Annotated in this window: 76 protein-coding genes, 1 tRNA gene and 1 pseudogene; 36 read left to right on the top strand and 42 right to left on the bottom strand. The window is 62.3% G+C overall.

Going from position 1 to position 85,472, the window contains the following annotated elements; translation table 11 throughout:
• Window positions 1-189: 189 nt before the first annotated feature.
• Window positions 190-1,071 (top strand): acyl-CoA thioesterase, encoded by an 882-nt coding sequence (locus tag EBQ26_RS09985; protein WP_122238865.1) that lies wholly within the window; start codon window positions 190-192, stop codon window positions 1,069-1,071.
• A 58-nt stretch (window positions 1,072-1,129) separates the two neighbouring features.
• Window positions 1,130-2,638, top strand: a complete 1,509-nt coding sequence (locus EBQ26_RS09980) for a helicase HerA-like domain-containing protein (RefSeq protein ID WP_122238864.1) — start codon at window positions 1,130-1,132, stop codon at window positions 2,636-2,638.
• Window positions 2,639-2,813: 175 nt separating this feature from the next.
• Here the strand turns inward: EBQ26_RS09980 and trxA are convergent, their stop codons facing one another.
• Window positions 2,814-3,722 carry a thioredoxin gene (gene trxA / locus EBQ26_RS09975; protein WP_122238863.1) on the bottom strand — a complete coding sequence of 303 codons (909 nt, stop codon included), beginning with the start codon at window positions 3,720-3,722 and terminating at the stop codon, window positions 2,814-2,816.
• 88 nt (window positions 3,723-3,810) lie between these two features.
• Complete coding sequence (locus EBQ26_RS09970) at window positions 3,811-4,740, bottom strand: polyprenyl synthetase family protein (protein ID WP_122238880.1); 930 nt, start codon at window positions 4,738-4,740, stop codon at window positions 3,811-3,813.
• 213 nt (window positions 4,741-4,953) lie between these two features.
• On the opposite strand from EBQ26_RS09970, the gene mnmA reads away from it, so the two are divergent.
• Genes mnmA through aroQ form a run of 3 tightly spaced genes read left to right on the top strand, consistent with a single transcriptional unit; the run spans window position 4,954 to window position 7,190 of the window.
• A complete protein-coding gene (gene mnmA, locus EBQ26_RS09965) occupies window positions 4,954-6,162 on the top strand; it encodes a tRNA 2-thiouridine(34) synthase MnmA (protein WP_122238862.1) in 1,209 nt (402 codons plus the stop codon).
• Entirely contained in the window at window positions 6,159-6,743 is a 585-nt protein-coding gene (locus EBQ26_RS09960) for an anthranilate synthase component II (RefSeq protein WP_122238861.1), read from the top strand. The genes mnmA and EBQ26_RS09960 overlap by 4 nt, the downstream gene beginning before the upstream one ends.
• Window positions 6,744-6,752: 9 nt before the next feature.
• Entirely contained in the window at window positions 6,753-7,190 is a 438-nt protein-coding gene (aroQ, locus tag EBQ26_RS09955; RefSeq protein WP_122238860.1) for a type II 3-dehydroquinate dehydratase, read from the top strand.
• A gap of 91 nt (window positions 7,191-7,281) precedes the next feature.
• On the opposite strand, the gene EBQ26_RS12720 is transcribed toward aroQ, so the two are convergent.
• Window positions 7,282-7,755: a hypothetical protein gene (locus tag EBQ26_RS12720; protein WP_147474042.1), complete on the bottom strand. Its 474-nt coding sequence runs from the start codon at window positions 7,753-7,755 to the stop codon at window positions 7,282-7,284.
• Here EBQ26_RS12720 and EBQ26_RS09950 point away from each other — a divergent pair.
• Window positions 7,754-8,254 carry a DUF4279 domain-containing protein gene (locus EBQ26_RS09950; protein ID WP_238944292.1) on the top strand — a complete coding sequence of 167 codons (501 nt, stop codon included), beginning with the start codon at window positions 7,754-7,756 and terminating at the stop codon, window positions 8,252-8,254. The genes EBQ26_RS12720 and EBQ26_RS09950 overlap by 2 nt on opposite strands.
• Before the next feature lie 345 nt (window positions 8,255-8,599).
• Here EBQ26_RS09950 and EBQ26_RS09945 read toward each other — a convergent pair whose 3' ends face one another.
• The 5 genes from EBQ26_RS09945 to EBQ26_RS09925 all read right to left on the bottom strand — a co-directional run bounded on the left by EBQ26_RS09945 (window position 8,600) and on the right by EBQ26_RS09925 (window position 13,207).
• On the bottom strand, window positions 8,600-9,550 hold the full coding sequence (locus tag EBQ26_RS09945) for an ornithine cyclodeaminase family protein (protein WP_122238858.1): 951 nt from the start codon (window positions 9,548-9,550) through the stop codon (window positions 8,600-8,602).
• A 110-nt stretch (window positions 9,551-9,660) separates the two neighbouring features.
• Window positions 9,661-10,422: an amino acid ABC transporter ATP-binding protein gene (locus EBQ26_RS09940; protein ID WP_122238857.1), complete on the bottom strand. Its 762-nt coding sequence runs from the start codon at window positions 10,420-10,422 to the stop codon at window positions 9,661-9,663.
• A gap of 54 nt (window positions 10,423-10,476) precedes the next feature.
• Complete coding sequence (locus tag EBQ26_RS09935) at window positions 10,477-11,775, bottom strand: NAD(P)/FAD-dependent oxidoreductase (RefSeq protein ID WP_122238856.1); 1,299 nt, start codon at window positions 11,773-11,775, stop codon at window positions 10,477-10,479.
• Window positions 11,772-12,491: an ABC transporter permease gene (locus EBQ26_RS09930; protein WP_122238855.1), complete on the bottom strand. Its 720-nt coding sequence runs from the start codon at window positions 12,489-12,491 to the stop codon at window positions 11,772-11,774. The genes EBQ26_RS09935 and EBQ26_RS09930 overlap by 4 nt, the downstream gene beginning before the upstream one ends.
• The gene (locus EBQ26_RS09925; protein ID WP_122238854.1) at window positions 12,488-13,207 is read right to left on the bottom strand and encodes an ABC transporter permease; all 720 of its coding nucleotides are present in this window, start codon (window positions 13,205-13,207) and stop codon (window positions 12,488-12,490) included. Before EBQ26_RS09925 ends, EBQ26_RS09930 begins: the two co-directional genes overlap by 4 nt.
• A gap of 278 nt (window positions 13,208-13,485) precedes the next feature.
• Between EBQ26_RS09925 and mnmG the strand changes: the two genes are divergently transcribed.
• The 5 genes from mnmG to EBQ26_RS09900 are packed head-to-tail and all read left to right on the top strand — an operon-like array spanning window position 13,486 to window position 18,521.
• Window positions 13,486-15,444 carry a tRNA uridine-5-carboxymethylaminomethyl(34) synthesis enzyme MnmG gene (gene mnmG, locus EBQ26_RS09920; RefSeq protein ID WP_122238853.1) on the top strand — a complete coding sequence of 653 codons (1,959 nt, stop codon included), beginning with the start codon at window positions 13,486-13,488 and terminating at the stop codon, window positions 15,442-15,444.
• A complete protein-coding gene (gene rsmG, locus EBQ26_RS09915; RefSeq protein ID WP_122238852.1) occupies window positions 15,445-16,128 on the top strand; it encodes a 16S rRNA (guanine(527)-N(7))-methyltransferase RsmG in 684 nt (227 codons plus the stop codon). It abuts the gene before it with no gap.
• 17 nt (window positions 16,129-16,145) lie between these two features.
• Window positions 16,146-16,973: a ParA family protein gene (locus tag EBQ26_RS09910; protein ID WP_122238851.1), complete on the top strand. Its 828-nt coding sequence runs from the start codon at window positions 16,146-16,148 to the stop codon at window positions 16,971-16,973.
• 23 nt (window positions 16,974-16,996) lie between these two features.
• The gene (locus EBQ26_RS09905; protein ID WP_122238850.1) at window positions 16,997-17,560 is read left to right on the top strand and encodes an RBBP9/YdeN family alpha/beta hydrolase; all 564 of its coding nucleotides are present in this window, start codon (window positions 16,997-16,999) and stop codon (window positions 17,558-17,560) included.
• Window positions 17,561-17,585: 25 nt separating this feature from the next.
• Window positions 17,586-18,521 (top strand): ParB/RepB/Spo0J family partition protein, encoded by a 936-nt coding sequence (locus tag EBQ26_RS09900; RefSeq protein ID WP_122238849.1) that lies wholly within the window; start codon window positions 17,586-17,588, stop codon window positions 18,519-18,521.
• A gap of 334 nt (window positions 18,522-18,855) precedes the next feature.
• On the opposite strand, the gene EBQ26_RS09895 is transcribed toward EBQ26_RS09900, so the two are convergent.
• The 11 genes from EBQ26_RS09895 to grpE form a co-directional block, all read right to left on the bottom strand.
• Window positions 18,856-20,166: a branched-chain amino acid ABC transporter permease gene (locus tag EBQ26_RS09895; RefSeq protein WP_122238848.1), complete on the bottom strand. Its 1,311-nt coding sequence runs from the start codon at window positions 20,164-20,166 to the stop codon at window positions 18,856-18,858.
• Between the two features lie 4 nt (window positions 20,167-20,170).
• Window positions 20,171-21,127: a branched-chain amino acid ABC transporter permease gene (locus EBQ26_RS09890; RefSeq protein WP_122238847.1), complete on the bottom strand. Its 957-nt coding sequence runs from the start codon at window positions 21,125-21,127 to the stop codon at window positions 20,171-20,173.
• A 104-nt stretch (window positions 21,128-21,231) separates the two neighbouring features.
• Entirely contained in the window at window positions 21,232-23,400 is a 2,169-nt protein-coding gene (locus EBQ26_RS13025) for a peptidase U32 family protein (RefSeq protein WP_238944291.1), read from the bottom strand.
• Between the two features lie 118 nt (window positions 23,401-23,518).
• A complete protein-coding gene (locus EBQ26_RS09880; protein WP_122238846.1) occupies window positions 23,519-24,340 on the bottom strand; it encodes a thymidylate synthase in 822 nt (273 codons plus the stop codon).
• 167 nt (window positions 24,341-24,507) lie between these two features.
• Window positions 24,508-25,500 carry an Abi family protein gene (locus tag EBQ26_RS09875; RefSeq protein WP_122238845.1) on the bottom strand — a complete coding sequence of 331 codons (993 nt, stop codon included), beginning with the start codon at window positions 25,498-25,500 and terminating at the stop codon, window positions 24,508-24,510.
• 14 nt (window positions 25,501-25,514) lie between these two features.
• Complete coding sequence (locus EBQ26_RS09870; RefSeq protein ID WP_122238878.1) at window positions 25,515-26,960, bottom strand: FAD-binding oxidoreductase; 1,446 nt, start codon at window positions 26,958-26,960, stop codon at window positions 25,515-25,517.
• A 310-nt stretch (window positions 26,961-27,270) separates the two neighbouring features.
• Window positions 27,271-28,737, bottom strand: coding sequence for a S41 family peptidase (locus EBQ26_RS09865; RefSeq protein ID WP_122238844.1), 1,467 nt, complete (start codon window positions 28,735-28,737; stop codon window positions 27,271-27,273).
• Between the two features lie 84 nt (window positions 28,738-28,821).
• A complete protein-coding gene (gene gpmA / locus EBQ26_RS09860) occupies window positions 28,822-29,514 on the bottom strand; it encodes a 2,3-diphosphoglycerate-dependent phosphoglycerate mutase (RefSeq protein ID WP_122238877.1) in 693 nt (230 codons plus the stop codon).
• 264 nt (window positions 29,515-29,778) lie between these two features.
• A complete protein-coding gene (dnaJ, locus tag EBQ26_RS09855) occupies window positions 29,779-30,903 on the bottom strand; it encodes a molecular chaperone DnaJ (RefSeq protein WP_122238843.1) in 1,125 nt (374 codons plus the stop codon).
• A 147-nt stretch (window positions 30,904-31,050) separates the two neighbouring features.
• Entirely contained in the window at window positions 31,051-32,979 is a 1,929-nt protein-coding gene (dnaK, locus tag EBQ26_RS09850; protein WP_122238842.1) for a molecular chaperone DnaK, read from the bottom strand.
• A 210-nt stretch (window positions 32,980-33,189) separates the two neighbouring features.
• Window positions 33,190-33,777 (bottom strand): nucleotide exchange factor GrpE, encoded by a 588-nt coding sequence (grpE, locus tag EBQ26_RS09845; protein WP_122238876.1) that lies wholly within the window; start codon window positions 33,775-33,777, stop codon window positions 33,190-33,192.
• A 257-nt stretch (window positions 33,778-34,034) separates the two neighbouring features.
• Between grpE and EBQ26_RS09840 the strand changes: the two genes are divergently transcribed.
• Window positions 34,035-34,676, top strand: a complete 642-nt coding sequence (locus EBQ26_RS09840; protein WP_122238841.1) for an alpha-ketoglutarate-dependent dioxygenase AlkB family protein — start codon at window positions 34,035-34,037, stop codon at window positions 34,674-34,676.
• Between the two features lie 21 nt (window positions 34,677-34,697).
• Here the strand turns inward: EBQ26_RS09840 and EBQ26_RS09835 are convergent, their stop codons facing one another.
• Together EBQ26_RS09835 and EBQ26_RS09830 are read right to left on the bottom strand one after the other, a co-directional pair.
• On the bottom strand, window positions 34,698-36,551 hold the full coding sequence (locus EBQ26_RS09835; RefSeq protein WP_122238840.1) for a vWA domain-containing protein: 1,854 nt from the start codon (window positions 36,549-36,551) through the stop codon (window positions 34,698-34,700).
• Window positions 36,548-37,615, bottom strand: a complete 1,068-nt coding sequence (locus tag EBQ26_RS09830; RefSeq protein WP_122238839.1) for an AAA family ATPase — start codon at window positions 37,613-37,615, stop codon at window positions 36,548-36,550. Before EBQ26_RS09830 ends, EBQ26_RS09835 begins: the two co-directional genes overlap by 4 nt.
• Window positions 37,616-37,756: 141 nt before the next feature.
• Here EBQ26_RS09830 and thrC point away from each other — a divergent pair, with 141 nt between their 5' ends.
• Both thrC and EBQ26_RS09820 read left to right on the top strand, forming a co-directional pair.
• Window positions 37,757-39,181, top strand: coding sequence for a threonine synthase (gene thrC, locus EBQ26_RS09825; protein WP_122238875.1), 1,425 nt, complete (start codon window positions 37,757-37,759; stop codon window positions 39,179-39,181).
• Between the two features lie 39 nt (window positions 39,182-39,220).
• The gene (locus EBQ26_RS09820; protein WP_122238838.1) at window positions 39,221-40,816 is read left to right on the top strand and encodes a Na/Pi cotransporter family protein; all 1,596 of its coding nucleotides are present in this window, start codon (window positions 39,221-39,223) and stop codon (window positions 40,814-40,816) included.
• Window positions 40,817-40,988: 172 nt separating this feature from the next.
• Here the strand turns inward: EBQ26_RS09820 and EBQ26_RS09815 are convergent, their stop codons facing one another.
• Entirely contained in the window at window positions 40,989-41,483 is a 495-nt protein-coding gene (locus EBQ26_RS09815) for a YbaN family protein (RefSeq protein WP_122238837.1), read from the bottom strand.
• A gap of 324 nt (window positions 41,484-41,807) precedes the next feature.
• On the opposite strand from EBQ26_RS09815, the gene EBQ26_RS09810 reads away from it, so the two are divergent.
• Window positions 41,808-43,247, top strand: a complete 1,440-nt coding sequence (locus EBQ26_RS09810) for a YncE family protein (RefSeq protein WP_122238836.1) — start codon at window positions 41,808-41,810, stop codon at window positions 43,245-43,247.
• Between the two features lie 157 nt (window positions 43,248-43,404).
• Here the strand turns inward: EBQ26_RS09810 and EBQ26_RS09805 are convergent, their stop codons facing one another.
• Window positions 43,405-43,974, bottom strand: a complete 570-nt coding sequence (locus tag EBQ26_RS09805) for a DUF1439 domain-containing protein (RefSeq protein ID WP_122238835.1) — start codon at window positions 43,972-43,974, stop codon at window positions 43,405-43,407.
• Window positions 43,975-44,133: 159 nt separating this feature from the next.
• Here EBQ26_RS09805 and trpD point away from each other — a divergent pair, with 159 nt between their 5' ends.
• The 5 genes from trpD to EBQ26_RS09780 all read left to right on the top strand — a co-directional run bounded on the left by trpD (window position 44,134) and on the right by EBQ26_RS09780 (window position 49,527).
• On the top strand, window positions 44,134-45,168 hold the full coding sequence (gene trpD / locus EBQ26_RS09800; protein ID WP_122238874.1) for an anthranilate phosphoribosyltransferase: 1,035 nt from the start codon (window positions 44,134-44,136) through the stop codon (window positions 45,166-45,168).
• A gap of 124 nt (window positions 45,169-45,292) precedes the next feature.
• Window positions 45,293-46,345, top strand: coding sequence for an NAD(P)H-dependent flavin oxidoreductase (locus EBQ26_RS09795; RefSeq protein WP_122238834.1), 1,053 nt, complete (start codon window positions 45,293-45,295; stop codon window positions 46,343-46,345).
• Between the two features lie 613 nt (window positions 46,346-46,958).
• Window positions 46,959-47,825, top strand: coding sequence for an archaetidylserine decarboxylase (gene asd, locus EBQ26_RS09790; protein ID WP_122238873.1), 867 nt, complete (start codon window positions 46,959-46,961; stop codon window positions 47,823-47,825).
• 40 nt (window positions 47,826-47,865) lie between these two features.
• On the top strand, window positions 47,866-48,744 hold the full coding sequence (locus EBQ26_RS09785; RefSeq protein ID WP_122238833.1) for an LOG family protein: 879 nt from the start codon (window positions 47,866-47,868) through the stop codon (window positions 48,742-48,744).
• 12 nt (window positions 48,745-48,756) lie between these two features.
• Entirely contained in the window at window positions 48,757-49,527 is a 771-nt protein-coding gene (locus tag EBQ26_RS09780) for a 16S rRNA pseudouridine(516) synthase (RefSeq protein WP_238944290.1), read from the top strand.
• 233 nt (window positions 49,528-49,760) lie between these two features.
• Here EBQ26_RS09780 and EBQ26_RS09775 read toward each other — a convergent pair whose 3' ends face one another.
• On the bottom strand, window positions 49,761-50,591 hold the full coding sequence (locus EBQ26_RS09775) for a MetQ/NlpA family ABC transporter substrate-binding protein (protein WP_122238832.1): 831 nt from the start codon (window positions 50,589-50,591) through the stop codon (window positions 49,761-49,763).
• A 180-nt stretch (window positions 50,592-50,771) separates the two neighbouring features.
• On the bottom strand, window positions 50,772-51,596 hold the full coding sequence (gene ppsR / locus EBQ26_RS09770) for a posphoenolpyruvate synthetase regulatory kinase/phosphorylase PpsR (RefSeq protein WP_122238831.1): 825 nt from the start codon (window positions 51,594-51,596) through the stop codon (window positions 50,772-50,774).
• Window positions 51,597-51,738: 142 nt separating this feature from the next.
• Here ppsR and EBQ26_RS09765 point away from each other — a divergent pair, with 142 nt between their 5' ends.
• Both EBQ26_RS09765 and coaD read left to right on the top strand, forming a co-directional pair.
• Entirely contained in the window at window positions 51,739-52,329 is a 591-nt protein-coding gene (locus EBQ26_RS09765) for a dihydrofolate reductase (protein WP_238944289.1), read from the top strand.
• Between the two features lie 41 nt (window positions 52,330-52,370).
• On the top strand, window positions 52,371-52,877 hold the full coding sequence (gene coaD / locus EBQ26_RS09760) for a pantetheine-phosphate adenylyltransferase (protein ID WP_122238830.1): 507 nt from the start codon (window positions 52,371-52,373) through the stop codon (window positions 52,875-52,877).
• Between the two features lie 180 nt (window positions 52,878-53,057).
• Here coaD and EBQ26_RS09755 read toward each other — a convergent pair whose 3' ends face one another.
• The 9 genes from EBQ26_RS09755 to EBQ26_RS09715 all read right to left on the bottom strand — a co-directional run bounded on the left by EBQ26_RS09755 (window position 53,058) and on the right by EBQ26_RS09715 (window position 60,173).
• Complete coding sequence (locus EBQ26_RS09755) at window positions 53,058-53,411, bottom strand: RNA recognition motif domain-containing protein (protein ID WP_122238829.1); 354 nt, start codon at window positions 53,409-53,411, stop codon at window positions 53,058-53,060.
• A gap of 236 nt (window positions 53,412-53,647) precedes the next feature.
• On the bottom strand, window positions 53,648-54,886 hold the full coding sequence (locus EBQ26_RS09750; RefSeq protein ID WP_122238828.1) for an ATP-binding protein: 1,239 nt from the start codon (window positions 54,884-54,886) through the stop codon (window positions 53,648-53,650).
• Window positions 54,887-55,034: 148 nt separating this feature from the next.
• A complete protein-coding gene (locus tag EBQ26_RS09745; protein WP_122238827.1) occupies window positions 55,035-55,769 on the bottom strand; it encodes a response regulator in 735 nt (244 codons plus the stop codon).
• Between the two features lie 131 nt (window positions 55,770-55,900).
• The gene (zapD, locus tag EBQ26_RS09740; protein ID WP_122238826.1) at window positions 55,901-56,659 is read right to left on the bottom strand and encodes a cell division protein ZapD; all 759 of its coding nucleotides are present in this window, start codon (window positions 56,657-56,659) and stop codon (window positions 55,901-55,903) included.
• Between the two features lie 310 nt (window positions 56,660-56,969).
• The gene (gene rplI, locus EBQ26_RS09735; protein ID WP_122238825.1) at window positions 56,970-57,422 is read right to left on the bottom strand and encodes a 50S ribosomal protein L9; all 453 of its coding nucleotides are present in this window, start codon (window positions 57,420-57,422) and stop codon (window positions 56,970-56,972) included.
• 14 nt (window positions 57,423-57,436) lie between these two features.
• On the bottom strand, window positions 57,437-57,718 hold the full coding sequence (gene rpsR / locus EBQ26_RS09730) for a 30S ribosomal protein S18 (RefSeq protein ID WP_095538797.1): 282 nt from the start codon (window positions 57,716-57,718) through the stop codon (window positions 57,437-57,439).
• Window positions 57,719-57,798: 80 nt separating this feature from the next.
• Window positions 57,799-58,173 (bottom strand): 30S ribosomal protein S6, encoded by a 375-nt coding sequence (rpsF, locus tag EBQ26_RS09725; protein WP_122238824.1) that lies wholly within the window; start codon window positions 58,171-58,173, stop codon window positions 57,799-57,801.
• A gap of 246 nt (window positions 58,174-58,419) precedes the next feature.
• Window positions 58,420-58,920, bottom strand: coding sequence for a heme biosynthesis HemY N-terminal domain-containing protein (locus EBQ26_RS09720; RefSeq protein ID WP_122238823.1), 501 nt, complete (start codon window positions 58,918-58,920; stop codon window positions 58,420-58,422).
• Entirely contained in the window at window positions 58,920-60,173 is a 1,254-nt protein-coding gene (locus EBQ26_RS09715) for a uroporphyrinogen-III C-methyltransferase (protein ID WP_147474040.1), read from the bottom strand. The genes EBQ26_RS09720 and EBQ26_RS09715 overlap by 1 nt, the downstream gene beginning before the upstream one ends.
• Window positions 60,174-60,423: 250 nt before the next feature.
• Here EBQ26_RS09715 and EBQ26_RS09710 point away from each other — a divergent pair, with 250 nt between their 5' ends.
• The 3 genes from EBQ26_RS09710 (at window position 60,424) to EBQ26_RS09700 (ending at window position 64,815) form a co-directional block, all read left to right on the top strand.
• Window positions 60,424-62,637: a malate synthase G gene (locus EBQ26_RS09710; RefSeq protein WP_122238870.1), complete on the top strand. Its 2,214-nt coding sequence runs from the start codon at window positions 60,424-60,426 to the stop codon at window positions 62,635-62,637.
• A 110-nt stretch (window positions 62,638-62,747) separates the two neighbouring features.
• Window positions 62,748-63,935 (top strand): acetyl-CoA C-acyltransferase, encoded by a 1,188-nt coding sequence (locus EBQ26_RS09705; protein ID WP_122238821.1) that lies wholly within the window; start codon window positions 62,748-62,750, stop codon window positions 63,933-63,935.
• A gap of 226 nt (window positions 63,936-64,161) precedes the next feature.
• Entirely contained in the window at window positions 64,162-64,815 is a 654-nt protein-coding gene (locus tag EBQ26_RS09700; RefSeq protein WP_122238869.1) for a LysE family translocator, read from the top strand.
• Between the two features lie 21 nt (window positions 64,816-64,836).
• On the opposite strand, the gene EBQ26_RS09695 is transcribed toward EBQ26_RS09700, so the two are convergent.
• Window positions 64,837-65,730 carry a transporter gene (locus EBQ26_RS09695; RefSeq protein WP_122238820.1) on the bottom strand — a complete coding sequence of 298 codons (894 nt, stop codon included), beginning with the start codon at window positions 65,728-65,730 and terminating at the stop codon, window positions 64,837-64,839.
• Between the two features lie 424 nt (window positions 65,731-66,154).
• On the opposite strand from EBQ26_RS09695, the gene feaR reads away from it, so the two are divergent.
• The 6 genes from feaR to proC all read left to right on the top strand — a co-directional run bounded on the left by feaR (window position 66,155) and on the right by proC (window position 73,117).
• Window positions 66,155-67,102, top strand: a complete 948-nt coding sequence (gene feaR, locus EBQ26_RS09690) for a transcriptional regulator FeaR (protein WP_122238819.1) — start codon at window positions 66,155-66,157, stop codon at window positions 67,100-67,102.
• Window positions 67,103-67,358: 256 nt separating this feature from the next.
• A complete protein-coding gene (locus tag EBQ26_RS09685; protein WP_122238868.1) occupies window positions 67,359-68,867 on the top strand; it encodes an aldehyde dehydrogenase family protein in 1,509 nt (502 codons plus the stop codon).
• Between the two features lie 96 nt (window positions 68,868-68,963).
• Complete coding sequence (gene tynA / locus EBQ26_RS09680) at window positions 68,964-71,294, top strand: primary-amine oxidase (protein WP_122238818.1); 2,331 nt, start codon at window positions 68,964-68,966, stop codon at window positions 71,292-71,294.
• A gap of 188 nt (window positions 71,295-71,482) precedes the next feature.
• Window positions 71,483-71,845 (top strand): DUF3579 domain-containing protein, encoded by a 363-nt coding sequence (locus EBQ26_RS09675; RefSeq protein WP_122238817.1) that lies wholly within the window; start codon window positions 71,483-71,485, stop codon window positions 71,843-71,845.
• A 99-nt stretch (window positions 71,846-71,944) separates the two neighbouring features.
• On the top strand, window positions 71,945-72,112 hold the full coding sequence (locus EBQ26_RS13020) for a hypothetical protein (protein WP_238944288.1): 168 nt from the start codon (window positions 71,945-71,947) through the stop codon (window positions 72,110-72,112).
• 195 nt (window positions 72,113-72,307) lie between these two features.
• Window positions 72,308-73,117 (top strand): pyrroline-5-carboxylate reductase, encoded by an 810-nt coding sequence (gene proC, locus EBQ26_RS09670; protein WP_122238816.1) that lies wholly within the window; start codon window positions 72,308-72,310, stop codon window positions 73,115-73,117.
• Between the two features lie 18 nt (window positions 73,118-73,135).
• Here the strand turns inward: proC and EBQ26_RS13015 are convergent, their stop codons facing one another.
• Window positions 73,136-73,447 (bottom strand): hypothetical protein, encoded by a 312-nt coding sequence (locus EBQ26_RS13015; protein ID WP_238944287.1) that lies wholly within the window; start codon window positions 73,445-73,447, stop codon window positions 73,136-73,138.
• Window positions 73,448-73,583: 136 nt separating this feature from the next.
• Here EBQ26_RS13015 and EBQ26_RS13010 point away from each other — a divergent pair, with 136 nt between their 5' ends.
• Together EBQ26_RS13010 and ykgO are read left to right on the top strand one after the other, a co-directional pair.
• Window positions 73,584-74,078 (top strand): ComF family protein, encoded by a 495-nt coding sequence (locus EBQ26_RS13010; RefSeq protein ID WP_238944286.1) that lies wholly within the window; start codon window positions 73,584-73,586, stop codon window positions 74,076-74,078.
• A 121-nt stretch (window positions 74,079-74,199) separates the two neighbouring features.
• Entirely contained in the window at window positions 74,200-74,349 is a 150-nt protein-coding gene (gene ykgO / locus EBQ26_RS09660) for a type B 50S ribosomal protein L36 (protein WP_122238814.1), read from the top strand.
• 86 nt (window positions 74,350-74,435) lie between these two features.
• Here the strand turns inward: ykgO and phbB are convergent, their stop codons facing one another.
• From phbB to EBQ26_RS09645, 3 genes are all read right to left on the bottom strand, one after another.
• Window positions 74,436-75,173 carry an acetoacetyl-CoA reductase gene (gene phbB, locus EBQ26_RS09655; RefSeq protein ID WP_122238813.1) on the bottom strand — a complete coding sequence of 246 codons (738 nt, stop codon included), beginning with the start codon at window positions 75,171-75,173 and terminating at the stop codon, window positions 74,436-74,438.
• Window positions 75,174-75,284: 111 nt separating this feature from the next.
• Complete coding sequence (locus EBQ26_RS09650; protein ID WP_238944285.1) at window positions 75,285-77,138, bottom strand: PHA/PHB synthase family protein; 1,854 nt, start codon at window positions 77,136-77,138, stop codon at window positions 75,285-75,287.
• Window positions 77,139-77,311: 173 nt separating this feature from the next.
• On the bottom strand, window positions 77,312-78,472 hold the full coding sequence (locus EBQ26_RS09645) for a DSD1 family PLP-dependent enzyme (RefSeq protein WP_122238812.1): 1,161 nt from the start codon (window positions 78,470-78,472) through the stop codon (window positions 77,312-77,314).
• Window positions 78,473-78,645: 173 nt separating this feature from the next.
• Between EBQ26_RS09645 and EBQ26_RS09640 the strand changes: the two genes are divergently transcribed.
• The 3 genes from EBQ26_RS09640 to EBQ26_RS09630 all read left to right on the top strand — a co-directional run bounded on the left by EBQ26_RS09640 (window position 78,646) and on the right by EBQ26_RS09630 (window position 82,390).
• The gene (locus EBQ26_RS09640; protein ID WP_122238811.1) at window positions 78,646-79,539 is read left to right on the top strand and encodes a DMT family transporter; all 894 of its coding nucleotides are present in this window, start codon (window positions 78,646-78,648) and stop codon (window positions 79,537-79,539) included.
• A 257-nt stretch (window positions 79,540-79,796) separates the two neighbouring features.
• The gene (gene lon, locus EBQ26_RS09635) at window positions 79,797-82,241 is read left to right on the top strand and encodes an endopeptidase La (RefSeq protein ID WP_122238810.1); all 2,445 of its coding nucleotides are present in this window, start codon (window positions 79,797-79,799) and stop codon (window positions 82,239-82,241) included.
• A 73-nt stretch (window positions 82,242-82,314) separates the two neighbouring features.
• Window positions 82,315-82,390: transfer RNA gene (locus EBQ26_RS09630), tRNA-Gly, on the top strand.
• A gap of 110 nt (window positions 82,391-82,500) precedes the next feature.
• On the opposite strand, the gene EBQ26_RS09625 is transcribed toward EBQ26_RS09630, so the two are convergent.
• The 3 genes and pseudogenes from EBQ26_RS09625 to EBQ26_RS09615 form a co-directional block, all read right to left on the bottom strand.
• The gene (locus EBQ26_RS09625; protein ID WP_122238866.1) at window positions 82,501-83,709 is read right to left on the bottom strand and encodes an MFS transporter; all 1,209 of its coding nucleotides are present in this window, start codon (window positions 83,707-83,709) and stop codon (window positions 82,501-82,503) included.
• A gap of 206 nt (window positions 83,710-83,915) precedes the next feature.
• Complete coding sequence (serS, locus tag EBQ26_RS09620; RefSeq protein WP_122238809.1) at window positions 83,916-85,223, bottom strand: serine--tRNA ligase; 1,308 nt, start codon at window positions 85,221-85,223, stop codon at window positions 83,916-83,918.
• Window positions 85,224-85,355: 132 nt separating this feature from the next.
• Window positions 85,356-85,472, bottom strand: a pseudogene (locus EBQ26_RS09615) (IS5/IS1182 family transposase); the annotation flags it as partial.

Genomic DNA, 85,472 nt, shown 5'->3' with positions numbered 1-85,472 from the left:
AGATCAGATAAGGGGCGACAAAGCTCCATTCTTCATCGCTGACATCACTGGGGTAAGGCTTGCGAGACATGCTGGCACTGTATCCAAGCTCAGCACCACCTCTCGGAAAAGTGCATAACACGCTCTATGCGGCATCGTTGGGCGACGGCTTCATAATTGCCCACTTGATCATTTGCACCGCACAGCACCATGCCAAACGCCGTGGCACCTGCCAGCCCAATTTCCCAGGTCGAGCCTACCCGCTTGCAAGCCTTGAACCATTTGATTGCGCAATTGCAGCTTGAGCAGCTGGAAATGAATTTATTTCGCGGCATCAGCACGGACATCGGTTCGCCAGCGGTTTTTGGCGGGCAAGTGCTGGGCCAGGCATTGATGGCTGCGGCTCGTACCGTGCGCAATGGCCACCGTCCGCATTCGCTGCATGGTTATTTCCTGCTCGCCGGCGATAAAACCGCGCCCATCGTCTATGAAGTGGATGCGGTTCGCGATGGCCATGCTTTTACGTCGCGGCGCGTAACGGCCATTCAGCATGGGCAAGCGATTTTTCACATGTCGGCCTCTTTCCATCAGGAAGAGCCAGGGCACGACCATCAAAGCCCTATGCCACAAGTACCTGAGCCCGATCACGCCACCCCGCACCCGCTGCGCTCTCTGGCGCTGGCCAGGCCTTTCGAGTTGGGCTTTATTGATGTGCGTGAAACCCGCACGCACGGGCGGCTGCCGCCCTTTAACCGCGTCTGGGTGCGCACCTGCGCGCCTGTGATTCCAGACGATCCCATCGTGCACCAGGCTCTGTTGGCCTACATCTCCGATTTCAGTTTGCTGGGTGTGGCACTGCGACCGCACGGCCTGTACTTTGGTCAGCCAGGCCTGAAAACCGTTAGCCTGGATCACGCCATGTGGTTTCATCGCCCTTTTCGTGCCGATGAATGGCTGCTCTACGATCTGGATTCCCCTTCCGCCAGCGGTGCGCGCGGTTTTGCCCGGGGCGCTTTGTACAACCAGCGCGGCGAACTCATCGCCTCCGTCGCGCAAGAGGGTTTGATGCGCTACAAGGCTCCTGCGCCATAAGCTGCTGCATACGCAAGCCCCCATCCTTCACATACCCCCATTCCCACAGGGAAATGCCATGTCCCCCTCTCCTTTATTGATTGCGCGCAATCCCCATACCGAATGTCTGCTGCTGCCTGGGCTGGCCAACCGTCACGGCCTGATCACAGGTGCGACCGGCACGGGCAAAACCGTCACTTTGCAAGCGATGGCCGAGCAATTTTCAAAAGCGGGCGTACCCGTTTTCATGGCGGACGTCAAAGGCGATTTGGGTGGCATCAGCCAAACGGGCCAGGTGGGGGAAAAGATGGCCGCGATCCTGGCCCAACGCGGCATTGAGCCGCCGCAGCCCTACGCCGCCCCGACTCTGTTATGGGATGTTTTTGGCCAAAGCGGCCACCCCGTGCGCGCCACCATCTCCGACATGGGGCCATTGCTGTTGGCCCGCATGCTGGGGCTGAACGATACCCAAAGCGGCATTCTCAACATCGCCTTCCGTGTCGCCGATGACGACGGCCTGTTGCTGCTTGACCTGAAAGACCTGCGCGCCATGCTGCAACACATCAGCGACCGCGCCAGCGAATACCGCAGCACCTACGGCAACATCAACGCCGCCAGCGTAGGCGCCATCCAGCGCGCCCTGCTGCAAATCGAGGAACAAGGCGCCGACCAGTTTTTTGGCGAGCCGATGCTCGACATCGCCGACTTCATGCAAACCGATCACCACGGGCGCGGCTACGTCAACATCCTTGCGGCCGATCGGTTGATGAACGCGCCGCGCCTGTACGCCACCTTTTTGCTTTGGATGCTGTCGGAATTGTTCGAGCACCTGCCCGAAGTGGGCGATCTGGAAAAGCCCAAACTCGTCTTCTTCTTCGACGAAGCGCACTTGCTCTTTACCGACGCGCCCAAAATCCTGCTGGAGCGCATCGAACTGGTTGTGCGGCTAATCCGCTCCAAAGGCGTTGGCGTGTATTTCGTCACGCAAAACCCCATGGACATCCCCGACAGCGTGCTGGCCCAATTGGGCAACCGCGTGCAGCACGCCTTGCGCGCCTTTACGCCGCGCGACCAAAAAGCCGTTCGCGCCACCGCGCAAACCATGCGCGGCCAACCGGGCCTGGATATCGAGAAAGCCATCACCGAGCTGGCCGTGGGCGAGGCGCTCATCAGCCTGCTGGATGCCAAAGGCAGCCCGGGTGTGACCGAGCGCGCATTCGTGGTTCCCCCAGGCAGCCAAATTGGCCCCATTACCGAAACGCAACGCCAGCAATTGCTGCGCGATTCACTGGTGGCAGGCGTTTATGAAAGCGCCATCGACCGCGAATCGGCCTACGAAGTTTTGCAGCAACGCGCAGACGCCGCACAACGCGCTGCCGAAGAAGCCCTCAAAGAACAAAACAGCCTGGGCAACATGGTCAATGAATTCCTGTTCGGCAGCACCGGCCCGCGCGGGGGCAAAAAAGACGGCCTGGTGCAAAGCACACTGAAATCGGCCGTGCGCAGCCAGGCCAATAGCCTGGGGCGGCAATTGCTCAGAGGCGTGCTGGGCGGGCTGCTGGGTGGCGGCAAATCCCGCAAAAAATAGCGCCAGGCCAAGCAGGCACTTAATTTTTACAAATCAAAAAGAAATAAAATACCCATGTTTCGGCATGATGGTAATAATATTAATTTTCTTTTGATTGAAATGAAAAAGAGTCTGCATGCAGACTCTTTTTCAATAACGCACAAAGCGGGTGGAGCAAGGCAGGGCAGGGCGCTTTTCAACTCAACACCACGCTCGACAGCCTCCTGCGGTAGCTGGCCACCACTGGGTCTTCCGGCGGGATTTGCCCTTCGGCCACTGGCGGCTTGGGCGGCTCGATGATCTCCAGAATCGCCACATAGGTTTTACGCGCGCGCTCCTCATTCCAATGGCGATCGCGCATCAGGATTTCCAGCAACTCATCCATCGCCTGCGTCCACTGGTTATGCGCCAGCAGCAACTGGGCGCGCTGGTAGCGGGCGCCGAAATCGCGCTTATCGGTGGCAATGGCCGCATCCAGCTCTTGCAAGCGGGCATTGGCATCGCCTGCTTGGCGCGCCACCTCCAGCGCCTCCAGCCAAGCCCGGATGGCGCCATACCGCAAAGAGCCATCGGCCAGCGTCGCCACCGTTGCAAATTCAGCCCGGGCTTCGTCTTCCAGCCCCATTTCCAGCAGCAGGCGCAGGTAGGCAAAACGGGCTTTTTCATCGTCTGGCTGCTCGCGCACGGCTTTTTCCAGCCGCTCCAGTTTGGACTGCAAATCGTCGTCCTCGCCTGCGCCGTCTTCTGTGGGCAAAGCATCGTCCACAGGCAACACTGGCCCTTCTGGCAAATGCTTATCCAAAAACGCCCGCAATTGGCTCTCAGGCAAAGCGCCCATGAAACCATCAACAGGCTGCCCCTGCGACATCAACACGCACGTGGGAATGCTGCGCACGCCAAACATGGCGGCAAGCTGCTGCTCCTGATCCGAATCGATTTTGACCAATTTGAAGCGCCCGCCATAAGCCAATTCCAGCTTTTCCAAAATCGGCCCCAGCGTTTGGCAAGGGCCGCACCACGGCGCCCAAAAATCCACCAGCACTGGCGTTTGCATGGAAGCCTGGATGACTTCCGTTTCAAAATTTTCCAGATTAACGTCGATCATGGACGCCCCCTTTGCCTGAATCACTTGAATATCAAAATCTTATTTCTGATGCGATGAAAAACGCGGCAAGCACGCCATCAGCGCAACGTCAACTTCTGCGCACCAGCAACTGCTGCGGCAAGGTGCGCAAAGCCTCACTGAAAGGGTTGGACGGGAAATGGGCCAACGCCTCCAGCGCACGCACAGCTTCGTTATGCGCCGCCTCGCGCGCGACCTCCATCGCGCCACTGGCGCGCACGATTTCAATCACTTGCGCCAATTGCTCCGTGCTGCCTTGCTCAATGGCATCGCGCACCACCTGGGCTTGCTGCGCATCGGCACGCTGCATGGCGGCAATCAAGGGCAAAGTCGCCTTGCCTTCGCGCAAATCATCGCCGACGTTTTTGCCCATTTCCTCAGCGCTGCCATCGTAATCGAGCACATCGTCAATAATCTGAAATGCCGTGCCCAGCGCCTGGCCATAAATGGCCGCAGCATTTTCCAATTCAGGCGCGGCCTGGGCCAAAATGGCCCCCACTTGGGTGCTGGCTTCAAACAGTTTGGCGGTTTTGGATCGAATAACGCGCAAATACCCTTCTTCATCCAAAGAAGCATCGTGCATGTTAATCAATTGCTGCACTTCGCCTTCGGCAATGATATTGGTGGCGGCTGAAACAATTTCCATGACCCGGATATTTCCGGTAGCCACCATCATTTCAAAAGCCCTGGAATGCAGAAAATCACCAACCAATACGCTGGCAGGGTTGCCAAAGCTCTCATTGGCCGTGGGCTGGCCGCGGCGCATGGTGGATTCGTCCACCACATCGTCATGCAGCAGCGTTGCGGTGTGGATGAACTCCATCACGGCGGCCATTTCATGGTGCTGCACGCCCTGATAACCCAAGGCATTGGCAACCAGCAAAAGCATGGCGGGGCGCAAGCGCTTGCCTCCAGCGGCAATGATGTGATGGGCCACCTGGCCAATCAGCGGCACGTTGGTTGTCAGACGCGATGCAATAACCGCATCAACGGCCTCCATGTCCTGGACGATGGGAGCCAAAACGTGATCATTGCGGGTCATTGTCGAAATTCACAAGAGTCAAAAATAACCGGCAATTATAGGGAGCGCGGTTGTGCAAAAGGGCGAGCTCCACCGCGTTTGAACAACAGGCCAAAACGCTGCAACGCATCGCAATAGACCATCGCCGATAATGGCGCGCTTTGGTTTTTTGAGCCTTGAAAGGTGCATGCAATGACGCAAAAAAGGCGCATCGTCGTCGGCCTCTCCGGCGGCGTAGATTCGGCCGTAAGCGCCTGGCTGCTCAAGCGCGCGGGGCATGAAGTGGTCGGCATCTTCATGAAAAATTGGGAAGATGACGATAGCGACGGCGACAGCGCTTACTGCTCCAGCCGCCAGGATTTTCTCGATGCCGCAGCAGTGGCCGATGTCATCGGCATCGACATAGAGCACGTCAATTTCGCCGCCGAATACAAAGACCGCGTGTTCGCCGAATTTCTGCGCGAATACCAGGCCGGGCGCACACCCAATCCGGACGTGCTGTGCAACGCCGAAATCAAATTCAAAGCCTTCCTCGATCATGCCATGCGCCTGGGCGCCGAGCGCATCGCCACAGGGCATTACGCGCGCGTTCGCTACGACGCCGCCAGCGGTTTGCATCAACTGCTCAAAGGCGTCGATCCCGGCAAAGACCAAAGCTATTTCCTGCACCGGCTCACCCAGGCGCAACTGGCATGCGCCATGTTCCCGGTGGGGGAAATCCACAAAACAGAGGTACGCCGCCTGGCGCAGGAAATCGGCCTGCCCAATGCCAGCAAAAAAGATTCCACAGGCATTTGTTTTATTGGCGAGCGCCCGTTTCGAGAGTTTCTCTCACGCTACATCGCCCACAAAAGCGGCGCCATCGTCAACACGCAAGGCCGGCGCATCGGCGAGCACCTTGGCCTGTCTTTTTACACATTAGGCCAACGCCAAGGCCTGGGCATCGGCGGTATCAAAGACCAAGGCGCGGCACGGGGCGGCAGCCAGCACCAGCCCTGGTTCGTGGCCGCAAAAGACGTGCCTGGCAACCGGCTGATCGCCGTGCAGGGGCACGACCATCCCGCTTTGCTCTATCCCAAACTGCATGCCGGCCAAGCCAGTTGGATTGCGGGCCACCCCCCCGCGCCAGGCCGCTATGGCGCCAAAACCCGTTACCGCCAAAGCGATGCAAGCTGCCTGCTTGCCCCTGCCAACGAAAGCCCGTTGGGCTTCGACCTGGATTTTGAAGTCCCCCAGTGGGCCGTCACGCCAGGCCAATCGGCCGTGCTCTACGATGGTGAAGTCTGCCTGGGCGGCGGCATCATTGAGCACGCCCAACCCTTGCAAACCCTGGATGTTCCCCACGAACTTCCCCGCCCTTCCAAACGCCAGCGCAAAAACACGCGAAAGCCCCAGTCATGACCCCCATCCGCCTTTTGATGATCGACAACTACGACAGCTTCACCTACAACATCGTGCAGTATTTCGGCGAGCTGGGGGCGGACGTTACCGTGTGGCGCAACGACGAAATCGGCCTTGACGACATTGCCGCCTTCGCGCCCGACCGGCTGGTGATCTCGCCCGGCCCCTCTTCCCCCGCGCAGGCCGGTATCTCCGTTGCCGCCATCCAGCACTTTGCAGGCAAAGTACCCATTTTGGGCGTCTGCCTCGGCCATCAAAGCATTGGCGCCGCTTTTGGCGGGCACATCGTGCGGGCCAAAGAGCTGATGCACGGTAAAACCAGCACCATCACCACCAACGGTGAAGGCGTTTTTGCTGGCTTGCCCAAGCAATTCACGGTGAATCGTTACCACTCGCTGGCCATCGAGCGTGAGAGCTTGCCCGAGGCGCTGGAAATCACGGCCTGGACCGACGATGGCGAAATCATGGGCATCCGCCACCAAAGTCTGCCTATTGAAGGCGTGCAATTCCACCCCGAATCCATCTTGACCGAGCATGGTCACGCCATGCTGCGCAACTTCCTCAAGCCTGTTCACGGCTGAACCGCATCCATGCATTCCATCCTCGTTCTCAATGGCCCCAACCTCAATTTGCTGGGCACGCGTGAGCCGCACATTTATGGCGCCACCACACTTGCCGAAGTGGAGCAAGGGCTGATTGCCCAAGGCCGGGCGCTAGGCCTGCACGTGCACTGTTTTCAGAGCAACCATGAAGGCGCCATCGTCGATCGCATCCACCAAACACGCGAAGACGGCTGCTGCTACGCCCTGATCAACCCCGGCGCTTATACCCACACCAGTGTGGCCATTCGCGATGCCTTGGTCGGTGTTGCCTTGCCGTTTGTCGAAGTACATATCTCCAACATTCATAAGCGGGAGCCATTTCGCCACCATTCTTATCTTTCCGATGTGGCCGAAGCGGTGATGGCTGGCTTTGGCACCATGGGCTATGGCCTTGCTTTGCAATTCATAGCGAGCAAGTTGAAATAGCTCTATTACATTTCAAAGAGCATTTTTAAGAAAGGCAACGGCGATCATTCGCCGTTTTTTTACGTCTTTTGTATCTAAAAATCTTCAAAAATTATGCAACTTCTCTCAATTTCATATTTTTGAAAATTCCGAAACATTCGGGGATGTTGAGCCATGCCCCACGTTTTGGCGCGGGGAAACGCATTTGCAACAGCATTCCAGCTTCAAAAAAGGCCCCGCCCCAAAAATTTTGCTTCAAATGTGGGCCTACTACGATTGCTAAACAATTGAATAAAAAGAATGGAGTCGTAGTAGTAGGGTTGCCATTTTTCTTTGGATAACTTGTTTTTTGATGAAATTTCAACAACTTAGGACCTAAAAAAGTCTGTGCAAGAGTTGCCTTCAGCACTGGCGCGAAATGGGGATAAGTTTGACGAGGGGCTAAAACAGACGTTTCGCCTCTAGGTTTTCCACAGAAAAAACGGTGTTTATTCACAATTTGCCTTTTGTTTTGCAAACCCGCTGTTCTTTTGTGGCCCTGGTTGTGCGCAGAGACAAACGGGTTAGACCCAATGCCATCAAACATGAACCAAGTCCAGTGCTACAGCTATTTCAGCATCGCCTCGCAAACCAAAACGATTCGCACTGGCAAGGGCCGGCTGTCTCACGTCGCTGTTGAAAACGGAAATTTCGATCCGGCGGTCATTACTGCTTTACTGGGCCTCCATCCTCACCGTGCGTGGCAGCAAGGGGATAGAAATGCGTTCAACAAGCCCTATGGCTTTTCCTGTTGGAGCGGCTGCATGCAAAAAAAGCCTGTTTTTGATGCAGGTCGGCAATGCCAACGCATTGCCTTGCAACTGCACGACAAAATTCCTGTGCTGAATGCGTTGCGACAGCAATATGCCGTGCAGTTTTGGATCAGTGTCGTGTCTGTCTTGCACCCTGAAGAAAGCACGCCAGCACTTTCTTTGGGCCATGAAGTCATTGCGTTCTGCTATCTGACGGGTACGCAAATCGATGTTGATATGTACGTTTCCGAAGCAACGACCTCATTGGTCTTAGCGGGAAAGCTTGTTTGCTAAAGCTGGCGAAATTTCTGTCCCCCTGTTGGGCCCACTATCACTACCAAACTTTTGAATAAAAAAATAAGTAGTGGTAGTAGTAAGCCGTCGCCTGTCCTGTGGATAACTTTTTTTCTTCAGTAACTTCAAGGCCTTGCAGCGAAAAAAGCCTGTGCGTTAAGTGCAGTGAGCGATGGGGGTCAATGGGGACAAATGGCGCTGAACGGGCTTGCCGGGCGATTGGGCGGATTCCATCCACGCCACACGCAAGGTTTATCCACAGTTTGGGACGTTGGCAGTGGTTTGGTGCGTGCGAAATGTTGCCGCTGGGGCTGCCAGCCAGCGGCGGCTGGCTAGTGGCTGCAATCAGTTGACAGTGGGCGGGTGCTCTGGCGCTTCCAGCACCAAGGTTGCGGCGGCCAGGTCTTCCAGGGCGGTGCCAACGGCTTTGAAGACGGTGATGGCGGCATCGTCCTGGCGGCCAGGGTGTTGCTGCCGGCACAGGGCGCTCAGGTCGGCCTGGATGTCCTGCGCGCTGAATTGGCCGGTGGCAAAGGCATCGAGCAGTTCGCCTGCTTTCATGGGGGCTTCTTCGGTATCGACAAAGACCTGGTTGCCGATAAGGCAGTCGGGGCTGGCTTCGCGCATTTGGGGGGTGAAGCTGCCGATGAGGTCGAGGTGCACGCCCGGTTGCAGCCAGTGGCCGTGGATCAGCGCCGTGGTGGCAAGGGTGGCGCAACTGATGATGTCGCTTTGGCGTGCGGCGCTTTCCAGGTCTTGCACGCGCTCGGCGGCAAAGCCTTGGGCGCGCAGGCGTTGCACGAGGGCATCGGCGCGCTCGGCGGTGGGGTTCCACACGCGCACGGTGTCGATGGGGCGCACGTGGCGCATGGCTTCGGGCACCAGGCTGCCCACGCGGCCGCAGCCCAGCAGCAGCAGGTGGCGGGCGTCCGGGCGGGCGAGGTATTGCGCGCCCAGCGCGGCGGCGGCGGCGGTGCGGCGGGCGGTGATGGCGTTGCCGTCCATCAAGGCCAGCGGGACGCCGGTGGTGGCGTCGTAGAGGATGTAGGTGGCATGCAGGCCGGGCAGGCCGCGTTGGTTGTTGGCGGGGTAGATGTTGACGGTTTTGAGGCCGAAGTAGCCGCGCTCGCTCCAGGCGGGCATGAGCAGGCTGGTGCCTTGCACGCCTTGGCATTCGATGCGGTGGTTGTGGCGCAGCGGTACCTGAGCGCCTTGGGTAAAGGCGGTTTGCAGGGCGGGGATCAGCTGGCTGAAGGGCAGGCGGGCTTCGGTGGCTTGGGTGTCGAACAGTTGCATGGCGGAAATCGGGTTTGGGTGTTTATTATTACAAATCAAAAAGCAAAATAATATTGCTGTTTCGGCATGATGGTATTGAAGTTATTTTTACTTTGGTTTGTAATTTAATGTTACAGGATTTGTTGCAGGAAGTTGCGGGCGCGTTCGGTTTGGGGCTGGGTGAAGAAGGCTTCGGGGGTGGTGTCTTCGAGCACAACGCCGTGGTCGAGGAACAGCACGCGCTGGGCCATTTGGCGGGCAAAGCCCATTTCGTGGGTGACGCAGAGCATGGTGATGCCGCTGCCGGCCAGTTGCACCATGACGTCCAGCACTTCTTTGACCATTTCCGGGTCGAGCGCGGCGGTGGGTTCGTCCAGCAGGATGACCAGCGGATCCATGCACAGGGTGCGGGCGATGGCCACGCGCTGTTGCTGGCCGCCGGAGAGTTGGGTGGGGTATTTGCGTGCGTGGGCGGCCATGCCGACGCGCTCGAGCAGGGCGTGGGCTTTTTCTTCGGCCTGCTGGCGCGGCATGCCGCGCACGCTCATAGGCGCGAGGGTGCAGTTGTCCAGCACGGACATGTGCGGAAACAGGTTGAAGTGCTGGAACACCATGCCGACTTCGCGCAGGGCATCGGTGGCGGCCTGGTCGCCGCGGGCGATGTCCACGCCGTGCACGCGGATCAGCCCTTGCTCGGCGATTTCCAGCCGGTTGATGCAGCGAATCAGCGTGGATTTGCCCGAGCCGGAAGGCCCGCACAGCACGATGCGCTCGCCCTGGCGCACGCTCAAATCGATGTTTTTCAGGGCGTGGTAGGCCCCGTACCATTTGTTCAGGCCCTGGATTTCGACGACGGGGGCTTGTTCGGGCGAGGCGGGTAAGGCGTTGCTCATGGGCGGGTTGCTTTCTGGGGAATGGGAGAGGGGGAGATGGGCCGTGGATGCGATTCATCGCTGCTCGAAGCGGCTTGCGGCATAGGCGGCGGGGTTGGTGAAGGGGGGATGCCCGGTCATCATTTCGGCCAGCAAGCGGCCGCTGACGGGGCCGAGGGTGAGGCCGTGGTGGGCATGGCCGAAGTTGAGCCACAAGCCCTGGTGGCGCGGCGCTGGGCCAATGATGGGGCGCATGTCTGGCGTGCAGGGGCGGCGGCCCATCCAGGGTTCGGCCTCCACGGCCTGGCCCAGCGGCCAGTATTGGCGGGCGATGCGCTCGGCCATGTGCAGTTGGGCACGGTTGGGCGGGGCGTTGGGCAAGGCCAGCTCCACGCCGGTGGTCAGGCGCACGCCCTGGGCCATGCCCGCCAGCACGAAACCGGCCTGGGCATCGCACAGGGGATGCTCGGGTGGCGGCGTGTGGGACGAGGCGCGAAAGTGCAGGTGGTAGCCGCGCTTGTGCACCACGGGCAGGCGGTAGCCCAGCGGGGCGAGCAGGGTGTTGGCATCGGGCCCCAGGGCGATGACGAGGTGGCGGGCCAGCAGGGTGTCGCGCTCGGTTTGCACTTGCCATAGGGTGGCGCCGTTCGCACTGCTGTCTGCCGGATGGATGGCCCGGGCATGCGCTTGCAGTACGCGCCCGCCGCGGCTGGCGAATAGGGCAGCATAGCCTTGCACGAGTTCGCCAGGGGAGGTGACAGTCCACGGATCCAGCCAGTGGATGCCGCCTGCCATGCGGGCGTCGGGCAAGAGGTTGTGCTCACGGGTGCGCAGGGCAGGGCCTGCGAGGATTTCGGCTTGCAGCCGGTGTGCTGTTTGCAAAGCGCGGGCTTGGGTGGCAGCGGCGGCAAAGGCAGCGGGCGAGCGGTAGGCGTCGATCCAGCCTTTTTGGCGGATCAGGTGGGACAGGCCCGCAGCTTCAATCAGTGGCGCATGTTCGCTGACGCAACGCTCGATCAGCGGCAGCATGTCGGCTGCGGCGCTTTGCAAGGCTTGTGGGCTAGAGGCGCGCCAGTAGTGCCACAACCAGGGGGCCAGGCCGGGCAGGGCGCGCCATTGAAAGCGCACAGCACAGGAGCGGTTGCTGGCAAAGCGCAGCAATTCGCCCCAGGCGTGGGTGAAGGCGTAGGGCACGACGCTGGCGCGCTCGATCAGCCCGGCATTGCCAAAACTGGTGCCCCGGCCCGGCTCGCCGCGCTCGACCAGGCCTACGCGCCAGCCGCGCGCTTGCAAATGCAATGCGGTGCTGACACCCACAATGCCCGCGCCCAGCACCAGGGCATCGAAGGGCGGGTGGGTTGGCGGCTGCGTCATGGGCGGATATGGCGGGACAGCCGCGCTTCGATGGCCAACAGGCTGCGGCGGATGATTTCCACCATCAGCAGGTACAGCACGGCGGCCCACAGGTAGATTTCAAAGTCGAAAGTGCGCGAGTAGGCCAGCCGTGCCACGCCCATGACGTCGTACACCGTGACCAGCGAGGCAATGGCGCTGGCTTTGATCATCAAGATCAACTCATTGCCCAGTGGGCCCAGCGCCACCAGCATGGACTGTGGCAGCACCACTTTGCGCAGCGTGGTGAAGCGGCTCAAACCCAGTGCCTGGGCCGCTTCAAACTGGCCTTTGGGAATGGCCAGCAGGCTGCCGCGGAAAATTTCTGCCTGGTAAGCGGCGGTGTTGAGCGTAAAGGCCAGCACGGAGCAATACCAGGCATCGCGGAAGAACCACCACAGTCCGACTTCCTGCCAGAACTCGCGCAGCGAACCCAGGCCGTAATACAGCAAAAACAATTGGCCCAACAAGGGCGATCCGCGAAAGAAGTAGATGTAGCCACGGCAAAACATTTGCACAGGCTTGATGCGGCTCAAACGCCCCAGCGCCAGCAATTGCGCCAGTGCCATGCCCAAAAAGTAGGACAGCGCCACCAGCTTGATGGTGACCACCAGCCCCGTAGCCATGCGCGCGCCATAGCGTGCCAGCAGCTCTTGATCGAGCACCAGGCTCAGCGCCTGGTAAATCCATTCGCTCATGCGCGGGCCTCCTGATGGTGGCGGCTGTAATGGTGTTCCGCCTTGGTAAATACCAGCCCAGAGAGTGCCGAGAGCAACAAATACAGCAGGCAGGCGGCCAGGTAGAACAGCACGGGCTCTTTGGTGGCAGCCACGGCCAGGTTGGTCTGGCGCATCAAGTCGACCAGCGAGATGGTGGAAACCAGGGATGAGTCCTTGAGCAGCGTCAGCCAGTTGTTGGACAGGCCTGGCAGCGCCACGCGCATGAGCTGGGGAAATACCACGCGCCGAAATGTGGTGCCGCGTGAAAGGCCCAATGCCTGCGCGGCTTCGCGCTGGCCCTTGGGAATGGTTTTAAGCGCGGCCAACCAGACCTCGCTGGAAAATGCCGCCAGCACCAGGCTGAAAGCCACCACTGCCGCCAGGAAGGCATTGATGCTGAATTGGCCCTCGTAACCGAGGGAATCCAGCAGGCGTTGCGCTGCGATTTGCACGCCGTAATACACCAGCAAAAGCGTTAACAGTTCGGGCAGACCACGAAATACAGTGGAAAACGCCGTGGATACCATTCTGGGCAAGCGCTTGGGCGAGCGTGCCGCCAATGCCAAGAGCAGCCCCAGCGGCATGCCAATGGGCACGCAGGCTACAGCCAGGGCAATGGTGACTAGCGCGCCTGAGAGCAGGGCGCCGCCCCAGCCGCCAGTGCCAAAACCCAAAAGAGTTAAAGATTCCAGCATCCGTAGAAATCCAAATCAAAGTGGTGTGGGGAAGATTCCTGGCCTGCCCGCAAGGGGGAAGCCAAGGCGATTCAGACAATGTGGCAAATGTGTAAACAAAGGTATAAATTGCCGCAGTCGCGCCGATGATAAGTGGATTTGGCGCAATCAAAAGCAGCCTGTTTCACGTGAAACAGGGTTGGGAGGAAATGCGTAACACGCTCTAAAATCACGCCCTTCTTCTTGTGCAGCCGTAGATTTCTGAAAAACTCTGCGGCTTTCTTTTTTGCTTGTGCGCCATGTCATCGCCTTACACCTACCCGCAAACGTTTGACGTCATCGTCGTCGGTGGCGGTCATGCTGGGACTGAAGCAGCACTGGCGGCAGCCCGTATGGGCTGTGCCACCTTGCTGCTGACCCACAACATCGAAACCCTGGGGCAGATGAGCTGCAACCCCTCCATTGGGGGAATTGGCAAGGGGCATTTGGTGAAAGAAGTGGACGCCCTGGGTGGCGCCATGGCGCTGGCAGCGGATGCGGCGGGCATTCAGTTTCGCACGCTCAACGGCAGCAAAGGGCCTGCGGTGCGGGCTACGCGGGCACAGGCCGATCGCGTGCTGTACAAGGCGGCCATCCGTCGCATGCTGGAGAACCAAGCCAATCTCTGGCTGTTCCAGCAATCGGTGGAGGACTTGCTGCTGGAAGGCGACAAGGTGGCTGGAGCCATTACGCAAGTGGGCATTGTTTTTCGCGCGCACGCGGTGGTGTTGACGGCGGGTACCTTTCTGGATGGCCGTATCCATGTGGGCTTGAACAATTACCAGGGCGGGCGCGCGGGCGATCCGCCAGCGGTATCGTTGTCGGCGCGGCTGAAGGAGTTGCAACTGCCGCAAGGGCGCTTGAAAACCGGCACGCCGCCGCGCCTGGATGGGCGCAGCATCGACTTTTCTCGCTGTACCGAGCAGCCCGGCGATGGCGTGCCGGGTGGTGAGCGGCCTGACGATATGCCCGTGTTCAGCTTCATGGGGCATCGCAGCATGCATCCCAGGCAGATCTCCTGCTGGATTACCCACACCAATGCCCGTACGCATGAAATCATCCGCAGCGGGTTTGACCGCAGCCCCATGTTCACCGGCAAGATCGAGGGTGTTGGTCCGCGCTATTGCCCCAGTGTGGAAGACAAGATCAACCGCTTTGCAGACAAGGAAAGCCACCAGATTTTTCTAGAGCCGGAAGGGCTGACCACCCATGAGGTGTACCCCAACGGCATTTCCACCAGCCTGCCGTTTGATATCCAATATGCGCTGGTGCGCTCCATGCCGGGGTTGGAGAGCGCCCATATTTTGCGGCCCGGCTATGCCATCGAATACGACTATTTCGACCCGCGCGCACTCAAAAGCCATTTCGAGACGCGGCAGATAGAAGGCCTGTTTTTTGCCGGGCAAATCAACGGCACGACGGGCTATGAAGAGGCTGCCGCGCAAGGCTTGTTTGCGGGTTTGAATGCGGCTTTGAAAGTCAAAGGCGAGCAACCGTGGCTGCCTCGTCGCGATGAGGCCTATCTGGGCGTGTTGGTGGACGATCTCATCACCAAAGGCGTCACCGAGCCTTACCGCATGTTCACCAGCCGCGCCGAATACCGCCTGCAATTGCGCGAGGACAATGCCGATTTGCGCCTGACCGAGGCCGGGCGGCGTCTGGGCTTGGTGGACGATGCCCGCTGGGATGCGTACTGCCGCAAACGCGATGCCATCGAGGCCGAAACGGCCCGCCTCAAAGCCACCTGGCTGACGCCGCAACGTTTGCCCAAAGCCGAAGCCGAGCGTGTGCTGGGCAAGGCGCTGGAGCATGAGTACAGCCTGTTCGACTTGCTGCGCCGCCCGGGCGTGGATTACGAATCTCTGGTTGGCATGCAGGCCAGCATTCCCTTGGCTGGGGAGCTTGTTTCACGTGAAACTTTGGGTGATGCCTATGCCCCTGTTGTGGAACAGGTAGAGATCGCCGCCAAATACAGCGGTTATATCGACCGCCAGCGCGATGAAGTGCAGCGCGCCGCGCATTTTGAGAATTTGCGTTTGCCCGAAGATTTGGATTACCAGGCCGTTACGGCCTTGTCGTTTGAAGTGCGTCAAAAGCTGGCGCAGCATCGGCCGCAAACTTTGGGACAGGCATCGCGCATCTCTGGCGTCACGCCGGCAGCCATTTCCTTGCTGTTGATCCATTTGAAAAAAATGGGCAAACGCTGGGCGGAGGATTGAATGCCGCAACAGGAGCAAACCGATCGCCTTCTGCAAGAGGGGGCGGCTCAATTGGGCTTGGCCTTGACGGTGCAGCAGCAACGCCAATTGCTTGATTACGTGGCGCTGTTGCACAAGTGGAATCGGGTTTACAACTTGACCTCAGTGCGCGATCCACTGGAAATGCTGCGCCTGCATGTGCTCGATTGCCTGGCCGTGGTGCAGCCATTTCGGCAAGCGATGGATGAGCTGGTGCGCCAAGGCCTGCCCGCCCAGGCCTTGGATGTGGGAGCGGGAGGCGGCTTGCCCAGTGTGGTGCTGGCGATTGGCTGCCCGGATGTGTCCATCCACTGTGTGGATGCGGTGGCGAAAAAAATGGCTTTTGTGCGACAGGCGGCAGGCGCTTTGTCATTGGGCAATTTGCAAGCTATTCATGCCCGCGTGGAAAGCCTGGAACAGCGCTATGCCGTTATCACTTCACGGGCTTTTGCCAGCCTGGCCGATTTCACCGCTTTGACGCACTCGCTGCTCATGCCGCAAGGGGTGTGGATGGCAATGAAGGGGAAATACCCCGCTGAAGAAGTGGCCCAACTGCCAAAGAGCGTAGAAGTGTTTCACGTGGAACCGTTACAGGTGCCGGGGCTGGAGGCCCAACGTTGCATCGTCTGGATGCGCAGCGGCACTGCGCTCCTATCAGAAAAGTGAGGAAAGCTATGGCACATATGGCGCGAATTTACTGTGTCGCCAACCAAAAAGGAGGAGTGGGTAAAACCACCACTGCCGTCAATCTGGCGGCAGCCCTGGCCAGCATTGGGCAGCGTGTGTTGCTGATCGATCTGGACCCGCAGGGCAATGCCACCATGGGTTGCGGGGTGGATAAGCGCACTTTGCAAACCACGGTGTACGACGTGCTGCTGGGTGGCGGCACACTGGAGCAGGCCATGCAGACCTCGCCTGCAGCAGCGTTTCAGGTGGTGGGCGCCAACCGCGATTTGGCAGGCGCGGAAGTGGAGCTGGTGGCTTTGGAGCGGCGCGAAAAACGCTTGAGCGATGCCATTGAAAGCGTGCGCGATCGTTTCGATTTCATCCTCATCGATTGCCCGCCGTCATTGGGCTTGCTCACGCTCAATGGCTTGTGCATTGCCAATGGCGTGATCGTACCGATGCTGTGCGAGTATTACGCGCTGGAAGGCTTGACCGACCTGGTCAACAGCATCAAGCAAGTGCATGCCAACTTCAACCGCGAGCTGAAAATCATCGGCATCTTGCGCGTCATGTTCGACGCCCGTGTAACCTTGCAGCAGCAGGTCAGCGAAGAACTCAAGCAGCACTTTGGCGACAAGGTTTTCAACACCATCATCCCGCGCAATGTGCGCCTGGCCGAGGCGCCCAGCCACGGCATGCCTGGCGTTGTGTACGACCCCAGCGCCAAAGGCAGCAAAGCTTTTGTGGACTTCGCCTACGAACTCTCGGGCGTGCCGCGCAAAGTTAAAGCCAAGCCATCGCCTGGCGTTCCGCTGGGTTTGCGCAAGCCTTCCAGCGCCGCTTAAGCGCCCGAAAACGAGAGCAGCACATGGAGGCGCCCATTTTGTTCATCCTGCCGGGCTGGCAAAACTCAGGCCCTGGGCACTGGCAAAGCCGTTGGGAAGCCTTGCATGGCGCAGTGCGCGTGCAGCAACACGATTGGCAGCGCCCGAAAAGCGGAGATTGGCAAATCCAGTTGGAAGAAGCTGTGCTGGCGGCCGATCCGGCGCGCCCCATTGGCCTGCTGGCGCACAGCCTGGGCTGCCAGTTGGTGGCGCGTTGGGCCAGTCACAGCCGCCACGCCGCACGCGTGCAGGCCGCCTTGCTCGTGGCACCGCCAGATACCGAAACGCCTGCCAATCGCCACATCCTGCCCGGCTGGGCGCCCATACCGCAGCAACGGCTGCCATTTGCCAGCCTGGTTATCGCCAGCCACGATGACCCGTTTTGCAGCTTCGCCCGCGCCCAGTGGATGAGCCAATGCTGGGGCAGCGGTTTGCACGATGCAGGCAACCGGGGCCATCTCAATGCCGACAGCGCTCTGGGCGATTGGCCCGAAGGCTGGTGGCTGTGGAATGCATTGCTGGGGTGCAGCAGCCCATCCTGTTTCTGATATCAACCTGACAAGGAGAGCCGATATGGCTACAAAGAAAAACGCCAAGGGCCTAGGCATGGGATTGGGGGCATTGCTAGGCCCTAGCGTGCAAGAGCCTGCGCCCACCGATGCCGCCTTTGCCCAGGCGCACGGCGCGCCGCGCGAGCTGCCTGTGGCCGATTTGGTGCCCGGCCGCTACCAGCCGCGCACGTACATGGATGAAGGCGCATTGCACGAACTGGCCGACAGCATCAAAGAGCAAGGCGTCATGCAGCCGCTGCTGGTGCGCCGCCTGGAGGAGGGCCAGGACGCCGGGCGCTATGAAATCATTGCGGGCGAGCGGCGCTTCCGCGCCAGCGTGCTGGCCGGGCTGGACACCGTGCCCGTGCTGGTGCGCCAGGTGGACGATCACGCCGCAGCGGCCATGGCGCTGATTGAAAACATGCAGCGCGAAGACCTCAACCCGCTGGAAGAAGCGCGCGGCCTACAACGCCTGGTGCAGGAGTTTGGTCTTACCCACGAACAAGCCGCCCAAGCCGTCGGGCGCTCACGCAGCGCTGCCAGCAATTTGCTGCGCTTGCTCAATCTGGCCGATCCCGTGCAAACCCTGCTGATGGCTGGTGACATCGAAATGGGCCACGCCCGCGCCTTGCTGACATTGGGCAAGGCCGAGCAAATCACCACCGGGCATGAGATTGCCGCCAAAAAACTCTCCGTGCGCGAGGCCGAAAGCCTGGTCAAACGCATTGCCCAAGGCAAAGGCCGCGCTGAAGCGCAAAAAGCGCCGCGCAAAAGCGGCGATGTGCGCCGCGTGGAAGAAGAACTCTCCGACTTGCTGCTGGCGCAGGTGGACATCCAGGTGAAAAAGCGCGTGAAGAAAAACGGTCAAGTGCTGCAAACGGGAGAAATCCGCATCCCCTTCGACTCCATGGACGCGCTCAATGGGGTGATTGAGCGCATTCGCGGGCAGAGATCATGAGCATGCTCTGATTTCCAGTTCATCGAATATTGTCAAATGGGCTTTAGAGCGTGTTATGCACTTTGCGCTCCCCCGCGCTGGCCCCAAAACCGTGTAATCGCAAGGCGTCACGCGCGGCCAAGGCTGGCTGCCTTGGCAAGCGTGGCAACGCAGCGAGTGCATGGTTTTGGGGCCAGCCCGAAGGGAGAAGCGCCCCGGCATGTGCATTGCGGCGTTGCCGTCCCCTTGCAGCGCAGCCAGGCTGCGGCGGGGACAGCGCCTTGCACTGCACCCGCCGGGGCGCTCTCGCGGGGGGCGGAAAGTGCATCACACGCTCTAGGCAAACCAGTCTTGCCTAAAGCCCATTTTCATTTTTCGTTTGATTGGTGATGTGGTAACGCTTGCAACGGTAGATCGCTCCCGCCAAACCCGCCCAGCCAGCCAGCCACAGCGCGGCCAGCAGCCAGTGCCTGGGTTGGTGCACATCCAGCGTCAAACCCATGAACAACAGCGGCTCGCCCAGCACGGCGTTGAGCTGGCGGTGGTAGAGCATCTCCACCAGCACGGCCAACCCCGCCAGGGCGCAGGCCAGCGCGCTCCATAACGCCAGCGGGGGCAGGGCGCGGGCCCATGCCTGGCGCCAGCTTGGCCAGCGCTGCTGGCGGGCGTTGTGCCAGGCGTGGCAGCCGCGTTGCCAGCCACGCGCCAGCAGCCCGGCCACGCCGCCGGGGGCAAACATCACCATCAGCAAAAACAGCAGACCCAGATACAGCATCCAGGCTTGCGTCAGCTCGGAGAGCCAGATGGTGCCCAGCACCATCAGCACGGCGCCGATGATGGGGCCGAAGAAAAACCCCGCGCCGCCCAGGAAGGTGAACAGCAAATACGCGCCCGAGCGTGTGGTGCTCAGGCTGTCCATGGCGGTGATGATTTCCAGGTGCAACACCATCAGGGCGCCGCCGATGCCTGCAAAAAAGCCCGATGCGATAAAGGCCAGATAGCGCACGCGGCGCGGGTCGTAACCGACAAAGGCGGCGCGCTCGGGGTTGTCGCGCACGGCGTTGAGCATGCGCCCCAGAGGGGTGTGGGTGAAGGCGTACATCAGCGCGGTGCAGACCAGGGCATAGGCCGCCACCAGGTAATAAACCTCGATGGCCGGGCCAAAGCTGATGCCCGCCACAGGCTGGCCGATGACGCGATCGGTGCCGATGCCGCCTTCGCCGCCAAACCAGCCTGGCAGCATCAAGGCCAGGGCTGAAACCAGTTCGCCCACGCCCAGCGTAATCATGGCAAAAGGCGTGCCTGCGTGGCGGGTATTGAGGTAGCCCAGCAGCACCGCCAGCCACGCGCCGGCCAGGCCGCCCACCAGCGGGATCAACGCCACCGGCACAAACGGCGCGCCCGCGCTGGCTTGTGCGCCGCTCCAGTTCAAGACGTGGATGGCGGCAAAGCCTGCCAGGCCCACGTACACCGCATGGCCGAAGCTGAGCATGCCGCCCTGGCCCAGCAGCAAGTTGTAGCTCAGGCAGATGATGCTGAGGTAGCCCATTTGCGTGAGCATGCCCAGTGCCAGGCCGCCGCGCCACAGCAGCGGGGCCAGCAGCAAGATCAGGGCATAGGCGGCAAAGGCCAGCAGCGTTGTGTGGCGGGCAGGGGTGGCAGGCATGGCATCAATCCTCACGCTGGCCCATCAGCCCGCGCGGGCGCAGCGCCAGCACCAGCACCAGCAGTGCGTAGGGCAGCACGGGGGCGATTTGGGCGGGCGTCACGCGCAGCAGGGGATGGGCGGTGTGTGCGGGGGTGTCGGCCATCAGGCCCAGGTCGTGCAGGCCGTCGAGCACGGAAACATCCAGCGCCACGGCCAGGGTTTGCATGCAGCCGATGAGCAGCGAGGCCACGAACGCCCCGCCCAGCGATCCCATGCCGCCCACGACGACGACGACGAAAATGATCGGCCCCAGCGCGTGGGCCATGGCAGGCTCGGTGATGTAGGTGTTGCCGCCCATCACGCCCGCCAGCGCGGCCAGCGCCGCACCGCCGCCAAAGACGAGCATGAACACGCGCGGCACGTTATGCCCCAGCGCCTGCGCCATCTCCGGGTGGGTGAGCGCGGCCTGGATCACCAGCCCCCAGCGCGTGCGCGTCAGCAGCGCCCACAGTGCCAGCAGCATCAGCACGGCCACCAGCATGATGAAGGCGCGCGAGCGCGGAAATTGCACGCCAAACAGCGTGAACAGCGGCCCTTGCAGCAGGCTGGGCAGGCCGTAGGGCACGGCCTGGCGGCCCCAGATGAGTTGCACACACTCCAGCAGGAGGTAGGACAGGCCAAAGGTGGCCAGCAACTCCGACACCTGGCCATAGCGATGTACGCGCCGCAGGCAATAGCGCTCGAACGCCGCGCCCAGCGCCCCGGTCAGCAGCGGGGCCAACAGCAGCGCGGGCCAAAAGCCCAGCGGGCCGGAGATCGCGTAGGCCAGATACGCCCCCAGCATGTAAAAGCTGGCGTGGGCGAAGTTGAGCACGCCCATCATGCTGAAGATCAGCGTCAGCCCGGCGCTGAGCATGAACAGCAGCAGCCCGTAGCTCAGGCCGTTGAGCAGGGAGATGAGAAAGGCGGCAAGGCTCATGACAGCGCTTGGGCATGCAGTGCGGGCATAAAATACGAATCTGTCATAAATTTCATTTCAAAGGAAATTGACATCATTGAATATCATGCCGAAACAAGGATATTTTATTGCCTTTGATTGGTAATTTGAGAGTTCCGGTAGAACCGCATGGGCACGCCTTCGGCCAGCGCCTGCTGCTGGGCCTGGCGCTGCTGGGCCAGCACGCCGGGCTTGATCTTGCCCACCACGTGCATTTCGCAGGGCTTGCAGTCAAAGCGCAGGGTGAGCCTTTCCTTGCCGTTGATCAGATGCAGCGGCTCGGCCTTGATGGTGCCCTTGACGCCGATCACCCCCTTGGCTTGCTTGGGGCACAGGCTCATGGAATAGCGCACGCAATGCTTGGTGATCATCAGGCTGACTTCGCCCAGCTCCTGGTCGGCCTCGTAGGCCGCGTCGATCACCTGCACGCCGTGCTTGAGGTAGAAGGCGTGCGCCTGGTGGTTGAGCACGTTGGCCAGATACGTCAGCGTGTCCTCGGGGAAGGGTGCGGGCGGCTCTACAGGCTGGGCGCGCGGCGGGCGCACGTAGCCGCTGGCGCGCGCCGCCTCCAGCGCGGCCAGGGCGTCGCGGCGCAGGTGGTTGAGCAGCGAGGCGGGCAAAAACCAGCTCTGTTGCAGCCGCGCCTGCACGGTCAGCGGCTCGAACATCGTGTTGCCAAAGCGCTGCAACTGCTGGGCGGCGGCGCGCTCGCTCTCGGCCAGGGTCTGCGGCTGGCGCGGCGCCTGCTGCGGGTGCGCCGCCTGGGCGCTGGCGGCAAAGCCGTCCTCATCGCTCAATTGCAGCAGCAACTGGCCCGGCTGCGGCTCGCTGAGCGTGGCCCACAGGCCGATGCGGCGCTGGCTGGAGGGGCGCTCCAGCATGCGCTGCCAGTGCATGTCGCGGTTGCGGTTGATCGTCAAGTCCTTGCGCAGGTCTTTCAGGCTGGCGATCGGGTCTTTGGGCCAGATGCGCCACTGGCCGGGGCGGCCGCTGGGCGCTGGCTCGGCGCGATTGATGGCCATGCCCACCAGCTCGCCGCGCAGGTCGTAATAGCACAGGCCATCGCCGTTGGAGAGCTGCGCGGCGCTGTCGCTCAATTGCACGTCCAGCCAGTTGTCGGCGGCGCTGGCGTTGGCAGTGGTCGTGGCAGAAAGCGCAGCAGCCGCTGCCGGGCGCTGGCGGCCCGCTTTGGCGGCCTGGCGGCCTGCGCTGGCGGCGGGCGCGGCCTTGCTGGCGGCTTTATTGACGGCAGCCTTATTGATGGCCAGCACCCAACCAATGGGCGTGCCGGGGTTTTTGGGCGAATCGAACGCGCCAATGTCCTGCTGGCGGCCGTTGACGAAGTAATCGGTGAAGGCGCGGTTGAAGTTCTGCTGCGGATCGGGCGTGAAGAAAAACGTGGTGCGCCCGCTGGAGGCGCGCGCCAGCGGCTGGGCGCTGGCCTGGCTGGCCTCGATCTGCTCATCGAGCAGGCGGCGGTAGTGGGCGGTGATGTTTTTCACATAGCCCATGTCCTTGTAGCGGCCCTCGATCTTGAAGCTACGCACGCCCGCCTCGATGAGCGCGCCCAGGTTGGCCGATTGGTTGTTGTCCTTCATCGACAGCACGTGCTTGTCGTAGGCGATAAAGCGCCCCTGGCTGTCTTGCACCTGGTAGGGCAGGCGGCAGGCCTGTGAGCAATCGCCCCGGTTGGCGCTGCGGCCCGTGTGGGCGTGGCTGATGTAGCACTGGCCGCTGTAGGCCACGCACAGCGCGCCGTGGATGAAGAACTCAATCGTGGTGCGCGCCGGGTCGATGGCATCGCGGATGGCGGCGATCTGCGCCAGCGTCAGCTCGCGCGCGGGCACGATTTGCGAAAAGCCCACGTCCTGCAAAAAGCGCGCCTTTTCGGGCGTGCGGATGTCGGTCTGCGTGCTGGCGTGCAGCTGGATGGGCGGCAAATCCAACTCCAGCAGGCCCATGTCCTGCACGATCAGCGCATCGGCGCCCGCCTCGTACACCTGCCAGGCCATGCGGCGCGCCGCCTCCAGCTCATCGTCGCGCAAGATGGTGTTGAGCGTGATGAAAATGCGCGCGCGATAGCGGTGCGCGTGCCGCACCAGCCGCTCGATGTCGGCAATGGCATTGCCCGCCGTGGCTCGCGCGCCAAAGGCCGGCCCGCCGATATAGACGGCATCGGCGCCGTGGTTGATGGCCTCGATGCCAATATCGGCATCGCGCGCCGGGGCGAGCAGTTCCAGTTCGTGCGTTTGCATGGGACGTTGCGGTGGGGGTGGGCCGAACAGAATTTTTTATAAATCAATAGTAAATAAAATAACCTTGTTTTGGCAACATGGTATTGAAATTGAATTCACTTTGATTTGTTATAAAGGATCAAACCGCCACCGGGGCCTTGATGGCCGGGTGGTGCTGGTAATCGCGCACCTCGAAATCCTCGTAGGCGTAATCAAAGATCGATGCTGGCCGGCGTGCGATGTGCAGTTGCGGATACGGGTAAGGTGTGCGCGAGAGTTGCTCGCGCACCTGCTGCACGTGGTTGTCGTAAATGTGGCAGTCGCCGCCCGTCCAGATGAAGTCGCCCACCTGCAAGCCCGTTTGCTGCGCCACCATGTGCGTGAGCAGCGCATAGCTGGCGATGTTGAAGGGCACGCCCAGAAACAAATCGGCGCTGCGCTGGTAGAGCTGGCACGAGAGCCGCCCATCGGCCACATAGAACTGGAAGAACGCATGGCAGGGCATCAGCGCCATCTGGTCCAGCTCGGCCACGTTCCAGGCGCTGACGATGATGCGGCGCGAATCGGGGTTGTGTTTCAGCGTCTCGATGACCTGGGCGATCTGGTCGATGTGGCGGCCATCGGGCGTGGGCCATGAGCGCCACTGCACGCCATAGACCGGGCCGAGATCGCCCGTTTGCGGATCGGCCCACTCATCCCAAATCGTCACGCCGCGCTCTTGCAGCCAACGCGCATTGCCATCGCCGCGCAAAAACCACAGCAGCTCGCAGATGATGGATTTGAGGTGGACTTTCTTGGTCGTCACCAGCGGAAAGCCCTGCGACAGATCAAAGCGCATCTGGTAGCCGAACACGCTGCGCGTGCCCGTGCCCGTGCGGTCGGCCTTGGGCGTGCCGTGCTCGAACACATGGCGCAGCAGAGTTTCGTATTGGTCGGAGGGCGGGGGATTGGCGGCGGGCATAGGGGGCGTACAAGTTCTGAAACGGTGATTGACCGTGGGGGTTTATATAGCGTTGCTCAATGGAAAAAATTAGAATCGCCCCCAACACGGCCCCTCTCGGCGACGCCAACCTCGGTTGGAAGAGCTGCTGAGGGGTTTTTTCATGGCTTGGCTGTGGGCGCAGGCGCTCACCATGCAGCATCCCAATGATCTGGCGCGCCCATGCCCGCCAGGTTGAGATCGAGATGCGCCAGATTCGGGAAGGAGTGCAGATGCTGGCGCATCGCCTTTGGCCAACTTGAGCGCGGATGGATGACGCGCAGCAAATGGCGGATGATTTTCAGCAGCAGAAAACAGCGCGCGCGTGCGTGATTGTCTTGCTCAAAGGGCGCTACCCAAGGCAACTCATCGCTGGGGGGCAGCTTGGGTTGATCGACGATGTTGCGGTTCCATAAACGGCTGTGGTGCGCGCAGACGTTGCGCAGGTAGTTCAGGCTGCGCAGCCAGGTGGCGAAGATGCGCCCGTTGCGCAGGCCGTATCTGCTGGCAATGGCATCTTGCTCGCCTTCGCGCATACCGCTGAACAGCGTTGACAAGGTGCCAAAGTCCCACACCTCGCAAGCCACCCAGATCGCCAGCGGCAGGCCGTATTTTTCGCGGTTGTGGCGCACAAACTCCTCTTTGGAGCGGCCAATGAGTTGCGCATGCTTGCTCAGCCAGGTGTGATGCTTGCTCAAGCCGCTGTTTTGATCCAGGCGCGTGCTGAAGTCGGCGTGCAACAGCTCTGGCCTCATATAGGCGAAAGGGTCGAGTTGGCCCAGCGTGTGGGCAATATCGGCCCGCAAAACCACTTCGATGCGTTCCAGCGCATCCAGCGCCAGCAGGCGCAAGCGCTTGTCGAACACATACAGGTCCACCGCATTTTGAAACGTCGCGCCTGCGCGGAAGACGTCCAGCACCAGCCGCTGCGTGCGGACGTGGCGCGGCTTGGCGCCCTTGTCATCCAGCATGCACACCTCGCCGCTGCGCTGGCGAAACGCAAACCAATAGCCGCTAAGCCGGTAGTAGCCGATGCGCGCCAGGCTCTCTGCGGCGAGGGCCGGATCGGCGACGGCCATGCCCCGCTCAATCAACTGCGCCAGTTGGTCGGCATGGCTTTTCCATGGCTTGGGGTAGGGCATGAATGGCCTTGGCCTCAGGCCGCCGCATCGGGCAGCAAGGCGTGGGGGTTGAGCAGGTTGAGCGGGTCCAGCGCGGTTTTGATGGCGCGCATCATGCCCAGGGCTACAGGGTCTTTGTAGCGGGCCAGGTCGTGGCGCTTGAGGCGGCCCACGCCGTGCTCGGCGGAGAAGGAGCCGTCAAACGCCGCCACGCAGTCGTAAATGGCGGCTTCGGCCTGGCGCTGGCAGGTATCGACAAACTGGCGCGGATCGGCCCCTTCGGGCGCTTGCACGTTGAAGTGCAGGTTGCCGTCGCCCAGGTGGCCGAAGTTGATGACGCGCGCGCCGGGCAGCGCCTGCTGCAAAGCCTCTTTGGCGCGCTGCACGAAGGCGGGGATGCTGGAGGTGGGCACGGAGATGTCGTGCTTGAGGTGCAGGCCCTCGGCCGCCTGGGCCAGGGTGATGTGCTCGCGGATGTCCCACATGCGCTGGGCTTGCTCCAGGCTTTGCGCTACGGCGCCGTCGGTCAGCAGCTCGGCTTCGAAGGCCGCTTCGAGCAGCCCCTCCAGGCGCGCGCGGGCGCGGTCTTCGCTTTCGTCGTCAGAGTATTCCAGCAGCACGAAGGCCTGGCCGGCGGCCACATCAATGGGCATGCGCATGTGCGGCATGTGTTTTTCCACCAGGCGCAGGGCGTCGCTCTCCATGGTTTCAAAGCCGGTCAGGCCCGAGTGCAGATGCTGCTGCGCCAGCGCCAGCAGGCCCACGGCGCTCTCTAGCGAATCGACGGCCAGCCAGGCGCAGCACACGGCCGCAGGCTGGGGGTAGAGCTTCATGGTGGCGGCGGTGATGATGCCCAGCGTGCCCTCGCTGCCGATCATCAAATGGCGCAGGTCGTAGCCGGTGTTGTTCTTGCGCAGGCCCGAGAGGCCGTGCCAGATCTGGCCATCGGCAGTCACCACCTCCAGCCCCAGGCACAGCTCGCGCGTGTTGCCATAGCGCACCACTTGCGTGCCGCCCGCATTGGCCGCCAGATTGCCGCCGATGACGCAGCTGCCTTCGGCCGCCAGGCTCAAGGGGAACAGCAGGCCCTGGGCGGCGGCGGCCTCTTGCACGTTTTGCAGGATGCAGCCGGCATCCACCGTGATGGAGAGGTTATGCCGGTCGATGGCGCGCACGCTGTTCATGCGGCGCAGGCTGAGCACCACTTGCATGCCGGAGTCGTCGGGCGTGCTGCCCAGCACCAGCCCGGTGTTGCCGCCCTGCGGCACGATGGACACGCCCAGCCCTGCCTTTTTGGCTGCCGCGCAGGCTTGCACGACGGCGGCGACTTGCTCGGTATTGGCGGGCGAGACCACCGCCAGCGCGCGGCCCTGGGCCAGTTGGCGCCAGTCTTGCTCCCAGGCGCTGAGGTCGCCGTCGTTGCGGGCGTGCTCGGCGCCGACGATGTGTTGCAGTTGTTCGAGAAGTAGCTCAGGGGTCATGGCAAAGGGCGAAACAAAAAGCGGGCCAAAAAAGGCGGGATAAAAAAGCGGGATAAAGGCGAAATGGGGGTGAAGGCGCAGGGCCTGCAAACGGATGCGGATTATCCCTGAGAGCCTCCTGGCAGCGCATGAGCGACGGCGTTGCCGCATACCTTGAAGCGGGGATTTTTTACAAATCAAAGGAAATAAAATCATGCTGTTATGGAATGTTATGCATGAAAATAATTTCACTTTGATTGAAATTCAACGCCCATGAAAAAAGCGGCGAGAAACCCGCCGCTTTTTCCGTGCCGGGCGCCAGACGCCCGCCTCACTTGCCTGGCTCAGCCTGGGCTGGCGCGGCCTCTTTCTCATCCTTGGCCTTGGCCACTTGCACCGGCAGGCCCTTGAGCTGGTTGAGCGCTTGCTGCAACTGGAAGTCCTCGGGCGAGCCGAACTGCGGCAGACGGCGGGCGGGCTGGCCTTCGTTGGCCTTGTTTTCTTCCTCCAGCCGCTTGATGGCGGCCTCGCGCTCTTTTTCCTTGCGCGCGGCTTCTTCCGGGGCTTCTTCCGTGCCCAGGTGCTTGTGCAAATCGGCCTCGCGCACGCGCAGCGAGGCAAAGGGGCTGCCTTCGGCGGTTTCGTCCAGCGCGATGTCCGGCTCAATGCCTTTGGCCTGGATGGAGCGGCCCGAGGGCGTGTAATACAGCGCCGTGGTCAGCTTGATGCCCGTATCCGGCCCCAGCGGGCGCACGGTTTGCACCGAGCCTTTGCCAAAGGTCTGGCTGCCCATGATGGTGGCCCGCTTGTGGTCTTGCAGCGCGCCGGCGACGATTTCGCTGGCCGAGGCCGAGCCTTCGTTGACCAGCACCACCAGCGGCACTTTTTTCAGCGCTTCGGGCAGGCGGCGCAGCGGGTCGCCTGCCAGCACGCTGGCCAGGCGTTTGGAGGTGTAGTCCGCCGCCTTGGTGGTGTAGGTGGCCTTGCTCTCGGGCAGTTGGCCGTCGGTGCTCACCACCTTGACGTTGGCGGGCAGGAAGGCCGCCGAGATGGCTACGGCCGCATCCAGCAGGCCGCCGGGGTCGTTGCGCAAGTCCAGCACCAGGCCTTTGAGGTTCGGCTCTTTGGTGTAGATCTCGTTGATTTTGCTTACGAAATCTTCCACCGTGCGATCCTGGAATTGCGACAGGCGCACCCAGGCGTAGCCCGGCTCAATGACTTCGCCCTTGACCGAGCGGGTTTTGATCTCCTCGCGCGTGATCTTGACGGTGAAGGTGCGGTTTTCGTCCTTGCGGAAGATGGTCAGCACCACATCGGTGCGTGGCTGGCCGCGCATGCGCTTGACGGCTTCGGTCAGGCTCAGGCCCTTGACGGCGGTGTCGTCGATTTTGGTGATGAGGTCGTTGGTCATCAGCCCGGCGCGGTCGGCGGGCGAGCCTTCGATGGGCGAGACGATGCGAATCAGCCCGTCCTCCTGCGTGATTTCGATGCCGACGCCGACAAAACGGCCCGTCGTGCCTTCGCGAAATTCCTTGAAGCTGTTTTTGTCGAAATACTGCGAGTGCGGATCCAGCCCCGACACCATGCCGGAGATGGCGTCGGAGATGAGTTTTTTGTCGTCCACCGACTCGACGTAGTCCGATTTGATCAGGCCATACACCGCCGCCAGCTGCTGAATCTCCTCCAGCGGCAGCGGCGCGACGGTGTTGCGGGCGGTGGAGTGCAGGGAGAAAGTCGCCAGCGTGCCCGCGAGCGCGCCAATGCCGATCCAGCCTGCGATGTGGAGTTTCTGGCCCATGTCAGAGAGAGATATCAGAGGGGAGAGAAGAAAAGCGGCCCCAAGGTGGCGGGCGCGCGCAGCCGCGCGGCCCAATGGCACGACTCAGGACTCCAGATAGTAGCGGCGGATGGGGCGCAGCGCCTCGTCCAGCTCATACACCAGCGGCGTGCCGTTGGGGATGTTGAGCGAGACGATGTCCTGATCGGAGATGCCATCGAGGTATTTCACCAGCGCGCGCAGCGAGTTGCCATGCGCGGCAATCACCAGGCGCTTGCCCGCGCGGATATCGGGCGCGATGTGCGATTCCCAATACGGCAGTACGCGCGCAACGGTGTCTTTCAGGCACTCGGTCAGCGGGATTTGCTCGGGCGCCAGCCCCTCGTAGCGGCGGTCGCCGCGCTCGCTGCGCGCATCGCCCGCCTCCAGAGCGGGCGGCGGCGTGTCGTAGCTGCGGCGCCAGATCAGCACTTGCTCGTCGCCGTATTGCTGGGCCATGTCGGCCTTGTTCAGCCCTTGCAGGCCGCCGTAGTGGCGCTCGTTGAGGCGCCAGGATTTCTCCACCGGCAGCCAGGTTGCGTCCATCGCATCCAGGCAATGCCACAGCGTGTGGATGGCGCGCTTGAGCACGCTGGTGTAGGCCTTGTCGAAAACAAAACCAGCGGCCTTGAGGCGCTGGCCTGCCTCTTGCGCCTGGGCCACGCCGGTGGCGGTGAGGTCCACATCCGTCCAGCCGGTGAAGCGGTTTTCAAGGTTCCAGGTGGATTCGCCGTGGCGTATCAGTACGAGCTTGTGCATGGTGGGCAAATGCGTGTGAGCGGGCCAAAAAAGGGGCGTCATTTTACGCCCGTGCTTGTGCAGAATGCGCGCGTTGCCAAGGATGGCTCCGAATGCGTGCAGCGGCAACCAGGGCGCTGAAATGCTTTTTCATGCAATTCAAAAGGAAACAAAATTGCCTTGTTTCGGCAATTTATTATTGAAGTTGAATTTCCTTTGATTGGATCAATTTGGGTCGGCCCCGGTTGCGCCCAAGCTTGGGCGCCGCCGCCGGCCGATGGCGCATTAGCTGAAAAAGCGCCGGATTTTGTCCTTCCAGGATTGGCTGCTGGGCGAGTGTTTGTCGCCGCCTTTTTGTAGCGAATCGTCGAGCTCCTTGAGGGTTTTGCGTTGGAACTCGGTGAGCTTGACCGGGATTTCCACCTGAATATGGCAGTACAAATCGCCCGCCACGCTGGAGCGCAAGCCCTTGATGCCCTTGCCGCGCAGGCGAAATTGCTTGCCCGGCTGCGTGCCTTCGGGGATGTCGATGGCGGCTTTGCCACTCAAGGTGGGCACTTCGATTTCGCCGCCCAGTGCGGCGGTGGTCATGCTCACGGGTACGGTGCAGTGCAGGTCGTCGCCGTCGCGCTCGAAGATGTCGTGCGGCTTGACGCGCACTTCAATGTAGAGATCGCCCGGCGGGCCGCCGTTGCTGCCGGGCTCGCCATTGCCGCTGGAGCGGATGCGCATGCCGTCGTCGATGCCGGCGGGGATTTTGATCTCCAGCGTTTTTTGCGATTTGAGCTTGCCCTGGCCGTGGCACAGCGTGCAAGGCTCGGCAATGATCTTGCCGCTGCCGTGGCAGGTGGGGCAGGTTTGCTGCACTCTGAAAAAGCCTTGGCTCATTTGCACCACGCCGTGGCCGTGGCAGGTGGAGCAGGTTTTCACATCCGTGCCTGGGCGCGCGCCCGAGCCGTGGCAGCTTGAGCAGTCCTCCCACGAGGGGATTTTGATTTGCGCGTCTTTGCCGTTGGCGGCTTCTTCCAGCGTGATTTCCATGGCGTAGCTCAGGTCGTTGCCTTTGTAGACCTGGCGCCCGCGGCGCTGGTTGAACATCTCGCCAAAGATGTCGCCAAACGCTTCGGCAAAGCCGCCAAAGCCTTCGCCGCCGCCAAAGCCGCCGCGCATGTTCGGGTCCACGCCCGCATGGCCGTACTGGTCGTAGGCGGCGCGCTTTTGCGGGTCGGAGAGTACGTCGTAGGCGCGCTGGCCTTCCTTGAACTTTTCTTCCGCTGCTGCCTTGGCTTCATCGCCCTGGTGGCGGTCGGGGTGGTGCTTGGAGGAAAAGCGGCGGTAGGCTTTTTTGATTTCATCGTCGCTGGCGTTCTTGGGAACGCCCAGCACTTCGTAATAGTCGCGTTGGGACATTGGGGAATTCGTTTTTGAGGATGTCAGCAGGGCGTGCGTAACGCCCCGTGATGGCCAGGCGGATGAAACAAAACCCAAGCCCCGCATGCGGGGCCTGGGTTTGCGGGTTCAGCGCATGGGCTGTGTGTCAGGCCGCCAGTGGCGCGTTCAGTCTTTCTTGACTTCTTTCACCTCGGCATCGACGACGTTGTCATCGGCGGGGGCGGCGCTGGCCTGGCCTGCGGCGGCGCTTTCGGCGTTGCGGGCGGCGGCCTGGGCTTCGGCATAGACCTTCTCGCCCAGCTTCTGGCTGGCCGTCATCAGCGCGGCCGATTGGCTGGTGATGGCGTCCTTGTCGTCGCCTTTGAGGGCTGCTTCCAGATCGGCGGCGGCTTTCTCGATGGCCTCCTTGTCGGCGGCGTCGAGCTTGTCGCCATGCTCGGCCAGGGACTTGCGCACGCCGTGCAGCGCGGCTTCGCCCTCATTTTTGGCCTGCACCAGTTCGAGCTTTTTCTTGTCCTCGGCGGCGTTGAGTTCGGCGTCTTTCACCATTTGCTGGATTTCGTCCTCGCTCAGGCCGGAGTTGGCCTTGATGGTGATCTTGTTTTCCTTGCCCGTGCCCTTGTCCTTGGCCGAGACGTGCAGGATGCCGTTGGCGTCGATGTCGAAGCTCACCTCGATCTGTGGCGTGCCGCGCGGCGCGGGGGCGATGCCCTCCAGGTTGAACTCGCCCAGCAGCTTGTTGCCTGCGGCCATCTCGCGCTCGCCCTGGTAGACCTTGATGGTCACGGCCGGCTGGTTGTCGTCGGCGGTGGAGAAGGTCTGCGCGTGCTTGGTCGGGATGGTGGTGTTCTTGGTGATCATCTTGGTCATCACGCCGCCCAGGGTTTCAATGCCCAGCGACAACGGGGTGACGTCCAGCAGCAGCACGTCGGAGCGGTCGCCCGAGAGCACCTGACCCTGGATGGCTGCGCCCACGGCCACGGCTTCGTCGGGGTTGACGTCGCGGCGCGGCTCCTTGCCGAAGAACTCCTTGACCTTCTCCTGCACCTTGGGCATGCGGGTTTGGCCGCCCACCAGGATCACGTCGTCGATGTCCGAGACCTTCACGCCCGCATCCTTGATGGCCACGCGGCAAGGCTCGATGGAGCGCTCGATCAGATCGTCCACCAGCGACTCCAGCTTGGCGCGCGTGAGCTTGATGTTCAGGTGCTTGGGGCCAGAGGCATCGGCGGTGATGTAGGGCAGGTTGATGTCGGTCTGCGTGCTGTTGGACAGCTCGATCTTGGCTTTTTCAGCCGCTTCCTTCAGGCGTTGCAGGGCCAGCACGTCCTTGGAGAGGTCGGCGCCTTGCTCCTTTTTGAACTCATCGATGATGTAGTTGATGATGCGCTGGTCGAAGTCCTCGCCGCCCAGGAAGGTGTCGCCGTTGGTGGAGAGCACCTCGAACTGCTTTTCGCCATCGACGTCGGCGATTTCGATGATGGACACGTCAAACGTGCCGCCGCCCAAGTCGTACACGGCGATCTTGCGGTCGCCTTTGCCGGCCTTGTCCAGGCCGAAGGCCAGGGCCGCAGCGGTAGGCTCGTTGATGATGCGCTTGACTTCCAGCCCGGCGATGCGGCCGGCATCCTTGGTGGCCTGGCGCTGGGCGTCGTTGAAGTAGGCCGGCACGGTGATGACGGCTTCGGTCACGGGCTCGCCCAGGAAGTCCTCGGCGGTTTTCTTCATCTTGCGCAGGATTTCGGCGCTGACTTGCTGGGGCGCGAGTTTGTCGCCACGGGCTTCGACCCAGGCGTCGCCGTTGTCGGCCTTGATGATTTTGTAGGGCATCTTGTCGATGTCCTTTTGCACCTCGGCATCGCCAAAGCGGCGGCCGATCAGGCGCTTGACAGCGTAGATGGTGTTGGCCGCGTTGGTGACGGCCTGGCGCTTGGCCGATGCGCCCACGAGGATTTCGCCCCCGTCCTGATAGGCCACGATGGAGGGCGTGGTGCGCGCGCCTTCGCTGTTCTCGATCACGCGGGTGGAGTTGCCTTCCATGACGGAAACGCAGCTATTGGTTGTACCCAGATCGATACCGATGATTTTTGCCATGTTGCTTTACTCCGGTTGGATTTTGTGGTGATGGCCCGTGCAAGGCCATCGCATTGATCGCTATCTAAGGATGGCCTTGCGGCCTTCAAGGGGGATGCCTAAAAAATTGTGGACACGCCAGAATGGCTATTTTTGGCAATCAATAGGAAAATAAACCATGCCGTTTAGGCATGTTGTATATGAATCTCATTTTCCTATGATTGAAATAGTTTAGGCAGCCACCATCACCAGCGCAGGGCGCAGGACGCGCTCGGCAATGCGGTAGCCTTTTTGCAGCACGGAGACGATGGCGCCGCTTTCCAGCTCCGAGGGCACGGCGCTGATGGCCTGGTGGATGTTGGGGTCGAACTTGCTGCCCACCTCTGGCGCAATGGGGCTGAGCTTGTGGCGCTCGAACACCGACAGCAACTGGTTTTGCATCGCGCGCGTGCCTTCGAGCAATTGCTCAGCGCTGGCGGCATCAATGGCCAGCGCGGCGTCCAGGCTGTCGGCCACGGAGAGCAAATCTTGCGCAAAGGATTCGATGCCGAATTTGCGCGCCTTGGCCACATCCTCATCGGCGCGGCGGCGGGCGTTGTCGGCTTCGGCCTTGGCGCGCAGGTATTGGTCGGCCAGCTCGGCATTCTTGGCTTGCAGCGCCTGGGCCTCGGCGGCTTGGGCCTTGAGGCTTTCCACCTCGGCGTACAGACCGGCCAGCTCTTCATTGACATCGAGCGGCTCGCCCTGGCTGGCGATGGATTGGATGCCTGCGATGGGGTCGATAGGCTCGGGGTTGGGGTTGTGCTCAGATGCGGACATGGTGAATTCTTGAAAGGCCAAAGTGAAAAGCCAAATAGAAGCCGCCAACGGAAAGTGGCGGCGATTGGCGACGATAAGCGTTGGTGTAGGAGTCTGTTCAAAATCCCTGCACGAGACTCTGAACACGCTCTAGGAGCTAAGGCCGCCGCTGGAGATTTCAAGTGCCTGCAAGCGCCTGCAATCGCCTGCAAGCGCCGCAAGCGGGAGCGCTGGCGATTGCCCGCGCCCACCCACAGCCCTTTTGAGGAAACTCGCCCATGCCCTGGCTTTTCGACCTTGCACCGCCCGATCCGGCAGCCAACCTGCTGCCCTGCGACGGCATCGTCAACGATTACGGCCCGCTGTTTGCCCCGCCAGAGGCCGATGCGCATTTGGCCGCCTTGCTGGCGCACACGCCGTGGCGGCATGACGAGGTGGTGATCTATGGCAGGCGCATCACCACCGCGCGGCAAGTGGCCTGGGTGGGCGATGCGGCGTTTGCCTACACCTACTCCGGCGTCACGCGCACCGCCACGCCCTGGAGCGCGACGCTGCTGGCGATCAAGCGCCAGGTGGAAGCCGCCATCGCCCCCATCAGCCCCACCGTGTTCAACTCCTGCCTGCTCAATCTTTATCGCGACGGCTCGCAAGGCATGGCCTGGCATAGCGACGATGAAAAAGAATTGGGGCCCGAGACGGTGATTGCCTCCCTCAGCTTCGGGGCAGCGCGCACATTTGCCTTCAGGCACAAACGCAGTGGCGAGAAGCGCGAGATGCTGCTGCAACACGGCCAGCTCATCGTGATGCGCGGCGCCACGCAAAGCCACTGGCAGCACGCGCTCATGAAATCGGCGCGCGTGCATGCGCCAAGGGTGAATTTGACGTTTCGCACCTTCCGCACGTTTGGGGCCGCCGGTTGAGAGTAGGCGCGGGGCGAGCGCTCAAGTCATGTGAAACACTTCGCCGCGCGCGGCGAAAGGCAGGCGGTGGCCGTGCGGCAGCAAGATGGCGTGGGGGCGGCGCACGGTGAAGGCATCGCAATCACCATCGGTGATGATGAGCAAGGGGCCGTCCTTGGGGAAGTCGGGCGTGGTTTGCAACAAGTCGATGCCCGGCTGCAGCACGGTGCCGCCACGGCCCTTGAGTTGCACGCGGTGGGCGATGTCGCTGGCGGGCATGTAGCCCAGGTCGTAGGCGGCGGCATCGCAGCAGACCAGGCGCACGGCGGGTACGTCCTTGGCCTCGGCATAGCTGGCAATGGCGCCCAGCGCGCGCGCCAGCGTCTGGCGGCTCATGGAGCCGGAGGTATCCAGCACCACGCCGAAGGTGCGGCCATCGCGCTTGTCCGGATCGGGGCCGCGATGCGGGCGCGGAATATCCGGCGTGCTGGATTGGCGGCGCGAAAGCCGCGCCCAGTTGCGGCGGGTTTCCAGCGGCGGGAAGTGGTGGTCGAACCAGCGCGCCAGCTCCACCTCCCACGGGATGGGCGGTTGCAAGAGCGCCTGGATTTCTTCCAGCAGCCCGGCGGGCAGAAAACCGCGGCATTGGGCCTGGTGCAGCAGCAAGCCCTTGCCCAGTTGCTCGCGGCAGAAGGCATCCAGATCGGTGAACGGCGCGCGTGGCTGGCCAATGGGGGCATCGAGCATGTCGCCGCGCCGCCCGGCCAGGGTGCAGAGCTTGCGCGCGCGGCGCAGGTCGTGCGTGAGGCGGTGGTACACGTCTTCGGCCGACAGGCCTTTGAGCTGCGGGTCGTACAACAGGCCGAGCGCTGGCGGGGTGCCCACTTGCATCTGCATCAGCCAGTCGTTGATGACAAAGTCGCAGGCCACGTTCCACAGGTACGGTTCGCGCCCCTGGCAGCGATCGCGGTGGCGCAGTGCCACATGCAGCACTTCATGGGCGATGACGAAGCGGGTTTCTTCCTCGCTCAAGGCCGCGGCTGGGTTCAGGTACACAGTGCGCAGGGTTTCATCCACGGCGGCCACGCTGATGTCCTCGCGGCGGCACAGCTCGGCGTCTTCGATGAATTCGAACGCGGCCACCATGCTGCCCAGCAGGGGAAAGCTGCCGATGAACCAGTCCAGCGCCCGCCGGGTGGCTGGGCGCAGCCCGCGGCCTTCACCGCCTGCGTGCCGTTCCCCGCCCAGGCCGTCACGCAGGCCCGCGGCCACTTCCACCGCTTGCGTGACCGATTCGGCAATGCCTGCGGCAAAGGCATCGGCCCAGCGCCAACCGCTGCCATAGGCATGGAAGCGGGGGCGCTCCCCCCAATCAGCAGGCGCTTGCAGGCTGGCCGATGCCCTGCCGCCCAGGCTGAGGTTGGCGGCCCAGCCGGGGATGTCGTCTTCACAAAACGCGTGGTACCAGCGTGCTTCGTCCCATTGCGGCAAGTCTGGCGGCAAGGCCATGTCCTGCGGAGCGCGGCCAAACTTGATGCTGTGCAAAAACCGTGCGCCCACCACGTCGCAGGCGGCGCTCCAGGCGACCCAATCGCCATGATCGGGCTGCCACTGCTCCAAGGCGTACACCAGCAAGCCGCGCGCCAGCACATAGGCCCATTCGGCGGGATCGGCCAGCCGCTTGGGGTGGACGTGGATCACCTCCCAGCGTTCCAGCCGCAGCCAGGCATCAGCCGCAAAAGGCGGCATGTGGGGAGAGGATTTTTCCGAACGCGCCGACCGCACCCAGCGCACATGCCCATGCAGGCGGCCAAATACCGGGTGCTGGCGCAGCATCGCCACGCCCGCTTCATAAGCCTTTGTCGCAGGGTTGTTGTGCGCAGCGGCTTTTTTCATGCCTTGCTCTCGGCGCGCCGCTCCACCAGGCGCGGCAAGTCGCGGATCACTTCCACCATGTACCAGGCGGGCAGGGTTTGGCCGTTTTCTTCGGCCACCACGATTTGCGCCATTTCCAGACTGATTTGCGCCAGGTCTTTGAGCATGCTTTTACTGGCGTGAACAAATGCCTGCACCTCGCCGCTGACCAGGTTTTTCTCCGCCGGCAGGGTTTTCAAAAGGCGGGCGCGGAAGGCTTGTGCCAGAAAGTACAGCACGTCGCGGTCTTGCGGCGCATGCGGCCAGCGCGCCTCGCCTTTGAAGATGGCATCGAGCCGGTGGCGGTCGTCGGCCAGTTTGCCGAATGCCTTGAATTGGGCCGCGTGCTGCGGGGACAGGCAGCCGCTGGCGATGGCTTCCAGCATCCACGGTGGCGGCGTGCCGTGGAAAGCTTGCAGGGCATCGCTGACCATGTGCCAGGCGCGCGGGGTGGAAAACGGCTCCTCATGGCGCGGCGGCGCGCTCCACAAGTGGTCGGGGCGCTGGGTCAGATATTCGATCACCAGCGGGTGTAGCCCGGCCCCGGCAGCCCATTGCAGCCACTGGCTGGCCGAGACTTTCATATGCACATGCACCATGCGGTTCATCAGCGCCGAGGACATGGGCTTGACGATGGCCGAATCCTGCGCGCGGTTGCCCGCACCGATGACGATGGAGCCGGCGGGCAACTCGTATTCGCCCACGCGGCGGTCGAGGATGAGGCTGTAAAACGCCTTTTGCACATCCTGCGAACAGGCATTGAGTTCGTCCAGGAACAGGCAGTACGGCTCGCTGCGGGCAATCATCGCTGGCGGGCAAAAGCGGGTGACGCCGTCCTGGATTTGCGGCACCCCCATCAGGTCTTCCGGCGCCAATTGGCTGCCCAGCAGCGACACACAAGGCAGGCCCACACTGGCGGCAAACTGCTCCACCAAGGCCGATTTGCCAATGCCTGGCGGCCCCCAGATGAAGACTGGGCGCACAGTGGCGACGTTGAGCAGAAAATCGCTCAATTGGGTTGGGGTAAGCGCTGCAACAGCCTGCATGGTTCTCCAAAAATAATGCGACGCCCGGTAGTATCGGGCAGGCCGCCCTCCCGTCCTTGCGTTGTGGCGTTGGAGCGGCGTTTGAACACCTTTGCCATGACATCGACTTTGTGGCATGGCTTCCCTCCATTTTTGAACACCATGCACTATCTCTCCACCCGTGGCGACGCCACCCCCCGCCAGTTCTGCGACATCCTGCTCGAAGGGCTGGCGCCCGATGGCGGCTTGTACCTGCCCGAGCGCTATCCGCAGCTCAGCACCGCCGACTTGGCGCGTCTGCGCGCCGTGTACCAGCAGCAAGGCTATGCCGCGCTGGCGTTTGAGATCCTCAGCCTCTACATCGACGACATCCCCGCCGCCGATCTGCGTGCCATTTGCGACAAGACCTACACACAGCAAGTCTTCGGCACGCCCGAAATCACGCCGCTGAAAAAACTGACGGACGACTTCTACCTAGAAGCCCTCTCCAACGGCCCCACGCTGGCTTTCAAAGACATGGCCATGCAACTGCTGGGCAATCTGTTCGAGTACGAACTGGCCCGGCGCGGCCAGCAACTAAATATCCTGGGCGCCACCAGCGGCGACACCGGCAGCGCCGCCGAATACGCCATGCGCGGCAAGCAGGGCATCCGCGTCTTTATGCTCAGCCCGCACGGGCGCATGAGCGCCTTTCAGCAGGCGCAGATGTTCAGCCTGCAAGACGAGAACATCCACAACATCGCCATCGAAGGCGTGTTTGACGACTGCCAGGACATCGTCAAGGCCGTGAGCAATGACTTGGCCTTCAAGCGCCAGCACCAGATCGGCACCGTCAACTCCATCAACTGGGCGCGGTTGCTGGCGCAGGTGGTTTACTACTTTGCGGGCTACTTCCAAGCCACCCAATCGGATGACGAGCCAGTCGATTTCACCGTACCCAGCGGCAACTTCGGCAACGTCTGCGCGGGCCACGTGGCGCGCATGATGGGCCTGCCCATCGGGCAACTGGTGGTGGCCACGAACGAAAACGACGTGCTCGACGAGTTCTTTCGCACCGGCCGCTACCGCGTGCGCGCGAGCAGCGACACGTTTGAGACCAGCAGCCCCAGCATGGACATCAGCAAGGCCAGCAACTTCGAGCGTTTCGTGGCCGACGTGCTGAACCGCGACGGCGAGCGCGTCCAAGCCCTGTTTGCTGACGCGCTGGCACAAAAAGGTGAATTCAGCCTGCCCGCCGAGCTGCAAGCCTGGCGCGATCGTGGGCAAGCCTGGGCCAGCGGCAAAAGCACCCACGCCGACCGCCTGGCCACCATTCGCAATGTGTACGAGCAACACGGCGTGATGATCGACACCCACACCGCCGACGGCGTGAAGGTCGCCCGCCAGCACCAGCGCCCCGGCGTGCCCATGATCGTGCTGGAGACGGCCCTGCCCATCAAATTCGCCGCCACCATCCGCGAAGCCCTGGGCCGCGAGCCCGAGCGCCCCGCGGGCCTGGAAGGCATCGAAGACTTGCCGCGCCGCGTGCAGGTGCTGCCCGCCGATGCAGCGCAGGTCAAGGCGCTGATCGCCCGGCACTGCGCGTAACGCCGCCGTTGAGACGCTGCAACAGCCAAGGATTGCCCCATGTTCGCCACCCTTAGCCTGCTCGCAGGCGGCATTGGCCTGTTCCTGCTGGGCATGGTGTTGATGTCTGACAGCCTCAAGGCCATGGCCGGCGAATCGCTGCGCACCGGCCTGGCGCGGCTGACGGGCCGACCCTTCAAAGCCATGCTCGCCGGCATGGGGGCCACGGCCGCCGTGCAGTCCTCCACCGCCACGACCATGGCCACCATCGGCTTCGTCAGTGCCGGCCTGCTGAGTTTTCAGAACGCCATCGGCGTCATCATCGGCGCCAACATCGGCTCCACCAGCACGGGCTGGATCGTGGCGCTGCTGGGCATGAAGTTCTCCATCTCCAGCCTGGCCATGCCGCTGCTGGGCCTGGGCGCGATCATGAAGCTGCTGGGCAAGCACCGCATGGCGCTGGTGGGGCTGGCGATGGCGGGCTTCGGGCTGATCTTCGTGGGCATCGACTTCTTGCAGCAGGCCATGGCCGACATGGCCCAGAGGGTGGATTTCACCCCGTTTTCCGATTCCAGTTGGCGCACGCGCCTGATACTGGTGGCCATCGGCATCGTCATGACGATTCTGTTGCAGGCCTCCAGCGCCGCGCTGGCCACCACGCTGGCGGCGCTCTCCAGCGGCGCCATCGACTTTGATCAGGCCACCTCGCTGGTTATCGGCCAGAACATCGGCACCACCGCCACTGCGCTGCTGGCCGCTACCGGCGGCAGCGCCAGCGCCAAGCGCACCGCACTGGTGCATTTGCTGTTCAACCTGTGCTCGGCCGTGCTGGCTTTGGTGGCGCTGCAGCCGCTGTTCTTGTACGCCATGCAGACCTGGGCGCCCGCCATGGGCGGCGTCAACCATGCCGTGGCGCTGGCGGCTTTTCACACCGCCTTCAGTGTGCTGGGCGCGCTGGTGTTCTTGCCGCAAACCTCGCTGCTGGCGGGCATGGCCAGCCGTTTGGTGAAAGAGTCGGCCCCGCCCGCGCTGCGCTATCTGGACAATTCGCTGCAATCGGTGCCTGCGCTGGCCATTGCGGCGGCAGAGAAAACCCTCTGCCTGGGCCTGGCCGATAGCTGCACGCTGCTGTCGCACCGCTTGCAAGGCCAGCCGCTGGCGGCCAGCAAAAGCGGCATGTCGCTGGACAAGCTGCTCATCGCCGTCGATGCCTACCTGGCCACGCTGCCCGTGCCGCAATCGGCCAACGACCAACAACGCCTGATTCACCTGCTGTTCTTGATGGACCAAACCCGCGTGCTGCGCGACGATTTGGACGGCATAGCGCATGCCGACGTGCTGCGCGAGCACCCCTCACTGGCCGAGCTGGCCCAGCGCCTGGCCCCCGCGCTGGAGCGCAGCGCCGACTGGTTGGGCGATGAGGGCCTGGCGCTGCGTGAGGATGTGACCGAGGAGCTGCGCCAGATCAGCGGCTGGGTACACGAGCAACAGGGCACGGCCCGCCGCGCGGTTGTTGAAGGGGCGGCGAACTACCGCATCAGCGCCGCTGCCGCGCTGGAGCAATTGACCGCGCAGCGCTGGCTGGAGCGGGTGAGCAAGCACATGGCGCGCATCGCCGAAACCTTGGGCGAAACCCGGGCGCTGTACCGCGCATAAGGCCGAACTTGCAACATCCGAGGCAGGCAGGGAAGCCCGTCAATCCATTAATTTACATATCAAAAAGAAACAAAATTGCCTTGTTTCGGCATGATGTGTATAAATCTATTTTTACTTTGATTGGATGTTTGGCGCGCTGTGATGGATCTTTAGCGCGGAGGCTGCTGCGCGGCTACATCGCATCCGAAGGCGGCTCGGGCCGCAGCCACAGCCAGATGGCCACGCAGGCCAGGCACACGGCTGTGAAGGCAATGGCGGGCTTGGGCATATTGGTCAGCAACATCACCCCCACGCTGGCGGCCATCACCAGGCTGGCGGTGCATTTGGATTTGCGGCTGACCAGGCCGCCTTCCTCCCAATTGCGCAAAGTGGGGCCAAACGTTTTATGTCCCAGCAGCCAATCGTGCGTGCGCGGCGAGCTGCGCGCCGCGGCCCAGGCGGCGATGAGGATGAAGACCGTCGTCGGCAGGCCGGGCACGAAAACGCCCACGATGCCCAGCGCCAGGCACAGCAGCGCCAGCAGATGCAGCAGCGTGCGCATGACCGGGTTGGTGTGCGGCAGGGCACGCGGCTTGCGCGCCGGAGTGTGGGCGGTGGCAGGCGCTTGGGCGGGTTCAGGCGGCGTTGCACGCGGGGTTTTAGGGGCCTGGGGAGGCACGGCGGTCATGGCGATGGGCTGGCAGAGCGAGAGGGTAAGGCGATTGTAGGGAGCTTGCCGGGCCGCTGCGGCTGCGCAGGCGCTGGCCCGATGTGCCTTCAAAGAGCGGCGCAAAGCGCATGTACGCGTTTCCTGCACGCGCCAAGGTTTTGAGCGGGCGCTTGCAAGGCGAGCGATGCGTCAAGTGATTGAGAATGGTTTTGAATAGTATCCTCTTGCCCTGCCGGCGATGGCCGGTTTTTTCACTCTTGGCGGCCTGTGGGCCGTTTTTTTGAAAGTTCTTTTATGCATTTGCATTTCCGTACCCGTTCCCCATGGGCCGGCCGCTGGGCTATGGGCGTTGTAGTGGCTGCTGCGTTGAGCGCTTGTGGCTCGCAAACGGTACCTGTGGCGCAGGCGCCCCAACAGGCGCAAGTGGTGGCCCTCCAGGCTGCGCCCACTGAGCAACCGCGCACGCTGGCGCAGTTCGCGGCTGTCGATAACCGCTTTACCGGCCAGGCGCGCGCGGGTGCGCCAGTGGTGTATGCAGGCGATGTGGTGCCCATCAATGGCAGCCAGTTCAAACCCGGCCAGATGGTGACGCTCATTTACGAGGGCCAGCCTTTGGCCGCGCCAGTGGCAGTGGATGCCCAGGGCAAGTTCAGCGTGCCGGTGCAAATCCCCGCGCAGGCGCAGCCTGGCCGCCATCCGGTGGTGGTCAGCGCCACTGGCCCGAATGCGGCGATGGTGGTTGCGCTCAAGGTTTCGCCCAAGCTGGCGGCCAGTGGGCAGGAGCGTTTTGCCCTTCAAAGCGCCAAGGTGGCCGAGGGCGGGCTGTACCAGTCGGCCTATAGCGCCAAAAGTGGAGCGGTGTTTGTCACGCGCGCGGCAGGTCGCCCGCCGGTAGCGCAGTCGGAGCTGGTCAAGCTCGATGCCCAAAGCCTGCAAGTGCTCGCGCGCATCACGCCCGCGCAAGCGCCTGAGCGCAAAGACCGGGAGGGCAAGATGCAACCCGGTGGCGTGTTTGCGGTGTATGGCGTGGGGGTGGACGATGCGCGCGGCACGGTGTGGGTGAGCAACACGCGCCAGAACACGGTGGCGGTGTACCGCCAGTCCGATTTGCGCTTGCTCAAACAACTGCCGCCGCAATCGGTGGGGCATCCGCGCGATGTGGTGATCGATGGGCGCTTGGGCAAGGCGTTTGTTTCCACCGTTTCACCCAAGATCGAGGTGTTTGATACGCGCACGATGCAAAAGGCGGGGACGATAGAAATCCAGAGCACGTTGCGCGGCGCGGCTGCACGCGGCTTTGCGTCCATGAGCCTGGCGCTGGATGCCGCCTCGGGCAAGCTGTTTGCTGTCAGCAGCACGGGCGAGGTGGCGGTGATCGATGCCAAGAGCCAGCGCGTGGAGCGTGTGTTTGCCATCGAAGGCGTTACCGGCAGCTCGGGCGTGGCTTATGACGCGCGCAGTGGCCGCCTGTTTGTGGCGTCGCAAGGCTCGGACGATGTGGCCATCGTGGATGCCGCCACGGGCCGCCTGCTGCACCGTGCGTTGGTCGGCGCCAGCCCGTTGAACGTGGCGTTTGATCCGGCCAGCGGCCTGGCGTATGTGGTCAACCGCGCGGGCAGCACGATTGCAGCGCTGAATGCAGAGGGCCAAGTGGTGGGCAACTGGGCCAGCGGCCCGCAACCCAACCACATCAGCGTGGGCGGGCAGGGCGTGTACGTGGTCAACAGCGGCCCGGCCAGCCACCCCGACAGTGGGCAGATCACGCGCATCCAGGCGCGCTGAAAATAGCCGTTGCTGCACCCCGGTGTGCTGCAACGGCCATCACAAAAAACGCTGCGGGCCTGTGCGCCCGCAGCGTTTTTTCATGGAAGGTGGCATTTTTTATAAATCAAAAGAAAAGAAAATGCCTATTTTCGGCATTAATTCAAATAATCGAATTTTATTCTTGATTTGAAATATCGGGTATGCCCAATTTGGCCACCAGTGCCCCGTTGTGAACATGCACCTCGCGCAGCAGCATGCGTGTGGCCAGCCCTTTGGCAGTCGGCTCAAGCACATGCACCGGGCGCAAGGCATACAACCGTTGCAGCGCCGAAGAGGCCGCCTGCCCTGCCAGCGTGGCGTAGCGCTCGGGCATGCCTGGCGCGCTGATGCGCTCGATGGCCGGGGCGTTGAGGTAGAAAGCGCCTTCGGCGGCCTCGTAGCGCAGCCCGCTGGAGGCCTCCACATCGCCTTGCCAGGAACGGCCCAGAGACGGCACGGCAACGTTGACGCGCAGGCGGGCGCGGATGCGGGTGCTGCGCTCGCTCAAGCTCACGCGCGGATCTTGCAGCGTCAGCTCCAGCGGCCCGTAGGCTTTGTGAATGGGCGGGCGAGCGGCCAAGGCTTGCTGCAATTGCTCCGCTGTGAAGCGCAGCTCCATGCCTTGCTGGCGCATCTGCCATAGCAGGCCCGCCCCGGTCAGCAGCGCCAGCAGGGCGGCAAGAAAGAGGAGGCGCTTGAACGTCATGGCGGGCAATGGGTGCAGCGGGGGCTATGGGCAGCGTATGGCGGCGGGGCTATGGCGGCGGGGGCCAAGTGTATATTCGCCGCCGTTTCGGCTGGCGATGCGCCGCGCTGGCCTTTTCTGATTGACCTCTTTGCGGCCCGCTGCGGCCCGCCCATTGCCATGCCTATCACCCCCCAAGAAGCGCTGCAACGCACCATTGAGCACCGCGAAATCTTCCACGATGAAATGCTGCATTTGATGCGCCTGATCATGCAGGGCGAAATCTCGCCGCTGATGACGGCGGCCATCATCACCGGCCTGCGCGTGAAGAAGGAAACGATTGGCGAGATCACCGCCGCCGCCGCCGTGATGCGCGAACTCTCGCGCAAGGTCGAAGTGGCCGACACCACCCATCTGGTGGACATCGTGGGCACGGGCGGCGATGGCGCGCACACCTTCAACATCTCCACCTGCTCCATCTTCGTGGCTGCGGCCGCGGGCGCCAAGATCAGCAAGCACGGCGGGCGCAGCGTCTCCAGCAAAAGCGGCAGCGCCGACGTGCTCGAAGCCTTGGGCGTGTGCATTGATTTGACGCCGCCGCAAATCGCCCAATGCCTGGCGCGCACCGGCATCGGCTTCATGTTTGCGCCCAACCACCACCCGGCGATGAAAAACGTCGCCCCCATCCGCAAGGAAATGGGCGTGCGCAGCCTGTTCAACATCCTCGGTCCGCTGACCAACCCGGCCGGCGCGCCCAACATCCTCATGGGCGTGTTCCACGCCGATTTGGTGGGCATCCAGGTGCGCGCGCTGGAGCGCCTGGGCACCGAGCACGCCCTCATCGTCTATGGCCGCGACGGGCTGGACGAAATCAGCCTGGGCGCGGCCACGATGGTGGGTGAGCTGAAAAACGGCCAGGTGCTGGAATACGAAATCCACCCCGAAGACTTTGGCCTGGCTATGGCCAGCACCCGCGCGCTGCGCGTGGAAACGCCCGAGCAATCGCAGCGCATGCTGCTGGACGTGCTCGAAGGCCACAGCGGCCCGGCGCGCGACATAGTGCTGTTCAACACTGCTGCTGCGCTCTACGCCGCAGGCTGCGCTGCCGACATCGCTCAGGGGCTGGAACTCTCGCGCCAAGCCATCGACAGCGGCGCGGCGCGGCGCAAGCTCGATGAGCTGGTGCAGGTCACGCAGGAGCTGCGTGTCCCATGATTTTACATTTCAAAAAGAAATAAAATTGCCATGTTTCGGCAATTGTATCAATGTATTTAATTTGCATTGGTGTGTATAGGCTTGGCCGAAAACAACGCTCTCCCCCCCTCGGGAACCCCCCCTCATGCATGATTTTTTCCGCACCCTTGGCCTGCGCCTGCCGCTGATCCAGGCCCCCATGGCGGGCGTGCAAGACGCGCGCCTGGCGCTGGCCGTGGCCCGCGCGGGCGCGCTCGGCTCGCTGCCCTGCGCCATGCTCGGCCCCGAAGCGCTGGCGCACAACCTGCACACCTTGCGCCAGGCGCTGGGGCCGCAGGGCGTGTTCAACCTCAACTTCTTCTGCCACCCCGAGCCGGCCATCACCGCCGAAGCGCAAACGCGTTGGCACGCCGCGCTCGCGCCGCTGTACCAGGAGCTGGGCGTGGCGCAAACGCCGCCGCCGCTGCAATCGGGCCGCCAGCCCTTTAGCGCCGCGCTGGCCGATGCCATCGAGCCATTTCGCCCGCCCGTGCTCAGCTTTCACTTCGGCCTGCCCGCGCCCGAGCTGCTGGCGCGCGTCAAAAGCTGGGGCGCGCGCGTGCTCGCCAGCGCCACCACCGTGGCCGAGGCGCAATGGCTGCAAGCGCATGGGGCCGATGCCATCATCGCCCAAGGGCTGGAGGCGGGCGGCCACCGCGGGCACTTTCTCAGCCTGGATGTGAGCGCGCAAATGGGCACCTTTGCCCTGGTGCCGCAAATCGTCGATGCCGTGCGCTTGCCCGTCATCGCCGCAGGCGGCATCGCCAGCCCGCGCGAAGTGCGCGCCGCCCTGGCGCTGGGGGCTGCGGGCGTGCAGGCGGGCACCGCTTATTTGCTGGCCGACGAGGCGCAAACCAGCGCGCTGCACCGCCAGGCCCTGCGCAGCCCGGCGGCGCGCCACACCGTGCTGACCCGCGCCTTTACCGGCGGCGCGGCGCGTGGCATCCGCAACCGCGCCATCACAGCGCTGCAAGCGCAAGAAGCGGCCATCCCCGCCTTTCCGCTGGCCGCCAGCGGCATTGCGCCCCTGCGCGAGCGGGCCGAGGCGCAAGGCTCGGGCGAGTTTTCCCCCTTGTGGTCGGGCCAGAACAACCACGCGCTGCGCGAGGCTTCGGCAGAGGCGATCACGCAATGGTTGGGTGAAGGGGTGGCCGATTAGGTGTTTTATTTTATATATCAAAGGAAATGAAATCACCTGCTTTTGGCATGGTAGTGTTGAAGATATTTTTATAATGAATTGCAATTCGTCCATTGGCTGGAGGCGGGCCAAGCGCGGGCCTGCTCCCTTTGCCTGGTGACTTCCCGGCCGCAGAGGTGCCACGGCCCCTGAAAAACCGACGATTACAATGCGCCGCTTCGCACCGGGCGCAGTGCCAAGCGGGCCTTTCCTTCAGTGCGCGCTGGCGGTTTGGGGCGTTGACACCGTTTTGAACAACCCCTAGAGCGTGTTATGCACTTTGCGCTCCCCCGCGCTGGCCCCAAAACCGTGTAATCGCAAGGCGGCGCGCGCCGCCAAGGCTGGCTGCCTTGGCAAGCGGGCCAACGCGGCGAGTGCATGGTTTTGGGGCCAGCCCGAAGGGAGAGCGCCCCGGCATGCGCATTGCGGCGTTGCCGCCCCCTTGCAGCCCGCCAGGCTGCGGCGGGGACGGCGCCTTGCACTGCACACGCCGGGGCGCTCTCGCGGGGGGCGAAAAGTGCATAACACGCTCTAATGCCCGCCTTGGCAGGCCCTTCTCCATTCAGCAGGCTGCTTGGCGGCCCAGGTCTCGCGCATGTCGTTGTTTTTCCAAAAAATCCTTCCCCGTCGCAGTGTGACCCGCCTGGCGGGCGTGGTGGCTTCGTCGCAGCAGCGCTGGCTGGCCCAGCCCATGATCCGCTGGTTCATCGAACGCTATGGGGTGGATATGAGCGAGGCGCTGCACCCGCAGCCCGAGCATTACGCCAGCTTCAACGATTTCTTCACGCGCGCGCTGCGCCCCGGTGCGCGGCCGCTGGCGAGCTGCGATTGGATTTGCCCCGTCGATGGCGCCATCAGCCAGCTCGGGCGCGTGCAGCAAGGCCGCATCGTGCAGGCCAAAGGGCGCGATTACACGGCCGCCGAGCTGCTGGCCGACCCCGAGCGCGCCGCCATCTATGCCGATGGCTATTTCGCCACCCTGTACCTCAGCCCGCGTGATTACCACCGCATCCACATGCCCTGCGATGGCCGCCTGCTGCGCATGAGCCATGTGCCGGGCGATTTGTATTCCGTCAACCCGGCCACGGCGCAGGGGCTCGATCGCCTCTTTGCCCGCAACGAGCGGCTGGTGTGCTGGTTCGAGGGGCCGCAGGGGCCGTTCGTGCTGGTGCTGGTGGGCGCCACGATTGTGGGCAGCATGGCTACAAGCTGGCATGGCGTGGTCAATACCGAGCGCCCCGGCGCCATCCGCCACTGGCAATACGGCGCGCAGGGCCATGCGGAGGTGGCACTGCGCCAGGGCGAGGAGATGGGGCGCTTTCAGCTCGGCTCCACCGTCATCGTGCTGATGCCGCCCGATGTGCCGCTGCGCTGGCAACCGCGCTGGCAGCCTGGCGCAGCCATCCGCATGGGCGAGGCCATGGCCGAGCGTGTGCACGCCCCGGCGCAAGAGCCTACTTGATTTCATCCCGAACCATTCACCCCTACATTGCGAGGCATCCATGAGAGCAATTCCGCCGCACATCAGCGAAACCCTGACCCATTCGATTGAAGAAATCGGTGCGCAGGACTTGAACCCCAAGGCCCTGCAACCGCAGTCGTACCGGCTGGCGTTTGATGACCCCGAATTTCTCTCACGCAAGGAAACGCGCGGCATCCGCTTTCAGTTGGAGCTGCTCAAGCCCGAGCTGGAGCAAGAAGCGCGTGGCGTGCACCACACGGTGGTGGTGTTTGGCGGCGCGCGCGTGTTGGATGCGCAAACGGCGCAGCGGCAGCTCGACGCCGCGCGCGCCAGCGGCGATGCCCAAGCCCTGGCCCTGGCCGAGCGCAATGCGCGCAATGCACACTATTACGAGAGCGCGCGCACGTTCGCCAACCTGGTGGCGCGCGCCTGCGAATCCCTGCCCGTGCAGGATCGCTTCGTGATTTGCACGGGCGGCGGCCCCGGCATCATGGAGGCGGCCAACCGTGGCGCGTTTGAAGCCGGTGCGCTCAATGTGGGCCTGAACATTACCCTGCCGCACGAGCAAAGCGGCAACCGCTACATCACGCCGGGGCTGAGCTTCAAATTCCATTACTTTGCGCTGCGCAAAATGCACTTTCTCATCCGCTCCAAGGCGCTGGTGGTGTTCCCCGGCGGGTTTGGCACGCTCGATGAGCTGTTTGAAGTGCTCACCCTGGTGCAAACACGCAAAGCCAAGCGCGTGCCCATCGTGCTATTTGGCTCGGAGTACTGGAAGCGCCTGCTGAACCTGGAGATGCTGGCGCAAGAAGGCATGATCGCCCCCGAAGATTTGGAGCTGGTGCATTACAGCGACACGCCCGAAGACGCCTGGGAGTGCATCCGTCAGTTCTACCAAGTCCAGGCCGATGAAGCGTGAGGGCCCGGTGGCATGAGTGATGTGCGCGGCATGCCCGGCTGCGAGCTGGCAGAAATCCTCTACACCCAGGGCTTTGGCACGCGGCGCGTGTGCTGGGGGCTGATCCAGGGCGGGCATGTGCGCATCGCCCAGGGCGAAGGCCCCTGGCAGGACGTACGCGACGGCGCGCTGTGGGTGCAGCAGCCCGAAACCCTGCGCCTGAACGTGCAAGGCCAGATCTGGCCCTGCCACGCCAAAGCCTATGTGATGCTGCACAAACCAGCCGGGGTGGAATGCTCGCAAAAACCCTCGGCCTGGCCCAGCGTCTATACCCTGCTGCCCGCGCCGCTGCGCCAGCGCCCCGTCAAAGGCGGCCAGGCTGGCGTGCAAGCCATTGGCCGACTCGATCAGGACACCACCGGCCTACTGCTGCTCTCGGACGATGGGCGCTTCATCCACCGCCTCAGCTCGCCCAAACATGCGGTGCCCAAGGTGTACGAAGTCCACACCCGCCACCCGGTCACACCCCAGGCCATCGCCGCTTTGCTCGACGGCGTGACGTTGCGCGACCGCGCCCAACACGAGCAAGTGCGCGCCGATGCCGTGCAGCAGCACGCCCCCACCCACATCAGCCTGACCCTGCACGCGGGCAAATACCACCAGGTCAAACGCATGCTCGCCGCCGTAGGCAACCGCGTCGAGGCGTTGCACCGCAGCCAGATCGGCGGCCTGCGCCTGCCAAGCGATCTGGCCCCCGGCCAATGGCGCTGGCTGGGCGAGCAGGAGCTGGCTTTGCTGGGGTGAGGCTGATGCGCCAGAGCCTGTGCTCAGCGCCCTGGCGGGCGCACACCCCCACCCCAACCCTCCCCCGCAAGCGGGGAAGGGCGTGAAGATGCGCTGGCTTGTGGGCGTTTCATTTGGATTTTCCGGGTCGGGTGAAATTTTTTAAATCAAAGGTTGATAAAAAATCCTCTCGTGGCAATATCTTCATGCCGTGAGAGGATTTTGTTATTTCCTTTGATGTGTAATTTTGTCGCTTACTTTTGCAGCCAGGGGAAGTCGATCAGCTCGCCATAGTGTTTGCGCAGCGTGGCGCGCACCTCGGGGCTTTGCTGGTAAATCTCGATGAATTGCAGGATGCGTGGGTCTTGGGCGCGCTCGGGTTTGGTCACCCAGCGGATGGCGTAGCGGCGCAGGTTTTCGGCGTCGGTGTTGTCGAAGAACAGCCCGTCGGTTTCGGCAATGCCAGCCTGCTTGGCAAAGGTGGCGTAGGTGACGGAGGCGGTTACGTCATCGAAAGAGCGCGCGGCGTGTGCGCCTTCGATGGGGACGATGCGGATGTTTTTCGGGTTGGCGGTGATGTCTTCCAGCTTGGCTTGGGTCGTCACGCCGGGCTTGAGCGTGATGAGCCCGGCCGATTGCAGCAGCAGCAAGGCGCGCGCGGCGTTGACGGGGTCCGACGGAATGGCAATGGTGGCGCCCTCGGGCACGGCGTCGCCTTTTTTCAGCTTTTTGGAGTACAGGCCCATGGTGGTCGAATAGCCGTAGGCAATGGGTGTGAGCTGGGCGTTTTGCTTTTGGTTGAACAATTGCAAGAACGGCGCGTGCTGGAAGAAGTTCACATCCACCGCGCCATCGGCCACGGCGGTGTTGGGCAGCACCCAGTCGCTGAATTCCACCAATTGCACCTCCAGGCCCTGGGCCTTGGCTTGCTGGATGGCGACTTCCGTTGCCGCGTTGGCGACGACGGGGATGACGCCTACTTTGAGCGGTTTGCTCTCGCCTGCGGCCTGGGCCGCGCCCAGGGCAAAAGTGCAGCCGATGAGGGCCAGACGGCAGAGGTGGGAGAGGGGGCGGGAGGGGAGCATGAGAGGCAGCCTTTCTGCGGTGGAGTGGGCCGTCGCTGGCGCAAAGCGGTGGCAAAGGCTGGCTGGTCGGCCATGCGCTGGGGGCGACAAGCAGCGGCGCATGGACGATGGCGGGACGGCGGGTTGAATCGAGCCGCGCAGTATAGGCCGCGCGATCAAGGGGCCGAGCGCGTGGGGGCGTCACTGCACGGCCATGCGCCCGGGCAGCAGCTCTTGCAAGATGGTGGTGGAGATTTCTTCAATCGATTTGGTGGTGGTGGAGAGCCAACTGACCCCCGCGCGGCGCATCATGCTTTCGGCCTCGTGCACTTCCATGCGGCAGTTTTCCAGGCTGGCGTAGCGCGAGCCGGGGCGGCGCTCGTTGCGGATTTCCGAAAGGCGCTCGGGCAGGATGGTCAGGCCAAAGAGCTTTTTCTTCAGCGGCACCAGCGCGGCGGGCAGTTGGCGGCGCTCGAAATCTTCCGGAATCAGCGGGTAATTGGCCACTTTCAGCCCATACTGCATGGCCAGGTACAGGCTGGTGGGGGTTTTGCCGCTGCGGCTCACGCCCACCAGGATCACGTCGGCGCTGGCCAGATCGGTGTTGGATTGGCCGTCGTCGTGCGCCAGTGTGTAGTTGATGGCCTCCATGCGGTCGGAGTATTCCTTGCTTTTGCTGATATCGGTGAAGCGGCCCACGCGGTGGTGCGATTTGATGCCCAGCTCCTCCTCCAGCGGGCGCACAAAGCGGCCGAACATGTCCATCACCAGCGCCTGGCAATGTTGGGCGAACACTTCTTGCACTTCGGGGTTGACCAGCGTGGTAAAGACGATGGGCTTGTGCTTGTCCAGATCAAAGCTGTGGTTGATCTGGCGGATGGCCTGATGGGCTTTGTCCACCGTGTCCACAAACGGCAGGCGCACCCTGCGCGAATCCATATCAAACTGGGCCAGGATGGCGTTGCCGAACATTTCGGCGGTGATGCCGGTGCCGTCGGAGACGAAATACGTGGTGCGCTTGGGCATGGTTTTCAGTCAAACAAAGGGGAAGAACAACGGGGCATCATAGAGCGTGTTGCGCCTCGAATGCGCCCGAGCGCAGGGCGCTGTTGCAGTATGCTCTGCGCCCTTCTCAGAACCACAGCCCCGCGCCCGCGCTTTCTCGCCTATGACTCTTGCCCCCGTGCGCCTTGCCCTGATTGCCGCTGTTGCCGCCAATGGCGTGATCGGGCGCGAGGGCGGCATGCCTTGGCATTTGCCGCAAGACTTTCGCTACTTCAAGAACCAGACCATGGGTTGGCCCATGGTGATGGGCCGCCGCACCTGGGCGTCGCTGCCCGGCCTGCTGCCCGGTCGGCCCCACGTGGTGCTCTCCTCGCAGCCGCTGGACTTGCCGCCAGGCGCTTACCTTGCCGCCGATTGGGGTCAGGCCCGGCGCTTGGCCAGCGCCCTGGCCGTCAAGACCGATGCGGCCATGGCCGGGCGCACGCCCACCGTTTTCGTCATCGGCGGGGCGCAGTTGTACGCCCTGGCATTGCCCGAGGCCAGCGATTTGTATTTGACGGAAATTGCGGCGCAGGTGCAGGGCGATACCGTCTTTCCCACTTGGGATCGCAGCGCATTCGTGGAAATGTCCCGCCACCCCCAGCACGGGCCGTTGCAGGCGGGCGGCGCGCCCGTGCGCTTCGATTTCGTGCATTACCAGCGCCGCGCCGATGGCGCTGCCCGCCGCTGCACAAGGCCCGCCTGTGTGCCCTGACGCAGGGGTGTTTCTCTCTTTCCGCCCAAAGGACTTTTGCCATGCCCTCTGCCGCCACCCTGGCTGTTTTCCCCGGCACGTTTGACCCCATCACGCGCGGCCACGAGGAGATGATCCGCCGCGCTGCGCGCATGTTCGACCGCTTCATCGTCGCCGTGGCCGCCGGGCACCACAAGAAAACCCTGTTCACCCTGGCCGAGCGCATGGAGATGGCGCGCCAGGTGCTGGCCGATGTGCCCCATCTGAGCGTGCACAGCTTTGATGGCCTGATGTGCGATTTCATGCGCCAGCAAGGCGCCCACGTCATGGTGCGGGGCGTGCGCGGGGTGATGGATTTTGATTACGAAGTCCAGCTCGCGGGCATGAACCGCAAGCTCATGCCGGAGGCGGAAACCATTTTCATGACGCCATCGGAGCAGTACCAATACGTCAGCAGCACCTACGTGCGCGAGATCGCCACCCTGGGCGGCGAGGTGGCCTCTTTCGTGGCCCCGCTGGTCTATGAACGCCTGTGCGCCCGTGTTGCGGAGCGCGCGGCGCAGGCGTAGCAAAATTACAATTCAATAAGAAACAAAATCCACTTGTTTCGGCTTTATAGGGGTGAAGTGGATTTTCTGTTGATCTAAAAATAAAAAACCGGCTTGAAGGCGAACCTCAAGCCGGTTTTTTCTGCTGTGCCTGCGCGGCTCAAGCCGCGATCAGGGCTGGCGCAGGCAGGCGCTCAATGATTAATAGCTGTCGTGGTTTTGCTGGCCACCGCGATTGCCGCCGTAGGGGCTGCGGAAACCGCCGGGACGCTGGCCGCCGCCAAAGCCGCTGCGCGGGGGGCGTGGCTCCAGCGGGCGTGCTTCGTTCACAACGAGGCTGCGGCCGCCCATATCTTGCCCATGCATGCCGTTGATAGCGGCCTGGGCTTCGGCTTCGGAAGCCATCTCCACAAAACCAAAGCCTTTGGAGCGGCCGCTGTCGCGCTCCATCATGACCTTGGCGCTGACGACGGCGCCGAATTGGCTGAAAGTTTGTTCGAGATCGCCATCGCGAACGGAATACGGCAGATTGCCGACGTAAAGCTTGTTGCCCATGCGGGAACTCCTTGAAAACTGATGACCGAAGCGATGGGGCCCGGAGCAGGGCAACAAACATTTCCCTGAAATTCGCACGAAACCATTTAACACCGCACTGTGGTTGCGGCCAAAGGTGGAGAAGTTGCTCTCCCGCCTCTGGCCGCGCGCCATTATCACTGACAAATATCCGCAGACGCCTGCTGGCTTGCGCCCCGAGTGGGGGCAAGCGGCAAATTCGGCGCTGTTTGTCGCCTTTAGGTGATCTTTTGCGGCGGCAGCGCGGGCAAAGTCAGCACAAACACGGCGCCGCCGCCTTCGCGGCCTTCGCAACGCACGCTGCCGCCGTGGCGTTGGGCGATGGTGTGAACCAGCGCCAGGCCCAGGCCGACGCCGCCGGAGCGCTCGCTGGCGCCGGGGGCGCGGTAAAACGGCTCGAAGATGCGCTGGCGCAGCTCGGCGGGCACGCCGGGGCCGCGGTCGCTGACGTGGATGGCGATGTGCGCCGCAGGGCGGGCGGGCGTGGCGGGCAGCCAATGCAAGGCCAGCTCGACGGGGCCTTCGCTGTAGCGGCGGGCGTTTTCCAGCAGGTTGCGGATGGCGCGGCGCAGCAGCTTGGCTTCGCCCAGCACTTCCATCGTCCAGCCGCTTTCCGGGGCGGGCGAGGCCAGCTCCAGCTCGGCGCCAACGCGCGCGGCTTCTTCTGCGGCCAGGCCGATGATGTCCACGGCTTCGGTGGCCAGGGCGACGTCGTCGGCCAGATCCAGGCGGCTGGAGAGCAGGATTTCATCAATCAGTTGGTCCAGCTCGGCGATGTTGCGCTGGATTTCCTGCCGCGCGGCGTGGCTCGGGCCTGCGCCTGTTTCGGCCAGTTCCAGCCCCATGCGGATGCGCGCCAGCGGCGAGCGCAGCTCGTGCGAGGCGTTGGCCAGCAGGGTTTTGTGCGCGCGCACCAGGGTTTCAATGCGCGCGGCGGCGGCGTTGAATTGCCCGGCCAGATCGGCCACTTCGTCCGCGCCATCGATGGGCATGCGCACGGAGAGATCGCCCGCGCCGAATTTCTGCACGTTCAGCCGCAGCGTCTCCAGCCGCTTCATCAGGTGGCGGATGATGGGAAAGACGCCGATGACTACCGACAGGCCCACCAGCCCCAGCAGCCACAGGTAGCCAAAGGGGGGAGCCAACAGCAGCAGCTCCCAGTCGCTGGGCATGCGCGGCGGTGGGCGATCGCCCACGCGCGGGGCGAATTTGGCGATGTATTCGTGGCCCTGGTCGGTGGTGATGCCCAGCGAAAAGCCGCTGTCGTCGCTGGGGATATACAGCGACAGCCCGCGAATGGGGGGCTGTGGCTCATCAATGCGGGTGATGACGACTTCGCGCGGGGTGATGGTGCGCACGCGGTCGTTGCGTTGCTGCGCGACTTTCCAGCCCCAGGCGGCCACCAGCATCAGCAGGGCCACGCAGCCGACGACTGCCAGCCAGATGCGCAAGTACATGCGTTGGGAAAAGGGGTTGTTGCGCAAGGCCACGGCAGCGTCCTGGTGTGTAGCGGGCTTTTATTTTACATATCAAAAGAAAATAAAAATGCCTTTTTCGGCATGATGGTATTTGTTTTGTTTTTCTCTTGATTTGATTGACTGGAAATCAGTCTTGTTGCTTGGCAAAGACGTAGCCCACGCCGCGCACGGTGAGGATGCGGCGGGGGTTTTTGATGTCGGTTTCGATGGCGGCGCGAATGCGGCCCATGTGCACGTCGATGGAGCGGTCGAACGCCTCCAGCTCCCGGCCGCGCACGGCCTCCATGATTTGATCGCGCGTGAGCACGCGCCCGGCGCGCTCGGCCATGGTCACCAGCAGGTCGAACTGGTAGGAGGTCAGCTCTGCCTGGCGCTCGCCCACGGTGACGGTGCGCGCGCTGCGATCGATTTTGAGCGAGCCAAATTGCATGACGTCGTGCTCGCCGCCGGGCAAGGCGCCGACTTGCTGGCGGCGCAACAGGGCGCGGATGCGTGCCAGCAGCTCGCGCGGCTCAAAGGGTTTGGGCAGGTAGTCGTCGGCGCCGATTTCCAGCCCGATCACGCGGTCCATGGGATCGCCCTTGGCCGTGAGCATGAGAACGGGCAGGCGCGCCGCCGCGGTAGGTAGCGTGCGGATGTGGCGGCAGACGTCCAGGCCATCCATGTCCGGCAGCATCAAGTCCAGCAGCACCAAGGCGGGCAGTTGCTCCCCGCTTTTGTGCTGCAAATAGGCCAGGCCGGTTTGGGCGTCGGGCGCGTGCTCAATGCGAAAGCCCGATTGCGCCAGGTATTCAGACACCATTTGCGCCAGGCGCGCGTCATCCTCAATCATCAAAATGGTGCTGTTGAGGGAAGGATTCATGGCAATGCTTCAAGTAAAAAGGGCGAAAGCGCCCAAAGCGCGAACTATCGGCCCGCTGGAAGGCTGCACGGTTGGCCTGGCGTAAACCGCAGGTAAAAGCGGTGGCTGAGGTGGGGCAAGCCGGTTGCCGCTTACAAGCCGCAAATGGCGACTTCCAGCGAGAGGTCTTTCTGGGTGGGCACGGGTTTGCCTTCGCGCCCCTGCTCCATGAAACGCACCGACACCAGCAGCCGGTTGGCGCTGATTTCGGGCGTGACGTCATCGCGCGGATCAACCCACAAACGCAGGAGCTGAAACCCCCGCGTAGGCGGCAGGTTTTGCTGGAACTGGCCGCGCGTGACGGCGACGCGGTGGGCCGTGCCGGTGTCGCGGATGAGCTTGAGCAGCAGAAAAACCGTGTCGGCCACGGGCGTGAGGCTGTTGGCCCAGGTTTCCAGGTCGCGTAGCCGCGTGGCCGAAGGGCGGTGCAGCCAATGGTGAAACAGCGGCAAATCAAAGTTGCACACCCCGCCTGGAATGCCCATGCGGCTGCGAATCTGGGTGAGCCACTCGCTGCCGTCGAGTAACTGGCCGGGCTTGCCGGCCATGGTGGTGAGGTTTTTGGCGCAGTAGTCGATGCGGGTGAAGATGCGATCGAGCACGCTGTGGTCGATGTCCGGGTAGTCCTTATAGATTTGGAGCGCGGCGCGCTGGCGCTCCAAATCCTTGAGCATGTCGGTTTTGAGATCGGTGCGCGCAGCCACATCGGCGGCCTCGAAAATGGTTTGCAGCGCGTATTGGTGGTCGATGACGTCGGAGCGGCCCAGCAGCTCTTGCAAACGCAGCAGCAGATACTCCAGACGCAGGTAGGTCCGGATGCGTTCGTTAAAGGGGTATTCGTAAAGTATCACCTGCCCTGGCCCTCGTCGTGCGATGTTCTTGCTGTCTTGGATGGCATGAGAGCCTGTTCGCCATCGTCGCACGGTGACAGACGGCGGATGGGGTGGTTGGTGGCGTTGCAAATGCCAAACCGCATCGCGCGCATGCGTGCCGAAATCTTGAACAGGCTCTTACATTTTTGTTGCAAGCCGTTGATTCGTATATGAATAGTCGATTCTAGTGCAGAAGCGAGGCGGGCTTGCCATCGGCTTTTGCCCTACTGGCTGACAAGGCGCAAAAAAACCGCCATGAAGGCGGTTTGGGGTTTGTGCACCAAGCGAATCAAGCGGTTTCGCCGTAAACGGTGACGGTGATCTCGGCTTGCACGTCGGTGTGCAGCTCAACGATAACCGTTGTATCGCCCACGGTTTTGATGGGGCCTTGGGGCAGACGCACTTGGGATTTGTGCACGTCGTAGCCTTGCTTGACCAGCTCGGCAGCGATGTCGTGGTTGGTCACCGAGCCGAAGAGGCGGCCATCCACACCGGCTTTTTGCGACAGGCGGATGACGGCGCCGGAGAGCTTCTCACCCATGGCTTGGGCGGCGGCCAGTTTTTCGGCGGCGGCTTTTTCCAGCTCGGCGCGGCGGGCTTCAAATTCGGCCTTGGCAGCGGCGGTGGCGCGGCGCGCACGGCCTGTGGGGATGAGGAAGTTGCGGGCGTAGCCGTCCTTGACGGTCACGATTTCGCCGAGGTTGCCCAGATTGACAACTTTTTCCAGAAGAATGATTTGCATGATGGGTCGCTCCCTCAGATCTTGTGCTGGTCGGTGTAGGGCAGCAAAGCCAGAAAGCGTGCACGCTTGATGGCGGTGTTGAGCTGGCGCTGGTAGATGGCGCGTGTGCCGGTCAGGCGCGCGGGGATGATCTTGCCGTTTTCGGCGATGAAGTCGCGCAGGGTATCGACGTCTTTGTAGTCGATTTCCTCTACACCAGCGACGGTGAAGCGGCAAAAGCGCTTGCGGCGAAACAGCAGGTTCTGGTTATTGCGCTTTGGGCGGCGGTCTTTGTTGAAGCGTTTGGGTCCGGCCATGATGGGCTCCTGAATTCAGATAAAGGGGAAGGAAGACGCGGGCAAGCAGCGGCGCGGCTGGGGCTATGGGGCCAGCCAGCTTAATCGCGCGAGGCTTGCTCGGAAGCCTGGGCGTTCTTGCGTGCTTCTTCGCGCTCGACCGTCTTCATCATGGCCGAGGGGGCTGTTTCGGCCTTGGCTTTTTGCACGGTGAGCTGGCGCAGCACCGCGTCGTTAAAGCGGAAGGCGTGGGCCAGTTCGTCCATGACGGCTTGGCCAGCTTCGATGTTCAGGCACAGGTAATGGGCTTTGGCCAGTTTGTCGATGGGGTAAGCCAGTTGGCGGCGGCCCCAGTCTTCTTCGCGGTGGATTTTGCCGCCGCCTTCGACGATCATGCTCTTGTAGCGCTCGAGCATGGCAGGCACTTGTTCGCTTTGATCCGGGTGGATCAGCAAAACGATTTCGTAGTGACGCATGGATCAACTCCTTGTGGAATGAAAATGCCATGCCGCAAGCGCCTTGTGCGGGCGCGGCGTCAACCTGGCGGCTATGGCAAGGAAACCGCGCATTATATACGCTCAGTTGTTTGTGGGTGGTTGCGTTGCGAGGATGCCCAAATCATGAGCGCAAAGTTGATTTCCAATTCATGAGAAAATTCATATCAATGCATATTTGCTGAAATGACATTTTTTATTTTCTTTTGATTGGTAATTTGGCGAGATTCAATGCTCTTGGTCCAGCCCGTGGGGTGCCACAGCGTAGCTTGGGCTGAGGGGCTGGGTTTGCGCGCGGGTGGCGGCTTCGCGCAGCCAGGCGTTGGCGTTGAGCAGGCTTTGCTGTTCCCGGGTTTCGCGCGCGCTGGCTGGCGGTGGCAGGGTGGCCAGCAGGTGTTGCACATGGGCGGCTTCTTCCAGCGCCTGTTCCCAACGCTCTTGGGCCAGGTGTTCCGCCGCGCGCGCGAAAGCGTGGTGGGCGGCCAGGTCGTGCCGGTGGTCGCGCCAGATTTTGGCTTCCGTGGGCATGCGCCAGACGGAGGCAATGGCCCAGGCGAGCAAGGCGGCCAGGGCGAGAAAGAGCGCCAACCCGACCAGTAGCAGGTTGAGCGAGAGGTCGATGCGCCAGGGATGCCAAAACAGCGCGACGGTGGCGCGGTTGCTGCCCAGAAACAAGGCGGCCGCCACGGCGCAGGCAAAGAGCGCGAGGGTCCATAAAGCGCTGCGCATCAGCGTTTCCCTTTCGAGGCGCTGGCAGCGCCGGGCGCGGGCAGGCTTTGGTGGGCGGCCTGGATGGCCACCAAGGTTTCGGTGATGGCCGGCGATTGCACGGTCTGGAGGTGGTCTTGCAACTGCCGCAAGGTGCGCAGCGCCTGGCGCGTGCGGGGGGCGTTGGTGTCGTAGTACTTTTGCAGCAGGGTTTGCACGGCGGCGAGGTCGGCGCGGACGGCTTCGCTTTGGCGCGCCAGCAGGCCCATGCGGGCGTTCATGAGTTGCAGGCGGATGTTTTCGCGCAGGAAGAAGGTTTGCTCCCGGTTGAGCAGGGCGGCTTCGGGCGCGTCGATGCGCTGCACGCGCACGAGTTCGCCCAGCCCGGTGCGCATGCCGTGCCACCAGGGGGCTGGCGAGTCGGTCTGAGTCGCAGCGGGATTGGGGTCCGGGTTGGCTTCGGCGGATGTTGCGGTTGGCTCGCTGGGTTGGCGGGGGGCGCTTGTGGGGCCGATTTCTACCGTGGGAGCAGTGGCAGGGGGCGATGCGACAGGCGTAGCCACAACAGGCGCTTGGGCGAGGGCGGGTTGCTCTGCCATCGGGAGGGGGGGCAGGCCATTGGCCAGAGGCAGAAGCTCCAGTTGCGCGAGCAATTTGTCGATGCGCCCGAGCAGGCCGGCGGTGTCGGTCATGGCCGTGTGGGTCAGGCGTTGCAAGTCGCGCTCAATGGCGCGCTGGATGGCGCTCAGGCGTGGTGCGTCGGCGCGCTCCACCCGCTGGCTGGCGTTGCGCAGGGCTGCGATCAGAGGGTCGGCCAGCCCGGTCAATTGGGCTTGTTGCTGGGCCAGGCGCAGAGACGCCTCAATGTCGTTGAGCATGGTTTCGTCGCGGCTGCGCGAAAGCTCGAACGCCATTTGTTCAATACGGCTGCGCTGCAAGGTGTATTCATTGATGCGCGCTTCATTCAGGCTGACTTGAGCGGCCGAGTCGCGCGCCAGCGCCAAGGCTTCGTGCGAGAGGGTGCGCGCTTCGATGGCTTGTTCGTGGATGGCGCCCGATTGAAGCGCCAACTGCTCCTGCATGCGGTGGAGACGCTGCCCTTGGTTGTAGGCCAGCAGCAGGGCCAGCGCAGCGGCACCCGACAGCAGCCATGCGCCCCAGGCGGGCAAGGCTACGGGCTTGCGCCAGCGCGCAAGGACGCCGGGCAACGCAGCAGCAGGCGGCGGCGCAGCCCGCTTGCGCGGCTGGGGGGGGTGGCGAGGGGGTTCTTCCACGGGCGCTGGCTGGGGTTGATGCGAGGCTTGGGATCATAGCCACGCTGCCCTGGCCAGCATGCAGCAACTGCCTTCTGAAGCGGCTGTGAGGCGGTTTTACATGCGCGCTGTGGGGCATTTGCCGCAATCGGATGGGTGCAGAGGGCGCGGGGGCATCGGCTGGAGGTGCGCGGCGGTTTCGCCTGCGCGGGGGAATCGCTCATGCACAATAGCCGCCCTCTAGACCATTCACGGAGCCGCCCCCATGCCCATGCAGAGAATCCCCGTCCACCACTTGCAGGTTGCCCAAACGCTTAAATCTTTCGTCGATGAGCGCGTGTTGCCCGACATCGGCGTCTCCAGTGAGGCGTTCTGGCAAGGGCTGGACGCCATCGTGCAGGAATTTGCCCCCAAGAACGCCGCCTTGCTGGCCGAGCGCGACCGCTTGCAAACGGAGCTGGATACCTGGCACCGCGCGCACCCGGGGCCGATCAAAGACTTGGCGGCGTATCGCCAATTCCTTGAAAGCATCAATTACATCGTGCCCAATCCGGCCGAAGCGCACGCCTGCACGGCCAATGTGGATGCGGAATTGGCCACCCAGGCCGGGCCGCAATTGGTGGTGCCAATCTTGAATGCGCGCTATGCACTCAACGCCGCCAATGCGCGTTGGGGGTCGCTGTACGACGCGCTCTATGGCACCGACGCCATTGGCAGCGAAGATGGCGCAGAGGCGGGCGCGGGCTACAACCCGGTGCGCGGCGCGAAGGTGATTGCCTATGTGCGCCAGTTTCTGGATGAGGCCGCGCCGCTGGCCAATGGTTCGTACAAAGATGCCACCGCCCTGGCGGTGGAGGGGGGCAAGCTGGTGGTCAGCTTGGGTAATGGTTTGAGCACGGGCTTGGCCGATGCAGCGCAGTTCGTGGGCTACCAAGGCGATGCGGCCGCACCTTCCTCGGTGCTGCTTGCCCATCATGGCCTGCACATCGACATCCGCATCGACCGCTCTACCCTGATTGGCAAGGACGATGCGGCGGGCATCAGCGACGTGGTGCTGGAGGCGGCCTTGTCCACCATTCTGGATTTGGAAGACTCCGTGGCGGCCGTGGATGCGCAAGACAAAGTGGCCGCCTACGCCAACTGGCTGGGCATTTTGCGCGGCACACTCAGCGAGGAGGTCAGCAAAGGCGGCAAGACCTTCACCCGCCGCCTCAACGCCGACCGCGAATACACCGGCGCCAACGGCCAGCCGCTCAAGCTCCACGGCCGCGCGCTGATGTTCCTGCGCAATGTGGGCCACTTGATGACCAATCCCGCCATTCTCTGGACGGGCGAGGACGGCCAGGTGCGCGAAATCCCCGAAGGCATCATGGATGCCGCCATCACCACCGCCATCGCCTTGCACGACCTCAAGGGCCTGGGCGAAAACGGCATCCGCAACTCGCGCACCGGCTCGGTCTATATCGTCAAGCCCAAGATGCACGGCCCGGCCGAAGTGGCTTTTGCCAACGCGCTGTTTGGCGCGGTGGAAAAGCTGCTGGGCCTGCCCGAGCACACCGTCAAGCTGGGCATCATGGACGAGGAGCGCCGCACCTCCGTCAACCTCAAGGCTTGCATCGCCGCCGCGCCTGCGCGTGTGGCTTTCATCAACACGGGTTTTCTGGATCGCACGGGCGACGAAATCCACTCCGTCATGCAAGCGGGTCCCGTGTTCCGCAAGGGCGATATGAAAACCAGCGCCTGGATTGCCGCTTATGAAAAGCACAACGTGCTGGTGGGCCTGTCCTGCGGGTTGCGTGGGCGCGCGCAAATCGGCAAGGGCATGTGGGCCATGCCCGATTTGATGGCCGAGATGCTGCGGCAAAAAATCGGCCACCCCAAGGCGGGCGCCAACACCGCCTGGGTGCCCTCGCCCACCGCCGCCACCTTGCACGCCTTGCACTACCACCAGGTGGACGTGGCCGCCGTGCAGCAGGCGCTGGAACAAGAGCTGGCCGAAAGCAGCTATGAGGCGCGCCGCGATAGCCTGCTGGCCGATTTGCTCACCATCCCCGTGGTGCCCGAAGCCAAGTGGAGCGAAGCCGAGCGCCAGCAAGAGCTGGACAACAACGTGCAAGGCATCCTGGGCTACGTGGTGCGCTGGGTCGATCAAGGCGTGGGCTGCTCCAAGGTGCCCGACATCAACGATGTCGGCTTGATGGAAGATCGCGCCACGCTGCGCATTTCCAGCCAGCACATTGCCAACTGGCTGCTGCATGGCATCGTCACCGAAGCGCAAGTGCGCGCCACTTTCGAGCGCATGGCTGCGGTGGTGGATCAGCAAAACGCTGGCGATCCGCACTATCAGAAGATGGCGGGCAACTTCGAGACGTCCTATGCCTACCGCGCCGCTTGCGACCTGGTCTTCCAGGGCGCGGCCCAGCCCAGCGGCTACACCGAGCCGCTGCTGCACGCCTGGCGGTTGCGCTTTAAAGCCCAGGACTGAGTGGCTGCGTTGCCGCTTGACCCTCACCCCGCTGCCGCAAGGCAGCGCCCCTTTTTCCCCTGGCGCGGGCCAAGTCTTGGCCTGCGTCGTTACCACTCTCAGGAGATCACATGAGCAATTCAAGCGAATCCATTGTCATCCTCAGCGCTGTGCGCACCCCCATGGGCAGCTTCCAGGGCGATTTCAGCGCCTTGCAAGCTTGGGAACTCGGCGCCGTCGCCATCAAGGGCGCGCTGGAGCAGGCCGGCGTGGCCCCCGAGAAGGTGGATGAAGTGTTCTTTGGCAACGTGCTGACCGCTGGCCAGGGCCAGGCGCCCGCCCGCCAGGCCACATTGGCCGCTGGCCTGCCCAAGGCCGTGCCCTGCACCACTGTGGGCAAGGTGTGCGGCTCGGCCATGAAAGCCGCCATGTTCGGCCACGATGCGCTCAAGGCCGGCTCGATTGATGTGGCCGTTGCTGGCGGTATGGAGAGCATGACCAACGCCCCCTACCTGCTCAAAAAAGGCCGTGGCGGCTACCGCATCGGCCACGACAAAGTGTTTGACCACATGATGCTCGACGGCCTGGAAGACGCCTACACCGGCGGCTCCATGGGTTCCTTTGGCGAAATGTGCGCGGAGAAATACCAATTCACGCGCGAGCAGCAAGACGCCTTTGCCACCGCCAGCGTCACCCGCGCGCAAAAAGCCATTGAAAGCGGCGCGTTCAAAGACGAAATCGTCCCCGTCACCGTCAAAACCCGCAAGGGCGAAGTCGTGATCGACAAAGACGAAGGCCCCGGCAAGATCAACGTGGAGAAAATCCCCGCGCTCAAGCCCGCCTTCAAGAGAGACGGCACCATCACCGCCGCCGCCAGCTCCAGCATCAACGACGGCGCTGCCGCCCTGGTGCTGGTGCGCGAATCCACCGCCAAAGAGCTGGGCGCCAAGCCCATTGCCCGCATCGTCAGCACCGCCCAGCACGCGCAAGAGCCTGCGTGGTTCACCACCGCCCCTGTGGATGCCGCCCGCAAGGCCCTGGACAAAGCCGGCTGGAGCGTGGACGACGTGGATCTGTGGGAAGTCAACGAAGCCTTTGCCGTGGTGACCATGGCACTGATGGAAGAACTCAAAGTGCCGCACGAGAAGGTCAACGTCAACGGCGGCGCTTGCGCCCTGGGCCACCCCATCGGCGCCAGCGGCGCGCGCATTCTGGTCACTTTGCTGCACGCCCTCAAAGCCCGCGGTCTGAAAAAAGGCCTGGCCACGCTGTGCATTGGCGGCGGCGAGGCTACCGCCGTCGCGGTGGAGATGCTGTAATTGGCATCCCATCGCATTACAAATCAAAGTAAATTATTGAATTGAAAATTTAAGACTGGCATTGCCGAAATAGATTTTCAATATTTCTTATTGATTTGTAATATCAAGGCCGTTGTACTGCCCTGCATGCCAGGTCGGTGCAACGGCCTCTTTGCTGGGCTGCCTGGCAGGTGCACGCCGCAAGCTGCAACCCGCAAGCCCTTACCGCCTTGAAAAAGATGTGGCCATGCTCGCGCTCAATACCGACGTTTTATTGCCGTTTTTCAGCCTGTCCGTGCTCTTGGCCTTGACGCCGGGGCCAGACAACTTGTTCGTGCTCATCCAATCGGCGCAGCACGGCTGGCGCGCAGGCATGCTGGTGGTACTGGGCTTAGGCCTGGGACTGGTTGGACACACCTGCGCTGTTGCCCTGGGGTTGGCGGCGGTGCTGATGGCCTCGCCCGCTGCATTCACGCTGATGAAAACCGTGGGGGCGCTCTATCTGCTCTGGCTGGCTTGGGGCGCGTGGAACGCGCCAGCCACCGCGCGCCCGGCCATCGCCGCGCAGGCAGCGCCCACATCCTTGCCCAAACGCCCCTGGCGCTGGATCGGGCGTGGCATCTTCATGAACTTGAGCAACCCCAAAGTGCTGATGTTTTTTCTGGCCTTTTTGCCGCAGTTCGTGGACGCCAGCCGCGGTCAGGTCAGCCAGCAAATCGCCCTGCTGGGTGCGATTTTTGCTTTGGCCGCTTTCTGGGTTTTTGGCGCGATTGCGGTGTTCAGCGGCTTCTTCGGCCAATGGTTGCAAGGCTCGGCGCGCGCGCAGCGCTGGCTTAACCGTACGGCCAGCGTCGTGTTTGTTGCACTGGCGGCGCGGCTGCTGCTGGCCGGGTGGGGGTGAGCGCCTGTCTGCGCTGTCGGCTCAAAACGCAAAGACGGTGCGCGCCTGCCAGGCCTTCACCGGGCTGCCGTTGCGCACGCGCACATCGTCGCTGTATTGCAGTTGCAGCTGGAAGCTGTCGGTGAACTGATGGGCCCAGGTGAGCAGGAGGTTGGTGTCGCTCTTGCTGCCCAGCACGGTGGCGCCGTGCAGGGTTTCGCGCGCGCCCCAGCTTTGGCGCAGGCTCACGGCCAGGCGGGTTTGCGGCGACCAGTGGTAGCTCAAGTGGGCAAAGGCGCGGGCCATCGGGCGGCGGCGCACGTCGGTGGATTTGTCGCGGCTATAGGTTTCGACTTGGCCGATGAGGTCGAGCGACCAGTGCCGACCCAGGGGCATGAGGTAGGCGGCCTCCAGATCCAGCGCGTAGCGGTCTTCGCTGATGGCAAAGCCGTTTTTGCGGTGCGCGCCCGTTGGCAGCGTGAGGTAGGCAGCCCAGGCGGCGTGGTGGCCTGTTTCGTGGTTTTCCAACATCCAGTAGGTGGCGCCCAGTTGCAGGTTGCCCAGGCCGCTGGCGCGGTAGCCAACCGAGTGCACGCGCTGGCGGGAAAAGGGGGCGATGAGCTCGAAGTCCATGGTTTTGCCGCCGACGGTGGTGTAGTGCATCAGGCGCGCGACGCCGACATCCATCCGCAGGCCCAGGCCGTTTTCGACCTGGCGGCCGTCGGCATGGACTTTGTCGCCGCTGATGTGCTGGGCGTAGAGGGCAAATACGGTGGCGCCGGCAGGGGCGGGGACGTAGTCGCCCGGGTCGGGCGTTCCGGCGGCGTGGGCGGTGGCCAGCAGGCAAACGAGGCCGAGCGCGGCGCTGGCCCGGAGCGCGGGCCGGGCGCACGGCAGGCTGTGCGGGGCGCAGGTGGTGGGGCGGGATTGAGTCATGAGGCGGGTGCTCCTTGTTTTTTGGGTTGTCTGGACGGGCAGGCGCCCGGCGGTGCGCGCGCCTGCCCATTAACCGTCAATTTGCTTTTTGGGGCATAGCGGGAATCTGCCAAATGCATGTCCCGGCGTGACAAAAGCAGGCCGGGGCGAGTGGGGTGTTTGATTTTCCAAGTCAAAAAGAAATAAAATATTGCATTTATGGCAACTAATACAATAAATCATTTTTACTTTGATTTATAATTATGCGAGGCGGGCGCGCGGATCACGCAGGTCCGCCGAGAGATTGGGAAAACCCTGAACCGGCTGCGGGAAGCTTCGTGTTTTAATTTTTTGACACTGTTTTGCGCCGCATGCATGGCGGCTCCCGGGTGTTTTCCGGGGGCCCCGGATGCGTTTTTTTCAGATTCCCCCAAAAAGGTTTGGCATGCCTTCCGTCGGACACGTTGCTTGCAGCCGGGCATTCGATGCCTGGGCTGCCGCCATCAATCACTCCTGTGGGAGCTTTCGCGTGCAGACCCGCGCGGTGGGCTTTTCCGGCAGTCTCAAGGCCTACGAGAGCAGCGCCGTGCGCGCCAGTCTGGTGGAGGCCAGCGATGGCACGCAGCTGCTGCGCACGAGCGAGGATGTACGCAAGGACGGCAGCGACAAGTTCTTCGCCGTGCTGCAATTGCGCGGCCGTTGCGGCATTGCGCAGCGCGATGCGCAGGCGCTGCTTTTGCCGGGGGACATCACGTTGGTGGATGCGGCCCAGCCTTTTGATGTGCAGTTCATTACCACGGCGCGGCAGGTGTCGCTGATCGTGCCGCGCCAGGCGCTGGAGCGCAATTTGCGCGCCATGCGCGTGCACTGCGCGCGGCGCATACCGGCTTCGTCTGCGGTGGCAGGGCTGGTGCGGCACCTGATGCTGGCCACGCTGGGCCAGATCCATGCAGGCCTGGGGCGCAGCGAGGGCGAGGCGGCGCTGGATGCCATGGTGCATTTGCTGCGCCCGGCCATCGACCAGGCGCAGGAGGGAGAGCATCCGGACGGTGGCGGGCGCTTGCAGCGCGCCCTGGACTTCATCGAGCGTCATATTGATGCCGAGGAGCTGGGGCCGGAGGCGATTGCCCGGGGTATCGGCATTTCCGTGCGTGGCTTGTACCGCCTGTTTGCCGCCCAGGGGCTGGCGGTGGGCCAGTACATACGCAACCGGCGGCTGGATTTGTGCGCCGAGACTTTGCGCAGCGCCACCTGTCCGCAAAAGCTGGCAGCGGTGGCGTACAGCTGGGGGTTTGCCGATCCCAGCCACTTTTCCACGGCCTTCAAGGCGCGTTTTGGCGTCTCGCCAGGGCAATACCGGCGCCAGCATTTGGGCGGTGCGGCGCCCCATTGACGGTGGGCGGGGCTGACGGTTGGCAGTTCGCTGCGCACGGCTGCATCACGGCGCCTTGTGCGTGGCAGGGGTGCGCAAGGCGGCCCAGGCTGGCAGTGTGGCGCATGAATTGGGCAGGCACAGCAAAGCCTGCCAAGGGCAATGTTTCTACCATCTGCTCCATCACGACATGGCCGGTGTGCGCAAAAAGGGGCCTGCCAGCCCCGGTGTTGCAGGGCCTGGCCATGAAGCCACAACCACAGATGGAGACACAACGATGGCGCAAGTTGAACTGTTGGCTGCCGTGCAGGCTTTTCTGGCCCGCACGCATGGCAGTTTCATCGAGGGCAAGGCCGTTGCGACGGCGCGCACCTTGCCGGTTTACAACCCGGCCACGGGGGACGTGATCGCCATGGCGGGCGATGGCGATGCCGACGTGGTGGATGCGGCGGTTCGCAGCGCCCACACAGCCTGGCGCGATGGCCGCTGGAGTGGTTTGCGCCCGGCAGAGCGCGAGCGCATTTTGCTGGCCTTTGCCGCGCTGGTGCAGGCGCATGCCGAGGAGTTGGCGCAACTGGAAACGATCAACCAGGGCAAGTCCATCAACCTGTCGCGCATGCTCGATGTGGCGGCGACGGTGGAGTTCATGCGTTACATGGCGGGTTGGGCCACCAAGCTGCACGGGGAGTCGCTGGACTTGTCCATCCCCATTCCGCCGGGCATGCGCTACACGGGCTATACGCGGCGCGAGCCGGTGGGTGTGGTGGCAGGCATCGTGCCCTGGAATTTCCCGATGATGATTGCCGCCTGGAAGGTGATGCCTGCGCTGGCGGCGGGGTGCAGCGTGGTCATCAAGCCATCGCCGGAGACGCCGCTCTCGGCGCTGCGTCTGGCCGAGCTGGCGCTGGAGGCTGGCGTGCCACCGGGGGTGTTCAATGTGGTCACGGGCGGGGGCGAAACCGGGCAGGCGCTGGTGTCGCACCCGTTGGTGGCCAAGGTGTCGTTCACCGGCTCGACCCAAACGGGCAGGCGGGTAGGGCATGCGGCGCTGGAGCACATGGCCCGCTTCACGCTGGAGCTGGGCGGCAAAAACCCCATGCTGGTATTTGCCGATGCCGATATCGAGCAAGCCGTCCAGGGGGTGATGCTGGGGGGCTTGCTCAACCAGGGGCAGGTGTGCGCTGCGGCCTCGCGCATTTACGTTCACGCCTCGCGCCATGACGATTTTGTCAATGCGCTGGCGGCGGCGGTGTCCACGCTCACGCTGGGGCCGGGGCTGGACCCGGGGGCACAAGTCAACCCGGTGGTTTCGCGCCGCCAGCAGCAATCCATCGAGAGCTACATCGCCTCGGCCCGCCAGGAGGGGGCGCAACTGGCAGCAGGCGGCCAGCCTGTGGGTGGAGCTGGCTTTTTCGTGCAGCCCACCGTGCTGTCCGGCGTTTCACAGGCGATGACGGTGGCCCGCGAGGAGATCTTCGGCCCGGTGCTGTCCGTACTGCGTTTTGATGACGATGAAGAAGCCTTGCGTCTGGCCAACGACAGCCAATACGGCTTGGGCGCCAGCCTGTGGACCCGCGACATCAACCGCGCCATGAGCCTGATTCCGCGTGTTGAAGCAGGCACGGTCTGGGTGAACACCCATGTGCTGCTTGACCCCAGCATGCCCTTTGGCGGCTACAAGCAATCAGGCATGGGGCGCGAGTTCGGGCGCCATGCCGTCGAGGGCTGCACGGAGATCAAGTCCGTCTGCATTGCGCATCCGGCGTCTGGCGCTGCTGCGCCGTAAACGGGTGTCCGGCAGCCAGGGCGCCGCCGATCACCGCCAGGCGCGCTCCCGCTTTGGGGCGCACCCCTATCGCTTCGCACAACGAGAGGAACCATCATGATGACGACTCCCCACCACCCATTTGCGCAGCCCGCATCCTTGTTTCGCCGCAGCGCGCTGGCGCTGGCTCTTGGCAGTGCGTTGTTGGCGCCCGCCGGCCAGGCGCTGGCCCATGGCGCACCGGCCAAGATGGTGCCGCTGGAGCAAACGCTCAAGGATTTCGGTGCCACCGTGCGCTGGGACGACTACGCCGGTCTTTACGACATCCAGCGCAACAGCACCATGGTGCGCGCCAAGCCAGGGGCGCACACCATCCTGGTCAACGGCAAACCGTTGAAGCTGAACGTGCCGGTGACGATCCAGAACGGCCAGGCCATGGTGGCCGAAGAATTCATCAACGACGTGTTCCAGTCGGGGCTGGACACCACATTCGTCATCGAGGAAAAGCCCAGCCCGCTCAACCCGCTGACCGCAGACGAGCTCACCGCCGCAGTGGGCATCATCAAAGCCAGCGGCCACTTCAAGCCCGGCATGCGTTTTGCCGAGATCTCGCTCAAAACGCCGCCCAAAGAGCAAGTCTGGGAATTCGCCTTGCAGGGCAAGCCCGTCAGCGCAGGGCGAAAAGCAGTCTTCACCATTCTTGACGGCAAGAAGGTGTACGAGGGCACAGTGGACTATGGCGCCAGGCAAGTGCAGGGCTGGAAGGAGATCAAAGGTGCGCACGGCATGGTGCTGCTCGACGATTTCGAAACCGTGCAAAAGGCCATTGAAGCCAGTGCGGAGTACGCCGCCGCGCTGGCCAAGCGCGGCATCAAGGATGTTTCCAAAGCCGTGGCCACACCGCTGACGGTGGGTTATTTCGGCGGCAAGGACCAACTCAAACAGGAAGACCGCTTGCTGAAGGTTGCCAGCTATCTGGACACTGGCGATGGCAACTACTGGGCGCACCCCATCGAGAACCTGATTGCCGTGGTCGATCTGGAAAAGAAAGCGGTGGTGAAGGTGGAGGACGCGGGCGTCATCCCCGTCCCGATGGCTGCACGCCCCTATGACGGCAGCGACCGCGCCAAGCGCCCCGCCATCAAGCCGCTGGAAATTCTGGAGCCGCAAGGCAAAAGCTACTCCATTGCGGGCAACACCCTGCGCTGGCAGAACTGGGAATTTCACTTCCGCCTGGATTCACGCGTGGGCCTGCTGCTCTCCACCGTCACCTACAACGACAAGGGCGTCAAGCGCAAAGTCCTCTATGAAGGCTCGCTGGGCGGCATGATCGTGCCCTATGGCGACCCGGACGTGGGCTGGTACTACAAGGCTTACCTGGACTCCGGCGAGTACGGCATGGGCACCCTGACCTCCCCCATCGAACGCGGCAAGGACGTGCCGCAAAACGCCGTGTTGCTCGATGCAACGCTGCCCGACTACACCGGCCGGCCTACCCTCATTCCCAACGCGATTGCCGTGTTCGAGCGTTACGCCGGCCCCGAATACAAGCACCAGGAAATGGGCCGCCCCAACGTCAGCGCCGAGCGCCGTGAGCTGGTCGTGCGCTGGATCAGCACCGTGGGCAACTACGACTACATCTTCGACTGGGTGTTTGCGCAAAACGGCACCATCGGCATCAATGCGGGTGCCACCGGCCTTGAAGCCGTCAAAGGCGTCAAGGCCCGAACCATGCAAGACCCTACCGCCGAGGAGGACACCCGGTTTGGCACCTTGATCGACCACAACATCGTAGGCACCACGCACCAGCACATCTACAACTTCCGGCTGGATCTGGACGTGGATGGCGAGAAAAACACCTTGACCGAAATCGACCCCGTCGTCGCGCCCAACCCCCGTGGCGGCCCGCGCACCAGCACGATGCAAACCCGGACCCGCACCGTGCCCAACGAACAGCAGGCCGCGCAGAAATTCGATCCCGGCACGGTCCGCCTGCTGAGCAACACCAACAAACTCAACCGCGTGGGCAACCCCGTGTCCTACCAGCTCATCCCCTACGCAGGCGGCACCCACCCCGTGGCCAAGGGAGCCAACTTCGGCCAGGACGAATGGATTTACAACCGCTTGCGCTTCATGGACAAGCAGCTATGGGTGACCCAATACAAGCCAGATGAGCTTTTCCCGGAAGGCAAATACCCGAACCGCTCTGACAAGGACACAGGCCTGGGCCAGTTCACCGCCGATGACGAAAACATCGTCAACACCGACAACGTCGTGTGGCTGACCACGGGCACCACCCACGTTGCCCGGGCGGAAGAGTGGCCCATCATGCCGACCGAATGGGTCCATGTGCTGCTCAAGCCCTGGAACTTCTTCAATGAAACCCCGACGATGGATTTGCTGGCGCCAGAGGAGATGAAAGAAGACCGGCCGCACCGCCATCCCTGAAAGCCTGTTCGGGATCCCCGCGCGCCGAGCGCGTGAACAAATCCGGATGCCCCCCGAAACATGCCCCTTTGGCGCAGTCGCATCGACCCGGCCCAAGGGGCATGACCACAGGAAGGGCCTGAAATCAGTGGAGTCGGTAGAATCCCGCGCTTCGTTTTTCCTCGCTGCGGCGACCGCGGCGCGCATCCATGTCCAGTACCCCGCCTCTTAAAGAAATTTTCATCTTGGGTAAAACCAAAGATGGACGGATTTTTCGCCCCAGCGATTGGTCCGAGCGGCTCGCTGGCGTCATGAGCCAGTTTCGCCCGCCCGGCTCGCGGGGGCATCGCCTGAGCTATTCCCCCTGGTGCGTGCCCACCGTCCTCGACGGCACCCGCTGTGTGGTGGTGAATGCCGCGTTGCGCGAGCACGAGCCGATGGCATGGGATTTCGTGATGAATTTCGCCCGCGACAACCACCTGGAAGTCATTGAAGCGTGCTTGCTGCCCGATTCCCAGCCCGCGCCCGCCGAGGCAGACGCTGTAGCGGCCCGTGAGGCGCATCTTTCCTAGTGCCCGCACTGGCGGCCGCGCCCAATCGACAAGCCCCGGCGGCTCTCCATTAAAATCCGCCCCTTTCTTTTACCCCTCCCTTTTTATTCAGGAACCATCATGGGCAACAAAATCGTCACCGAAGCCGATCGCAAATTCACCCCCCCGCTGCCCGCTCCCAAGGGCTACAGCATTCCCAAGCAAGGTGGCGGCCAGCGCGTGAGCAAAGAGCGTGGCGTGCACACACGCAGCAAGAAAAACCCCGGCAAGCGCGCGCACCAAGGCTGATCGCCGCGCCCGCGGCACGCATGCGGGCCGCTTGCGGCGTTGCACAACTTCGACGACGGGCCTTTGAGGCCCGTCTGCGTTTTGTACTGCGCATCTCCCCCAAACCGCATTGAGCACGGCATTGGCCCATTCGCGCCACGCGCGTGAACAGCGCTGCCAATGCCTGCGCCAGACGAAGAAAGGCAAAGTATCCCCATGACTTCTCGTATTGCCTTCGTGGGCGGCGGCAATATGGCCCGCGCCATCATTGGCGGCTTGATCGATAGCGGCTGGCCCGCGCAAGCCATTACGGTTATTGAGCCGCATGCGCCGACGGCGGCTGCGCTGGAGCGCGATTTCGCCATCGCCGTCCAGTCGCAAGGCGATGCCACGTTGGCAGAGGCTGCTTGCGTGGTCTGGGCCGTGAAGCCGCAGGTGCTCAAAGAAGTGGCCCTGGCATTGCGGCCGTTGCTGGGCGCCAGCTTGCATCTCAGCATTGCGGCGGGGGTGACGACCCCATCCTTGCAGGGCTGGCTGGCCAGCGCGCGCATCGTGCGGGCCATGCCCAATACCCCGGCCCTGATCCGCAAGGGCATGACGGGCCTGTTTGCGGCCCCTTCGGTGAGCGAGGCCGACCGCCAGCTTGCGCAGCGCATTGCCCAGGCCGTTGGCCAAGTGCAATGGGTAGAGCAGGAGGCTTTGCTGGATGCGGTGACGGCGATCTCAGGCTCCGGTCCAGCCTATGTGTTTTACTTTCTTGAGGCCATGCAGCAAGCGGGCGAATCGCTGGGCTTGACGCGTGCGCAGGCTTATCGCTTGGCGGTGGCCACGTTTGAAGGCGCGGCGGCGCTGGCCGCGGCTTCCGATGAGCCGCCCGAGGTCTTGCGCCAGCGCGTCACCTCGAAAGGCGGCACGACGTTTGCGGCCACTTCGGCCATGGATGCCTGCGATCTACAGGCGCATTTCATGGCGGCCATCCAGGCCAGCAGCACCCGCGCTGCGGAGATGGCGCGGGAGTTTGGCTGAGTGGCCCAGAATTCCAATTCAAAAGAATGAAAAACAGCCCGTTTCGGCATGCCCGGAGCGGGCTTTGTTTTCGTTTGATTTGATATCAATTTGTGTTTCAAAGGCAAAAAAACTGCCTTGTTTCGGCATATCCATCAATGCATGGGTTTTCTTGAGTTGGAATTCAAGGTTGTGCGTTAGCCGCCAGCCTGGGCAGGCGCTCTGCCCGCGCTGGGAGGGCCGTGTATTCGACAATGCCGTGATGTCCCCTTTTTCTACCGTCATCGCCAGCGTGCCCGCGCAGTGCCCGTTTTGTGCCCGGTGGCCCGTTTGGCGCATGCCGGGCGGCATTTGTGGCGATTGTTTGGCGCGTTGGGCGCACACGCGGCCGCGCTGCCCACGTTGCGCTTTGGCGCTGGGTCAAGCGCATGCGCCATGCCCTGCGTGCGCCCATCGGCCCAGCCCGCTCAGCCATTGCGTGGCGGCTGTGGATTACGCCTATCCGTGGCATGCGGCCATCGCCGCCTTCAAATACCACGATGCGCCGCAATGGGCCAGGGCGTTTGGCGCTTTGTTGTGGCAAACGCCCGGTTGCCAGGATGTGATGGCCGATGTGGAGATGATCTTCCCTGTCCCGCTGGCACTGCCGCGTTTGCGCGAGCGTGGCTACAACCAGGCCTGGGAGCTGGCCAAAGTGGTGGCGCGCCATGCGCAGCAAAACCATAAGCTGTGCTTTGACGGCTTGACCCGCGTGGCTACGGGGCCTGCGCAGGCAGGTTTGGGCAAAGCCGAGCGACAAAGCAATCTGCAAGCCGCATTTCGCGTCACCCGCCCCCATACCGTGATGGGCCGCCATGTGCTGTTGGTGGACGATGTGATGACTACAGGCGCCACCCTTTTCACCTTGGCCGGGCTGTTGCGCCAAGCTGGCGCGCGAGAGGTTTCAGCGCTGGTGTTTGCACGCACGGCTTTGCATGCGTGAAGGCTTGATCTCATTTCATGAGATATGACTATCATTTAGAATGGCGCAAAAAAGTGCATCGCCTGGCTGCAATGGCGGGTTGGGCCATCACTTGTTATTGATCTGCCATTCAGGAGAAGCCATGCAAGTTCTTTCTTCCCTCAAAGAAGCCAAAAACCGCAGCCGCGATTGCCAAGTTGTGCGTCGCCGTGGCCGCATTTACGTGATATGCAAATCCAACCCGCGTCTCAAGGCTCGCCAGGGCGGCGCAAAAAATCGCCGCAAGGGCTGATTCAGGCCCATGGCGTGCAGCAAGGCGCGCACAAAAAAGCCGACTCCACTGAGTCGGCTTTTTCATTCAAGGCGTTGAAAGAGGGCTTAACCCATGTGCAAGCCACCGTTGCAGGAGAAGTCCGCGCCTGTGGTGAAGCCAGAGTCTTCCCCGGCCAACCAAGCCACGATGGAGCCGATTTCTTCTGGCGTGCCCAAGCGTTTGACGGGGATGGTGGCCACGATTTTCTCCAACACATCGGGGCGGATCGCTTTCACCATGTCGGTGCCGATGTAGCCCGGGCTGACGGTGTTGACCGTCACGCCCTTGCCTGCCAGCTCTTGCGCCAAGGCCATCGTGAAGCCGTGCATGCCGGCTTTGGCGGCAGAGTAGTTGGTCTGACCCGCTTGGCCTTTCTCGCCGTTGACCGAGCTGATTTGGATGATGCGACCCCAGCCGCGATCGACCATGTCGGGCACAACCTGCTTGGTCACGTTGAACATGCTGGTGAGGTTGGTGCTGATGACAGCGTCCCAATCCTCACGGGTCATTTTCAGGAACATGCGGTCGCGTGTAATGCCTGCGTTGTTGACCAGGATGTCGATGGGGCCGTGCTCTGCTTTGGCCTTGGAGAAGGCTTCGGCGGTGGAGTCCCAGTCCGCGACATTGCCTACGCTGGCGTAAAAGGTAAAGCCTTGGGCCTTTTGCTCGTCCAGCCATTTTTGGTAATCGCGTGTGGGGCCGCAGCCCGCGATGACTTTCATGCCTGCCTTGTGCAAGCGTTGGCAAATGGCTGTTCCGATACCGCCCATGCCACCTGTGACGTAGGCTACTTTCTGACTCATGTGATCTCCTTTTTGTGGGACGAAAAATGTCTGTGCAGACGGTGGGTAATCTATCGAAGCGGCCTTGTGCTGCGCTATGCGGATTTACCCTTCAAAGCCGCTTGCAGCACGTCAAGCGCGTTGTTTGACGTAGCTGCCTGGCGCTGGCTCGATTGCTTTGTAGCGCGGGCTTTTGCCAGGTTTGGCGGGAGCGGCGATTTGCGCCCCTGCGTGGCTGGCCAGCCATTGCGCCCAGTCGGGCCACCAGCTACCGGACACTTGCTCGGCTTTGGCGAGCCAGTCGTTCCAGTTCTTTGGGTAGCTGCGAATGCCATCGGCCTTCCAGTAATGGCGCTTGCCACGCGCGGGCGGGTTGATAACGCCTGCAATATGGCCTGATGCACCCATCACAAAGCGTTTTTTCCCCGTGAAAACCTGTGTGCTGGCATAGGCGCCGCGGATGGGCACGATGTGGTCTTCGCGAGAGCCGTAGATGTACATGGCGCTTTTGATCTTGCGCAAATCTATTTGCTCGCCGCACACGGTGAGTTTGCCGGGCTCGATCAGACTGTTTTCCAAGTAGGTGTGGCGCAAGTACCAAGCATAGAAGGGGCCGGGCAGGTTGGTGCCATCGCTGTTCCAGTACAGCAGATCGAAAGGCGGTGGAGTTTCGCCCTTCAGGTAGTTGCCGACCACATAGTTCCAGACCAGCTCGTTGGGGCGCAAAAAGCTGAAGGTGGTGGCCAAATCCTGCCCGCGCATCAGGCCTTTATGCCCCATTTGCATCTCGCGGAACTTCACCATGTTTTCATCAATGAAAATATCCAGCACGCCGGTATCGGTAAAGTCCACCAAGGTGGTGAGGAGCGTTGCGCTTTCCACGGGATGCTCGCCGCGTGCCGCCAACACGGCCAATGCGGTGGAGAGAATGGTGCCGCCTACACAAAATCCCAGGGCATTAATGGTTGGAGCGCCGGTGATGTCCTGCACCGCCTGGATGGCACGAATGGCGGCATGCTCAATGTAGTCGTCCCAGGTCTTGGTATCCATGGAAGCGTCGGGGTTGCGCCAACTCACGACAAAACAGCGGTGCCCCTGCGCCACGGCGTATTCGATGAAGGAATTGCCAGGCTGCAAATCCAGGATGTAGTACTTGTTGATGCACGGTGGCACCAGCAGGAAGGGCCGTTCGTACACCTGGGGCGTAGTGGGCGTGTATTCGATGAGCTGGAAATACTCGTTTTGGAAAACCACGGTGCCCGGCGTAATGGCGATATTGCGGCCGACTTCGAATTGCGCCTCGTCCGTCATGGAGATGTGGCCGCGCTGAATGTCTTGCCACATGTTGAGCAGCCCCTTGGAGATACTTTCCCCGTTGGACTGAATGGCTTTGAGCTGGGCGTCGGGGTTAAGCGCCAAGAAGTTGGTAGGCGCCGCAGCCGCCAACCACTGATCTACTGCAAATTGCAAGCGCGCGCGCGTTTTAGGATCGGCCTCGGTGATTTCCACCATCTTTTGCAAGGCGTTGGAATTGATTTGGTAGAGCGCTGCGGTCATCGCTGCGGGGCCACTGTGGCGCCAGGCTTCGCTAGAGAATCGCCGGTCGGGCTGCAGTACGTCGCTCCAATCGTTATTGCCCGCCTCGTGTTTTGCCAACTGGGTGATTTGCTCCAGATATTCTTTTTGCAAAGCCTGCCATTTTTCGGGCGGGATATAGAACGGGGTCGCGGCCTGGCCCATTTGCTCTTTGGCGAAGTTGGTGAAAAAGCAAAACGGGTTAGTGGGCGAAGAAGCCTCACTGGCTTTGGTTTGGGTGGCATCTTCTGTGCCAGAGGGGGCGTTCTTTGGCAGATGCAGCCCCGGTTGCATCCACTGCATCGCCTGACCAGCTAGCTGCATCCAGCCCTGCACAGCGTTTTGTTGGATCTGCTGAAACTGCTCCAGGTAGTCGGAGCGGCCGCTGGCTTGATCCGTTTTTTTGCTCATGTATTGATCTCCTTATTGGGGTGGGCGTCAAACACCACCACACTGTAATAGGGAATAAGGGCAGGCTGAACAGGCTTTTCCCCAAGCAGACGTTTTGAACCAGCCTATTTCTGCAATTCGGCCCCATTGGATCTGAAACATACGTGCAACCAGTGATGGGGCCAGGCGCGGCTTTACCAAAGCGCACCTCGTGCATCGACAGGCAGCAAGCGTTCGACGCGGCCTTCATGCAAGCCTCCGCGCACCCCGATCAGTACATCGTGCAAATTGACAGTCGGGTCGCAATGGCCTGGCACCAGCCACAGGCTATCGCCCCCTGCGGGAAGCTGTGCGGGTGCAGCGGTATCGCAGGGGCGAATGATGCCGTGTTCATCCCCGCCATTGGCGAATTGGTAAACAGGTGTGCGGCCATCGTTCCAGACAACGGGCAAGCCGGAATCGATGGCATGGCTTTTATGTCCGGCATCCACGACCACATGTGTAGGCGCGCAAGAAATCACTTGGGTCTTGATGAACAGGGCATGCTCAAAAACGGGTTGATGCGGTACGGGACTGACCTGTGCGTAATGCGCATCCATGAACAGGAACGAACCCGGTTGCAACTCGGTATAAATGCCGCTTGCCGCCTCCAGTGCAAATGTGCCGGTGCCAGCGCCCGTGACCTCTAAATCGGCAAAGCCAGCCGCAGCCAGTTTGGCCTGCGCATTGCGTACGCGCGCGTAGCTATGCTGCATGGTTTGGGCCCGTGTAGAGGCATCCTCTATGTGCTGTGCGCCGCCGTGGTAGGCGTGTAGGCCAACGAAGCGCAAGGGCGGATGGCTGGCAATTTCGCGAGCCAGCACCACCAAGTCGTCATCACTGTGGAGGCCTGCACGGTTCTGGCCCACGTTGATTTCAATGAAAACGTCGATGTGTGAATTGGGGCTTGTTTTTGCCATCGCCTGAGCTAAGCGCCGCACGCCCAAGGTGCTGTCTGTTGCAATGGCCAAGCGCGCGCTTTGCGCCAATTGCGCCACACGTTGGAGTTTGCGCGCATCCAATACCTCATTGCTGATATAGATATCGTTCACGCCCGCAGCCTGCATTGCTTCGGCCTCTGCCAGCTTTTGCACGCAACAGCCGCTCGCGCCAGCGGCGATCAACTGCAAAGCGAGCGCTCCGCATTTGTGCAGTTTGGCGTGTGGCCGCCAGCGCAGGCCTGCTTGGGCCGCAAAGCTCGCCATCCGGGCGATGTTGCGCTCCATCGCATCGAGATCAACAACCAAAGAAGGGGTCTCCAGCTCAGCCACTGCTGAGCCTAGGGCAATAGTGTGGGGGCCATGAAAACGCGACATGCGAAGTCTCTCCTGTTTAGCGTAGTGCAGAGGTGGGGTATGCGCCTGGAAGTCCTCTTTCCCGAATAGGCCCAAAGCTGTTTGGCGCTGTGCGTGCCGCAGAAGAGTTCCCCATCCACGGCCACACAATTTGAATGCATTTGCGCTCCTATCATCGGGGGATGGAATCTCCAATGTCTTCCCCTAGCAGGCCATTGTCGTTTGGCCTGAGCCGCCAGGAGCTGGCGCTGATTGTCATCACCATGGTTTGGGGCGTCACCTTCGTGGTTGTCCATACGGCCATGCGGTATAGCGGCCCCCTCTTTTTTGTTGGACTGCGTTTTGTCACGGCGGCGTTATTGGGGATGTTGGTGTTTCACCGTGCGATGGCAGGGTTGAATCGTCGTGAAATCGGCGCTGGCATAGCGATTGGCGCAAGCATGTGTTTGGGTTATGGCTTGCAAACCTATGGTTTGCAAACGATCAGCAGTAGCAAGTCCGCTTTTATTACGGCGCTGTATGTGCCGCTGGTGCCTTTGTTGCAATGGTTGGTGCTGCGACGTCCGCCGCACTGGATGAGTCTCATCGGCGTGGCGTTGGCTTTTGCGGGTTTGGTGCTGCTGGCGGGCCCCGACGGAAGTTTGAGCTTGCAGATGAGTCGTGGTGAATGGGCGACGCTGCTGAGCGCCGTAGCGTTGGCCGGCGAGATCATTTTGATCAGTCGTTTTGCCGGCAAGGTGGATGTGCGCCGTGTCACCGTCATTCAGCTTTTTGCTGCAGGGGCGTTGTCCTTTCTGTTCATGCCTGTGACGGGGGAGGCGATTCCGGCATTTTCGTGGGTCTGGCTGCTGGCTGCGTTGGGTATGGCTACGGCCAGCATCCTGATCCAATTGACGATGAATTGGGCGCAAAAAACAGTCTCTCCCACGCGCGCTACGCTTATTTATGCGGGTGAGCCGGTATGGGGCGGTATTGCCGGGCGCATTGCAGGTGAGCGCTTGCCAGGTCTGGCCATTGTTGGCGCGGCGCTGATTGTGTTGGGCGTGGTTGTTAGTGAACTGAGGCCTTCCTGGCGCAAGCGTATCTAAAAGTCTCTCGGCAAACCCTTCGATAGTCGAGTCTGAGTGGAGCGAGGCCATCGCTTGCGTAAGCCATTGGCTGCACAACAGTGGTTTGCTTGAGAGCAGGAGGCGAGTGGGAAAAGCAGTGCTTTCCCGTCTCCAGTGCAATGCGGTGCTTGAATTACAGGCAAAGAGCTCTATCTAGCTCCCCTGCAATTGCCTTTGGAACCGCTGGGCTAAGTGGTTAGTAATTGCTTTCTATTTGATGAAAGGCTCGTATTCGTATGATTGACCATTCTCGGGATGTCGCACTTGTGGAGGGTGCGGAAACATTGCCTTTACTCCCGCTGCGTGATGTGGTGGTCTTCCCTGGCATGGTTGTGCCGCTTTTTGTGGGGCGAGCTAAAAGCATTAAAGCGCTTGAATTGGCCATGGCTGCTGATCGGCGCATTGTCTTGGTGTCGCAAAAGTCGGCATCGCTGGAAGAGCCGGGAGCGAAAGATCTGTTCGAGGTGGGGTGCACGGGCACGGTTGTGCAAATGCTCAAGCTCCCCGATGGCACCGTGAAGGTGCTGGTTGAAGGGGCAGAGCGTGCGTTATTGCATGAGGTGCGGGATACGGAAAGCCATTTTGAGGCGAAAGTTATCTTGCTGAAAGCCCAAAATAATGAACTGAGTGCAGAGCAAGAGGCTTTGCGACGTGCGGTGGTGCAGCAGTTCGATGTTTATGTCAAATTAAACAAGAAAATTCCCCAAGATATTTCCGCATCAATCTCTGGTATTGATGATGCTGGTCGCTTGGCGGATACGATCATGGCGCATTTGCCAGCCAAGCTGGAAGCCAAGCAAGAGCTATTGCAAACACAAGATGTCAATCAAAGATTGCAAGCGTTATTAGAGCAGCTCGATGCTGAAGTGGAGATTTTGCAAATCGATAAACGCATCCGTGGGCGCGTCAAGCGTCAAATGGAAAAGAATCAACGCGACTTTTATCTTAACGAACAAGTTAAAGCCATTCAGAAAGAGCTCGGCGAGGGAGAGGATGGCGCTGATATTGAAGATTTAGAGAAAAAAATCGTTTCTGCCAAAATGAGCAAAGAAGCGCAGAAAAAGGCAGAAGCTGAACTGAAGAAATTGCGCTTGATGTCCCCCATGTCCGCTGAGGCGTCCGTGGTGCGCAGCTACTTGGACACATTGGTGGGATTGCCCTGGTCGAAGAAAACCAAAGTTAAGAAAAACCTGGCCGCTGCGCAAGAAATTCTGGATGCCGATCATTATGGACTGGATAAGGTCAAAGATCGGATCTTGGAATATTTGGCGGTACAGCAACGTATTGATAAAGTTAAATCGCCCATTTTGTGTCTGGTAGGCCCCCCAGGGGTGGGTAAAACCTCGCTGGGTCAATCCATTGCCAAGGCGACAGGACGTAAATATGTGCGTATGGCCTTGGGGGGGATGCGCGATGAGGCCGAGATTCGGGGGCATCGACGCACCTATATCGGCTCCATGCCGGGGAAGATTTTGCAAAACCTCAGCAAAGTGGGCACACGCAATCCGTTGTTTTTGCTGGACGAAATCGACAAGCTCGGTTCGGATTTTCGCGGGGATCCATCCAGCGCCTTGCTGGAAGTGCTTGATCCGGAGCAAAACAGCCATTTTTCCGATCATTACGCCGAGGTCGATTTCGATCTTTCCGAAGTGATGTTCGTAGCAACCTCCAATAGCATGAATATCCCCGCTGCGCTGTTGGATCGGATGGAGGTGATTCGGCTTTCGGGTTATACGGAGGAAGAGAAACTCAATATTGCCAAGCGGTATTTGTTGCCCAAGCAGATTGACAATAATGGGGTCAAAAAAGGGGAATTAGATGTGCATGAAGATGCCATCCTCGACATTATTCGCTATTACACGCGTGAAGCTGGCGTGCGCTCGCTTGAGCGTGAAATTTCCCGGATTTGCCGCAAGGCCGTGAAAGGAATCCAATTAGGGCAGTTGCAAGTACCGGTGCAGGTCACTGCCGATAATTTGAACGAGTTTTTAGGCGTGAGAAAGTTTACTTATGGCCGCGCAGAAAAAGAAGATCAAATTGGGCAGGTTGTCGGGCTGGCATGGACGGAGGTGGGCGGTGATTTGCTCACCATCGAAGCGGTGACCATGCCTGGCAAAGGGCAGATTACGCGGACAGGCTCGTTGGGCGACGTCATGAAGGAATCGGTCGAAGCTGCGCGTACGGTTGTGCGCAGCCGTGCGCAGCAATTGGGCATTGCAGCATCAGACTTTGAGCAAAAGGACGTACACGTTCACGTGCCCGATGGCGCTACGCCCAAAGATGGGCCCAGTGCTGGAGCGGCCATGGCGACGGCGTTAGTGTCTGCGCTGACAGGTATTCCCGTGCGGGCCGATGTTGCCATGACGGGGGAAATCACCCTGCGTGGTGAAGTGACCGTGATTGGCGGTCTGAAAGAAAAACTGTTGGCCGCATTGCGCGGGGGCATTCGCACCGCGCTGATTCCGGAAGGCAATGTGAAGGACTTGCAGGAGTTGCCGGAATCGGTGCGCAACGGGCTGGAGATCATCCCCGTGAAATGGTTTGATGAAGTGCTGGCGCATGCGTTGGTGCGTACACCAGTGCCCTTGGTGGAGGAGTCTGGGGAGGTGGATGCGCCGGTACCAGCGTTGGCTGCGGCAGAGAAGAAAAAACGCACCAAGCGAACCGTGGTTTCGCATTAATAGCGATCAAAAGGTTTTGAGTGCTGATTTTTGGTATACAATGCGCGCTTGTTCGCTACTTCGGTAGCCGAATGCGGGAATAGCTCAGTTGGTAGAGCGCAACCTTGCCAAGGTTGAGGTCGCCGGTTCGAGACCGGTTTCCCGCTCCAGACATTGGACTTGAGGCATAAGCCTGAGTTTTGAAAGGGCCCGTAAGGGCCCTTTTCTTTTGCCCAATAGGCTGCCTCAGGCAGCCATCTCCAGAAGCATTGGGCTCTGCTTAACGCCGCATGGCAACGGCCAGCCACAGCAGTGTGAGTGCCAGAGTGCCAGCAAACAATCCGACAGGTCCCCAGTGCGTCATCAGCCAGCCGCCGGTGGCGCCGCCTGCGAACAGGCCCAGGGATTGCAAGGTGGCGTAAATGCCCATGGCGCGGCCTCTGTGGGCGGGCGGGGCTTGGCGCGATACCTGGCTGGGCTGGATGGCTTCGAGCGCGTTGAAGCCGCAGAAAAAGATGAACAGCAACAGCCCCAGCACACTCAGCACTGGGGTGCCCGCGTTGAAGCCAAGCCAGGCCAGGCCCAGCCAAGCCAATTGGGCCAGCGCCATCAAGGCGATACCGATGGCAATGGCCCATTGCGTGCGCCCGCGCCGTTCCAGTCGAAACACGGCGCCAAAAAAGACGATGGAGGCGATGACGGCTGGCAAATAAATATGCCAATGCTGCCCACCGCTCAGGCCGCCTTGTTCCAGCAGGCGCGGCACGGCGCTCCATAGCGCCATCTGAATGCCGTGGAGGGCAAAAACGCCAAAGTACAGGCGGCCCAGGCCGATACCCGCCATGGCCGATGGCGCGGTGGCGGGCGTAGCGGCGTCAGCATTGGCAGGGGGACTGGTCTGTGCCTTCGGTTGGGGTTCTGGCGGGCGTGTGGGGGCGGCGGGCACGCCCCATGCCACCAAGGCCACGCCGACGGTGGTGAGCGCCAGGGTCAGCCAGAACAGCCCCGATAAGCCGATGCTGGCGTACAGTAGCGGCCCGAGCACCAGCGCCAGCGAGAAGGTCGCGCCCACGCTGATGCCGACCAGCGCCATGGCTTTGGTGCGCACGGCATCGCGCGTTTGGTCGGCCAGCAAGGCGGTGACGACGGCGGAGATGGCGCCAGCGCCTTGCAATGCGCGGCCGAGCATCAAGCCCCAGACCGAATCGGCCAGCGCTGCGGTGGCGCTGCCGAGGCCGAAAATCAGCAGCCCTAGCAAGATCATGCGCTTGCGCCCGAAGCGGTCTGAGGCCATGCCAAAGGGCAGTTGCAACAGGCCCTGGGTAAGGCCGTACATGCCCATGGCCAGGCCGACCAGCGTAGCGTTGTCGCCGCCTTCGTAGTGCCTGGCGGCAAGCACAAACACAGGCAGCACCATGAAAAAGCCCAGCATGCGCAGGGCGAACAGAGAGGCCAGCAAGACGCTGGCGCGTCGTTCGCTGGGCGTCATGGGCACGGCGGTGGGGGTCACGATGGGATGGGGGTGGTGGAAGGCGGATCGGACAATTGATGGGGTGGCGTTGTGGTGTGGCGCTACCCGTCCGCCAGGGCGGGCATGGGGGGCGATGGCGATCGGCGTCAAAGCCAAAGTCAACGCCCGCATGAAATGCCCGCCTGCACAGCGCGATGGCGCAATGTGCGGGTGGGCGGGGCCGGTCAGCCGATGCGTTCGGCCCCGCCCATATAAGGCCGCAGTGCGGCGGGGATGGTGACGCTGCCGTCGGCGTTTTGGTGGTTTTCCAAAATCGCCACCAGCGTGCGGCCCACGGCCAGGCCGGAGCCGTTGAGGGTGTGCACCAGCTCGTTTTTCCCAGCGGCGTTTTTGAAGCGCGCCTGCATGCGGCGGGCCTGGAAGGCTTCGCAATTGCTCACCGAGCTGATTTCGCGGTAGGTGTCTTGCGCGGGCAGCCACACTTCCAAATCGTAGGTTTTGGCCGCGCCAAAGCCCATGTCGCCCGTGCACAGGGCGACGACGCGGTAGGGCAGCTCCAGCGCTTGCAGCACGGCTTCGGCGTGGCCGACCATTTCCTCCAGCGCCTCGTAGCTTTTTTCCGGGTGGGTGATTTGCACCATCTCCACCTTGTCGAACTGGTGCTGGCGGATCAGCCCGCGCGTGTCGCGCCCGTAGCTGCCCGCTTCGGAGCGAAAGCAGGGCGTGTGCGCGGTGAGTTTGAGGGGCAAATCCGCCTCGGCCAGCACTTCGCCGCGCACGATGTTGGTCAGCGGCACTTCGCTGGTGGGGATGAGGTAGAGCGCGGTGTCATCGGGCACGGGCTCGGCGTCCTGCCCGCCTTTTTGCGCGGCGAACAGGTCGCAGGCGAATTTGGGCAACTGGCCCGTGCCGTGCAGCGAATCGGCGTTGACGATGTAGGGCACATAGGCTTCCTGGTAGCCGTGCTGCTGGGTTTGCATGTCCAACATGAAGGCGGCCAGCGCGCGGTGCAGGCGGGCGATCTGGCCGCGCATGACGGTAAAGCGCGCGCCGGTGAGCTTGGCGCCCAGCGCGAAGTCCAGCCCCAGCGGTTCGCCCACATCCACATGGTCTTTGGCGGCGAAGTCGAACGCGCGCGGCGTGCCCCAGCGGCGCACCTCCACGTTATCGGCCTCGCTCTGGCCCACGGGCGTGCTGGCATGCGGCAGGTTGGGCACGGCCAGCAGCAGTGCCTGCAATTGCGCCTGAATGTGCTCCAGGCGTTCGGCGGAAGCATCCAGCTCGGTTTTGATGGCGGCCACTTGGGCCATCACGGCATCGGCGCTTTCGCCCTTGGCTTTGAGCTGGCCGATTTGTTTGGAGAGGCTGTTGCGCTGCGCTTGCAGCTCTTCGGTGCGCGATTGGATGGTTTTGCGCTCGGCCTCCAGCGCGGTGAAGGCGGCCACATCCAGAAATGCCTGGGGTTTTTTGCGCGTTTCCAAACGGGCAATGACGGAATCCAATTCTTTGCGCAGCAGCAGTATGTCCAGCATGGGGAAATGAAGGGGGAATTCGGTGGGGAAAAACGGCCTTGGGCCGCAGCGCCGTGCGGCCCAAGGCTGGGCGTGCGATTGTAGTGTTGGCGGGTTGGCCTGTTCTGGCGGTGAACAGTCTGCTAGAGCGTGTTATGAACTTTGAGCCAACCGAATCAACGGCATGGCATTGGGCAGCATGAGAATGGCAAAGACCACGAAGTGCAATCCCCCCAGTACGTCTGGCAATCGCTCGTAATCACGAGACAA

Origin of the sequence: Allofranklinella schreckenbergeri, assembly GCF_003703475.1 — a bacterium.
GTDB lineage: Bacteria > Pseudomonadota > Gammaproteobacteria > Burkholderiales > Burkholderiaceae_C > Lampropedia > Lampropedia schreckenbergeri.
The sequence above is the reverse complement of the archived record's forward strand: the minus strand, read 5'-3'. Positions and strand labels throughout refer to the sequence as shown.

What these genes read in the sequence shown, in the direction of transcription:
- EBQ26_RS09880 (WP_122238846.1), bottom strand. Translation starts at nt 24,340, where the DNA reads ATGCCCGCCGCCAATCCCCCGCCCTCCGACCAATACGAAACTCTGCTG.
- EBQ26_RS09625 (WP_122238866.1), bottom strand. Translation starts at nt 83,709, where the DNA reads ATGACGCCCAGCGAACGACGCGCCAGCGTCTTGCTGGCCTCTCTGTTC.
- EBQ26_RS09645 (WP_122238812.1), bottom strand. Translation starts at nt 78,472, where the DNA reads ATGTCGCGTTTTCATGGCCCCCACACTATTGCCCTAGGCTCAGCAGTG.
- EBQ26_RS09985 (WP_122238865.1), top strand. Translation starts at nt 190, where the DNA reads ATGCCAAACGCCGTGGCACCTGCCAGCCCAATTTCCCAGGTCGAGCCT.
- rplI (WP_122238825.1), bottom strand. Translation starts at nt 57,422, where the DNA reads ATGCAAATCATTCTTCTGGAAAAAGTTGTCAATCTGGGCAACCTCGGC.
- EBQ26_RS13020 (WP_238944288.1), top strand. Translation starts at nt 71,945, where the DNA reads ATGGGCAACAAAATCGTCACCGAAGCCGATCGCAAATTCACCCCCCCG.
- EBQ26_RS09795 (WP_122238834.1), top strand. Translation starts at nt 45,293, where the DNA reads ATGCATGATTTTTTCCGCACCCTTGGCCTGCGCCTGCCGCTGATCCAG.
- ykgO (WP_122238814.1), top strand. Translation starts at nt 74,200, where the DNA reads ATGCAAGTTCTTTCTTCCCTCAAAGAAGCCAAAAACCGCAGCCGCGAT.
- EBQ26_RS09765 (WP_238944289.1), top strand. Translation starts at nt 51,739, where the DNA reads ATGACTCTTGCCCCCGTGCGCCTTGCCCTGATTGCCGCTGTTGCCGCC.
- aroQ (WP_122238860.1), top strand. Translation starts at nt 6,753, where the DNA reads ATGCATTCCATCCTCGTTCTCAATGGCCCCAACCTCAATTTGCTGGGC.
- feaR (WP_122238819.1), top strand. Translation starts at nt 66,155, where the DNA reads ATGCCTTCCGTCGGACACGTTGCTTGCAGCCGGGCATTCGATGCCTGG.
- EBQ26_RS09650 (WP_238944285.1), bottom strand. Translation starts at nt 77,138, where the DNA reads ATGAGCAAAAAAACGGATCAAGCCAGCGGCCGCTCCGACTACCTGGAG.
- EBQ26_RS09720 (WP_122238823.1), bottom strand. Translation starts at nt 58,920, where the DNA reads ATGCGCAGCGCTTTATGGACCCTCGCGCTCTTTGCCTGCGCCGTGGCG.
- tynA (WP_122238818.1), top strand. Translation starts at nt 68,964, where the DNA reads ATGATGACGACTCCCCACCACCCATTTGCGCAGCCCGCATCCTTGTTT.
- EBQ26_RS09960 (WP_122238861.1), top strand. Translation starts at nt 6,159, where the DNA reads ATGACCCCCATCCGCCTTTTGATGATCGACAACTACGACAGCTTCACC.
- EBQ26_RS09905 (WP_122238850.1), top strand. Translation starts at nt 16,997, where the DNA reads ATGGAGGCGCCCATTTTGTTCATCCTGCCGGGCTGGCAAAACTCAGGC.
- EBQ26_RS09910 (WP_122238851.1), top strand. Translation starts at nt 16,146, where the DNA reads ATGGCGCGAATTTACTGTGTCGCCAACCAAAAAGGAGGAGTGGGTAAA.
- EBQ26_RS09940 (WP_122238857.1), bottom strand. Translation starts at nt 10,422, where the DNA reads ATGAGCAACGCCTTACCCGCCTCGCCCGAACAAGCCCCCGTCGTCGAA.
- EBQ26_RS09925 (WP_122238854.1), bottom strand. Translation starts at nt 13,207, where the DNA reads ATGCTGGAATCTTTAACTCTTTTGGGTTTTGGCACTGGCGGCTGGGGC.
- EBQ26_RS09870 (WP_122238878.1), bottom strand. Translation starts at nt 26,960, where the DNA reads ATGACCCCTGAGCTACTTCTCGAACAACTGCAACACATCGTCGGCGCC.
- rsmG (WP_122238852.1), top strand. Translation starts at nt 15,445, where the DNA reads ATGCCGCAACAGGAGCAAACCGATCGCCTTCTGCAAGAGGGGGCGGCT.
- EBQ26_RS09930 (WP_122238855.1), bottom strand. Translation starts at nt 12,491, where the DNA reads ATGAGCGAATGGATTTACCAGGCGCTGAGCCTGGTGCTCGATCAAGAG.
- EBQ26_RS09805 (WP_122238835.1), bottom strand. Translation starts at nt 43,974, where the DNA reads ATGACGTTCAAGCGCCTCCTCTTTCTTGCCGCCCTGCTGGCGCTGCTG.
- EBQ26_RS09675 (WP_122238817.1), top strand. Translation starts at nt 71,483, where the DNA reads ATGTCCAGTACCCCGCCTCTTAAAGAAATTTTCATCTTGGGTAAAACC.
- EBQ26_RS09640 (WP_122238811.1), top strand. Translation starts at nt 78,646, where the DNA reads ATGTCTTCCCCTAGCAGGCCATTGTCGTTTGGCCTGAGCCGCCAGGAG.
- phbB (WP_122238813.1), bottom strand. Translation starts at nt 75,173, where the DNA reads ATGAGTCAGAAAGTAGCCTACGTCACAGGTGGCATGGGCGGTATCGGA.
- EBQ26_RS09710 (WP_122238870.1), top strand. Translation starts at nt 60,424, where the DNA reads ATGCAGAGAATCCCCGTCCACCACTTGCAGGTTGCCCAAACGCTTAAA.
- trpD (WP_122238874.1), top strand. Translation starts at nt 44,134, where the DNA reads ATGCCTATCACCCCCCAAGAAGCGCTGCAACGCACCATTGAGCACCGC.
- EBQ26_RS09700 (WP_122238869.1), top strand. Translation starts at nt 64,162, where the DNA reads ATGCTCGCGCTCAATACCGACGTTTTATTGCCGTTTTTCAGCCTGTCC.
- EBQ26_RS09785 (WP_122238833.1), top strand. Translation starts at nt 47,866, where the DNA reads ATGAGAGCAATTCCGCCGCACATCAGCGAAACCCTGACCCATTCGATT.
- asd (WP_122238873.1), top strand. Translation starts at nt 46,959, where the DNA reads ATGTCGTTGTTTTTCCAAAAAATCCTTCCCCGTCGCAGTGTGACCCGC.
- gpmA (WP_122238877.1), bottom strand. Translation starts at nt 29,514, where the DNA reads ATGCACAAGCTCGTACTGATACGCCACGGCGAATCCACCTGGAACCTT.
- EBQ26_RS09945 (WP_122238858.1), bottom strand. Translation starts at nt 9,550, where the DNA reads ATGCAACTGTTCGACACCCAAGCCACCGAAGCCCGCCTGCCCTTCAGC.
- proC (WP_122238816.1), top strand. Translation starts at nt 72,308, where the DNA reads ATGACTTCTCGTATTGCCTTCGTGGGCGGCGGCAATATGGCCCGCGCC.
- rpsR (WP_095538797.1), bottom strand. Translation starts at nt 57,718, where the DNA reads ATGGCCGGACCCAAACGCTTCAACAAAGACCGCCGCCCAAAGCGCAAT.
- EBQ26_RS09890 (WP_122238847.1), bottom strand. Translation starts at nt 21,127, where the DNA reads ATGAGCCTTGCCGCCTTTCTCATCTCCCTGCTCAACGGCCTGAGCTAC.
- EBQ26_RS09775 (WP_122238832.1), bottom strand. Translation starts at nt 50,591, where the DNA reads ATGCTCCCCTCCCGCCCCCTCTCCCACCTCTGCCGTCTGGCCCTCATC.
- EBQ26_RS09705 (WP_122238821.1), top strand. Translation starts at nt 62,748, where the DNA reads ATGAGCAATTCAAGCGAATCCATTGTCATCCTCAGCGCTGTGCGCACC.
- EBQ26_RS09865 (WP_122238844.1), bottom strand. Translation starts at nt 28,737, where the DNA reads ATGGGCCAGAAACTCCACATCGCAGGCTGGATCGGCATTGGCGCGCTC.
- EBQ26_RS09750 (WP_122238828.1), bottom strand. Translation starts at nt 54,886, where the DNA reads ATGTACTTGCGCATCTGGCTGGCAGTCGTCGGCTGCGTGGCCCTGCTG.
- EBQ26_RS09895 (WP_122238848.1), bottom strand. Translation starts at nt 20,166, where the DNA reads ATGCCTGCCACCCCTGCCCGCCACACAACGCTGCTGGCCTTTGCCGCC.
- EBQ26_RS09695 (WP_122238820.1), bottom strand. Translation starts at nt 65,730, where the DNA reads ATGACTCAATCCCGCCCCACCACCTGCGCCCCGCACAGCCTGCCGTGC.
- thrC (WP_122238875.1), top strand. Translation starts at nt 37,757, where the DNA reads ATGCACTATCTCTCCACCCGTGGCGACGCCACCCCCCGCCAGTTCTGC.
- EBQ26_RS09830 (WP_122238839.1), bottom strand. Translation starts at nt 37,615, where the DNA reads ATGCAGGCTGTTGCAGCGCTTACCCCAACCCAATTGAGCGATTTTCTG.
- dnaJ (WP_122238843.1), bottom strand. Translation starts at nt 30,903, where the DNA reads ATGTCCCAACGCGACTATTACGAAGTGCTGGGCGTTCCCAAGAACGCC.
- EBQ26_RS09840 (WP_122238841.1), top strand. Translation starts at nt 34,035, where the DNA reads ATGCCCTGGCTTTTCGACCTTGCACCGCCCGATCCGGCAGCCAACCTG.
- EBQ26_RS09755 (WP_122238829.1), bottom strand. Translation starts at nt 53,411, where the DNA reads ATGGGCAACAAGCTTTACGTCGGCAATCTGCCGTATTCCGTTCGCGAT.
- EBQ26_RS13015 (WP_238944287.1), bottom strand. Translation starts at nt 73,447, where the DNA reads ATGCCGCCCGGCATGCGCCAAACGGGCCACCGGGCACAAAACGGGCAC.
- EBQ26_RS09685 (WP_122238868.1), top strand. Translation starts at nt 67,359, where the DNA reads ATGGCGCAAGTTGAACTGTTGGCTGCCGTGCAGGCTTTTCTGGCCCGC.
- coaD (WP_122238830.1), top strand. Translation starts at nt 52,371, where the DNA reads ATGCCCTCTGCCGCCACCCTGGCTGTTTTCCCCGGCACGTTTGACCCC.
- EBQ26_RS09875 (WP_122238845.1), bottom strand. Translation starts at nt 25,500, where the DNA reads ATGCCCTACCCCAAGCCATGGAAAAGCCATGCCGACCAACTGGCGCAG.
- serS (WP_122238809.1), bottom strand. Translation starts at nt 85,223, where the DNA reads ATGCTGGACATACTGCTGCTGCGCAAAGAATTGGATTCCGTCATTGCC.
- EBQ26_RS09780 (WP_238944290.1), top strand. Translation starts at nt 48,757, where the DNA reads ATGAGTGATGTGCGCGGCATGCCCGGCTGCGAGCTGGCAGAAATCCTC.
- dnaK (WP_122238842.1), bottom strand. Translation starts at nt 32,979, where the DNA reads ATGGCAAAAATCATCGGTATCGATCTGGGTACAACCAATAGCTGCGTT.
- trxA (WP_122238863.1), bottom strand. Translation starts at nt 3,722, where the DNA reads ATGATCGACGTTAATCTGGAAAATTTTGAAACGGAAGTCATCCAGGCT.
- EBQ26_RS09970 (WP_122238880.1), bottom strand. Translation starts at nt 4,740, where the DNA reads ATGGAGGCCGTTGATGCGGTTATTGCATCGCGTCTGACAACCAACGTG.
- EBQ26_RS09820 (WP_122238838.1), top strand. Translation starts at nt 39,221, where the DNA reads ATGTTCGCCACCCTTAGCCTGCTCGCAGGCGGCATTGGCCTGTTCCTG.
- EBQ26_RS09835 (WP_122238840.1), bottom strand. Translation starts at nt 36,551, where the DNA reads ATGAAAAAAGCCGCTGCGCACAACAACCCTGCGACAAAGGCTTATGAA.
- EBQ26_RS09950 (WP_238944292.1), top strand. Translation starts at nt 7,754, where the DNA reads ATGAACCAAGTCCAGTGCTACAGCTATTTCAGCATCGCCTCGCAAACC.
- mnmG (WP_122238853.1), top strand. Translation starts at nt 13,486, where the DNA reads ATGTCATCGCCTTACACCTACCCGCAAACGTTTGACGTCATCGTCGTC.
- EBQ26_RS09745 (WP_122238827.1), bottom strand. Translation starts at nt 55,769, where the DNA reads ATGAATCCTTCCCTCAACAGCACCATTTTGATGATTGAGGATGACGCG.
- grpE (WP_122238876.1), bottom strand. Translation starts at nt 33,777, where the DNA reads ATGTCCGCATCTGAGCACAACCCCAACCCCGAGCCTATCGACCCCATC.
- lon (WP_122238810.1), top strand. Translation starts at nt 79,797, where the DNA reads ATGATTGACCATTCTCGGGATGTCGCACTTGTGGAGGGTGCGGAAACA.
- EBQ26_RS09810 (WP_122238836.1), top strand. Translation starts at nt 41,808, where the DNA reads ATGGGCGTTGTAGTGGCTGCTGCGTTGAGCGCTTGTGGCTCGCAAACG.
- EBQ26_RS09900 (WP_122238849.1), top strand. Translation starts at nt 17,586, where the DNA reads ATGGCTACAAAGAAAAACGCCAAGGGCCTAGGCATGGGATTGGGGGCA.
- rpsF (WP_122238824.1), bottom strand. Translation starts at nt 58,173, where the DNA reads ATGCGTCACTACGAAATCGTTTTGCTGATCCACCCGGATCAAAGCGAA.
- EBQ26_RS09980 (WP_122238864.1), top strand. Translation starts at nt 1,130, where the DNA reads ATGTCCCCCTCTCCTTTATTGATTGCGCGCAATCCCCATACCGAATGT.
- EBQ26_RS09935 (WP_122238856.1), bottom strand. Translation starts at nt 11,775, where the DNA reads ATGACGCAGCCGCCAACCCACCCGCCCTTCGATGCCCTGGTGCTGGGC.
- EBQ26_RS12720 (WP_147474042.1), bottom strand. Translation starts at nt 7,755, where the DNA reads ATGTTTGATGGCATTGGGTCTAACCCGTTTGTCTCTGCGCACAACCAG.
- ppsR (WP_122238831.1), bottom strand. Translation starts at nt 51,596, where the DNA reads ATGCCCAAGCGCACCACGTATTTCGTCTCCGACGGCACCGGCATCACC.
- mnmA (WP_122238862.1), top strand. Translation starts at nt 4,954, where the DNA reads ATGACGCAAAAAAGGCGCATCGTCGTCGGCCTCTCCGGCGGCGTAGAT.
- EBQ26_RS09815 (WP_122238837.1), bottom strand. Translation starts at nt 41,483, where the DNA reads ATGACCGCCGTGCCTCCCCAGGCCCCTAAAACCCCGCGTGCAACGCCG.
- EBQ26_RS13025 (WP_238944291.1), bottom strand. Translation starts at nt 23,400, where the DNA reads ATGCAAACGCACGAACTGGAACTGCTCGCCCCGGCGCGCGATGCCGAT.